The sequence below is a fragment of the Halomonas sp. AOP12-B1-6 genome (assembly GCF_052379225.1).
In the GTDB taxonomy this organism is placed as follows: Bacteria; Pseudomonadota; Gammaproteobacteria; order Pseudomonadales; family Halomonadaceae; genus Vreelandella; species Vreelandella casei.
Genome location: NZ_JBQSYK010000003.1, coordinates 1 through 114,714, shown reverse-complemented (window position 1 = coordinate 114,714; position 114,714 = coordinate 1). Strand labels below are relative to the sequence as shown.

The 114,714-nt window shown below is 53.5% G+C and carries 102 protein-coding genes and 4 tRNA genes (1 of these 106 only partly in view); 63 read left to right on the top strand and 43 right to left on the bottom strand.

The annotated features are described in order from the left end of the window. From ACT3TR_RS09610 to ACT3TR_RS09600, 3 genes are all read left to right on the top strand, one after another. Positions 1-2,112, top strand: partial view of an ABC transporter permease gene (locus tag ACT3TR_RS09610; RefSeq protein ID WP_444625352.1) — the 3' portion only. It extends 456 nt beyond the left edge of the window; 2,112 of the gene's 2,568 nt are visible here — the last part of the coding sequence; its start codon lies off the left edge, out of view; the stop codon is at positions 2,110-2,112. A gap of 235 nt (positions 2,113-2,347) precedes the next feature. Further along, positions 2,348-3,253 (top strand): alpha/beta fold hydrolase, encoded by a 906-nt coding sequence (locus tag ACT3TR_RS09605; RefSeq protein WP_096279038.1) that lies wholly within the window; start codon positions 2,348-2,350, stop codon positions 3,251-3,253. Between the two features lie 14 nt (positions 3,254-3,267). Next, positions 3,268-4,275, top strand: coding sequence for a patatin-like phospholipase family protein (locus ACT3TR_RS09600; RefSeq protein ID WP_096279040.1), 1,008 nt, complete (start codon positions 3,268-3,270; stop codon positions 4,273-4,275). A gap of 3 nt (positions 4,276-4,278) precedes the next feature. Here ACT3TR_RS09600 and ACT3TR_RS09595 read toward each other — a convergent pair whose 3' ends face one another. Next, on the bottom strand, positions 4,279-4,848 hold the full coding sequence (locus tag ACT3TR_RS09595) for a Smr/MutS family protein (protein ID WP_441685794.1): 570 nt from the start codon (positions 4,846-4,848) through the stop codon (positions 4,279-4,281). Between the two features lie 187 nt (positions 4,849-5,035). Between ACT3TR_RS09595 and prmB the strand changes: the two genes are divergently transcribed. The 5 genes from prmB to phaC all read left to right on the top strand — a co-directional run bounded on the left by prmB (position 5,036) and on the right by phaC (position 10,260). Continuing rightward, positions 5,036-5,995 (top strand): 50S ribosomal protein L3 N(5)-glutamine methyltransferase, encoded by a 960-nt coding sequence (gene prmB, locus ACT3TR_RS09590; protein WP_096279044.1) that lies wholly within the window; start codon positions 5,036-5,038, stop codon positions 5,993-5,995. 13 nt (positions 5,996-6,008) lie between these two features. Continuing rightward, the gene (aroC, locus tag ACT3TR_RS09585; RefSeq protein WP_441685792.1) at positions 6,009-7,100 is read left to right on the top strand and encodes a chorismate synthase; all 1,092 of its coding nucleotides are present in this window, start codon (positions 6,009-6,011) and stop codon (positions 7,098-7,100) included. A gap of 107 nt (positions 7,101-7,207) precedes the next feature. After that, positions 7,208-7,654: a hypothetical protein gene (locus tag ACT3TR_RS09580; RefSeq protein WP_444625353.1), complete on the top strand. Its 447-nt coding sequence runs from the start codon at positions 7,208-7,210 to the stop codon at positions 7,652-7,654. 208 nt (positions 7,655-7,862) lie between these two features. Then, positions 7,863-8,273: a phasin family protein gene (locus ACT3TR_RS09575; RefSeq protein WP_096279051.1), complete on the top strand. Its 411-nt coding sequence runs from the start codon at positions 7,863-7,865 to the stop codon at positions 8,271-8,273. Positions 8,274-8,388: 115 nt separating this feature from the next. Beyond that, positions 8,389-10,260 carry a class I poly(R)-hydroxyalkanoic acid synthase gene (gene phaC, locus ACT3TR_RS09570; RefSeq protein ID WP_444625354.1) on the top strand — a complete coding sequence of 624 codons (1,872 nt, stop codon included), beginning with the start codon at positions 8,389-8,391 and terminating at the stop codon, positions 10,258-10,260. 91 nt (positions 10,261-10,351) lie between these two features. Here the strand turns inward: phaC and ahpF are convergent, their stop codons facing one another. Together ahpF and ahpC are read right to left on the bottom strand one after the other, a co-directional pair. Continuing rightward, on the bottom strand, positions 10,352-11,908 hold the full coding sequence (gene ahpF / locus ACT3TR_RS09565) for an alkyl hydroperoxide reductase subunit F (RefSeq protein ID WP_096279055.1): 1,557 nt from the start codon (positions 11,906-11,908) through the stop codon (positions 10,352-10,354). Between the two features lie 118 nt (positions 11,909-12,026). Then, positions 12,027-12,590, bottom strand: coding sequence for an alkyl hydroperoxide reductase subunit C (ahpC, locus tag ACT3TR_RS09560; RefSeq protein WP_096279057.1), 564 nt, complete (start codon positions 12,588-12,590; stop codon positions 12,027-12,029). 353 nt (positions 12,591-12,943) lie between these two features. On the opposite strand from ahpC, the gene ACT3TR_RS09555 reads away from it, so the two are divergent. From ACT3TR_RS09555 to ACT3TR_RS09540, 4 genes are all read left to right on the top strand, one after another. Beyond that, the gene (locus ACT3TR_RS09555; RefSeq protein ID WP_444625355.1) at positions 12,944-14,047 is read left to right on the top strand and encodes a polyamine ABC transporter substrate-binding protein; all 1,104 of its coding nucleotides are present in this window, start codon (positions 12,944-12,946) and stop codon (positions 14,045-14,047) included. A 94-nt stretch (positions 14,048-14,141) separates the two neighbouring features. Beyond that, entirely contained in the window at positions 14,142-15,323 is a 1,182-nt protein-coding gene (locus ACT3TR_RS09550) for an ABC transporter ATP-binding protein (RefSeq protein WP_096279061.1), read from the top strand. A 36-nt stretch (positions 15,324-15,359) separates the two neighbouring features. Next, positions 15,360-16,268, top strand: a complete 909-nt coding sequence (locus ACT3TR_RS09545; RefSeq protein ID WP_096279063.1) for an ABC transporter permease subunit — start codon at positions 15,360-15,362, stop codon at positions 16,266-16,268. A gap of 42 nt (positions 16,269-16,310) precedes the next feature. Next, a complete protein-coding gene (locus tag ACT3TR_RS09540; protein ID WP_096279065.1) occupies positions 16,311-17,150 on the top strand; it encodes an ABC transporter permease subunit in 840 nt (279 codons plus the stop codon). A gap of 6 nt (positions 17,151-17,156) precedes the next feature. Here ACT3TR_RS09540 and ACT3TR_RS09535 read toward each other — a convergent pair whose 3' ends face one another. Then, positions 17,157-17,366 carry a CPXCG motif-containing cysteine-rich protein gene (locus ACT3TR_RS09535; RefSeq protein WP_096279067.1) on the bottom strand — a complete coding sequence of 70 codons (210 nt, stop codon included), beginning with the start codon at positions 17,364-17,366 and terminating at the stop codon, positions 17,157-17,159. 129 nt (positions 17,367-17,495) lie between these two features. Between ACT3TR_RS09535 and ACT3TR_RS09530 the strand changes: the two genes are divergently transcribed. Then, a complete protein-coding gene (locus ACT3TR_RS09530) occupies positions 17,496-17,924 on the top strand; it encodes a DUF3617 domain-containing protein (protein WP_096279069.1) in 429 nt (142 codons plus the stop codon). Between the two features lie 183 nt (positions 17,925-18,107). On the opposite strand, the gene ACT3TR_RS09525 is transcribed toward ACT3TR_RS09530, so the two are convergent. Together ACT3TR_RS09525 and ACT3TR_RS09520 are read right to left on the bottom strand one after the other, a co-directional pair. Beyond that, positions 18,108-21,260 carry an efflux RND transporter permease subunit gene (locus tag ACT3TR_RS09525; protein WP_444625356.1) on the bottom strand — a complete coding sequence of 1,051 codons (3,153 nt, stop codon included), beginning with the start codon at positions 21,258-21,260 and terminating at the stop codon, positions 18,108-18,110. Continuing rightward, a complete protein-coding gene (locus ACT3TR_RS09520; protein WP_444625357.1) occupies positions 21,260-22,342 on the bottom strand; it encodes an efflux RND transporter periplasmic adaptor subunit in 1,083 nt (360 codons plus the stop codon). Before ACT3TR_RS09520 ends, ACT3TR_RS09525 begins: the two co-directional genes overlap by 1 nt. A 93-nt stretch (positions 22,343-22,435) precedes the next feature. On the opposite strand from ACT3TR_RS09520, the gene ACT3TR_RS09515 reads away from it, so the two are divergent. After that, positions 22,436-23,620, top strand: coding sequence for an NAD(P)/FAD-dependent oxidoreductase (locus ACT3TR_RS09515; protein WP_441684238.1), 1,185 nt, complete (start codon positions 22,436-22,438; stop codon positions 23,618-23,620). A 123-nt stretch (positions 23,621-23,743) separates the two neighbouring features. On the opposite strand, the gene ACT3TR_RS09510 is transcribed toward ACT3TR_RS09515, so the two are convergent. The 4 genes from ACT3TR_RS09510 to ACT3TR_RS09495 all read right to left on the bottom strand — a co-directional run bounded on the left by ACT3TR_RS09510 (position 23,744) and on the right by ACT3TR_RS09495 (position 25,889). Beyond that, positions 23,744-24,055, bottom strand: coding sequence for a YqjK family protein (locus tag ACT3TR_RS09510; protein ID WP_096279077.1), 312 nt, complete (start codon positions 24,053-24,055; stop codon positions 23,744-23,746). Next, positions 24,030-24,434 (bottom strand): phage holin family protein, encoded by a 405-nt coding sequence (locus ACT3TR_RS09505; RefSeq protein WP_096279079.1) that lies wholly within the window; start codon positions 24,432-24,434, stop codon positions 24,030-24,032. The genes ACT3TR_RS09510 and ACT3TR_RS09505 overlap by 26 nt, the downstream gene beginning before the upstream one ends. Beyond that, a complete protein-coding gene (locus tag ACT3TR_RS09500; protein ID WP_096279081.1) occupies positions 24,434-24,766 on the bottom strand; it encodes a DUF883 family protein in 333 nt (110 codons plus the stop codon). Before ACT3TR_RS09500 ends, ACT3TR_RS09505 begins: the two co-directional genes overlap by 1 nt. Positions 24,767-24,845: 79 nt before the next feature. Continuing rightward, positions 24,846-25,889 (bottom strand): phospholipase A, encoded by a 1,044-nt coding sequence (locus ACT3TR_RS09495; RefSeq protein WP_441684237.1) that lies wholly within the window; start codon positions 25,887-25,889, stop codon positions 24,846-24,848. 164 nt (positions 25,890-26,053) lie between these two features. Here ACT3TR_RS09495 and mscK point away from each other — a divergent pair, with 164 nt between their 5' ends. Continuing rightward, complete coding sequence (gene mscK / locus ACT3TR_RS09490; RefSeq protein WP_444625358.1) at positions 26,054-29,416, top strand: mechanosensitive channel MscK; 3,363 nt, start codon at positions 26,054-26,056, stop codon at positions 29,414-29,416. On the opposite strand, the gene ACT3TR_RS09485 is transcribed toward mscK, so the two are convergent. The 3 genes from ACT3TR_RS09485 to ACT3TR_RS09475 are packed head-to-tail and all read right to left on the bottom strand — an operon-like array spanning position 29,413 to position 33,515. Continuing rightward, on the bottom strand, positions 29,413-30,171 hold the full coding sequence (locus ACT3TR_RS09485) for a TlyA family RNA methyltransferase (RefSeq protein WP_096279088.1): 759 nt from the start codon (positions 30,169-30,171) through the stop codon (positions 29,413-29,415). The two genes, mscK and ACT3TR_RS09485, sit on opposite strands and share 4 nt — an antisense overlap. Positions 30,172-30,212: 41 nt before the next feature. Next, entirely contained in the window at positions 30,213-32,261 is a 2,049-nt protein-coding gene (locus ACT3TR_RS09480; RefSeq protein ID WP_444625359.1) for a hypothetical protein, read from the bottom strand. Positions 32,262-32,291: 30 nt separating this feature from the next. After that, a complete protein-coding gene (locus tag ACT3TR_RS09475) occupies positions 32,292-33,515 on the bottom strand; it encodes an ATP-grasp domain-containing protein (RefSeq protein WP_096279092.1) in 1,224 nt (407 codons plus the stop codon). A gap of 191 nt (positions 33,516-33,706) precedes the next feature. Between ACT3TR_RS09475 and ACT3TR_RS09470 the strand changes: the two genes are divergently transcribed. From ACT3TR_RS09470 to ACT3TR_RS09460, 3 genes are all read left to right on the top strand, one after another. Next, positions 33,707-34,036, top strand: coding sequence for a DUF1820 family protein (locus tag ACT3TR_RS09470; protein WP_096279094.1), 330 nt, complete (start codon positions 33,707-33,709; stop codon positions 34,034-34,036). Between the two features lie 88 nt (positions 34,037-34,124). Then, on the top strand, positions 34,125-34,760 hold the full coding sequence (locus tag ACT3TR_RS09465) for a TIGR04211 family SH3 domain-containing protein (protein ID WP_096279096.1): 636 nt from the start codon (positions 34,125-34,127) through the stop codon (positions 34,758-34,760). A gap of 51 nt (positions 34,761-34,811) precedes the next feature. Then, positions 34,812-35,444, top strand: a complete 633-nt coding sequence (locus ACT3TR_RS09460) for a thiopurine S-methyltransferase (protein ID WP_441684232.1) — start codon at positions 34,812-34,814, stop codon at positions 35,442-35,444. A 41-nt stretch (positions 35,445-35,485) separates the two neighbouring features. On the opposite strand, the gene ACT3TR_RS09455 is transcribed toward ACT3TR_RS09460, so the two are convergent. The 5 genes from ACT3TR_RS09455 to cysP are packed head-to-tail and all read right to left on the bottom strand — an operon-like array spanning position 35,486 to position 39,949. Continuing rightward, positions 35,486-36,079: a YajG family lipoprotein gene (locus tag ACT3TR_RS09455; RefSeq protein WP_096279100.1), complete on the bottom strand. Its 594-nt coding sequence runs from the start codon at positions 36,077-36,079 to the stop codon at positions 35,486-35,488. Positions 36,080-36,139: 60 nt separating this feature from the next. Beyond that, positions 36,140-37,234: a sulfate/molybdate ABC transporter ATP-binding protein gene (locus tag ACT3TR_RS09450; protein WP_444625360.1), complete on the bottom strand. Its 1,095-nt coding sequence runs from the start codon at positions 37,232-37,234 to the stop codon at positions 36,140-36,142. Beyond that, a complete protein-coding gene (gene cysW, locus ACT3TR_RS09445; protein ID WP_441684231.1) occupies positions 37,231-38,058 on the bottom strand; it encodes a sulfate ABC transporter permease subunit CysW in 828 nt (275 codons plus the stop codon). The genes ACT3TR_RS09450 and cysW overlap by 4 nt, the downstream gene beginning before the upstream one ends. Beyond that, positions 38,058-38,912, bottom strand: a complete 855-nt coding sequence (cysT, locus tag ACT3TR_RS09440; protein ID WP_096279106.1) for a sulfate ABC transporter permease subunit CysT — start codon at positions 38,910-38,912, stop codon at positions 38,058-38,060. Before cysT ends, cysW begins: the two co-directional genes overlap by 1 nt. A gap of 26 nt (positions 38,913-38,938) precedes the next feature. Then, on the bottom strand, positions 38,939-39,949 hold the full coding sequence (cysP, locus tag ACT3TR_RS09435) for a thiosulfate ABC transporter substrate-binding protein CysP (protein WP_096279108.1): 1,011 nt from the start codon (positions 39,947-39,949) through the stop codon (positions 38,939-38,941). 246 nt (positions 39,950-40,195) lie between these two features. Here cysP and rpe point away from each other — a divergent pair, with 246 nt between their 5' ends. Beyond that, complete coding sequence (rpe, locus tag ACT3TR_RS09430; protein WP_444625361.1) at positions 40,196-40,891, top strand: ribulose-phosphate 3-epimerase; 696 nt, start codon at positions 40,196-40,198, stop codon at positions 40,889-40,891. A 20-nt stretch (positions 40,892-40,911) separates the two neighbouring features. On the opposite strand, the gene ACT3TR_RS09425 is transcribed toward rpe, so the two are convergent. Continuing rightward, entirely contained in the window at positions 40,912-42,210 is a 1,299-nt protein-coding gene (locus tag ACT3TR_RS09425) for an NAD(P)/FAD-dependent oxidoreductase (protein WP_444625362.1), read from the bottom strand. A gap of 133 nt (positions 42,211-42,343) precedes the next feature. Here ACT3TR_RS09425 and ACT3TR_RS09420 point away from each other — a divergent pair, with 133 nt between their 5' ends. Then, positions 42,344-43,069: a phosphoglycolate phosphatase gene (locus ACT3TR_RS09420; protein WP_444625398.1), complete on the top strand. Its 726-nt coding sequence runs from the start codon at positions 42,344-42,346 to the stop codon at positions 43,067-43,069. Between the two features lie 2 nt (positions 43,070-43,071). After that, positions 43,072-44,559, top strand: a complete 1,488-nt coding sequence (gene trpE, locus ACT3TR_RS09415) for an anthranilate synthase component I (RefSeq protein WP_444625399.1) — start codon at positions 43,072-43,074, stop codon at positions 44,557-44,559. 11 nt (positions 44,560-44,570) lie between these two features. Here the strand turns inward: trpE and ACT3TR_RS09410 are convergent, their stop codons facing one another. After that, complete coding sequence (locus ACT3TR_RS09410) at positions 44,571-45,485, bottom strand: metal ABC transporter substrate-binding protein (protein WP_441684229.1); 915 nt, start codon at positions 45,483-45,485, stop codon at positions 44,571-44,573. 322 nt (positions 45,486-45,807) lie between these two features. Between ACT3TR_RS09410 and ACT3TR_RS09405 the strand changes: the two genes are divergently transcribed. From ACT3TR_RS09405 to trpC, 3 genes are read left to right on the top strand one after another with little or no spacing between them, the layout of a single operon-like run. After that, positions 45,808-46,413 carry an anthranilate synthase component II gene (locus tag ACT3TR_RS09405; protein WP_096279118.1) on the top strand — a complete coding sequence of 202 codons (606 nt, stop codon included), beginning with the start codon at positions 45,808-45,810 and terminating at the stop codon, positions 46,411-46,413. Between the two features lie 36 nt (positions 46,414-46,449). Then, the gene (gene trpD / locus ACT3TR_RS09400) at positions 46,450-47,469 is read left to right on the top strand and encodes an anthranilate phosphoribosyltransferase (protein ID WP_444625363.1); all 1,020 of its coding nucleotides are present in this window, start codon (positions 46,450-46,452) and stop codon (positions 47,467-47,469) included. A gap of 40 nt (positions 47,470-47,509) precedes the next feature. Continuing rightward, positions 47,510-48,313, top strand: coding sequence for an indole-3-glycerol phosphate synthase TrpC (gene trpC, locus ACT3TR_RS09395; RefSeq protein ID WP_444625364.1), 804 nt, complete (start codon positions 47,510-47,512; stop codon positions 48,311-48,313). A gap of 33 nt (positions 48,314-48,346) precedes the next feature. On the opposite strand, the gene ydiJ is transcribed toward trpC, so the two are convergent. The 3 genes from ydiJ to ACT3TR_RS09380 form a co-directional block, all read right to left on the bottom strand. After that, positions 48,347-51,487 (bottom strand): D-2-hydroxyglutarate dehydrogenase YdiJ, encoded by a 3,141-nt coding sequence (ydiJ, locus tag ACT3TR_RS09390; protein WP_444625365.1) that lies wholly within the window; start codon positions 51,485-51,487, stop codon positions 48,347-48,349. Between the two features lie 113 nt (positions 51,488-51,600). After that, on the bottom strand, positions 51,601-52,191 hold the full coding sequence (locus ACT3TR_RS09385; protein ID WP_096279125.1) for a DUF4202 domain-containing protein: 591 nt from the start codon (positions 52,189-52,191) through the stop codon (positions 51,601-51,603). Between the two features lie 169 nt (positions 52,192-52,360). Beyond that, positions 52,361-53,614 (bottom strand): dicarboxylate/amino acid:cation symporter, encoded by a 1,254-nt coding sequence (locus tag ACT3TR_RS09380; RefSeq protein ID WP_444625366.1) that lies wholly within the window; start codon positions 53,612-53,614, stop codon positions 52,361-52,363. 227 nt (positions 53,615-53,841) lie between these two features. Between ACT3TR_RS09380 and serS the strand changes: the two genes are divergently transcribed. Continuing rightward, a complete protein-coding gene (serS, locus tag ACT3TR_RS09375; protein WP_444625367.1) occupies positions 53,842-55,119 on the top strand; it encodes a serine--tRNA ligase in 1,278 nt (425 codons plus the stop codon). Here the strand turns inward: serS and ACT3TR_RS09370 are convergent. Then, positions 55,064-55,918 carry an SIMPL domain-containing protein gene (locus ACT3TR_RS09370; protein ID WP_444625368.1) on the bottom strand — a complete coding sequence of 285 codons (855 nt, stop codon included), beginning with the start codon at positions 55,916-55,918 and terminating at the stop codon, positions 55,064-55,066. The two genes, serS and ACT3TR_RS09370, sit on opposite strands and share 56 nt — an antisense overlap. A 179-nt stretch (positions 55,919-56,097) precedes the next feature. Here ACT3TR_RS09370 and ACT3TR_RS09365 point away from each other — a divergent pair, with 179 nt between their 5' ends. Continuing rightward, positions 56,098-57,201 (top strand): AI-2E family transporter, encoded by a 1,104-nt coding sequence (locus tag ACT3TR_RS09365; protein WP_441684221.1) that lies wholly within the window; start codon positions 56,098-56,100, stop codon positions 57,199-57,201. A gap of 73 nt (positions 57,202-57,274) precedes the next feature. On the opposite strand, the gene trxA is transcribed toward ACT3TR_RS09365, so the two are convergent. After that, positions 57,275-57,598 (bottom strand): thioredoxin, encoded by a 324-nt coding sequence (trxA, locus tag ACT3TR_RS09360; RefSeq protein WP_444625369.1) that lies wholly within the window; start codon positions 57,596-57,598, stop codon positions 57,275-57,277. Positions 57,599-57,960: 362 nt separating this feature from the next. Between trxA and cysB the strand changes: the two genes are divergently transcribed. Beyond that, a complete protein-coding gene (cysB, locus tag ACT3TR_RS09355; protein ID WP_444625370.1) occupies positions 57,961-58,935 on the top strand; it encodes an HTH-type transcriptional regulator CysB in 975 nt (324 codons plus the stop codon). Positions 58,936-58,961: 26 nt separating this feature from the next. Here cysB and ACT3TR_RS09350 read toward each other — a convergent pair whose 3' ends face one another. Both ACT3TR_RS09350 and pabB read right to left on the bottom strand, forming a co-directional pair. Beyond that, positions 58,962-59,582 (bottom strand): phosphoadenosine phosphosulfate reductase domain-containing protein, encoded by a 621-nt coding sequence (locus tag ACT3TR_RS09350; protein ID WP_096279139.1) that lies wholly within the window; start codon positions 59,580-59,582, stop codon positions 58,962-58,964. 133 nt (positions 59,583-59,715) lie between these two features. Continuing rightward, positions 59,716-61,071, bottom strand: coding sequence for an aminodeoxychorismate synthase component I (gene pabB, locus ACT3TR_RS09345; protein WP_441684219.1), 1,356 nt, complete (start codon positions 61,069-61,071; stop codon positions 59,716-59,718). Between the two features lie 281 nt (positions 61,072-61,352). Here pabB and ACT3TR_RS09340 point away from each other — a divergent pair, with 281 nt between their 5' ends. The 6 genes from ACT3TR_RS09340 to ACT3TR_RS09315 all read left to right on the top strand — a co-directional run bounded on the left by ACT3TR_RS09340 (position 61,353) and on the right by ACT3TR_RS09315 (position 69,773). Continuing rightward, positions 61,353-62,141: a GntR family transcriptional regulator gene (locus ACT3TR_RS09340; protein ID WP_444625371.1), complete on the top strand. Its 789-nt coding sequence runs from the start codon at positions 61,353-61,355 to the stop codon at positions 62,139-62,141. A gap of 43 nt (positions 62,142-62,184) precedes the next feature. Continuing rightward, positions 62,185-63,075, top strand: coding sequence for a methylisocitrate lyase (gene prpB / locus ACT3TR_RS09335; RefSeq protein WP_444625372.1), 891 nt, complete (start codon positions 62,185-62,187; stop codon positions 63,073-63,075). A gap of 101 nt (positions 63,076-63,176) precedes the next feature. Then, complete coding sequence (gene prpC, locus ACT3TR_RS09330) at positions 63,177-64,304, top strand: bifunctional 2-methylcitrate synthase/citrate synthase (protein ID WP_444625373.1); 1,128 nt, start codon at positions 63,177-63,179, stop codon at positions 64,302-64,304. Positions 64,305-64,431: 127 nt separating this feature from the next. Next, positions 64,432-67,041: a Fe/S-dependent 2-methylisocitrate dehydratase AcnD gene (gene acnD, locus ACT3TR_RS09325; RefSeq protein ID WP_444625374.1), complete on the top strand. Its 2,610-nt coding sequence runs from the start codon at positions 64,432-64,434 to the stop codon at positions 67,039-67,041. An 18-nt stretch (positions 67,042-67,059) separates the two neighbouring features. Further along, positions 67,060-68,238, top strand: a complete 1,179-nt coding sequence (gene prpF, locus ACT3TR_RS09320) for a 2-methylaconitate cis-trans isomerase PrpF (protein ID WP_444625375.1) — start codon at positions 67,060-67,062, stop codon at positions 68,236-68,238. 38 nt (positions 68,239-68,276) lie between these two features. Beyond that, the gene (locus tag ACT3TR_RS09315; RefSeq protein ID WP_444625376.1) at positions 68,277-69,773 is read left to right on the top strand and encodes a bifunctional 2-methylcitrate dehydratase/aconitate hydratase; all 1,497 of its coding nucleotides are present in this window, start codon (positions 68,277-68,279) and stop codon (positions 69,771-69,773) included. A gap of 139 nt (positions 69,774-69,912) precedes the next feature. Here the strand turns inward: ACT3TR_RS09315 and ACT3TR_RS09310 are convergent, their stop codons facing one another. After that, the gene (locus tag ACT3TR_RS09310) at positions 69,913-70,197 is read right to left on the bottom strand and encodes a ComEA family DNA-binding protein (RefSeq protein WP_096279154.1); all 285 of its coding nucleotides are present in this window, start codon (positions 70,195-70,197) and stop codon (positions 69,913-69,915) included. Positions 70,198-70,476: 279 nt separating this feature from the next. Between ACT3TR_RS09310 and pyrF the strand changes: the two genes are divergently transcribed. Next, positions 70,477-71,178, top strand: a complete 702-nt coding sequence (pyrF, locus tag ACT3TR_RS09305) for an orotidine-5'-phosphate decarboxylase (protein WP_096279156.1) — start codon at positions 70,477-70,479, stop codon at positions 71,176-71,178. A gap of 54 nt (positions 71,179-71,232) precedes the next feature. On the opposite strand, the gene lapB is transcribed toward pyrF, so the two are convergent. The 3 genes from lapB to ACT3TR_RS09290 all read right to left on the bottom strand — a co-directional run bounded on the left by lapB (position 71,233) and on the right by ACT3TR_RS09290 (position 73,140). Then, positions 71,233-72,438, bottom strand: coding sequence for a lipopolysaccharide assembly protein LapB (gene lapB / locus ACT3TR_RS09300; RefSeq protein ID WP_096279158.1), 1,206 nt, complete (start codon positions 72,436-72,438; stop codon positions 71,233-71,235). Then, on the bottom strand, positions 72,439-72,744 hold the full coding sequence (locus ACT3TR_RS09295; RefSeq protein WP_096279160.1) for a LapA family protein: 306 nt from the start codon (positions 72,742-72,744) through the stop codon (positions 72,439-72,441). A gap of 99 nt (positions 72,745-72,843) precedes the next feature. Continuing rightward, a complete protein-coding gene (locus tag ACT3TR_RS09290) occupies positions 72,844-73,140 on the bottom strand; it encodes an integration host factor subunit beta (protein ID WP_096279162.1) in 297 nt (98 codons plus the stop codon). Between the two features lie 207 nt (positions 73,141-73,347). Here ACT3TR_RS09290 and ACT3TR_RS09285 point away from each other — a divergent pair, with 207 nt between their 5' ends. Both ACT3TR_RS09285 and ACT3TR_RS09280 read left to right on the top strand, forming a co-directional pair. Beyond that, on the top strand, positions 73,348-73,641 hold the full coding sequence (locus ACT3TR_RS09285) for an FAD assembly factor SdhE (protein ID WP_444625377.1): 294 nt from the start codon (positions 73,348-73,350) through the stop codon (positions 73,639-73,641). Next, positions 73,601-74,026: a hypothetical protein gene (locus ACT3TR_RS09280; RefSeq protein WP_444625378.1), complete on the top strand. Its 426-nt coding sequence runs from the start codon at positions 73,601-73,603 to the stop codon at positions 74,024-74,026. The genes ACT3TR_RS09285 and ACT3TR_RS09280 overlap by 41 nt, the downstream gene beginning before the upstream one ends. On the opposite strand, the gene nadB is transcribed toward ACT3TR_RS09280, so the two are convergent. From nadB to uvrY, 7 genes are all read right to left on the bottom strand, one after another. After that, complete coding sequence (gene nadB / locus ACT3TR_RS09275; protein WP_096279164.1) at positions 74,003-75,604, bottom strand: L-aspartate oxidase; 1,602 nt, start codon at positions 75,602-75,604, stop codon at positions 74,003-74,005. The two genes, ACT3TR_RS09280 and nadB, sit on opposite strands and share 24 nt — an antisense overlap. 227 nt (positions 75,605-75,831) lie before the next feature. Continuing rightward, a tRNA-Leu gene (locus ACT3TR_RS09270) sits at positions 75,832-75,918 on the bottom strand. Positions 75,919-76,002: 84 nt separating this feature from the next. Next, positions 76,003-76,076 (bottom strand) — tRNA-Cys (locus ACT3TR_RS09265). An 11-nt stretch (positions 76,077-76,087) separates the two neighbouring features. Beyond that, a tRNA-Gly gene (locus ACT3TR_RS09260) sits at positions 76,088-76,162 on the bottom strand. A 101-nt stretch (positions 76,163-76,263) separates the two neighbouring features. Continuing rightward, the gene (pgsA, locus tag ACT3TR_RS09255; protein WP_096279166.1) at positions 76,264-76,812 is read right to left on the bottom strand and encodes a CDP-diacylglycerol--glycerol-3-phosphate 3-phosphatidyltransferase; all 549 of its coding nucleotides are present in this window, start codon (positions 76,810-76,812) and stop codon (positions 76,264-76,266) included. Positions 76,813-76,906: 94 nt separating this feature from the next. Next, positions 76,907-78,721 carry an excinuclease ABC subunit UvrC gene (uvrC, locus tag ACT3TR_RS09250; RefSeq protein ID WP_096279168.1) on the bottom strand — a complete coding sequence of 605 codons (1,815 nt, stop codon included), beginning with the start codon at positions 78,719-78,721 and terminating at the stop codon, positions 76,907-76,909. Between the two features lie 38 nt (positions 78,722-78,759). After that, positions 78,760-79,410 (bottom strand): UvrY/SirA/GacA family response regulator transcription factor, encoded by a 651-nt coding sequence (uvrY, locus tag ACT3TR_RS09245; protein ID WP_096279170.1) that lies wholly within the window; start codon positions 79,408-79,410, stop codon positions 78,760-78,762. 191 nt (positions 79,411-79,601) lie between these two features. On the opposite strand from uvrY, the gene ACT3TR_RS09240 reads away from it, so the two are divergent. Then, positions 79,602-79,677: transfer RNA gene (locus ACT3TR_RS09240), tRNA-Ala, on the top strand. A 77-nt stretch (positions 79,678-79,754) separates the two neighbouring features. Here the strand turns inward: ACT3TR_RS09240 and argF are convergent. Next, positions 79,755-80,675: an ornithine carbamoyltransferase gene (argF, locus tag ACT3TR_RS09235; RefSeq protein ID WP_444625379.1), complete on the bottom strand. Its 921-nt coding sequence runs from the start codon at positions 80,673-80,675 to the stop codon at positions 79,755-79,757. Positions 80,676-80,831: 156 nt separating this feature from the next. On the opposite strand from argF, the gene grxD reads away from it, so the two are divergent. From grxD to ACT3TR_RS09195, 8 genes are all read left to right on the top strand, one after another. Next, on the top strand, positions 80,832-81,182 hold the full coding sequence (gene grxD / locus ACT3TR_RS09230; protein WP_096279174.1) for a Grx4 family monothiol glutaredoxin: 351 nt from the start codon (positions 80,832-80,834) through the stop codon (positions 81,180-81,182). 30 nt (positions 81,183-81,212) lie between these two features. Continuing rightward, complete coding sequence (dnaX, locus tag ACT3TR_RS09225; RefSeq protein WP_444625380.1) at positions 81,213-83,195, top strand: DNA polymerase III subunit gamma/tau; 1,983 nt, start codon at positions 81,213-81,215, stop codon at positions 83,193-83,195. Between the two features lie 59 nt (positions 83,196-83,254). Then, on the top strand, positions 83,255-83,581 hold the full coding sequence (locus ACT3TR_RS09220; RefSeq protein WP_096279178.1) for a YbaB/EbfC family nucleoid-associated protein: 327 nt from the start codon (positions 83,255-83,257) through the stop codon (positions 83,579-83,581). 3 nt (positions 83,582-83,584) lie between these two features. Next, positions 83,585-84,190: a recombination mediator RecR gene (recR, locus tag ACT3TR_RS09215; protein ID WP_096279181.1), complete on the top strand. Its 606-nt coding sequence runs from the start codon at positions 83,585-83,587 to the stop codon at positions 84,188-84,190. Between the two features lie 63 nt (positions 84,191-84,253). Then, a complete protein-coding gene (rnd, locus tag ACT3TR_RS09210) occupies positions 84,254-85,390 on the top strand; it encodes a ribonuclease D (RefSeq protein WP_444625381.1) in 1,137 nt (378 codons plus the stop codon). Then, the gene (locus tag ACT3TR_RS09205) at positions 85,387-85,689 is read left to right on the top strand and encodes a YcgL domain-containing protein (protein WP_096279185.1); all 303 of its coding nucleotides are present in this window, start codon (positions 85,387-85,389) and stop codon (positions 85,687-85,689) included. Before rnd ends, ACT3TR_RS09205 begins: the two co-directional genes overlap by 4 nt. A gap of 8 nt (positions 85,690-85,697) precedes the next feature. Next, entirely contained in the window at positions 85,698-86,264 is a 567-nt protein-coding gene (locus ACT3TR_RS09200; RefSeq protein WP_441684207.1) for an ACP phosphodiesterase, read from the top strand. Positions 86,265-86,335: 71 nt separating this feature from the next. Continuing rightward, the gene (locus tag ACT3TR_RS09195; protein WP_096282329.1) at positions 86,336-86,791 is read left to right on the top strand and encodes a YcgN family cysteine cluster protein; all 456 of its coding nucleotides are present in this window, start codon (positions 86,336-86,338) and stop codon (positions 86,789-86,791) included. A gap of 11 nt (positions 86,792-86,802) precedes the next feature. On the opposite strand, the gene ACT3TR_RS09190 is transcribed toward ACT3TR_RS09195, so the two are convergent. Further along, on the bottom strand, positions 86,803-86,961 hold the full coding sequence (locus ACT3TR_RS09190; protein WP_176483382.1) for a hypothetical protein: 159 nt from the start codon (positions 86,959-86,961) through the stop codon (positions 86,803-86,805). Positions 86,962-87,185: 224 nt separating this feature from the next. Then, positions 87,186-89,282: a S9 family peptidase gene (locus tag ACT3TR_RS09185; RefSeq protein WP_444625382.1), complete on the bottom strand. Its 2,097-nt coding sequence runs from the start codon at positions 89,280-89,282 to the stop codon at positions 87,186-87,188. A gap of 62 nt (positions 89,283-89,344) precedes the next feature. Between ACT3TR_RS09185 and ACT3TR_RS09180 the strand changes: the two genes are divergently transcribed. The 14 genes from ACT3TR_RS09180 (at position 89,345) to pstB (ending at position 107,500) form a co-directional block, all read left to right on the top strand. Next, the gene (locus ACT3TR_RS09180; RefSeq protein WP_096279189.1) at positions 89,345-89,770 is read left to right on the top strand and encodes a hypothetical protein; all 426 of its coding nucleotides are present in this window, start codon (positions 89,345-89,347) and stop codon (positions 89,768-89,770) included. A gap of 81 nt (positions 89,771-89,851) precedes the next feature. Next, complete coding sequence (locus tag ACT3TR_RS09175; protein ID WP_096279191.1) at positions 89,852-90,631, top strand: class II glutamine amidotransferase; 780 nt, start codon at positions 89,852-89,854, stop codon at positions 90,629-90,631. A 192-nt stretch (positions 90,632-90,823) separates the two neighbouring features. After that, positions 90,824-92,494, top strand: coding sequence for an AMP-binding protein (locus ACT3TR_RS09170; protein WP_441684205.1), 1,671 nt, complete (start codon positions 90,824-90,826; stop codon positions 92,492-92,494). A 118-nt stretch (positions 92,495-92,612) separates the two neighbouring features. After that, positions 92,613-96,617, top strand: a complete 4,005-nt coding sequence (hrpA, locus tag ACT3TR_RS09165; protein WP_444625400.1) for an ATP-dependent RNA helicase HrpA — start codon at positions 92,613-92,615, stop codon at positions 96,615-96,617. Positions 96,618-96,735: 118 nt separating this feature from the next. Further along, on the top strand, positions 96,736-97,857 hold the full coding sequence (locus ACT3TR_RS09160; protein WP_444625383.1) for a beta-ketoacyl-ACP synthase III: 1,122 nt from the start codon (positions 96,736-96,738) through the stop codon (positions 97,855-97,857). Between the two features lie 31 nt (positions 97,858-97,888). Then, positions 97,889-98,713 (top strand): MlaA family lipoprotein, encoded by an 825-nt coding sequence (locus ACT3TR_RS09155; RefSeq protein WP_441684203.1) that lies wholly within the window; start codon positions 97,889-97,891, stop codon positions 98,711-98,713. Positions 98,714-98,721: 8 nt separating this feature from the next. Continuing rightward, entirely contained in the window at positions 98,722-99,915 is a 1,194-nt protein-coding gene (locus ACT3TR_RS09150) for a PP2C family protein-serine/threonine phosphatase (RefSeq protein WP_441684243.1), read from the top strand. Further along, complete coding sequence (locus ACT3TR_RS09145) at positions 99,905-100,429, top strand: STAS domain-containing protein (protein ID WP_441684202.1); 525 nt, start codon at positions 99,905-99,907, stop codon at positions 100,427-100,429. The genes ACT3TR_RS09150 and ACT3TR_RS09145 overlap by 11 nt, the downstream gene beginning before the upstream one ends. 282 nt (positions 100,430-100,711) lie before the next feature. After that, the gene (locus ACT3TR_RS09140; RefSeq protein ID WP_444625384.1) at positions 100,712-101,908 is read left to right on the top strand and encodes a multidrug effflux MFS transporter; all 1,197 of its coding nucleotides are present in this window, start codon (positions 100,712-100,714) and stop codon (positions 101,906-101,908) included. 9 nt (positions 101,909-101,917) lie between these two features. Continuing rightward, positions 101,918-102,649 (top strand): sulfite exporter TauE/SafE family protein, encoded by a 732-nt coding sequence (locus ACT3TR_RS09135; protein WP_444625385.1) that lies wholly within the window; start codon positions 101,918-101,920, stop codon positions 102,647-102,649. A 141-nt stretch (positions 102,650-102,790) separates the two neighbouring features. Further along, entirely contained in the window at positions 102,791-103,807 is a 1,017-nt protein-coding gene (locus ACT3TR_RS09130) for a substrate-binding domain-containing protein (RefSeq protein ID WP_444625386.1), read from the top strand. A 108-nt stretch (positions 103,808-103,915) separates the two neighbouring features. Next, entirely contained in the window at positions 103,916-105,295 is a 1,380-nt protein-coding gene (pstC, locus tag ACT3TR_RS09125; RefSeq protein WP_096279211.1) for a phosphate ABC transporter permease subunit PstC, read from the top strand. A 6-nt stretch (positions 105,296-105,301) separates the two neighbouring features. Continuing rightward, complete coding sequence (gene pstA, locus ACT3TR_RS09120; protein WP_096279213.1) at positions 105,302-106,660, top strand: phosphate ABC transporter permease PstA; 1,359 nt, start codon at positions 105,302-105,304, stop codon at positions 106,658-106,660. A 36-nt stretch (positions 106,661-106,696) separates the two neighbouring features. Then, entirely contained in the window at positions 106,697-107,500 is an 804-nt protein-coding gene (gene pstB, locus ACT3TR_RS09115) for a phosphate ABC transporter ATP-binding protein PstB (protein WP_096279215.1), read from the top strand. Positions 107,501-107,629: 129 nt separating this feature from the next. On the opposite strand, the gene ACT3TR_RS09110 is transcribed toward pstB, so the two are convergent. After that, positions 107,630-108,817 carry an acetyl-CoA C-acyltransferase gene (locus tag ACT3TR_RS09110; RefSeq protein WP_444625387.1) on the bottom strand — a complete coding sequence of 396 codons (1,188 nt, stop codon included), beginning with the start codon at positions 108,815-108,817 and terminating at the stop codon, positions 107,630-107,632. A gap of 126 nt (positions 108,818-108,943) precedes the next feature. On the opposite strand from ACT3TR_RS09110, the gene ACT3TR_RS09105 reads away from it, so the two are divergent. From ACT3TR_RS09105 to ACT3TR_RS09090, 4 genes are all read left to right on the top strand, one after another. Continuing rightward, complete coding sequence (locus ACT3TR_RS09105; RefSeq protein ID WP_096279219.1) at positions 108,944-109,513, top strand: TetR/AcrR family transcriptional regulator; 570 nt, start codon at positions 108,944-108,946, stop codon at positions 109,511-109,513. Between the two features lie 212 nt (positions 109,514-109,725). Then, a complete protein-coding gene (locus tag ACT3TR_RS09100) occupies positions 109,726-111,402 on the top strand; it encodes an AMP-binding protein (protein WP_441684197.1) in 1,677 nt (558 codons plus the stop codon). A gap of 20 nt (positions 111,403-111,422) precedes the next feature. Continuing rightward, on the top strand, positions 111,423-112,190 hold the full coding sequence (locus ACT3TR_RS09095) for an SDR family NAD(P)-dependent oxidoreductase (protein ID WP_096279223.1): 768 nt from the start codon (positions 111,423-111,425) through the stop codon (positions 112,188-112,190). 237 nt (positions 112,191-112,427) lie between these two features. Further along, positions 112,428-114,233: an acyl-CoA dehydrogenase C-terminal domain-containing protein gene (locus tag ACT3TR_RS09090; RefSeq protein WP_444625388.1), complete on the top strand. Its 1,806-nt coding sequence runs from the start codon at positions 112,428-112,430 to the stop codon at positions 114,231-114,233. Between the two features lie 270 nt (positions 114,234-114,503). On the opposite strand, the gene ACT3TR_RS09085 is transcribed toward ACT3TR_RS09090, so the two are convergent. Beyond that, the coding region (locus ACT3TR_RS09085) for a hypothetical protein (protein WP_444625389.1) at positions 114,504-114,714 on the bottom strand (211 nt) is incomplete at its 5' end.

The window sequence follows — 114,714 nt, the reverse complement described above, 5'->3', positions numbered from 1 at the left end:
CTCGGTGATCAAGTGCAGGTAGGCCAAACCGAGCTTACCGTGACGGGTATTGTAGAGCGTGAGGCAGACCAGTCCGCTGGATTTAGCAACTTTAACCCGCGCTTAATGATGAACACCGCGGATGTTGAAGCGACTGGCCTAATCCAGCCTGGCTCACGCATAGAGTTTGAAATATTAGCGGCAGGCTCGTCAGCGGCACTAGAGCGGGTTCAAGGCCTGCTGGCGGAACTCCGCCGCGACGGCGTCGAGGTTCGCGACGTGCGAGTCGATCGACCTCAGTTGGGGAACGCTTTACAGCGCGCTGAACGCTATCTAGGGCTTGCCGGGCTAGCCGCCGTACTGCTGGCTGGCGTGGCTGTCGCAATGTCGACCCGGCGCTACGTCGAGCGTCACTTAGACACCGCCGCGCTGCTGCGCTGCTTTGGCGCCAGTCAGCGCCAGTTAGTATCAATTTTTACTCTTCAACTACTCGGGCTAGCCCTGGTCGCAGCGGTGATTGGAGCGCTGCTTGGGCTTGTTGGACAAGCCGTTTTACTCCGGTTGCTGGTGAGCTTTTTGCCCATGACACTCCCGCCACCGGGACTGATGCCGCTAGGGCTGGGCGTTTTCACAGCGCTTGCTGTGTTAGTCGGGTTTGCTGGGCCAACCTTGCTGCGTATTAAGCAAGTTAGCGCGTTGAAGGTGCTGCGCCGCGAGCTCGATCCGTTGCCACCTTCTGCATGGCTGGTGGTGGGGGTGGCGGGCATTGTGTTTGGCGGGTTGCTATGGCTTTACTCGGGCAGCCTGGTGCTAGCGATTGCGCTATTAATCGGCGGGGCGATGCTGCTCGGTTTACTGTGGCTGATTAGCGCCTTTTTACTCAGCGCTTTGTTGCGTGGTGTCCAACGAGTAACGGGAAGCAATGAGTGGTCGCAGGCGCTACGTTTAGGCGGTCGTCAGTTGGCTCGCAGACGCCAGGCAGGACTGGGTCAGCTGCTAGCATTTTCGGTGACTTTCTTTGCGATGGCGATGATTGTATTAGTGCGCGGTGATCTGTTGAGCACCTGGCAAGATCAGCTGCCTGAAAATACCCCTAATTATTTCGCTATCAACATTCAACCCTCCGAGCGAGATCCTTTTGAAGCGGTCGTTTCACCGCGTGTAGAAACTCAAAGCACCCTGTACCCAATGGTACGCGGTCGCGTTATTGCTATTAATGATCAGCCCCCTGAGGATGCCGTGCCGCAGGATGCGCGTGGCGATGGCTCGCTACGCCGTGAGTTAAACCTCACCTGGCAAGCAGAGCTGCCCGATGGTAACGAGTTAGTCGCCGGAGAATGGTTTTCAACAGCGCAAGCAAGCGACGCAAGCCAGGGGTGGATGAGTGCAGTTGAGGCAACGCCGCAAGCAACCCCTGTGCCTATTTCGATGGAAGATGGGCTGGCTGAAAGGTTAGGCCTAGGCATTGGCGACGAGATCACCTTCTCAGTCGGTAGCGACGAGATAGCGACACAGATTACCAGCCTGCGTAGCCTTCACTGGGACAGCTTTCAGCCTAATTTTTTCGTTATCTTTCCGCCGGGCGTGCTGGAGCAATTTGGCCACAGCTACATTACGGCCTTTCATTTGCCTGAAGCGGAAAGTGGCCTGATTAGGGAGCTGATTACCGATTTCCCCGGTGTGTCGTTGCTCAATGTGGATGCCATCTTAGGCCAAGTGCGCGACGTGCTTAGCCAAGTGACGCGTGCTGTGGAGTTGGTGCTTGCGCTGGTACTCTTAGCCGGGGTTAGCGTGCTTTATGCGGCGTTAACCGCAAGCCTTCCTGTGCGCGCCCATGAAAGCGGTTTGTTGCGTGTCTTTGGGGCAGGCAGCCGGATGATTTCACGCGTGCAGGGAGCCGAGTATGCGCTGCTAGGCTTTGCCAGTGGTTTGATGGGGGCGGTATTGGCAGAGTTTGCCACGGCAGCACTGTATATTTACTGGCTAGATCTCACGCCAACCTTCCACCTAGGGCTATGGCTATTATTGCCACTCGGCGGGGCTGTGCTGATTGGCGTGATCGGCCACGCGCTATCACGTGGCTTGCGTCGCCAAGCCCCAGCGGCCAGCTTAGGGCTTCTCGGGGAGGCGTAGCGGTATCGCTGCGTCTTAGCGTGCGAGCCAAAAGCCGACCACGGCGGCGCTGATAACAGCAATGAGAAAGACAAGATTACGGGCGCGAGTATCGCGGCGTGGTTTCATGGCAACACCAAAATAAGCGTGGAGAGAAAAGCAGCAAAAGTATTACGCCGGGCATGGTACCGTTTGTTGCCCGCGTCGTCATCTTGACTGCCTTCACGCAGCGTTATTGGCCCAGGACTTTTAGCTTATGTACCACTCTGATCTAACGGCTTCCCGCGTTTTTGCGCCGCAGCCGCTTTTGCTTGCCGAAGGCCGCCTTGCCGCGCTGAGCTGGGGGCGCTCGGATGCTCCCACGTGGCTGGCGCTGCACGGCTGGTTAGATAACGCAGCCAGTTTTTCACGCTTGGCACCGCTGCTAGTTGAGGCGCTAGGTATCCGCATTGTAGCGGTGGATTTTCGGGGGCATGGGCACTCTTCACATGTGCCTGAAGGCGTCGACTATGCATTGTGGGACTATTGTCACGACGTGCTCGATGTCATGGACACGCTCGGATTAGAGCAAGCCAGCTTGCTGGCCCACTCAATGGGCGCGGCAGTGGCATGTCTAGTGGCCGCGGCGTTGCCTGAGCGGGTAGTGCGCTTAACCTTGATTGACGGATTAGGCGCGCTCAATACACCGCTGGAGGAGACCGCCAGCCAACTGCGCAAAGGACTGGCAGCTTATCGACGGCCGCGTTCTCGGGCCCCACGCTATGCGGATATAGAAAGCGCGATCGCTGCGCGTGTGGCGGGCGGTGTGACGCCGCTAGATAGTATAACGGCCGCGCCGCTTGTGGAGCGCAATACGCAGCCTACCGCCGATGGCCATGTGCAAATGCGTACTGACGGCCGTCTACTGAAGCCATCGCTGGTGCGTTTTACGCCGGAGCAAGTGCTGTCATTGCTGGCAGATATTAATGCTCCGGTTCTCTTGATTGAAGGCGATAGCGGCATTCTGGGTCAACGTGAGTGGGCCGCTCAAGCGCGGCAGGCAGTCAAAGATTTACACCGCCACGTGCTCATTGGCGGCCATCATTTGCACCTGGAGCCTCGTGCAGTGGCGCAAGTCGCGACGATTATTGGCGGTCACTGGGACAAGACCGATAATCGCTAAGGAAGGACGTTAGCATGAATGAATTGGCTCACTTGGCCAGCGGCAACAAAGTTGCCTTGGTGCTGGGTAGCGGCGGTGCGCGTGGCTACGCGCATATTGGTGTTATTGAAGCATTAGAAGCCCGTGGTTTTGAGATTATTGCCGTGTCTGGTTGCTCAATGGGCGCGCTGATCGGCGGTATTTACGCCGCGGGTAAGCTGCCGGAGTACCGCGAGTGGGTATGTAACCTGGATTACTTTGATGTGCTCAAACTGGTTGATGTGACGTGGAGCCCTATGGGCGCGATGCGTGCCAGCAAAGTGATGAGTAAACTAGAAGCGCTGGTAGGCGACATTTTGATGGAAGATTTGTCGATTCCGGTGACAACCGTGGCGACTGACTTAGTGCGCCAACGCGAGGTGTGGTTTCAAAAGGGCTCTCTTTTGCGCGCTATTCGCGCGTCTATCGCAGTGCCCGGTGTTATTACCCCTGTTCATCTTGGTGAGCAAGTCTTGGTCGACGGCGGGCTGCTCAACCCTTTACCCATTATGCCCGTAGTCGCTGCCCATCAGGCGGATTTTGTCGTAGCGGTTAACGTCACCGCGCACAGCCCGCTACCGGTTACATTAGAGGAACTGCTTCCCAAAGAAGAAGAGGCCACCGATAGCCGCAGTGAAAATGAGCGCGAGCGTGACCAAAGTATGGGTAAGTGGATTGGCGATGTTCGTGCGGCGACGCGTAAACTTTGGGGTGGGCTGGGTGCCAATGGGGATGAAGAGCCTGATGAGACCACGGAAGCCCGCGGTAAGCGTGAGTGGAGCAAGCTGGATATGATTTTGGAGTCGTTTGATATTACCCAGGCGGCGCTGGCTAAATATAAAGTGGCGGGTTACCCACCCGATGTGCTGATTGAAATACCCAAGACCGTCTGTAGCACCTATGAATTTCATCGCGGTAGAGATTTGATCCGCTTAGGTCGTCACTTGGCGGATCAGGCGTTAGAGCGGCGAATGCCAAGCATTGCTTCGGATGCCGCTGAGTAGCGGCTAAAGGCCACGTTTACGTAGCAGGATATACACGGCGCCGGTACCACCATCGACGGGCACCGCCGAACAGAATGCCAGCACCCCTGGCCATTCGCGCAGCCATGTATTGGTGTGGCTTTTGAGTACGGGGAAATCAGACGTGGTGCCCCATGCTTTGCCGTGCACCACGAGTACGCAGCGCAGCCCTTGGCTGGCTGAATCGCGTAGAAAACTCTCAAGCTCCGTACGCGCCTCTTCTAGCGTATAGCCATGTAAATCCAACCCCGACTGCCACGCGGTTTGGCCGCGTTTTAGCTGGCTGAAGGTACGTAGCGGCAGGTCAACAACGCTGAACTCCAGATATTCAGACGGGCGTACGGCCTCCACGCGGCCATCCGACGTGCGCCCGCTGACCTGCTTAGCATCGCTTTGCACCGCCGCGTGGCGGCGCGCCTCATGTGCCTTTCCATCTTGTTTAGGTTTGCCTGGATCGGCCTGATTGGTCGCGATACGGCGTACGCCCGCCGCGGTTAACGCTTCACGGAAGGCACTGATATCATCATCATTGGGAAGGTGGCGGCGTCGCGTCATGGCAGGCTCAGGTATGAAAAATAGGTGTCAAAACGGTAAGTCAGCGTAAAGAGGCACAGTATAGCGGGCTGAGCGTTGCTGTGAACCTGGCGGCGTGAAAGGTACAATCTTTTATTCGTCATGTGGATAAAGCGTTATCAGGCATGGCCTGGCTGCATCCAAGATTATCGTTAACCCAGGAGTCGCTGTGACCACGCATCTCAACGCTGAGCATTCTCACTCAACCCTTTCCCTGCCAGAGTCGGCGCTGGTGAGCGAACTCTTCACACTGCGTGACTATTTACGCTGGGTATCCAGCGAGTTTTATCTGGCCGGTTTGCATTATGGCCATGGTACCGACTCCGCCTGGGACGAGGCCGTTGCGCTTTGTTTGGGCGCTTTGCATCTGCCGTGGAGCGTTGACCCCGGGGTATTAGAGGCGCGGCTGCTGCCCATTGAGCGCCTGCGTATCATTGGCTTAGCGCGCGAACGTATTACCACGCGTCGGCCGCTGCCCTATTTGCTGGGTGAAAGTTTTTTTGCCGGCCATCCGTTTCACGTTGATGAGCGCGTGCTGATTCCACGTTCACCGATTGCCGAACTCATTGAAGATGGCTTTGCGGCTTGGTTTCCAGAAGAGCCTCCCGCTAAGGTGCTAGACCTATGCACGGGCTCTGGGTGTATTGGTATTGCCACGGCGCTGTATTTGCCCACCTGCGAAGTAGCGCTGGCGGATATTAGCCAAGATGCCTTAGCCGTGTCGCGGCAAAATATTACCCGCCACGATGTGGGCAATCGCGTGCGCGCGCTGGAGTCGGATGTCTTTAATAGCCTGGAAGGCCAGCGCTTTGATTTGATTGTCTCTAACCCGCCCTACGTGGATGCGCGTGATCTTGCGTTGATGCCCGCTGAGTTCCGCCATGAGCCGTCATTGGCACTGGGTGCCGGTAGTGACGGTTTGGATATTGTGCGGCGTATACTGCGTGAAGCGCGGCAACATTTGACCGATGAGGGCTGGCTGATCGTTGAGGTTGGTAACTCAGATTGCCATGTGAAAGCAGCATTTCCGGATGTTCCTTTTTTGTGGCTTGAATTCGAGCGTGGCGGCCAGGGCGTGTTTGTCCTGAGCGCCGCTGAACTCGACGCCCATGCGGCGTCTTTCGTGTAAGGAATTAACGGCCATGTCTGGCAATACGTTTGGCAAATTATTCAGTGTCACAACCTTTGGTGAAAGCCACGGCACCGCGCTTGGCGCAATCGTTGATGGCTGCCCGCCAGGGCTTCCGCTTTGCGAGGCGGACCTGCAGCACGACTTGGATCGCCGCAGGCCGGGAAGCTCGCGACATACGACCCAGCGCAAAGAGCCGGATCAGGTGCGGATTCTGTCAGGCGTTTTTGAAGGTAAAACGACCGGTACGTCGATTGGTTTACTGATTGAAAACACCGATCAGCGATCTAACGATTACTCGAAAATTAAAGATCAGTTCCGGCCCGCGCATGCGGACTACACCTATCATCATAAATATGGCCACCGAGACTATCGGGGCGGCGGGCGCTCCAGCGCACGAGAAACTGCTATGCGGGTAGCCGCTGGGGCCATCGCCAAGAAATATTTGGCGGCTCAAGGTGTACAGATTCGTGGCTATATGAGTCAGCTAGGGCCGATCAAAATTGACTTCAAACAGTGGGAATCGGTAGCGCAAAATGCTTTTTTCTGCCCTGACCCGGAGCGCGTAGCCGAGCTTGAAGCCTATATGGATCAACTGCGGCGTGATCAAGACTCAGTGGGCGCTGAAATTACCGTGATTGCTGAAGGTGTTCCCGTGGGGCTGGGTGAGCCGGTATTTGACCGCCTGGACGCTGAGCTTGCGCATGGCCTGATGAGCATCAATGCCGTAAAGGGCATTGAAATCGGTGCAGGCTTTGGGTGTATTGCCCAGCGCGGCAGCGAACATCGCGATGAGATGACGCCCGAAGGGTTTCTGTCTAATCATGCAGGCGGCGTGCTTGGCGGTATTTCCAGCGGCCAACCAATCGTTGCGCGGTTGGCGCTAAAACCGACGTCGAGCATTACCACCCCGGGCCGCTCTATTGATGTGCATGGTCAAGCGGTCGACGTGATCACAAAAGGGCGACACGACCCCTGCGTGGGTATTCGCGCGACGCCTATTGCTGAAGCGATGATGGCCATAACGCTGTTGGACCACTGGTTGCGCCAGCGAGGCCAAAATGGTGACGTTAGCGTTGATACACCACGTTTAAAGCAGCTTTAAAGTCCCGGTGAAGTTGGCTTATCGCTGCTACACTCAGACAAAACCCCGGTGTCGGTGAAATTAGTATCGAAAAAGTGAGTGCCGGTAAAACTTGGCAGGAGCCGCCTATGAAGATTAACGTTGAGTTTGATCTTACCCCTGATGAGTTTCGCCAATCACTGGGGCTGCCTGATGTAGAGGAATTCCAAAAGCATCTGCTAGAAAATATTCAGCGGCAAATGGAATCCGGTGTTGAAGGCTATGACCCTATGAGCCTTATGCGGCCTTTCTTACAACAGCCGATGATGCAGCAAGGGCTTTCAGAAGGACTCTCCAAGGGGCTTTCCCAAGGTTTAGCGAACTTCGGCACCTACCAGCAAATGATGCTGGATATGCTGCGTCAAGCGGGTAATGCTGCTGGGTCTGATGATTCTTCTACTGCGGATGAAGAGGCCAGCCCAGGTGCATCGCGTAAAGACACATCGTCGGCAGGAGCGCCGGACTCAGGCAGTTCAAGCGAGAAGGGCGCGAAGGCGAAAACAACCGCTTCTTCGCGATCTCGAGCGAAAGGTTAGAAGGTAAGGATACTTTCTAGAGTAGTTTGCAACCCCGTATGTCAGCGGCTACTCGTTTTTGCAGTGCGTTTTTGCAGTGCGTTTTTGCAGTGCGTTTTTGCAGTGCGTTTTTCAGTGCAGCAATGCTACGTCACCATGAGTCACTCCAGGCGTTTTACATGTGTAGCCTAAGGCTCATGCCAGGGATCCATCGAGAGGAGCAGACACTATGCAAGATAATATGACGGACGCCTTTAACGCCCAAACGCGTCAAATGTTTGAGCCTATGCGCAAAATCAATTCGCTGATGCTCAACAATATGGAAAAAATGACCCAGTATCAGTTGGAAGCAATGCAACGCTATAGCCAAATGGGCACCGAGCGTATGCGCAGCGCTACTGAAATCAAAGATGCCGAAGGCCTGCGCGATTTTAGTACTAAGCAAGCAGAAATGATGAACGAAGTGTCCCAGCAGATGCAGGAAGACGCGCGGGCAATGAGCGAGATGAGCCAGCAGTTCAAATCTGAAGTGGAGAAGATGTTTAGCGAAGCCGGGCAGCAAATGTCCGGGCAAGCCAAGGCTGCGACTAAAGGCGCGCAATCGGCCAAAGCCTCTAGTCAGGCGTCGCGTAAAAGCTGAGTGAGATCACCATCGCGGCGCCTTAGGGCGCCGCGATGCTTTTATCATCCTGATTTATGGCCTCGCCGGTCGACAGCGTTTGGTGCGCCTGAGAGTAGGCGTAGGGAGAGTAAGTATGCAGTCAGCGTGGCAGAATCCGTTTCAGGCTATATCTCTAAAACTCTCTGAAGGGCTTTCTCAAGCGGAAGCCGATGCTTGGACTATCCAGCTTAGCGATATTAGCGACCAGTATCAGGGACTGATGCAGGACTTACTTTCCCGTATTGCACCCAGCGAAGCTGCCGACTCTATCTATGCCGATATGCGTGAAAGCTTTGAGGCTGGGGCGCAGTCGCTGATGCAAAATCCTACTCTGTTGCTTGAAACCCAAACACGTTTACTACAAGACCAGTGGCTGTTGTGTCAGCAGGCGATGCGAGGCATGGCCGGCGAACAAGTCTCACCACTGATAACCCCTGCGAAAAATGATCGTCGCTTTAAAGACAGTGCGTGGACCCACGAGCCGTATTACATGGCGATCATGCAGCAGTATTTACTGTTTTCGCAGGTCGTTGAAGAGCTGGTTGAAAGCTTGGGCGGCTTGGATGAAACCCATAAGCGCAACTTGATGTTTTACGCGCGCCAGTTGGTGAACGCGATGGCGCCGACGAATTTTATGACCACTAATCCCGAGGTCATGCGTAAAACGCTGGAAACGCGCGGCCAGAACTTGGTTGATGGCTTAGCGAGTTTACGTGAAGATTTGGCCAACTCCGCCGAGGGAATCAATGTCCGCATGACGGACCGCGGCGCTTTTGGTGTGGGTCACAACATTGCAGTGACGCCTGGTGCGGTGGTGTATGAAAATGAATTAATCCAATTAATTCAGTACACCCCAACCACAGAGAAAACGTTTAAAACGCCGCTGCTGATGGTGCCACCGTGGATCAATAAGTATTACATTCTTGATCTGCGTGACGATAACTCCATGGTCAAGTGGCTAGTAGGGCAAGGGCATACAGTGTTCTTGATTTCCTGGCGTAATCCTGGCCCTGAGCAGCGTGATATCACGTGGGCCGACTATATGCAGATGGGGCCCATTAGTGCGATGGATGCCATCGAGCAAGCTTGTGGCGAGAAGTCGGTGAACCTACTTAGCTATTGTGTTGGCGGTACGCTAACGGCTTCAACGGTGGCTTACCTTACGAGTACTCGGCGTGGGCGGAAAGTGAAGTCGGTGACCTATATGGCAACGCTGCAGGACTTTCGCGATCCTGGCGATATCGGCGTCTTTCTCAACGAGCGTGTGGTTGAAGGTATTGAGCAAACGCTGCAGCTGAAAGGCTATTTGGACGGCCGTTCAATGGCCTATACCTTTAATTTACTGCGTGAAAATGATTTGTTTTGGTCGTTCTACATCAGTAACTATTTGAAGGGTGAAACGCCTGCGGCTTTTGATCTGCTTTACTGGAATACCGATGGCACCAATTTGGCTGCAGGTACCCATGCATGGTACTTGCGTCATATGTATTTGGAGAACCGCTTGGTTGAACCAAACGGCATTGAATTAGATGGCGTGAAGATTGATCTGCGCAAAATATCAACGCCCAGCTATTTTGTATCGACTAAAGAAGACCATATCGCTAAATGGAACAGCACCTACTACGGGGCATTGCTGCCCAAGGGGCCGGCAACCTTTGTGCTCGGCGGTTCAGGGCATATTGCGGGTATTGTTAATCCGCCCAGTAAGAACAAGTATGGATACTGGACCAACGATGCATTGCCGGAAAACCATGAAGCGTGGCTGGAAAGCGCTAGTGAGCATGAGGGCTCATGGTGGCCTCATTGGCAGGCGTGGATGACTGACAATGGCTATGCCGGCAGCGAGAAAATGGTACCTGTGCGCCAACCTGGCGATGGCGCACTTTCCATCATCGAGCCGGCACCAGGGCACTATGTCAAGATGACCATTCCTGAGGTGCTAGGAGAAATACCGACGACGCCGTAACTGCTGCTGACGATCATAAGAAAGCCCGCTGACGTTGAGCTGACCCTCAACAGTAGTTCAACCCAGCGGGTTTTTTTGGATTTCTCAATCGTTAATTACGAATGAGATAGTCAAACGCGCCGAGCGATGCTTTAGCGCCTTCGCCCATGGCAATAATGATTTGCTTGTAGGGCACGGTGGTAACATCGCCAGCGGCGAAGACGCCGGGTACCGACGTCATGCCGTGTGCATCGACGATGATCTCCCCGCGTGGCGTCATTTCAATCGGCGAGCCTTTAAGCCATTCAGTATTGGGCACCAGTCCAATTTGTACAAAAATACCTTCCAACGCGATGGATTTGCTTTCATCGTTGGTACGATCTTTGTAGATCAAACCGTTGACCCGGCTGCCGTCGCCAGTGACTTCAGTGCTCTGTGCATTAAGAATAATATCGACGTTGGTCAGGCTCTTAAGCTTTTTCTGCAGCACTGCATCGGCGCGCATCTCGCCCATAAACTCGATCAGCGTCACGTGGCCGACGATTCCCGCTAAGTCGATAGCTGCTTCAACGCCAGAGTTGCCGCCGCCAATAACGGCAACGCGTTTGCCTTTGAACAGCGGGCCATCGCAGTGAGGGCAGTAGGCAACGCCTTTGTTACGGTACTGCTGCTCGCCGGGAACGTTCATTTCGCGCCAACGAGCACCGGTCGCGAGCACGAGCGTTTTACTCTTAAGTGTCGCGCCGGAATCAAACGACACTTCATGCAGGCCGCCTTGAGCCTCAGCTGCTTTAAAGCTAGTGGCGAGCTGCAGATTCATGATATCGACTTCATAATCTTTTACGTGCTCTTCAAGCGCGCTGACAAGCTTAGGGCCTTCGGTATGCGAAACGGAGATGAAGTTTTCAATCCCCATGGTATCGGCCACCTGACCGCCAAAGCGTCCCGCGGCTATGCCGGTGTTAATGCCTTTACGGGCTGAATAGATCGCTGCCGCCGCACCCGCGGGGCCACCGCCAATCACGAGCGTGTCAAAGGCCGCTTTTTCGCTGAGCTTTTTGGCATCGCGCTCAGCCGCGCCGGTGTCGACCTTGGCTAAAATCTGCTCAAGCGTCATGCGGCCCTGATCAAACGGCTTGCCATTCAGATACACGCTCGGCACCGACATGATTTCACGAGACTCAACTTCATCCTGAAACAGCGCGCCGTCAATCGCAACGTGACGGACGTTGGGATTAAAGATGGCCATGAGATTAAGCGCCTGAACAACGTCTGGGCAGTTCTGGCAGGAAAGTGAGTAGTAGGTCTCAAACAGCATTTCGCCGTCGAGTGCCCTGATTTGATCCAGCAGTTTGTCAGAGGTTTTAGGCGGATGGCCGCCTACTTGCAGCAGCGCGAGAACCAGCGAGGTAAATTCGTGGCCCATCGGGATGCCGGCGAAAACTACGCCGGTGTCTTCGCCGGAGCGGTTAATTGCAAACGACGGCGTGCGGGCATCTTGACCGTCGCTGTGCAGGGTAATCTTATCGCTTAGGCTGCTGATGTCTTCCAAAAGACCCAGCAGTTCTTGTGACTTGGCTCCGTCATCGAGGGACGCAACGATCTCGAACGGCTGAGTCACTTTCTCCAGATACGTTTTCAACTGGGATTTTAAATTGGCGTCCAGCATGACAGTAGCTTCCTCGCAGTACTCTGAGCAGAAACAGAACACCCGGGCAGGACCCGGGTGCTGAGGTATCACTAGCCGCCAAAGCTAAGCTTGGCGGCTGGTTAGATCGATAGGCGGTTTAGATTTTGCCTACCAGATCTAAAGAAGGCGCCAGCGTTTCTTCGCCTTCTTTCCATTTAGCCGGGCAAACTTCGTTCGGATTAGCGCGAACGTATTGAGCGGCTTTCACTTTACGCAGTAGCTCTTCGGCATTACGGCCGATGTTGCCAGCATTGATTTCGACAATCTGGATTTTGCCGTCAGGATCGACAACAAAGGTACCGCGCTCAGCAAGGCCAGCGTCTTCGATCAAGACTTCAAAGTTGCGTGAAATGCGCAGCGTCGGATCAGCGATCATGGGGTACTGCAGCTTGCCGATGGTGTCAGAGCTGTCGTGCCATGCTTTGTGCGTGAAGTGGGTATCAGTAGAAACACTGTAGATTTCAACGCCCAGTTTTTTAAACTCAGCGTAGTGATCGGCTAGGTCACCAAGCTCAGTTGGGCATACAAAGGTGAAATCAGCTGGGTAGAAGAAAAAGATAGACCACTGACCTTGTATGTCGGTTTCAGTAACATCGACAAATTCACCGTTAACATAAGCTGTTGCTTTAAATGGCTTAACTTCAGTGTTGATTAAAGACATTCGGGTAATCTCCGTGATTGATGAACAAAGGGTTAAGAAGTGATGATAATACTAAGGGCTAACGGATAATGAATAAAATTAAGAATAGCCATTCGTTTGATAGTATTTAGCTATTGGCGGGCTGGCCGGCGTCGCCGCACTGCTGTTAAGTGGGGCCGATGGTGCGGAATACAAGAATTTTTCACATTGTCTTGCGATAGGGGCTCACGCACCGCAAAATTCGCACGGCTAGTATGATGGCCTACGCTGTTTGAGTGGCAGACAGCTCGCCACGGGGAATACGTGGCACAATAATCGCTTAAAACCGTGTTGAAAAGATCGCGTAGCTAGATATAGATAATAGGAGCAGTAATATGGGGAACATTCACAAACTTTCCGCGGCCGTTGCGGCTATTTCGTTCGCCGCAGCGGCTAGCACTACCTACGCCAATGAGGTGCGGGTGTTTAACTGGTCAGATTACATTGCTCCGGAAACGCTTGAAAAATTTACCGAGCGCACCGGTATTGACGTGACCTATGATGTTTACGATAGCAACGAAACGCTTGATGCCGCCTTGCTTGCCGGCCGTTCTGGCTATGATGTGGTCGTGCCTTCTAGCCAATATTTCACGCGTCAGTTGAGTGCGGGCGTTTATCAGCCCCTTGACCATGAGTTGTTGAGCAACCTTGGCAACCTTGATCCAGATTTGATGGCTAATCTGGAACGCATCGACGGAACGAATGAGTATGCAGTCCCTTATATGTGGGGAACCAACGGTATCGGCTATAACGCCGATCGTATCGAAGAAATTCTTGGCGAAGACGCCCCTGTCGACAGCTGGGCGCTTCTGTTTGATCCAGAAAGTACCGGTGCGCTGAGCGCTGCGGGCTGCGGTATCTCGCTAATGGATTCTGGTATAGAAATGCTGCCAGCGGCGCTGTCCTATCTGGGACTCGACCCACAAAGTAATGATAGCGACGACCTGGAAGCCGCAGGCGAGGTGATAACCCGCATTCGCGACGACATTACCTACTTTCATTCCTCACGTTACATTGCCGATCTAGCGAACGGCGATATCTGCGTAGCGGCCGGTTATTCGGGCGATATCTTTCAGGCCGCCGAGCGCGCACAAGAGGCGGGGCGTGATTTCACTGTCGCTTATAGCATTCCCAAGGAAGGCTCTGAGCTGTGGTTTGACATGATGGCGATACCTGCTGACGCACCCAATACTGAGAACGCACACGCATTTATCAACTTTATTCTTGACCCCGAAATAGCGGCTGAAATTACTGAATACGTTCGCTACGCCAACCCAAACTTGGCGGCGAATGACTATCTCTCTGACGAAATCATTAATGATCCTGCTATCTACCCGGAAGCCGAGGTGCTACAGAATTCATTTGTACCCTTGGAAAAGCCGCAAAACGTTCAGCGCGTCCTGACGCGCACCTGGAATCGCGTTAAATCTGGTCATTAATAATTGCATCGTCTGGCGGCGAGACAAGCATTGTGCTTGTCTCGCTGTTTGTCTTTAAACGCTCGAGTTGTCGGGCTTTTGATGGGAGTGGCGAATGGTCACTACGCCCCTGTCGAACGAGGCTTCATCCACCCCACCTATCAGCACGACTGCACCACGCGCCCAGGGCAAGGCCCCACGGTTTGCTGAAGATGTCGTGCTGGAAGTCAAACGCTTAAGCAAGCGATTTGATGATGCGCTGGCGGTGGATGATGTCAACTTGCAGGTTAAGCGCGGCGAAATTTTCGCGCTACTAGGTGGTTCCGGGTCGGGTAAATCTACGCTGCTGCGAATGCTCGCGGGGTTTGAGACACCTACCGAAGGCCGCATTTTATTAGACGGTGACAATATCACCGCGATGCCGCCGCATAAGCGGCCTATTAACATGATGTTTCAGTCTTATGCACTGTTTCCGCATATGACGGTAGCGCAAAACATCGCTTTTGGTTTGAAGCAGGACAAGCTTTCTAAAGCGGATATTGATGTCCGCGTAGCGCAAATGCTCAAGCTGGTGCATATGGAGCGCTTTGCCAAGCGCAAACCACACCATTTGTCGGGCGGTCAGCGTCAGCGAGTGGCGTTGGCGCGCTCGCTGGCTAAGCGGCCCAAAATTTTATTGCTAGATGAGCCCATGGGCGCACTGGATAAAAAGCTGCGCACTGAGATGCAGCTAGAGGTCGTCGAGATCATCGAGCAGGTAGGCGTTACCTGCATTATGGTGACTCACGATCAAGAAGAGGCCATGACCATGGCGGATCGCGTAGCGATTATGGCCGATGGTTGGATTGAGCAGGTGGGCTCTCCGGTGGATATTTATGAAAGTCCGGTTAGCCGCATGGTGGCTGAGTTCGTCGGCACGGTGAATGTCTTTGAAGGCGAGATCATCGAAGATGCCGCTGATCATTGCCGAATTACTGCCCCCGCGCTCGAGCGGCCTATTTATATCGACCATGGTATTACCACCCAGGCGATGGACCGGCGAGTGTGGGTTGCACTGCGCCCTGAAAAAATTTGGTTAACGCGTGAAAAGCCTACGACGGAATATAACTGGGCAGAAGGTAGGGTTGACGATATTGCTTACCTAGGTGGGTTCTCGCTGTATTACGTGCGCACACCTTCCGGCCAGATGATTAAGGTCAGTATGGCTAATACCGAGCGTCGTGGTGATCGGCCTACCTGGGAAGACCGCGTGTATGTCTACTGGGAAGACCACAGTATCATTGTGTTGAACCGTTAGATGGGTGCACTTTTTACTGCGAGGAGATTGCCTTAAATGAAGCCATCTCGTTCTTCAGCGCTGCTCAAACGCTGGCAGCTGGGGCGTCGGGCGGTGATTGCGTTGCCGCTAGTTTGGTTGGCACTGTTTTTCTTGCTGCCTTTTGCGCTGGTGCTCAAAATCAGTCTTTCCGACGCGGCGGTAGCCATTCCACCTTACGGCCCGTTACTGGAATATGCTGATCAAACCCTGCATGTATTTCTGAATGTGGGTAATTATATTTTTCTGCTCTCCGATTCGCTGTATATCGCTGCTTATTGGGGCTCAGTAAAAACCGCTTTTATATCCACTGCCGCCTGCTTGCTGATTGGCTATCCGATGGCCTATGCAATGTCGCGGGCACCAGCACGCTGGCAACTGCTTTTATTGCTGCTTGTGATGCTACCGTCATGGACCTCATTTTTGATTCGCGTCTATGCCTGGATGGGTATTTTAAGTAACAGCGGTCTCATTAATAATTTGCTGATGGGACTTGGGCTCATAGAATCGCCATTGCGCATGATGAATACCCAGTTTGCGGTCACTATCGGCATTGTGTATGCCTACCTGCCGTTTATGGTGTTGCCACTGTATGCCCATCTCACGCGGATGGATAACTCGCTGCTTGAAGCCGCCGCCGACCTTGGTTCGCGTAAGCTGAATACCTTCATCAAAGTGACCCTGCCGCTTTCGATGGGCGGTATTGTGGCAGGCTCAATGCTGGTGTTTATACCGGCAGTAGGGGAGTTTGTCATTCCTGAGCTGCTTGGCGGCCCCGATACGTTAATGATTGGTAAGGTGCTTTGGGAGGAGTTTTTCCTTAATCGTGATTGGCCTGTCGCTTCGGCGTTAGCCATTGTCATGTTATTGCTGCTGTTGGTGCCAATCGTCTGGTTCCATCGCTATCAGTCGCGCGAACTTGAATAGTGGATGTTTGAATAATGAGTGATGAATAATGAGTTATCAAGAATGAGGTTTGTGCGGCGAATTAATTTTTCGACGGTCATGTTAGTGCTTGGGCTGCTGTTTCTTTATCTGCCGATGGTGGTGCTGGTTGTCTATTCATTTAATGAATCCAAGCTAGTCACGGTATGGTCTGGCTTTTCAACGAAATGGTATGGCGAGCTGTTCCGGGACCAGCAGATTTTATCGGCCGTGTGGACAAGCCTGAAAATCGCCTTTTTCGCGGCGAGCATGGCGGTTTGCCTGGGCACCGTAGCGGCCTTTGTAATGACGCGCTATGGGCACTTTAGAGGTAAAACGGCGCTTTCCAGTATGGTCACCGCGCCTCTGGTCATGCCGGAAGTGATTACCGGCCTGTCGTTGCTTTTGCTGTTCGTGCAAATGGCGCAGATTACCGGGTGGCCTGCCGATCGGGGTATGGCGACTATCTGGATTGCCCATACGACCTTTTGCAGTGCCTATGTGGCAGTAGTGGTCGCTGCTCGGCTGCGAGAAGTGGATCGTTCAATTGAAGAAGCCGCCATGGATTTAGGCTCACCGCCGTTGAAAACGTTTTTTTTCATCACGCTGCCGATTATTTCGCCAGCGCTGGCTGCAGGCTGGCTATTGGCCTTTACGCTGTCGCTCGATGATTTGGTAATTGCCAGCTTTGTCTCGGGCCCTGGGGCAAACACGCTACCGATGGTGGTGTTTTCATCGGTGCGTCTAGGCGTGTCGCCGAAGATTAACGCGCTGGCGACGCTGATTATTTTGGTAGTGTCGCTTGCGACCTTATTAGCGTGGTTCTTTATGCGGCGCAGTGAAACTAAACGCAAACTGGCCGTTAAGCAGGGCGATACGGCTTAGCTATCATTACATAACGTCGTCATCGCGGCCCGCTACGACGCTTTCAAGTTCGCCATTCATAGGGGAGACGATAATCTGCAGCTGGATAGGCGAGCAGCACTGATGACAATCTTCCCAGGTGTCGTGGCTGCCCTGAGAGACATCAATGACGAAGGTCAGCGGTGAATCGCAGTAAGGGCAGTGGAAATCATAATTAATCAGGGCGTCGTCATGCATCGTTAACTACCTTTTAAGCGGGTGTATCAAAATGCTTAAGTGTAGCAGTCTGATGGCTAGGTGAGGCATCGACGAATGGAATCAGGTAGGATATTCGCAGGTTCCTAAAGCAACGCAGTGAGAGTAGCGATGATGTTACGTAACATGGCAGTAGCGGCCCTGGTGGCCTTTCCGATGGTCGCGTTGGCTGAGACCCCCAACGTGAAGCCTGGTGAGTGGGAATTTGTGAGCACCACCAGTATTAGTGGCGAAATGGACATTCCGGATCAAACTGAAACTGAGCGTCAGTGCATTACTCAAGAAGAGCTTGAAGGCTCAGAGTTTGGCTTTATCGAAGAAGAAGAAGGCTGTGAGTTACTTGACGAGAATATGACCGCGGATGGCCTAACGTATAGCATGGTATGCCGTGCAGAAGGCGGTGAAGCGACGATCGACGGCGAAATGCGTTTTATGGGCGAACTCATTGAAGGCAGCGTCGATATCCTTACTCAGTCTCCAATGGGTGAGCTGAGCATGAATACGGTCATTGAAGGCGAGCACGTCGGTGAGTGTGAATAACCGCCAGGCTTGAAGTGCCATCAGATTTGAAGCACCACTAGGCTTGAAGTGCCATCAGATTTGAAGCACCACTAGGCTTGAAGTGCCAGCAGTATTGAAGTGCCTCAGTCTTGAAGTGCCTCAGTCTTGAAGTGCTTAGCATTAAGGGCGTTCCGTTAAGGGACGCCCTTTTTTCGGCGCCTGTTAACGCTCCGGCGGCTCGCTGTGTAACTGGCTGGTTGAGTTCAGGGTGTTCGATGCGCCGGCGATCTCATCCTCGAGCTGGCGTTTGACTGCCCCTGGTGAGCCTGTATAGCGTGCCAGCAGGTCATAAGCTACGGGAACGACAAAGAGTGTAAACAGCGTAGCAGAGCCCACGCCGGCCATGATCACGGTGCCAATAACAAGGCGCGATTCTGCGCCCGGCCCGGTTGAAATTATCAGCGGAATAGCGCCGGCCATTGTAGTCACCGCGGTCATCAAAATAGGCCTCAGGCGCGTCACGGAGGCTTCAATTAACGCCGCTCTAAACGCATGGCCTTCATCGCGCAGCTGGTTGGCAAACTCGACAATTAAAATACCGTTCTTAGCTGCCAAACCAATCAGTAGTACTAGCCCCACCTGGCTGTAAATATTCAACGACTGCCCGCTTAGCAGTAGGGCAAGCAAAGCGCCACTCATGGCTAATGGCACCGTGAGCATGATTACAAAGGGGTGAATAAGGCTTTCAAACTGCGCCGCTAGCACTAAAAAGACCACTAGCGCACCAAGTATCAACAGGAAGGCAGTGGCGCCACTGGCCTGTTGGAAGTCGCGTGAGGCGCCTGCCACATTAGTTTGCGCCTCGACTGGCAGCAGCTCAGCAGCGCTTTCTTCCAGGTACGCTAACGCTTCACCCAAGGGATATCCGTCGGCTAGGTTGGCTTCAATGGTGATTGATCTAATGCGGTCAAAGCGATTCAACGTGCTGGCGCCCGCAAAGTCAGAGAGCGTGACAAGGCTGGCCAGCGGGATGAGTGCGCCTGAGCGTGCCGAGCGCACCTGAATGTTGTCCAGCGCGCGTGGGCTGTTTTGGCTGCTGCGATCACCCTCTAAGATCACATCGTACTCTTCACCATTGTCAACGTAGCGTGTGACATTGCGCCCACCCAGCAATACTTCTAGCGTTCGGCCTATTTCAGTGACGGTTACGCCTAGCGCAGCGGCTCGCTGGTAATTAATATCCACGCGCAGCTGAGGCTGTGTTTCGTTGTAATTGCTCTCTAGCGCCATTAAGTTTGGATTGTTTTCACGCACGTGGTTGATCAGCGTATCGCGCCAGCGGGCAAGCTGTTCGTAAGTACCGCCTCCCAGCACAAACTGCACCGGTTTTTGAGTGCGCTGCCCAAAGCCTTGGCGCATGACCGGAAAGGCCTGTACGCCCGGCAGCGTGCTGAGGGTTTGGCGCACTTCGGCCATAATTTCCCACGCACTGCGTCGACTTCCCCAGTCGGCCATGTTGACAATAATAAAGCCGCTATTGAAGTTCTCAATATTGCCGTAGCCGCGTGGGGCACGAACTACCACGCGCTCCAGTTCACCACTGGCTACCAGCGGGGCCAAACGCGCCTCGATTTCGTCCATGTAATCCATCATGTAGCTGAAGGTAGCGCCTTCTGGCCCGTTGACTAAGACGATGAAGTTGCCGCGATCTTCCTGTGGCGTGTATTCATTCGGCAGCGCCGTGGCGAGCCAAGCGGTGGCGGCAATCAGCAGGATAAACATAGCCACGACCAGCCAGCGCATCCTAAGCATCCACTCCAAGGATGTTTGATAGCGGCGCTGCGTGCCGTTAAGCAGCCACTGTACTGACTTACCAATACGGCTATCGTGCATGCCGGGCTTAAGAATCTTTGAAGCCATCATTGGCGTTAGCGTCAGCGCTAATAACGTTGAGATAACGACGGCCGCGGCCATGGTGAGCGCAAATTCGGAAAACAGTCGCCCGATATCACCTTGCAACATGCTGAGTGGAACGAAAACGGCGACGAGCACGAGAGTGGTGGCAATCACCGCAAAGGCAATTTGCCGAGTGCCGCGAAAGGCCGCGACGAGGGGCGTTTCACCGTAGTCGTGCATACGACGATTGATGTTCTCAAGCACCACGATGGCATCATCCACAATCAGGCCAATCGCCAGCACCAGGGCAAGCAGGGTGAGTAGATTGATCGAGAAGTTCATCGCGGCAAGGGCGGTAAACGCACCAATAACCGCAATAGGTACGGTGACGGCGGGCACCAATGTCGTGCGTAGATTACCTAAAAAAAGAAAAATCACGACCACAACTAGGGCCATGGCTATAAAGAGCGTCATGACAACCTGGTCGATGGCACCGGAGACGAACAGCGAAGCATCGTAATCTAAACTCAGCGACATTCCTTCTGGCAGAGTGCCTTGCAGGCGTTCAAGCTCTATTTTTACCGCATCAGATAGCTCAATGACGTTGGCTGTCGATTGCATGATCATGCCAAGACCTACCATGGGGACTCCGTTGGAGCGGAATACTGTACGGTCTTCAACGGCGCCAACTTCAACGCGGGCAACGTCAGCAAGGCGCACAAGATAGCCATTGTCACCTTGATTGAGCGCGAGGCGCTGAAAGTCTTCGGCACTTGCAAAGCTGCGTGGAAGGCGAACAATAAACTGACGATCCTGTGATTCAATCGAGCCCGCCGGCAGTTCGACATTTTCTGCCCGTAGTGAATCTTCAATATCACTGACCGTTAATCCACGCGCGGCCAGCGCATTGCGATTAACCCACACGCGCATGGCGTAGTCGCTGCCGCCACCGACACGAACGCGTGCCACGCCTGGCTGCACAGAAAGGCTATCGACCAAGAAGCGGTTCGCATAGTCGGTCAGCTCGGTAATGGAGTAGTCTTCGCCAGAAAGGCTCATCCACACAACGATTTCTTCGCTGCTGTCGGCTTTGGTGACTTCAGGGTTGTCAGCGTCATCGGGCAGGTTGCGCAGCGCCCCGGAAATGCGGTCGCGGATATCATTGGCGGCGGCATCGATATCCATGTCTAACGAGAATTCTATTTCAATCCGAGAGCGGCCATCCTCGCTTTGTGAGGTAATTAGATCAATGCCTTCCACGCCGGCAATGCGGTCTTCAAGCACCTGGGTAATGCGCGTTTCAACGACGCTTGCGGACGCGCCAGGGTAGCGGGTGTCAATCGTGACCACGGGTGGATCAATGGTCGGATATTCTTGTAGCGGTAGGCGGTTAAGCGCCATTAAGCCAAAGGCAATAATGAGTGCCGCGATCACCATCGCCAGTACCGGGCGCTGAACAGAAATATCCGATAATCGCATTAACGGTCGGCCTCTAGCAGCGCTCGAATGCTGGTTTCGTCGTCAGCGATACCAAGCAGACGTGCCTCCTGGCCATCGCGGGCCAACTGCAGTCCGTGAACCACAACGAGTTCGCCGGCGGCTAACCCTTCCAAAATTTCAACTTCGCCATAGCGTCTCTCGCCAATCGAAACAATCCGCTTTGCGAGGCGCGTGCTATCTTCGCTTTGCTCGATAAGCATGATTGAGTGTCGGTCACCGCTGGGCTCAATGGCGGCTTCAGGAATCACTACCGCGTCGCGAACCCGCTGCTGAACAATGACTTGCATTAACATCCCCGGCCGTAGCCGGCCATCGGTATTGTCGAGTACTGCGCGCACATTAACGCTACGCGTAACCGGGTCCACGCGCGTACCAATAGTGGCGATTTGACCGTTAAAGATGTCGTCAGGGTACGTGGCGGTAGCGGTATGTAGCATTAGGCCTGATGAGATTCGGCCAAGAAACACTTCTGGGACACTGAAGTCGAGCTTCATTACATCCAGTTTATCGAGCGTCACCAAATCCATTCCTGGTGTTACCAGCGCGCCGATGCTGATATTGCGAAATCCAACGCGGCCGCTGAAGGGCGCGCGCAGCCGGTAATTTGCCAGCCGGGCTTCTATGGCTTGAATATCGGCTTCTGCTTGGCGCAGCCGCGATTGGCTATCTTCAACGTCGGCTCTGGCTGCTAGGTTACGTTCTTGTAATTGAGAGGCGCGGTTCGAGGCATTACGTCTTTCATCGCGCAACGCCTGAGAGGATCTTAGTTGAGCCTGTTCTTCTGTATCATCTAAGCGGATGAGTAGCTGCCCCTCTTCAACCTGCTCACCGTCTTCAAAATTGATCTGGGCCACTATCTCAGTCACCGTGGTGGATAGCACGACGCTTTCCTCCGCACTGAGCGTTCCTAGCGCCTCTAAAGGATCAGACCATGTGGTCATAACCGCACGCGTGCCGATGACTGAGGGCGGTAATTGAGCAAACGTTAGACTGGATAGCAACAGAGTGAGAGTAACTAGGATGAGTCGCGAAAATAGCCGTCGGCGAAAGGGAAAATGCATAGTTATCTCAGTGTTAGTCGATAATTTTAAGGCCTGACCCTGTTAGAATGTTTGTTTGTACAGAGTAAGTGGCCCTTTTATGAGCAGTTTCTTATGATTTATGACGTTGTCGTTATCGGTGCTGGAGCGGCTGGATTGATGTGTGCTGCTCAAGCGGGCTATGCCGGCAAACGTACCTTAGTACTAGATCATGCGAATAAAGCGGGCAAAAAGATTTTGATGTCCGGCGGCGGCCGTTGCAACTTTACCAATCTTGGCACTACGCCACAGCACTTTTACTCGTTAAATCCATACTTTTGCATTTCGGCGCTTCAACGTTACCGTCCTGAGCACTTTGTTGAGTTGATAGAACGACACGGAGTGGAGTACGTCGAGAAAACACCAGGCCAGTTATTTTGCGCAGTCTCGGCTAAAGAAATAGTGCGCACGCTGATAACCGAGTGCGAATGGGCAGGGGTTGATATCCAGCTGAGTACTCAAATCAGCGCCGTAGAGCGAAAAGGCGACGCTATGCGGCTTAGCACGTCGGCGGGAGCGATTGATGCTGGAGTGGTAGTGGTGGCAACCGGAGGGCTTTCGATTCCAACCATGGGCGCGACAGGCTTTGGCTATGACTTAGCTCGCCAGTTTGGTTTAGAGGTTTTAGCGACGCGGCCTGGGCTAGTGCCTTTTACGCTCAGCGATACATGGAAAGACCGCGCGGCTCAGCTCTCAGGCGTCAGTGCATCGGTGGCAGTAAGTGCCGGTGATCGCTGTTTTGTAGAACCCATGTTATTTACCCACCGCGGCTTATCCGGCCCCGGCATACTACAGATATCCAGTGTTTGGCAGCCGGGGCAAGGCATCAGTATTAATTTACTCCCGAGTGAAAATGCGGCTAGTGCCCTGCGTGATGCTCGTCAGCATATGCCCAAACGTCAGCTTTCCACATGGCTGGGCGAACGCTTTCCTAAGCGCTTGGCCCAAGCACTATTAGAGTGGTATCCCGAGGATGATGCTGCACGGCCCTTGGCTCACTATTCTAATCAGGCCTTGGATACGTGGGCGCAAAGGTTAAATGCCTGGCAACTAAAGCCATCTGGCACCGAAGGGTGGCGCACTGCAGAGGTGACAATGGGGGGGATTAATACCGATCAGCTGTCGTCAAAGACCTTTGAAGTTAAGGACTTGCCTCAACTGCGTTTTATCGGTGAAGTTTTGGATGTAACGGGCGAACTGGGGGGGTACAACTTTCAGTGGGCGTGGGCCAGTGGGGTAGCCTGTGGGCAATCTTGCTAGGACCTGACTAGACTAACTGCGCCAAAGCCATGGCATGATAAAAATCGGTGCCAAGGCCTCGTTTTTCATTCAATTCACGAGGCATTGGCAGCGGTTCACGCCGATCAACTGCTCGCTATCGTTTTAAGTCGCCACTTTGGCTAATAGTTTAAGTTTTTTGAAGAGCATATAGCCCGCAAGCGCTTTCCTGCCTGCTGCCATAGCGCCCCCTGGGTGGCGTACCAGCTTCAGCGCAGCAACGCCACCAATGAAATAAAGCGGAAGTTTGAAGCTTTTCCAGCTTTTATCTAGCGGTGACGTTGCCTGCTGTAAAAATGCACTTTCTATCAAGATGTCCACACGCTGTTGTTCCAGCTCAGCAAGTAGCTGTGCCTTGCGCTGAGAGCGGCTTAAAGGCTGAACTAACGGCTTAGCTGTTTTTGCGGATGGTTTCATCCTCATGCTCCTCAAGCAATGCTCTATCAGCCGTAAGCTGTTTAAGCGTTTCTTTCAAGAGCGAGTGGCGCTTCGATTGGCGAATCGCAATAACAGCAAATAGCACGCTGGCGCCTATCAAAACGGCGGCACTAACGGCAATAGCCGTTAAGCGGTAGGTATCCCAAAATAGCACGACTACCAGTGCGGTCAGGGTGGCAATGCCTAATAACAGCAGAACCAAGCTTGCCCCTGCCAAAAGAAGCAGAACTGCTAGGCGAGCACGCTCTTCTTCTAATTCAAGTACCGCCAAACGCAGGCGGGTTTCGCTATTAGCAATCAGCGAGTTCAGCAAGCGTTTGGCGGCAGAGAAGACGCGTTGGGTAGGACCCAAGGCCATTAGCGACGACCGAGCAGCATACCCACAACTAGGCCTGCCGCTGCGCCAATACCAATGCTTGTCCAAGGATTGTCATGGACGTAACGGTCGCAAGCATCAGCTTGGTGGTTCAGTGAATCACGCGCTTCATCATAGATACGCTCACCGCGTTCTTCCAAACGAGCGCGAGTATCTTTAAGGCGGCGCTCGGCACGCGAGCGAAGGTCGTTCATCTCACCGCTAGCGTCCTTTGCCGTCGCGTTCATAAGTTCTTCAACCGTTTCACTCAAATGACGCAGGTCATCTTTAAGTTGATCTGACTGAGAAGAGAAGGGGAGTTGACGTTTAGCCATGGTGTCTTTCCTTTGACGAGTGAATGATTAAGGCTGCTGTAAGCATAGCAGCCACATCGTAAGAGACAAGTAAATGCTGCTATCGGTTCAGCCCTGTCGCACTAAATAATGGATTTAAGCTAAAACCAATACTCAGGCGATGAACGCGATTGTCATAATCTATCAGGCTTTCACCATAGCCGTAGTAATACTGCACATGCGCCCTCAGCGTATTAAACGCTGGCCAGCTATAATCAATTTGGGTGCCATAGTTGCCTGCGCTTGGATTGCCGCGCAGCAGGCCGCTCATTTCATGGTTATTATTAAGACGTTTCGCTAGGCGGATGTCGCCGTAACCCATAAAACGTTCGATGTCCGGGTTGTCGTCATCTTCTTGCGACTCCGGTACCCGCCAGTGCGGCGCCACGGTGAAGGCCCAGTCACCGCGCTGAAAGGTGCTTTCCAGATAGACCCGGTTCCAGCTACGGGACAGCGGGTCTGAGCGGCCATTAGACTGATGGTTAAACGATACGCGGTTGAGGGTATTCACCCAACCAAGTGCACTCCAGGCATTATTAAAGTCGATGAATATTTCAGGCTCATAGTTAGTTTCCCGAAAGGGCGATGAGGCATCTGTGTTGTAGGCCTGCCACCAGCTGCGCTGAGTGTAGCCAAAAAAGACATCACCATAATTACCAAATACCTGCTCGGCGAGATTAACCTTGGCGCTGAATTGGAATTTCAATTCCACGCTATCCACTGAAGCATCTTCAGTAATATTGCGAAAATTTTCGCGGTTCTGGTTGGCGTTATAGCTGACCGGGAACAGATAATTCGTACGGTGCGTTGTGATCGAAAATGGGTTTTGGCTCGATTCCTGTTCAAGCAGACGGCGCTCGCTTAAGTCTTCCAGCGCCACTTCCTGCGGCAGCGGCTCCACCGGTAAGCCAAGCGCTGCGTCTTCGGGGCTTGTTACTTGCTGAAGCTGCTGACGAAGCTCATAAAGCTCGGTATTGAGGGCATTAATACGCGCCTCAATTTCTGCCTGTGAGTCAGCAAAGGCATTTGCACTCGCGGCGCTCACAGCAGTGGCGAGGCTGAGCAGCGTAATAAGTTTTCGCAACGACCGTTTTCGGATGACCATCAAGGTGGCTCGCAAAATGATTAAAAGAGGCAAATGCCAAGGTTGTTTCTATCACGCTACATCGTGAAGTCAATACCTCTGATTGCGCTAGCTATCAGAACGTCTGACAATGGGGCAATTATCCGTGTTTGCGGAGCTTTCGATGTCAACGAGGCATAAGTAACGTGGTTAGATACGCCGGTAAATGGTTAGTAACGTGTTTGTTTCTGCTGGCCATCAGCAGCACTGCTATTTCTCAAGCTTATGCCTCGCTTCAGGCCGATGCGCTGGATGGCGTGCCCGAACAAGCTGAATTGGCATCAAGGCTCGCTCAATTAGAATCAAATGAAGGAGCGTTAACGAACCAGCAGGCCAGCGATAAAAAAGCCTTAGAGGCGGCACTAGATGCGTACGAAAGGCTGGTGTCCGTCGATGAGCGATTGAATGCCTTAGACTCCCGTGTTGAGCAGGCCCCAGAGCTGCTGGCAAGTTTACAGCGTGATTTAAGCGATGCTCAAGAAGCTTCGCAGCAGCTTTCAGTGGCTAATTTAAGCGATCGGCCGCTAGATGAGCTAGAAACAATGCAAACGCAGGCAGTGGTCAAGCTTCAGCAACTGCAAAGCCAGTTAGCCGAAGTGAACTCACAGCTACTTGCTGCCCAGACGCTCCCAGAGCGCGCTCAGCAAAATATTGCTGAAACGCTTCAGCGCGCCGAGAGTTTACGCCGACAGCACGATGAGCGCGAGGCTTTGTTAGCAGATCGACAGCTTTCCGCACTGAATGATGCGGCCCTGATTCAGCTGCGCCTTGAGCGAATACTGGCCGATCGTGAAGTGAGTTTTAATCAGCGAGAGCTAAGCGCTAATAGCCGGCTACGTGAGCTAGCTCAACAGCGCCGCGATGTACTGATGCTGCAGATCGATTACCAAGAACAGCAGTTGGGCATGCTGCAAGGTGTGATAGATCAGCAGCGACGCCTGGCCTCTGAGCAGGCCATCGCTGACGCCGCGCGAGATGACCCGTTAATTGCCGCCGGGCATCCAGTGGTGCTGCAAGTACAGCAAACCAATCAAACTTTAAGCCAAGAGTTATTGCGCGCAACGGATCGTGCTAACAGCATTGTGCGCGAAAACATAGAAGCCCAGCGCCAGCTAGAGCATGTGCGACAGCTGCAGCGCAGCCTCAATGAGCAGATTGATGCGATACGCGGTAGTCAGCTGCTGTCGCGTATTCTGCGCGAACAGCGCCAGTCGCTACCGCCGCTATCAGTGCGGAGAGACTTGCAGGATGAAATAGCGGACCTGCGTTTAAAGCAGTTTGATTTGGTACGTCAGCGAGACCAGCTTCGTCAGAGCGCACAGTTTGCCGAGACGCGCTTAGAAGAGGCGGGCATAGAGGCAACCCCGGGGCTGGTAGACTCACTTTCTCGACTGTATCAGTCGCGCCGTGAACTGGTTGAACAGTTAGAGCAATCCTATGGAAGCCTGTTAAGCGCGGCGATTGAGCTTCAACTGAATCAGCAGCAGTTGCTTATTACCACCAGCGAGCTGCGCGAAACGATTGATGAGCAGCTTTTCTGGGTCGCCAATAGCCGCCCGCTGGACTTTGGCTGGCTGCGGCAATTGCCTCACAATTTGTTGTTAGAGTGGAGTGAAGGAGAGTGGCGCGCTATTTTGCCTACCCGCTGGCAGGGACTTTCTTGGGAAGTATTAAAGGGAGCGCCGATTTTCTTACTTGGCCTCGTACTAATGGGCTTGCGGCGCAAAATCAAAACGCGCCTGGCCGACATACATTCGCAAATTGGTCGGCTGAAAAGCGACACTCAGCTACATACTCCCAAAGCAGTGCTGTTTAATGCACTGCTGGCTCTTCCGGGCCCGCTCGCGCTAGCCGGCATTGGCATTGGGCTGCTTGAAGCGGCTGGGCCTTTAGCCACTAGCGTTGCGCCAGGGTTGCTTCAGTTGGCCTTAAGTTGGGGCGTGGTGGCATGGGTGCGCAGGCTGCTGGTCGCGGATGGAGTCGCAGAGCGCCACTTTACCTGGTCGCCGCAATATACCGCACGGTTGCGTCAACTTCTGGGAGGATTCGGCGTTGCCCTGGTGCCGGTCATTGCGATTGCGACGATGTCGGATGAAATGGAAACGCCGCTAGCACTGCGCCCCGTCGCTTTTGCGCTATTGTCGTTTGGTTTATTAGCCATGAGCTGGTGGCTAGCGCAGTTAATTCTGGCGCATATCCCTGTATTTGGTGTGCGGCTGTTTCGCTTATTGCTGGGGCTTGCTATGGCAGCGGTTCCGCTGATGCTGCTTGGCCTTGTGGTGTGGGGGTACGAATATACCGCGCTGCGCTTAGTGGGCAGGTTTGCCATTACGCTTTATCTGCTGGGGTTGTGGGTGGTGGTGGAAGCGACGCTGGTGAGAAGCTTGGCCGTAGCTGCTCGACGCCTCGCGTATCGCCGTGCGTTGGCTCGCCGTCGTGCTCAGGTGCAGGAGGGTGCGGAAGGCGGGCTGGAGGTAGTCGAAGAGCCGCCGCTCGATATGGAGCAAATTAACAGCCAATCCTTACGGCTTTCTAAGTTGATTGTACTGATTGGCTTCAGCGCGCTGCTCTATTTAGTGTGGGCAGATTTATTGTCAGTGCTTGGCTATTTAGACCATGTATCGCTTTGGGAGTCTCAAGAGGGTGATTTAGTCGACAGCGTACTGTCAATCTCCGACGTCTTTACTGCGCTGCTGGTCGTCGCTATTACCTTTATTATGGCGCGTAACCTGCCCGGTCTGCTGGAAGTGATGGTGCTATCCAGGCTGTCGTTGAAACAGGGCAGCGCCTATGCAATTAGCTCGCTGCTCTCTTATACCATTGTGGGCACTGGGGTGGTGATGGGGCTGGCCACGCTCGGCGTGTCTTGGGATAAACTGCAGTGGCTCGTGGCAGCATTGAGTGTGGGGTTAGGCTTTGGCCTGCAGGAGATTTTCGCCAACTTTATTTCTGGGCTTATCATTTTGTTTGAGCGCCCAATACGGATAGGCGACACCATCACGATAGGTAATCTACATGGGACTGTCAGCCGTATTCGTATCCGTGCGACCACGGTTACCGATTTTGATCGCAAAGAGATCATTATTCCCAATAAGACATTTGTAACCGACCAGCTGATTAACTGGTCGTTGTCGGATAACGTGACGCGCGTGGTGCTCACCTATGGCGTGGCTCACGGCTCGGATATGCCCAAGGTGCACCAACTACTGCGCCAGGCTGCCGATGAAAACCACCGAGTGTTAACCGACCCGGAGCCGCAGGTTTTTTGCTTAAACTACGGGCAGCACAGCCTTAATTTTGAGCTGCGTATTTTTGTTAATGACTTGGTCGACCGCCTGTTTGCCGCCGATGAAGTCAACTGCCGGGTAGATGAGCTATTCCGTGAAGAGAATGTTCGCGTAGCGTTTGAGCAGATGGATGTATGGTTACACCGAGATCAGGGCGATGCGGTTAAGGTACAGTCTGCAGCGCGGCCGTCCTCAAACGTGCTACGCCCTGATCCAAGCTAAGCTTCTGTCGCTGCATGTAAAAGAAACTCGCGATTGCCGTCGCTGCCGGTGATAGGGCTCTCCTGCCAGTGGCGTATGGTGAGCCCGCAGTCGTGACAAGCGCTTCGAATGCTAGCCTCTACATCGGCAAAAAGTGTCGCATCGCGCACTACGCCGCGTTTGTCCAACGCGCCGGGGCTTAACTCAAACTGCGGCTTAACCAGTGAGATTAACTGCCCGTCAGGCGGTAATAGCGCGGCAACCTCGGGCAAAATTAGCGTTTGGGATATGAACGAAACATCCATTATGGCAACGTGTATTGGCTGGTCCGCAAGAACGTGAATGAGCGGCGTTGCGCTGCTCATGTGCCGTGCGTTGAGGCCTTCCAGACAGGTAACGCGTGGATCAGTACGCAGCTGTTCTGCAAGCTGGCCATGGCCGACCTCCACGCCAATGACATGGCGAGCACCGAACCGTAGCGCACAGTCAGTAAAGCCACCGGTTGACTGGCCAATATCCAAAACAACGCAGCCGTCAAAGCGAAGGCCAAGCGCTGTAAGCACTCCTTCCAGTTTCAAGCCTGCGCGGGATACGTAGCGCTCCTCGGGGTCATCTTCAACGATAAAGCGAGTAGTGTCGGGCCATTTTTCAGACACTTTAGTGAGTACTCTGCCACTGTTAGCTAGGCTGACCCGGCCATGGCGAATCAGTCGTTGGGCGCGCGTACGTGAGTTGGCCAGCCCTAGGCTGACCAACAGTTGATCAAGTCGTATCATGAGTATATGGGGTGTCGTTAAGCGGCTCGGTTATCCCATGCCTAGGGTGCATTGGGGGCTAAAGATGCATTTGGTCCAGCGTCTGCCTGGAGTTCGGTAGGCGGCAAGCGCGCAGCGCCCCAGCTACGGTGTAGGTAGTGTTTGACGCTTTCAAGCTCCTCGCTCGTCACAGAGACTATTTCACCACGCTCTAGAGGATCATAGTGATAAATATACAGCCGCGAGACGAAGCGCTCAAAAGGTAGCGATGCTTCGCCAAAGCGCTCACCGTTGCCAGACGTACTGACGAGAACGCCGTCACCCCAGTCCTGCCCACTGTCATTGTTGGGGTTATAGAAATAAATCCGCATGACGTCTGAAGGATCGAGAGACGCACGCAATATAGTAATCGCATGCCAGCCGATGAAGCGCGCTGCGCTATCGGTAATGGCAATACCCGCAGGCTGCGGATGAATCAGCGGCTGATTGCCATTGTAATAAGGATGATAGCAGGCGTAGAAATGGCGCACGAAATCATCCACATCGATTAGCTGGCCCGTCGCTACATCGACATTAATACGAAAACCACGCCCCGACCACCAGCCGTGGAACTCAGGGTTTACCCAGCGGTGAGGGTCGCCTTCTCGGCCAATGCAACGACGACCCATTTCTGCATAGATACGATCCAGGTGGGGCACCACAATCAGCGACACCGGATCGAGATCCATCGGTAGCTCAGTGGCAACGCCAGACAGGCTTTCCATTGATGAGATGGCCTGCCCCTCAAAATGCATAATGATTTCGTCATCGCGTGCTGCCCACGCCACCATCTGTAGCAAATAGTCGGGGTCGTTATAGGCCCACATCGAAAGTGCGCGGGCAGATTGGCAGGTGGGGTTATTACCCTGGCCCACCCCCAGCGGCAATCCCAGCATGCACAGCACGCCTTCAATGAGACGCGCTCGAGGAGAAACGCTGTCGCCGTAAGCGATGTTAAGCCGAGACTGCGCCCACTCAGATAGCGGCAAGTTCAGCTGGCGCCACATTGCTGGCGCGACCGGCGGCTGGTAAAGAATGCCTCGCTCCAACATTAACGCAAGCCCATAGACCGCCTGCGCCGTAGCAGGATAAACGCCGCCACGAATCAGCGCCTGGACCAGTTCGCGGTAACACAACAGGCAGTCGCGGCCGGTAGATGAAAGGCCCAGTGCTTCAGAAAGCAAGTGGTCGCCTTCTTCCAGCAGATGTCTGAGCAGCACGGTATGGTAAGGCGATACTAGCCCGGTATCATGCATCGCTCGGGCAAAGCCGGTGGATTCAGCCTGTAAAGCGGCTTGATCCATGTGTTCAAGTCGTTCGCGATAAACGTCGACACCGGGATCTTCGCGACAGGTTTGGGTGGTGCCATAGAGAGAACTGACCAGCCGATCGGCGCCTTGGCCGCTAATGCCAAGATCAATCGCAGGATTAGCCTGGCACAGTGCAATCTGGGTAATCATCTGTTTGATCGAATCAACTTGGATCGGACGCTGCTTCAAAATGCGCCAAATCTCTTCAATCAGTTGATCAATGATGTGTTCGTAGCCAATTCTGTCGGCTAAATGCTGGAAAAGCTGGCGGGGAATAGTGGCCAGCCGGCCTTGGGTTTCGCGCTCCGCTTCGCTCGGTGCCAAAAAAAGCAGCCACAGATTGATGGCCATGACTTGCGTCAGATAATGGTGGGCATTCTCTTTGGAAATGAGCGAATGTTCGACATCGCCCTTGGCCACAGCGAGGAGCCTGAGTTCGCTTAATGCCTCAATCACGAGGACATTGGCATCCGCGCTTTTTAGCGCGAAGGTTGTCAGCGTAGGCACTAAATATTGAGGTGTTTCCCAATCCGAGCCTAAGAATATGCCAGCATCCTCATACGCTTTCGCGCGAGATTCTAGCGCATCACAACCGCCATCCTGTAGTAGCACGCGCCGCGCAGTGTCGAGTACGCGCGGCACCTTAGCGGGCTTTGAGAACGCGGGCGCCTGCGTAAGCAGGCGCACAGCATCATCAAATTTGCTCAATAGTGCACTGAGCTTACTATCTTCCTGAGAAGACGCGAGTTGATCTGTCTTCACGGTGACTCCTTATCCCAGCATTAGCAGGGATTATACATAGAAGTCGAGATCTTCTTGGCGTTTTAGCAGATCGCGAATCGTATGCGCGTCCTCGCCTTTAAAGTAGATCAGACCCCAATGGGTACCAAACGCGGTGCGCTTGGTCACGGTTTCTTCTACCGGTGAGGTTAACTCATGAGACTCAAAGTACGGGTGATCTTCCGTTTCTTCCGGGATTTCCAGGCGGCTGACCACTCGGCGACGTGGGTAAACGCCAAAGCAACCGGCAAAGCCATTGGCATCGACCACTTCTTTTGGGAAGAAGTTTGCCACTTCTTCTTTGCTGCTTTTCGGGTCAAATACCAGCATAGAGGCTTGATAGGCATTGAAGCCGTAAACCCGCTCAAGCAGTTCAAATACTTTGAAGCCCGGCGGGCGGTAGGCAACCTCGCCAAAGTACATTTCACCGTCGCTAGTGACAAAGTATTCCGGATGGATCAAGCCAAACTCAATATCAAAGGCTTTGATAAGCTTTTCGATTTGTTGAGTAATTTGTTCTCGGTATTTTTCAAGCTCTGGAGACGCGGGCACAAACACTGAATAGCCCAATGTCACGTATTCAGAGATGTTCAGGAAGGCGATTTTACCATCATGAATCCACGCTTCGACAGCAAATTCCCAGCCGTCCAGGTGTGATTCCATCAGCACCGGGAACTCTTCGTCGGGGATGGTATCTACTTCATCCGGCGTACGAATAACACGGTGGCCTAGGCACCCCGCTTTATCAAAGGCCTTGAGGTGAATCGGGTCGTTGGGGTCACCATCTAGCTTAAGCAGCGTTTGGTTAACCCGCTTGAGAAAGCGCACAACGTCTTCTTTGTCGTGGGCTTCTTCAAAGATACCTACGCGGATGCCGCCTAGCTGTGCACGGCGCTTCATGAGTGCCTTATCGCGGAGCAGTAGCGACTGACCGTAAATGCGCGGATTATCAAGCAGCAAAGAGTTGATAGCGCCCGCCCACTCAACGGTTTCTTCGTAGAGCGGAATGGCAACATCAACGCCTTTTTCTTTGAGTGTCTCGGCAATCTCAATGGAGCGATCATTGAGGCGTTCAAAGTTCCAGGGCACGTAGGGAATATTGTGTTGTTGGCAATACTCTTCAGCCCAATCAGGTGCAACGACAATGTAGCGACGGTCAAAATTTTCGGCCGCTTCAATCGCATTGAGGCTCCAGCCTAACAGGGCGATATAGCCCTTATTTGGATCCTTTTGCATGTTGATGGCTCCTACTTGGTTAACGAACAGAATTACCAAACTACGTGCATCACCATACACGAAGGCAGCTAGGCTCGGCTAATGGGGCGCGCTAAACCATTAACGCTGGGATAGCTAAAGGCGTAGAGGGGTGTCTATGGTAAGCTAGGCGGTTCAACTTCATGTACAAGTGGCAAGAGGAATAGGCCAAGATGGCGGCCAAGCCGATCTACCGTGTAGTGGTTCACCAGCAGGGTGAAATATGGGATTTATACGTCAGAGAAATCTTTCAAAGCGAACTCTGGGGCTTTATTGAAGTCGAGGAGTTTGTCTTTGACGATGCTAGCCGTGTAGTGGTTGATCCTACGACTGAGAAGCTACAGCGAACTTTCGAGGGCGTTAAGCGAAGTTATCTGCCGTTGAATGCTATTGTTCGCATCGATGAAGTAGAGCGCGAAGGCCCTTTGAAAGCAGTCAAAACCGATGCGCGGGTAGCAGAGTTCCCCCGTCCCTTTCCGTTGCCACCGCGCGGAGAAGGTTAAGCGTATAAGATAAGCGCACCGCTAAGTTAAGCGATAAGCGCTGTTGGCTTCGTCCGCCTCGCAGCGTTTTTAACTAGGACATGATGTCATGCACGTAAATAAAATTCGTATTCATTATTACGCCGCTGCGGCCGGTGTTTTGCTCAGTGTGGCGAGTATTAATGCTACTGCCCAGTCTGATAATCAGGCGTGGGTAACCGATGAGCTTAGCACCTACGTGCGTAGCGGTCCGACCGATGGCTACCGCATTATTGGTACGCTTAATGCCGGTGAACAGGTCGATGTGCTGGAGACCAGCGGCAATTACACGCGGGTTCGCAACGGTGATGGCAATGCGGTTTGGGTGTTGAGCGATGAGCTTCAGCAAACCCCCAGTGCGGTCGAACAGTTGCCCGCGTTAGAGTCGCAGGTAGAAGAATTAACCGCTGAACTCGATGGCATTAATGACACCTGGGAGCAGCGAGTTTCTTCAATGACTGAAACGCTAGACGTGCGTGAGCGTAGGATTGCGGAGCTTGAAGCCAGCAATCAAGAGCTCGATAGCCAATCAGAAACGTCTCGCCAGCAGGTAAGGGGGCTTCAGGCCCGCTTAGAAACGCAGGAAGAAGACCTTCTGATGCGCTACTTTATGTATGGCGGCGGTGTGGCGGGCGCGGGCTTGCTGGTGGGCCTGATTGTTCCACACTTGCCGCGTCGGCGTAAAAAGCGTGACCGCTGGTTCTAATTCGCTACGGATAAGCGTTTGAGTGATCACAAGCAGCAAGGCGGCTAGATAATGAGCGAGCAATGGCGCAAGCGCTGGCAGGAAGGGCGTATTGGTTTTCATCTGCAGCAAGCGCATCCGGCGTTGCTGCGTCATTGGGCCTCGCTGGATGTTGATGTCGACACTAAAGTGCTGGTGCCGCTGTGTGGTAAGAGTGTCGATATGCGCTGGTTGGCCGATATAGGTCATTCAGTGCTGGGTGTTGAGTTTGCGCCCGAGGCTATCGAACAGTTTTTGCTACAGCGCAGCACTGCGGTATCACGCTATAGCCAGGCGGGTTTTACCGTTTCCCGGCAAGGCAGTGTCGAACTATGGTGTGGCGACTTCTTTCATCTGCACATTCAACAGGCTGCTGAGATTGGGGCGTTTTATGATCGCGCTTCGCTGATTGCACTGCCGCCAGCGACGCGTCAGCGCTATGCGTTTCATCTTGCTCAATTGGTGCCGCCAGGTGCCAAAGGCCTGTTGATTAGTTTGTCACACAGCGAAGAGGGGGCTGGGCCACCCTACAGTGTGCCGGCCAGCGAGATTGAAAACCTGTTCAAAGCTAACTTCACGCTAACGTTTTTGGAGGAAGGTAGCCCGGATGAGCGTGGTCGAACAGAAAGTATATGGGCGCTAGAACGACGCGGGCCACGCCTATAGCAGCGTGGCCCGTATCAATAACGCTAGGCAAGATAAGCAGATTAGCGAGCCAGCAGTCGACCTAGCTCAGGGTCGCTAAAGGCACGATTCATTCCATCACTGAGTAGGTCGCTCAGCATGCGCGCATTGCTGTCGGCGTCAGGCTTAAGCGCGTACCCCTGGGTGCGGCGTGATGTATAGGTGCCGGTGTAGGTGGTGCCCTTGTTTTTCGCGATAGCGCGAAATACGCCTTCCAGACGCGCTTCATCGACTAACGGCTGGCCGCTCTCGCCTCGGGCGTAGTTCAGGTTGGCCAGTTCTAGCGTTAGGCTTGGGCGCCCGTTGGCCGGCTCGGTGGTCGGGCTAAAGCCCATGTCACGCACGGCGCGCTCGGCCTCTTCCTGCAAACGCGGAATCAGCTCGTGGCTACTAACCGTAATCTGCGCCGTCGACATATTGCCGCCGGCACGATTGCCGATAATGTCGCTGTCGCGTCCATCCTGAGCAATCACCGTGACCTGTTGGCCTGAGCCAGTTTGCGGCACATCAGCGTTGCGCTCAGGGCTGAGCTGCAAATATTGCGGGCTAGCACAGCCAGCTAGCCATGCACTGGCAAGCAGTACACCTGACATGCGTATAAATTGACGCCGAAGCATGGTCTTCCTCCACGGTGGCTAAAATACCAGTATAACGCGCCCTGAGCGTTGGTGGTATGCTCAAGCTAGGTGTGTTTGTGCCGCTGTATTCAACGCCACCTTAGGGAAGCGTCGCCAGTGGCGCGGATGGGCGAATAAGCGCTGCCCGCGGCGCAATGCCAAGTGCTCAAAGTCAGTATGACGCACGGTGGCCAGCCATGGTTGGGCTAGCCAATCTGCCTCTAGCTCTACGCGCACTTCAGCCCCGACGGGCGAAATCGCAGTGATGGTGACCGGCAGGTGGCTTTCTGATGTGGGCTGCTCGGTTAGGCGCACTTCGTGGGGTCGTAGCAGTAGTTCCTCATGTCCATCCGGCAGGTCAACGTGCCAATAGGCGTCGCCGCAGGTTAATACGCCATTGCTGACGTTACCTTCTAGGTGATTGACGTCGCCCAGGAACTCAAACACAAAGCGATTCTTGGGGGCGCGGTAAAGCTCATCAGGCGTATCAATCTGCTCGATACGGCCGTTGCTCATGACCACGACGCGGTCAGACAACTCCAACGCTTCCTCCTGATCGTGGGTCACAAATACGCTGGTGAAGTTGAGTTCATCGTGCAAATGGCGCAGCCAGCGACGAAGTTCTTGGCGCACCTTGGCATCTAGGGCGCCAAACGGCTCATCCAATAGCAGCACCTCAGGCTCGACCGCCAGGGCGCGAGCCAGCGAAACGCGCTGCTGCTGACCACCTGAAAGCTGCGCAGGGTAGCGATTTGCTAGATGCTCCAATTTGACCATTTCCAGCAATCTAAACGCCCGGGCGCGAATCTCGCCGCTGCTAGGGCGGCGTTTGCGCGGCAGAACGGTAAGCCCAAACGCGACGTTGTCATACACGCTCATATGGCGAAACAGCGCATAGTGCTGAAACACGAAGCCGATGCGCCGATCGCGCACATGTACATTCGTCACGTCGAGGTCGCCAAACAAAATTTTACCCGGCTGTGCAGAATGATCGGCATTTTCCAAGCCCGCAATAATGCGCAGCAAGGTGGTTTTGCCTGACCCTGATGGTCCCAGTAGGCCGACCAGTTCGCCTTCATGAATATCTAAATTGATAGGTTCTAGGGCCTGGGTGCTGCCGAAATGCTTGGCAATATTATGTAAACGGATGCTCATGCAAATGCCTCCCGGCGCGATGCGCGCCATTCCAGCCCAGCCTTGGCCGCGAGCGTGAGTAGGGCAATGAATGCGAGTAACGCTGCGCAGGCAAATGCGCCCACGGCGTTGTAATCTTGATAGAGCTGCTCAAGATGCAGTGGCAGGGTATTCGTTTTGCCACGAATAGCGCCTGAGACCACGGAGACGGCCCCAAATTCGCCGACTGCACGGGCGTTGGTAAGAATGACGCCGTAAAGCAGCGCCCAGCGAATATTGGGCAGCGTGACGCGGCGAAAGGTGGTCCAACCTGAAGCACCAAGCGTGACGGCCGCTTCTTCTTCACGAGAGCCCTGCGCCTGCATGAGTGGAATAAGCTCTCGGGCAACGAACGGGCAGGTGACAAAAATGGTCACCATCAAAATGCCGGGCCACGCGAACATCAATTGAATGTCGTGAGTATCGAGCCAGCTACCGATCCAACCGTTGCGGCCATAAAGCAGCAGATAAATAAGCCCGGCGACCACTGGCGATACTGCAAAGGGAATGTCGATTAACGTTTGCAGAATGCGCCGCCCAGGAAAGCTGAAACGAGTGACCAGCCAGGCCAGCGCAACCCCAAACACTAGGCAGACTGGAATGGTTAACAGCGCAATCATCAGAGTGAGGCCAATCGCATGCAAGGTGAAGGTGTTACCGACATTCGCCCAGAACACCATCACGCCTTGCGAAAACGCCTGGGCAAAAATGGCAATCAGTGGCAATAGCAAAAAAAGCGCTGATAGCAGTAGGGCTGCACCCACTAGCAGGCGCCGGATAAATGGCGAATCCCCAATTCGACGCATTACCCTTTACCTCCGTGCAGGCGGCGCACAAAACGGCCCTGCCAAATATTAATAGCCAGCAGCAGGGCCAGCGATACAAATAGCACCACTGACGCAATCGCTGATGCGCCTGCGTAATCATATTCTTGCAGTTTGACGAAGATCATCAGCGCGGTGATTTCTGTTTCGTAAGGCATATTGCCAGCGATAAAGATAATGGCACCGAACTCGCCTAGCGAGCGCACAAAAGCGAGCCCCGTGCCGGTGACTAACGCAGGCCAAAGGTGGGGCATGATGACGCGACGAAAGGCGACCGCATCGGTTGCACCCAGCGACATAGCAGCTTCATCGACTTCAATTGGCAGATCTTCCAGCACTGGCTGTACGGTACGAACAACAAACGGAATACTGGTAAATGCCATGGCGAGCGCAATGCCTACCCAGGTGTAGGCGACTTGAAAGCCCAGTGGCTCGAGTAATCGGCCCATCCAACCGCTGCTGGCGTAAAGCGTGGCCAGCGTAATGCCGGCAACGGCCGTCGGTAGCGCAAAGGGCAGATCCATCAGCGCGTCTAGTAAGCGCTTGCCGGGAAACTCATAGCGCACCAGCACCCATGCTAGTAACAGCCCAAACACGGCGTTAATCAGCGCCGCCACTGCAGCTGCGCCAATGGTGACCATGTAGCTTGCCACCACGCGACCTTCCGTAATGATGGCCCAGTACTCGGCAAGGCTAAGCTTCGCTAACTGGCCGAACAGACCGGTAATCGGTAGCATTAGCACCAGCGATATAAACAGCACGCTGATACCCATAGACAGGCCAAAGCCCGGCAGCACGCGTGTGCTACCGGTTCGCCAAGATGCGAGTTGACTCATAGTTGAGGCTTACTCATAGAGAGTTATTAGCGACGCTGTAATTGGTCAAGAATGCCACCACTACCAAAGTGAGTGCCCATAACGTCATCCCAGCTACCAAACACGTCTTCTACTTTTAATAACTCAATTTCTGGGAATTGATCAGCGAATTCTTCTACCACGGTCTCGTTATGCACGCGGTAGTTGAAGCCCGCTAGCAGGCGCTGAGCCTCTTCAGTGTAAAGATAGTCCAAGTAGCTTTGCGCTAAGTCGCTGTTGCCATTACGCTCGGCGTTCTCTTCTACCACGGCGACAGGAAATTCAGCTAAAACGCTGATCGGCGGTACGATCACTTCGTAATCGTCGCTGCCATATTCACGCCGAATATTGTTGACCTCAGACTCGAAGCTAATTAGCACATCGCCAATGTCGCGTTCGATAAAGCTAGTGGTTGCGCCACGACCGCCGGTATCAAATACGGCGACATTGGCTAAGAACGTGCGCATGAAATCTTCAATCTGTTCTTCATCGCCATCAAACTCTTTATCGGCAAACCCCCATGCCGCTAAATAAGTGTAGCGACCATTGCCGGACGTTTTGGGGTTCGGAAAGACCATTGATACATCTTCTTTTACCAAATCGTCCCAGCTTTCAATCCCTTTTGGATTGCCTTTGCGGACCAGGAAAGCCGTCGTTGAGTAATAGGGTGACGCATTGTTTTCGAAGGCCTGCTGCCAATCTTCTGCAACGAGCCCGGCATCCGCGAGCACCTGAACATCGGTTACTTGGTTAAATGTGACCACATCGGCGCGTAAACCTTGCAGAATGGCACGAGCCTGGGCAGAAGAGCCGCCGTGCGACTGGCTAATCTCAATTTCTTCGCCGTGCTCTTCTTGCCACTTCGCTTGAAACTCTGGATTGATGGCGGCAAACAGTTCTCGAGCCACATCGAACGATGAGTTAAGCAGTTCACGCTCTTGCGCTGCCGCAGCACCACTCACGGTAACGCCTAGCGCGATGGCAATCAGGCTGCGGCTGAAAATGGTTGGCATTGACATGGACAAACTCCTTCGAGCGGTAGGCGCTTAGCAGCGCAATATTGGCAAGATTAAATCTATCAATGTGGAATTACAATCATGCTTTATATTCTATTTAAGAATATATGCTTGGCGGCCTATGCTGCTGCTTAGTAAGTGGCTTGGGTTTGGCTCTGGTAAGATAGGTCGCTGGCTATGCTTTCTTGCCTGTGCCCACAGGCATTCGGGAGCTAATCTCGTCTACTGATTAATAAGCAGGATTGGAATATGACCGCTGCGCAGGATTTTTTAATTGCCCCTTCTATTTTATCGGCTAATTTTGCCCGGCTGGGTGAGGAAGTGGATAACGTACTGGCTGCCGGTGCGGATGTGGTTCACTTTGACGTGATGGACAATCACTACGTGCCCAATCTGACCATTGGGCCCATGGTGTGTAAAGCGCTGCGTAAGCACGGCGTGACGGCGCCTATTGATGTGCATTTAATGGTCAAGCCGGTCGATCGTATGATTAATGATTTTATTGAAGCGGGTGCTAGCTACATTACCTTTCATCCGGAAGCTTCTGAGCACGTGGACCGCTCGCTGCAGCTAATCCGTGACGGTGGATGTAAGGCGGGTCTGGTATTTAATCCGGCCACGCCGCTTTCCTACCTCGACTACGTGATGGATAAAGTCGATATGGTGCTGCTAATGAGTGTCAATCCAGGCTTTGGTGGCCAGTCCTTTATCCCTGGAACGCTGGATAAGCTGCGCGAAGCGCGGGCGCGCATCGATGCCTCTCCTTATGCTATTCGTTTGGAGATCGATGGTGGCGTGAAGGTAGACAACATTGCCGATATTGCCGCCGCCGGTGCCGATACCTTTGTTGCCGGGTCAGCTATCTTCAGTGCTCACCAGGCCAGCGATCCGCACGGCTACAATACGGTTATCAAACAGCTGCGCGCAGCGCTGGCAAAGGCGTAATCGACAAAATAGCGGGGTGTTTAGTGCAGCTTCATACGCGGTTTTAAATAGCGATTGAGCTTGTCTACTAGCCAAGACAGCCCTGTTTTCGGCGCCCCGTGAATAGACAGCTGGTGCATGCGGTACAGCGAGGCATATGCCTGACGAGCCAGCCAGCCTTCTAAAAACAATCCTTTGGAGGCCGAGCTGCGCATTAAATTGCCCACCGCGTCGTAGCGCGCAAGTGATACCAGCGAGCCATGGTCACGGTAGCGGAAGTCAGCAAGCGGCTTGCCCGCTAAGTGATTGGCCAGGTTTTTGGCAAGTAGCGTTGCCTGCTGGTGGGCCGCCTGTGCACGGGGTGGCACGGTACCGCTTTCACCCATCGGGCAGCTTGCGCAGTCGCCCAGAGCAAAGATTCTCTCGTCATCGACGCTTTGTAACGTGGTGGCTACGTTGATTTGGTTTTTAGTGTTGGTCGTTAATCCTAGCTCCGCCAGGAAGGGCGGTGCTTTGATGCCGGCTGCCCACACATTGATATCCGTTTCGATCACTTCGCCGTCATTGGTTACCAGCTGGTGCGCCTGGGCTTCTTTAATGGCGGTGTTGGTGTGAACGGTCACGCCCATGCTTTCAAGCTCAGTTTTAACCGTCTGGCTGATTCGCTCAGCAAGGCCTGGCAGCAAGCGCGGCGCCGCTTCCAATAAGTGAACGCTGATTGTCTGATGATCTAATGACGTGACACCGTAGGCATTGAGCATGCGCGAGGCATCAAACAGCTCCGCTGCGAGTTCAACCCCGGTTGCGCCACCACCGACGATGCCGATAGTTAGCTGAGTATGCTGGCGCAGCGTCGGGTCGGTGTAGCGCAAAAAAGTGTTGATCATGTCGCGCTGGAAGGCTTTGGCCTGCTGCGGCGAATCGATAAAGTGGCAGTGCTCCGCAACGCCGGGGGTGCCGAAGTCGTTTGAAATGCTGCCCAGCGCCATCACTAAGTAGTCATACGAGAGCTCCCTGGCGGGCAATACTTCAAGGCCATGCTCATCCTTAATCGGCGCTAGCTGCAGCCGTCGTTCCTCTCGGTTTATGCCCGTTAATGAGCCCCGCTGATAGCGATAGAAGTGGGCAGACGAATGCCCGCGATAGTCCACCTCGTCCATGCTGGAATTAAGCACGCCGGTAGCCAACTCATGGAGCAGCGGCTTCCAAACATGTGTGGTATCGCGATCTAGCAACACAATTTCTGCGCGTTTTCGCTTACCTAAGGTACGTCCTAAACGTGTTGCGAGGGCTAAGCCGCCCGCGCCGCCGCCGACAATCACAATGGTGGGAGTGGTCATTATTACCTCCATGGCTAAATTAGCCATAGCATAGAAGTTTCTTCAGCTTCTGACTAATGCGAAAGTTGGCCTAGAGCGGGTAAGATGGGTGGCTAACGAAAGATTTTTCAGCAGCGAATGAAGTGAGAGGGCAATCAAGGTGCATTCAATACGACACTCGGCATTACATTCAGTGCTACAGGGCAAGCGACTGATTGCGTTCGACCTGGATGGCACGTTGATTGATTCCGTGCCAGATCTTGCTGTCGCTGTCATGCTTACCTTACGTGAGTTAGGGCTGCGTGAGCCGAGTGAAGACGAGGTGCGCAACTGGGTTGGTAACGGGGCGTCTGTATTAGTTCAGCGGGCCTTGGCCTGGGCGCGGGAAGCGGCGGCAGAGCCAGCGCTTCAAGCGTGCGCGTATGAGGCTTTTATGAAGCATTATGGCGCTGCGCCCAATGCCCTCACGACGCTTTATCCGGGAGTTGTCCAAACGCTTCAGGCGTTGCATCAGCACGGTATGACACTGGTATTAATCACTAATAAGCCTGAGCGCTTTATTGAGCCGCTACTCAACCATTTCAAGCTAATCGATTATTTCACGCTTTGGATTGGCGGTGATTCGCTGGCAGAAAAGAAACCCCACCCGTTGCAGCTGCTGCATGCTGCTGATAGGTGTCAAATATCCCCTTCTGAGTGCGTGATGGTCGGCGACTCGCGTCATGATGTGGCTGCCGGTAAAGCAGCGGGCTTTACGACGCTTGCGCTGCCCTATGGTTATAATCACGGCGAGCCGATTGAACACAGTCACCCCGACCTTATAGTCAGTTCGTTAACCGAATTGCTGATGACTGCACCCCATGCGACAAGGACCGCTTAATGATGACCCCGGAACGTTTTCAAGAGCTTAGCCAGGCAGGCTATAACCGAATCCCTGTTTCGCGTGATGTGCTGGCAGATTTAGATACGCCGCTCTCCACCTATTTAAAGCTCGCCAATACGCCCTGGACGTTCTTGTTTGAGTCCGTGCAAGGCGGTGAAAAGTGGGGCCGCTACTCCATGATTGGACTGCCTAGCCATGAGCGCATCGAAGTGCGTGGCTTCACTGTGTACCACATCAAAGAGGGTGAAACCGTTGGCGTCGCCGAAGTGGACGATCCTCTCGCGTGGATTGAAACATTTCAGAGCCGTTTTAAAGTGCCCAAATTAGATGATCAGCCGCGTTTTGACGGCGGGCTAGTCGGCTACTTTGGCTACGACACTATTCGCTATATCGAACCGCGTCTGCGCGGCGGCGCAGATAAGCCTGACCCGCTGAACGTGCCAGATATTTTGCTCATGGTGTGCAATGACTTTGTGGTATTCGACAATCTTTCCGGTCGACTAACGATCTGGACCCACGTTGATCCGGCCACGCCAGATGCCCTAGAGCGCGCTCAAACGCATTTGAAACATGTTGAAACCCGCCTGCGCGAAGCGCACATCAGCCCCAACAATGCCGGCAGCGATCGGCAGCCCGTGCAGGAGAGTGACTTTAACTCAGGCTTTACCGAAGATGGCTTTAAGGCCGCCGTTGATAAAATTAAAGAGTACGTGCTGGCAGGAGACATCATGCAGTGCGTACCTTCCCAGCGTATGTCGATTCCTTATCAGGCATCACCGCTAGACCTGTATCGCGCGCTGCGCAGCCTAAATCCATCGCCCTACATGTTTTTCTTTAACTTGGGCGATCATCACGTAGTGGGCTCGTCACCGGAAATCCTAACCCGGATGGAAGACGGTGAGGTGACCGTAAGACCGATTGCCGGTACCCGAAAGCGTGGTAAAACCGAGGAAGAGGACGATGCTTTAGAAGCAGAGCTGCTGGCGGACCCTAAAGAGCTCGCGGAACATCTCATGCTGATCGATCTAGGGCGCAATGACGTCGGCAGAATTTGCCAAACCGGTAGCGTTGAAGTCACCGAGCAGATGGTTGTAGAACGTTATTCTCACGTGATGCATATCGTTTCCAACGTGACCGGACAGCTGAAGCCGGGCCTGACGGCGATGGACGCGCTGCGTGCCACTTTCCCCGCTGGCACGGTTTCCGGGGCGCCTAAAATTCGCGCATTAGAAATTATCGATGAGGTTGAGCCGGTTAAACGGGGTATTTATTCCGGAGCGGTAGGATATTTGTCTTGGCATGGCAATATGGATACTGCGATCGCCATCCGTACCGCGGTGATTAAAGACGGCCAGCTGCATGTTCAGGCCGGGGCGGGCATTGTAGCTGACTCAGTTCCTGAAATGGAGTGGCAGGAGACGCTTAATAAGGGACGCGCGATTTTCAGCGCAGTGGCCATGGCTGAGCGTGGTTTAGACAACCTTTAACTCTGGGTCGATTACTCGGCCGTTGCGCCTCCTAACGCGGTATGCAGCACTTCCGCATTGTGGCGCAGCATGGCTGAGTAGTTAGCTGCCGGGCCATCGGTATTGCTTAGTGCATCGACGTACAAGGGGCCTGCTAGAGGGAGTGATGTTTCGCGTGACAAGGCATCCATGTGTATCTGCGGGGTGGTGCTCTCGTAGAACAGCGCTAAGGGACGTTTTTCGGCTAGATACTCGCTCATCTTAGCCATCGCCAGCGCGCTGCCTTGAGTCTCATGATTCACTCCCCATACCCCAAACGCCTGAAATGCGTAAGCGCGTGCAAAGTAGCCAAAGCCCGCCTCACTAGTAACCAGCGTGCGATTAATCTGCGGAATCCCATCAAGGCGCTCTTTCACCGCCTGATCAATGATCGAGAGCGCTTTCTTTGCTTCTTCGGCGCGCGCATAAAACGCATCGGCCTGGTCGGGCAGATGTTCGGCCAGCACGTCAGCAATGACATCAATGTAGGCGGCAGCGCCTCGAGGGTCCATCCACATATGGGGGTCTGGCTCGCCTTTATGCAGCCCGGTAGAGATCGTTATCGGCGCGTAATCCGCTTGAGCGGCTACCTCTATTAACGTGAGACGGTCACCTGACATCGCCTCAACATGGTGCATCCAGGGCTCTAACCCCAGTCCGTTATAAAACACGATATCGATATCTTCCATATCGAGCACGTTGGGCGGCGTTAGCTCCCAGCGGTGAACATCTTCTTCTGCAGGTACAATCACGTTGACGCTAACCGTATCACCGGCGACTCGTTTAACCAGATCTTGCATGACAGAAAACGAGGCAATAACGCTTATTGTGGGGTTGGCATAGGCTGGCGCAGCGCTTAACACCGCAGCGCACAAGAGCGCACTCATCCAGGTAACCCGCTTTAACATCCCACGCTCCTAACGAACTTGAAGAACGAACTTGAAAAACCAACTTAAAAACTAGCGAAAAAAGATGGCAGATAATAAAGACTGCGGTGGCCCGTTGCCAGTTCCAATGCAGCGGCCTATGTAGAGAGAAAGGAGCCATTAGTCTGAAAAATGGTCCATTCCTAAGCATAGCGTGCATTATACTGAACGGAACGGTTTATTCTTTTCAAGCACTGTTGATGAAGGGCCACACTTAACCCCTGCAAGGAAGTGCTTGGTTGCGGTATCATCGAGTCCAACGTTTTTATTAGCAGTTTCATAAGGCGAGGGAGTAAGCGGGGCAATGGCGAAAGGACAGTCAGTGCAAAAAGTCTTAATGATCGATAATTACGATAGCTTCACGTTTAACATCGTGCAGTATTTGGGAGAGCTGGGTGCTGAAGTGATCACCCATCGTAATGACGAAATCAGCATTGAGCAGATTGAAGCGCTGGCGCCTACGCACCTAGTGGTGTCGCCCGGCCCCTGTACGCCCAATGAAGCAGGTATTTCCATGGCGGCGATTGAACACTTTGCCGGCAAACTGCCTATTTTAGGCGTTTGCCTTGGACATCAGGCCATTGGCCAAGTCTATGGCGGTAAAGTGGTTCGTGCCCCGCAGGTTATGCACGGCAAAACGTCAGACGTATGGCACGATAATCACGGCGTTTTTGAAGGGCTGGAGAACCCCGTGCAAGTGACCCGCTATCATTCTTTGGTGGTCGATAAAACGAGCCTACCCGATTGTTTAGAAGTGACTGCCTGGACAGGCGATGATGATGTCACGCCGGATTTAGTCATGGGGCTGCGCCATCGTGAACTGGATATCGAGGGGGTACAGTTTCACCCCGAATCGATTCTTACCCGCCAAGGTCATGAGCTGTTGGCCAATTTTTTAAAACGCGGCTGATTGCCGGTTTCACACGCTTTAGAGGCCCCTCTGCTCATGCAAATGCGCGATGCGATTAATGCGGTAATGCGCCGCGAAAACCTCTCTTTCGACACCATGCATGCTTTGATGCGCCAAATCATGACCGGCGATGCCAGCGATGCGCAAATTGGCGCCTTGCTGATGGGGTTAGCCATGAAAGGCGAAAGCGCGCTAGAGATTAGCGCCGCTGCCCAGGTAATGCGCGAGCTAATGAAACGCGTCGAGCTGAACGTTGATAACGTGGTAGATATAGTGGGGACTGGCGGCGATGGTGCTAATTTGTTTAACGTTTCGACCGCTGCTAGCTTTGTCGCCGCCGCAGCGGGTGCTCATGTGGCCAAACACGGTAACCGCAGCGTCTCATCATCGTCTGGCAGTGCTGATCTGTTCGACGTGGCGGGCATTTATCTTGATCTTAAGTCCCAGCAGGTAGCGCGCTGCATCGAGCAGGTGGGGGTAGGCTTTATGTTCGCACCTAACCATCATCCGGCTATGCGTTACGCTATTGGGCCTCGCCGCGAGATGGGCGTTCGCACGTTGTTTAATATTTTAGGTCCGTTAACGAACCCCGCCGGTGCGCCTAATCAGGTACTAGGCGTTTACGCTCCGGAGCTTGTGCCGCTAATGGCCGAAGTGCTTAAAACGCTGGGCAGCCGACACGTTATGGTGGTGTATTCAGAAGATGGCTTGGATGAGATTTCGCTGGCGAGCCCCACTCTGGTTGCGGAGCTCAAAGGTGGTGAGATTAGCCAATATACGGTGACACCCGAAGAACTGGGCATTGAGCGTCAGAGCCTTGCCACGCTTAAAGCCAACAATGCAGAAGATAGCCTGCGCTTAGTTAAAGCAGCTTTGGCCGGTGAGGGCGCCGCTGCAGATATCGTCGCGCTGAACGCCGGTGCAGCGCTTTATTGTTCTGGGGTGGCGGACACGTTAAAAGAAGGCGTAATGGTGGCCCAGGATGCACAAGCGTCCAAACTGCCGCTTGAGAAGCTTAAAGAGCTTTCGCACTTTACCAGCGTTTTTAAGCCGTAGGCTCTTAAACAAGATAAGCTTTAAACACGAAGAGATCACCATGACTCAACAGGCAACGCCGACTATTTTAACGCGCATTCTGGCCCGTAAAGACCAAGAGGTGGCTGAGCGCCGTCAAGCAGTTTCAGAACAGGATCTGCTAGCGCTAGGTGAGCAGCAAAGCGCACCGCGCGGTTTTATTAACGCTCTCAATGCGCGCATTGCGACAGGCGACCCGGCCATTATCGCTGAGGTGAAAAAAGCCTCGCCCTCAAAAGGCGTGATTCGTGAAGAATTTCATCCTTCGGATATTGCTAAAAGCTATGCGCAGGCGGGTGCAGCATGCCTTTCCGTGCTCACCGATGCTGATTTTTTCCAGGGCCATGAAGACTATCTGATTGCCGCTCGTGATGTCTGCTCACTGCCGGTGATTCGCAAAGACTTTATTACTCACGGCTATCAGGTGTCAGAGGCTCGCTCAATTGGTGCAGACTGCATTTTGCTGATTGTTGCTGCGTTAGATGATAGTCAGCTACGCGATCTGCATCAGCAGGCCAACAAGCTAGGGATGGATGTGCTGGTGGAAGTGCATGATGCCGATGAGCTGACGCGCGCCCTGGCGCTCGACCTGAAACTGATAGGCATTAATAATCGTAATTTGCATACGTTTGAAACTAGCCTGAACACCACGCTTGATCTGCTATCGCGGATTCCTGAGCATGTCACGGTGATCACCGAGTCGGGTATTCATACCCGCGATGACGTTAAGCTAATGCGTGATCATAGCGTTAACGGCTTCTTGGTCGGTGAGGCTTTTATGCGTGCAAGTGACCCAGGCCTGGCGCTGAAGACTCTTTTCTTCTGAGTTTCAGCGCCGAGCCTGTTGGCTATCGATCCGTTAAGCGCTGCGTAAGAGCGTAAGCAGCGCTTGAAGCGGGTGGCGCAGGGTTTGGCTGGAATAACGTTTCACCTGGCTGCGACAGGAGTAGCCGGTCGCTAACAGCCTGCCTGTATTGTGCGGTTCTTCCACCTGCGGCTGCCAAGACTGAGCATAAATAACCTTTGAGGTCGCCACGTTACGGGTTTCATGACCATAGGTGCCGGACATGCCACAGCAGCCGGTGGCCATCAATTCAAGCTCTAAACCAAACGCCGCGAACACCTGCTGCCAGGCCTTGGGGCTGGCCGGCGCATTGGTTTTCTCGGTGCAGTGGGATAGCAGCTTAAAGCCCGGGTCGGTGAGCGTTAGCTGGTTAGGCGCTAAGGTGTTAAGGCGAGTCACTAGCCACTCTTGGAGCATCATTACATCGGGCACTGCCTGATCCCCAAACGTTTTCACATACTCTTGACGGTACGTCAGGGTCATCGCTGGATCAATGCCCACCATCGGAATGTCAAAGCGTGCCAATGTACGCAGCCGTTTGGCCTGTTTGGCTGCGGTACGCTCAAAGGCACCCAGAAATCCCTGCACATGAAGGGGTTTTCCGTTCGCAGAGAAGGGCATTACGAATACCCGTAGATCAAGCCGCGAGAGTAGCTCAACGATATCCATGACCAATGTGGCTTCAAAATGGGTGGTAAAGGCATCTTGAACAATGATCACGCTGTTGGCGCGCTGCTGCTCGGTGAGGATGGCAAGCGCTGCGGGCGTTGCTTCGGCCACTCCCCAGGCCCGTAGCTGCTTTTTAACGCTTGACGGTGAAAGCGCTGGCGAATCGCTAATGCCCAGCTGTTGGCCCATCAGCTTTTCGATCCAGCGCTGTCCGATCACGGCGTTATACAGCGGAGCGGCTTTGGCCAGAGAGGGCAGCATGAATTCGGTGCCGCCGATGACATAGTCGCGCAACGGGCGCAGATAGCGGCCGTGATAAACTTCTAAAAACTGCGAGCGGAACTGGGGAACATTGACCTTAATCGGGCACTGTCCTGCGCACGATTTACAGGCCAAGCAGCCTGCCATGGCATCGTAAACTTCATGAGAGTAGTCGTGATGTTGTTTGCGGCTTAGGCTATTGGCCATCCGGCGCGGAAAGCTTTTGATAAATCCCCAGCCGCCTTCGGCCTTTTTCTTGCGTGACTCTTCCACGACGTCAATGCCCGCCTGGGACTGTAAGCGCAGCCATTCGCGAATCAAGCTGGCGCGGCCTTTAGGCGAGTGACGGCGATCCCGAGTGGCCTTCCAGGAAGGGCACATAGGATCGTCAACGTCGTAGTTATAGCAGGCGCCATTGCCGTTGCAGTATACCGCGGCGTCATAGGCCTGCCATGCTCGCTCATCGATGGTGCGGTCAAGCTGGCCACGCGTCGTCACGCCATCAATGGTCAGCAGCTCTGGGTCACGCTCGCGGGCAATTAGCTGGCTAGGCTCACGCGTGGCCGTTGCCTCCACGTCTTCAGACGCCGTGGACTGCGGCGTCGCGATTTTGCCCGGATTGAGCTGGTTGTAAGGATCAAACGCAGTTTTTACACGCTGAAGGCTAGGGTAGAGCTCGCCAAAGAACTTAGGCGAGTACTCTGAGCGCACGCCCTTGCCGTGTTCACCCCATAGCAGGCCGCCATATTTTTGGGTAAGAGCGGCTACTTCGTCGGAGACGGCGCGAATCAGCGTTTCCTGCTCCGGGTCCTTCATGTCGATGGCGGGGCGCACGTGAAGTACGCCTGCATCCACATGGCCGAACATGCCATAGGTGAGATTGCGGGCATCCAGCGCGGCACGAAATTCGGCGATAAAGTCAGCCAAATGTTCTGGCGGCACGGCGGTGTCTTCCACGAACGGAATCGGCCGTTTTTCACCTTGGACGTTGCCCAGCAGTCCCACCGAGCGTTTGCGCATGCCGTAAACTTTCTGAATCTGGGCGCGTCCTTCTGCCAGGGTAAAGCCTAGCCTTTCTACCGTTGGATCTTGGCTTAGATAGTCGGTAAATAACCGTACGCGGTCGGCGAGAGTTTTCTCATCATCGTCGTTGAATTCAATCAGATTAATGCCGCGAATCGGCATGCTGCCGGTGGCAGGGAAAAACTCGGCCACGCTATCCCAAACAAAGTCATCCATGGCGAGCTGGAGCACTTTATCATCGACCGTTTCAATCGAAGTGGGCCGTGCGGCACTCGCCATCAGTGCTTTAGCATCCCGCAGGGCATCCATAAAGCTTGTATAGCGCACGTTGACCAGGGTGGAGTGCTTGGGGATCGGCAGCACGTTCAGCACCGCTTCGTTTAGAAAGCCCAGCGAACCTTCCGAGCCGCATAGCAGGCTGTTGAGATTGAGTTGGCCTTCGTCATCGCGCAGGTGGGCCAGGTCGTAGCCAGTTAAGCAGCGATTGAGAGGCGGAAATTTTGCCTCTATCAAATCACGCTGCTGGTCGATAATCGCGGCGGCGGTGGTATGCACGCGGCCTAAAACACCTTCTTTTTGGCGTTCGCTGTGCTCTTCGTCCGAGTTCAGCGGGCGGCTATGCAGGTGCTGGCCGCCGAGTAAGACCGTATCCAGTTGCAATACGTGATGGCGGGTTTTACCGTATTCGCAGCTGCCCTGGCCGCTGGCATCCGTTGAAATCATACCGCCGATGGTGGCGCGGTTGGAGGTCGAAAGCTCCGGGGCGAAAAACAGCCCGTAAGGTTTTAAAGCGGCATTGAGCTGGTCTTTTACCACCCCGGCCTGTACGCGCACCCGGCGGTTCTCAGTATCTATTTCAAGGATCTTATTCATGTGGCGAGAGACATCGACCACAATGCCGTCGGTCAGTGACTGGCCGTTAGTGCCGGTGCCGCCCCCACGTGGTGTCAATACAACGCCTCGATGAGTTGTTTGTGCGGCGAGTTTGGCTAGGCGCTCTAGATCTTCGGCATGCTTGGGGTAAACCGCTGCCTGGGGCAGGCGCTGGTAAATAGAGTTGTCGGTTGCCAATACCGTGCGGTGAGCGTAATCAGGGGCAATGTCGCCTTCAAAGCCGCGTGTTTTGAGAGCTTCGAGAAAACGTACATAGGCGTTACCTAAACGCTCAAACGGAGCGGAACGCGTGTCCAGGGGTGCAATCATAGGTGATTAAGCCGTCAGTGCCGGGGGTGCAATAAAGGAAGTCGGCTACTTTACCGCAGCGGCTGCCTAGCTGCATCTTAACGTGATGATTTACCCAATTTCTTGCAGGCATCTTATTCGGCACTCAATGCTTCTTTGACCAGTGCTAACGAGGCGTCTGACATAGGCAGCGTTAAGGCCAGTGCGTGGGCACGGGGCGACATTTTTCGCCAAGTCTTTTGCACAATACGCACCATATGCTCGTGCTCAATCTTGCGTGAGAAATCTGCAAAGTAATTCTCTAGAAAAACGAGGCAGGCACAGTCTTCTAATGCCTGCACATCGGCATCGCGTCCCAGGCCTTTTTTGCCAATAATGGTAGCGACTCGCTCGGCGTCTTCGGCTGAAAAGCCTGTATCGTGCATTAGCTGGGCGGTAGTGTCTCCAGCACGAATACCTTGGTCGCGGCGCCAGGTGAGGTAGCCCACACGTCCTTCGGGGTACTGCTCGCGCGGTACTAGCCAGCGTTGCAGGTGCTGAGCACGTATTGCTAGGCGCAGTACTTTATCAGGAGCGTCGTGTACGCGATCTAACCAGCCACTCATACGCTGAGCATAGGCCAGTTCCTGCGGTGTTGACGTGCCATCCGCTAGAATGCTGGTGCGGGGGTCTTGCGCATGCAGTGCATCAATGGCGGCGAGCGTTTGATCAAAAGCAGTCGGCATAGCAGCGGTGCTCGGCTAAGAGAATGGTTAAATTGAATAACGTCTAAATTGGATAGGGATTAGGTTGCCGCGAAACAGCGCCAATCGCAACGGCAGAGTGGGAAAAGCTTGAATCCGCCGCCTGCTGCAAAGCGCAGCAGGCGGACGTTTTGATGAATAACGGCCCGTGTTAGGTCTGGCGGGCGTTATAGACGGTTTCGTTGAGCTCACCTTCGCTCTTACCTACTAGGGTTGTTACCATTAAATCACCGGCGACATTGACACTGGTGCGCGCCATATCAAGAATGCGGTCAATCCCTGCGACGACCGCGATCGCTTCGAGCGGCAGGCCAACCTGCGCCATGACAATCGAGAGCATAATTAAGCCAGCACCCGGTACGCCCGCGGTGCCAATCGAGGCCAGCGTGCCGGTGGCAACAATCATACCGTAGTCCATCATGCTCAAATCAGTACCGGTCATCTGGGCGATAAACAGCACCACCACGCCTTGGTAAAGCGCTGTGCCATCCATATTGATGGTGGCGCCTACCGGTAGCACAAACCCCGAAACACCTTCGGAAACGCCAAGGTTTTTCTGCGCACAGCGGATAGATATGGGCAGGCTGCCGGCAGAAGAGGCGGACGAAAATGCCACCACAATAGCGTCCAGGCTACCCTGCAAGTAACGCATGGGGTTTAAGCGCCCAATCAGATAGATAAAGCCGGAGTAGATCAGCAGGACGTGGAGGATGCTGGCGAGATACGCGACGCCAATCAGCTTGGCCAGCGGCAGCAGTATCTCTAAGCCGTATTGGCCCGAGACGTGCGCGATCAAGCCAAATACGCCAAAGGGTGCAAAGGCCATCACAATACCCGTGAGCTTGTACATGGCTTCGGCGAAGCTGTCGAACACCTTCATCACCGGCTCGCCTTTATCGCCAATGAGCGTCAGTGAAATACCCAGGCCAATGGCAAACACAATGATCTGCATAATGTTGCCGTTGGCCAGGGCGTCCAGCGGATTGCGTGGCACTAAATCAACCAGAATAGAGATCAGCGACGGGGCTTCGTTTGCAGCAATTTCGCTATCGAAGCTTAAGTTGACGCCTACCCCCGGCTGCAGCAAAGTAGACAACAGCATACCGATGCTGATGGCAAAGGCCGTGGTGATCAAATAGAGCGTAATCGTCCGGGCACCAATGCGACCCATTTTCTGTGGGTCGCGCATCGAGGTAATGCCCACCACCAGCGTAGAAAACACCAGCGGCACAATCAGCATCATAATCGCGTTGATAAAAATATCGCCGAGTGGCTTAAATACGCTGGCGGTCTCGCCCAGCATAGCCCCCGCTAGAATGCCTAGCGCTAAGCCGGCCAAGATCTTTTTCCATAAGGCTATTCTTCGCCACCAGGCAAATTTTCCTTGCTGTGTTGCTTCTGGCACTGCCCACCTCCTATCAAAGTGTAAAGGCCTATCCTTAGGTGATTCGCCAGTCGAATCGCCGGGCACTTTATCACTTTTGGGAAATGATGGGGCGCGGACGTGGAGCTAAACACGAGCCTGATGCTACCAGTCATGGCTCCTTGCCGCGCTTTTGCCTACAATAGGCGCCTTTATGCACGCGCGTTGGCGCGATGCTCTTATTATTTTCAGGCCAAGGGACAGGATTCATGCTCGATCCGAAACTGCTGCGCGGTGATCTTGACACGGTTGCTCAACAACTGGCCCGCCGGGGCTTTGTGCTTGATAAAGCGGGGCTGCAGGCGTTGGAGTCGCGCCGCCGCGAGCTGCAAACGCAAACCGAGCTGTTGCAAAGCGAGCGTAATACGCGCTCTAAAGCGATTGGTAAAGCGAAGGCAAGCGGTGAAGATATTCAGCCGCTGCTGGATGAGGTCAGCGATTTAGGCGATCGTTTGGACGCTGCCAAGCTAGAGCTGGCCGCTGTGCAGGCCGAATGGGATGATGCGATTAGCGGTATTCCCAACCTGCCACATGACAGCGTGCCGGAAGGTAAGAACGAAGACGATAACGTTGAACTGCACCGCTGGGGTACGCCCCGCGAATTTGATTTTACCGTTTTAGATCACGTTGATTTGGGTAAGCAGTCGGGTTATCTCGATTTTGAACTGGCGGCTAAGATTACCGGTGCTCGCTTTGCAGTGATGCGTGGGCCTATCGCGCGGCTGCACCGTGCATTAGCGCAGTTTATGCTGGACACCCAAACGGAGCAGCACGGTTACGAAGAGTGCTATGTGCCGTATATGGTGAACCGCGATTCGCTAATGGGGACCGGCCAGTTGCCTAAGTTTGGCGAAGACCTATTTAAGCTGGATGATGAGCGCGGGTATCATTTAATTCCTACCTCAGAAGTACCGCTGACGAACTTCGTTCGCGATGAAATTGTTGAGCAGGCGGCACTGCCGATGAAGCTTACGGCGCATACGCCGTGTTTTCGCGCTGAAGCAGGCTCGCACGGTCGCGATACTCGCGGCATGATTCGTCAGCATCAATTCGATAAAGTTGAAATGGTTCAGATTGTAGAACCTGAGAACAGCTATACGGCACTTGAAGAGATGCGTGGCCACGCCGAGGCTATCTTACAGGCGCTAGCATTGCCGTATCGTGTGGTAACGCTGTGTACCGGGGATATGGGGTTTGGTGCGACGAAAACCTACGATTTAGAGGTGTGGCTGCCGAGTCAGGAAACGTATCGGGAGATTTCTTCGATCTCAAACTGCGAGGATTTTCAGGCGCGGCGCATGCAGGCGCGTTATCGCCATCCAGATTCGAAGAAGCCGCAGTTGCTACATACGTTGAACGGTTCAGGGTTGGCAGTAGGGCGCTGCCTGCTGGCGGTGCTTGAAAACCACCAGCAGGCGGATGGCTCGGTAATTATTCCTGAGCCGCTACGTCGCTACCTTGGCGGTTTGGAGCGTCTGGCCCTTTAAGCGCCCACTCAACGCTAACGCCGGCATCAATACGGATGGTGCCGGGGCTGTAGTCACTGGCGCCGCCGGATTGGCTAGCATCGGCAGAAGCACTTTCAGCACGCATCATCATGCGCGGTTGGAAAATCGGTGACTGGGTTTCTTCAATGCGCTGCACGTGGTCAAGTTCGGCATCTAAGCTACCTGCCATTAGGTTCGCTTTATGCTGAGCTTTTTCAAGGGCTTTAACCAACGCTTCGTCAGTGGCTGAGTCGCGGTCCTGTAAATCGAACTGAACGCCATCTAGCGCGTTGACGCCAGCAGCGATCAGTGCGTCTAACACTTCGCTTAACTGATCTAGGTCCGTTAGCTCAACGGTGACCGGGCGTTCAAGGCGAGTGCGCTGCAAGGTTTCATGCTCGCCGTCTTCGTTACGCTGCCCTTGAACGTGCTCGGGATAGACATTTAATGAGCCTGCATTGATGGCGCTGCGTTCGAGGCCGGTCGCTTCCATCTGCTCAATTAATTCGCGGGCGCGGGTCTCCAGGCGCTCACGTGCATCGGTTAGTGCGCTACTATCACTTTCTTCTAGAGTGGAAAGCGCGGGAGTATTTTCCCATAGTCGAGCATTAAGCGTCGCTTTGTCAGGTTCTACCTCAACCCATGACTGTGCCTGCACATGCAGGCTGGGTGGCGCTTGGTGAGGGGGCGATGCTTGAGCAAGAGGTGCGCTAAGCAGTGCCACTAGAGCACCGCCTAGCAGGCTGTAACGCAGCCGATTAGAAGCAAATCGTTGAGTTCGTAGGGATGTCGCTATCATATGAAATGTCCTTGCTGTCGGTAGGCTAATGTTAATTATCTTCAATGCTTGGAAACGCATTGGAAAGGAAAGTTCAGTGCTGAAGAATGGATGCAAAACAGTTGCTTATTGCTTGCACGGTTAGTGCATTATCGTGCTGGTAATCACTATGAATATGACAACAGTCTAGGGATGGGTTTATGTCGAAATTATCGGACGAGGATTATCGTACGGTTCCGCTTCATGCCACCTTGGCACTCGCCTCGCTGGTAGTGATCGTTGCGGGAATGAAGGTTGGGTCTGATTTGCTGGTGCCACTGCTGCTGGCAATATTTATTGCCGTCGTATGTACCTCTCCGGTGCAATGGCTACACCGCTGTGGCTTGAGTTTGCGCTTATCGGCTTTTCTCACCTTAATGGTGATGTTGGGGTTTCTTTCGCTTATCGGCTTGCTGGTGGTGAATAGTTTTAGCACTTTTTTGGCCGCGTTGCCGGATATTGAGTCTCGGCTCTACGAGCAGTATTGGAATTTGCTCAATGCACTGTCTGCGCACGGTATGGCCGTTAATCCAGATCAGGTGAACTCAATGTTTGCCATGGATGATGAAGACTCTTGGGTGCCAACCTTGCTAGGAGAGATAGGCAATCTCTTCATGCAAAGCTGTATCGTCGGATTACTAGTCATTTTTATGCTGTTTGAGACGCTCAATTTTCGCGATAAAATCTCGCGAGCGCTTGAAAATCCTGCCCCGAGCTTAAAGCGATTCAGCGAATTTAGCTTAACGTTAAAGCGTTACTTAGCGGTCAAAACCGCGATTAGCCTGACCACTGGGGTGCTGGTTTGGCTTTCATGCGTCATCATTGGCGTCGAGTTTGCATTGCTGTGGGGGGTATTGGCCTTTGCCCTAAACTTCATTCCGAATATCGGTTCTGCGCTAGCGGCTATCCCGCCGGTACTCTTGCTGCTGGTTGCTCAAGATGGCGGTGCTTTTCAGGCAATGCTTTTAGCCTCGGCTTACTTGGTCATCAACTTTGTACTTGGCAACTTGATTGAGCCGCGGGTGATGGGGCAGGCGTTGGGGCTTTCTACCTTTGTCGCATTTTTATCACTGGTAGTATGGGGCTGGATCTTTGGTGCTGCGGGGATGCTGCTCTCAGTGGTGCTTACGATGACATTGAAGATCGCGCTGGATAGTCATCCGCAAACCCGATGGATGGCGCGCTTATTAGGGCCTGGAAAGCGTCGTTTAAAAGATACTAGGGTTAGCGATGCACGGCTGCCGCCATGGAAGCGTGAAAAATAGTGTAAAGCGCGAGGGGAAGAGAATGACTACCGCCGACTAGGTCGGCGGCGGTTTCACGTGCTAGGCGCATTCATTAAGCGTTTTGTTCAATGAACTGCGTCAGTTGTGATTTGGATTGTGCGCCAACTAATGAAGCAACTTTGGTGCCAGATTTGAAAAGCATGACGGTAGGAACGCCGCGCACACCTTGCTCAGCGGCAATTTCAGGTGCGTCGTCGACATTGACACTGACCACTTTCAGGCTGTCTTGACGTTCAGTAGCCACTTCATCAACGACCGGGGCCATCACTTTGCACGGCCCACACCACGGCGCCCAGAATTTCATCAGCACAGGCTGTTCAGCGTTGAGGACTTCTTGCTCAAAATTGGCGTTGGTGACATCAACATTATTAGCCATTTGATTCTCCCGTTTGCGTTGCTCTTACTGTTTCGTTGCCTCAAATGGAGCAACGGTCATTACGCGATCAATTGGCGCTCTTTCACAGCGCTTCCTGTTTATCACGATAATCGTGGGCAGATGTTAGCGTTCGCGAAGGTTGCTGGCAAATTTCCTGTGCGGTAAATGATCACAAAAGTAGAAATTAATGAGTGCCTGTCAGGCGATTTTTTTATACTATAAAAGTATTATCAATGTGTTTTTTATTCTATCTGGTATTATGTAGGGCGCTGTCGCCAAGGCGATGACTGAACGCATCGCCGCTGCAGGGTCAGAATGAACGCCCAGGCATGGTCTGTATAGACAACAAATAAGGTGAGGATATGAAGCTACAACAGCTCCGCTATATCTGGGAAGTCAGTCGGCATAACCTGAACGTCTCAGCCACAGCACAAAGCCTATTTACCTCACAGCCAGGTATCTCTAAACAAATTCGTTTATTAGAAGACGAGTTAGGTGTGGAGATTTTTGCCCGTAGCGGTAAGCACCTGACACGAGTGACATCGGGCGGGCAGTCGATTATTGATCTGGCTGGCCAAGTTCTGCGCCTCACGGATAATATCAAGCAGGTGGCCCAAGAGCATAGCGATGAGCGTCGGGGAAGCTTGGCAATCGCGACGACGCATACCCAGGCGCGCTATGCATTGCCGCCGATTATCAGCGAATTCACTTTAAAGTATCCTGATGTGGCACTGCATATGCAGCAGGGTAATCCGAAACAGATCGCGCAAATGGTCAGTGAAGGGCAGGCAGATTTTGCTATTGCCACTGAGTCATTAGAGCTGTTTACCGACTTAGTGCTGCTGCCGTGTTATCGCTGGAATCGCTGTGTACTGGTACCTAAAGGCCATCCGTTAGCAACCCACCAGGGGGCTTTAACGCTTGAAGCGTTGGCTGAGCATCCGCTGGTCACTTACGTTTTTGGCTTTACCGGACGCTCGCAGCTAGACGATGCCTTTAAAGCTAAAGGGCTCTCGCCCAATGTTGTGCTGACGGCGGCAGATGCCGACGTGATTAAAACCTATGTGCGGTTGGGAATGGGGGTCGGAATAGTGGCCCATATGGCGGTCGATGAGGCGATTGATACTGATCTTGTCGCCCTGGATGCCAGCCACTTATTCGCCAGCTCTACAACCAAAATCGGCATTCGTCGCGGTACGTTTATGCGTGGCTACATGTATGACTTTTTACAGCGCTTTGCGCCGCATTTAACCCGTGATCTCGTCGATGAAGCGTTAACGGCAGGTCCACGTCATGAACAATCTTTGTTTGATGACATAGACCTGCCTGAGTATTAATGCTGTAAGTATTTATTCTGTGAATACTAATGCTGTAAGTGCAGTCCGCATTCGCGCTTCTCTTCAACCTTGGTCGGGTCGAAGTAATCGAAGTTGTTGGGTAGGCCATGCGCTTCTAGATACTGGTACATGTCCTTTGCACTCCACTGCAGCAGCGGGGCCACTTTCAATAGGCCATCGCTGTTACGGCTGACCGGCTGCATTTTAGCGCGCTCAGGGGTATCTTCAGCGCGTAGCGCGGTGAACCATACGTCGGGCTGCATTTCACTCAGTGCGCGCTCGAAGGGCTCAAGTTTTACTTCTTGCGTAAAGACCGCGTGGCGCGAGTCATCTATGCCCGGCATGGGGCCATCCAACGCTTCGCGATGGGCGCGGGTACGGCGAGGTAAAAAGCTAATAACCTTTAAATCGAGCTGTTGGATAACCGTATCGGCAAATTGGTACGTGGCCTCGGTGTTATAGCCGCTGTCCATCCATACGATAGGAATGTCGGGGCGCACCTGGCTTACCATATGCAGAATCACCGCCTCAAAGGGGCGAAAGTTAGTGGTGCAGATAGGTCGCGCGCCCTGGGACAGCGCCCATTCAATTAGCCCTTGGGGGTTATTGGCGAAGTCGCGGTTAATCGCTTCAAGCTCTGAGGACATATGGCCTCCTATTCAGGTGTAGAGTCATCGCTGCTAAGCTCATCAGCCGCTAGGCTATCAAATTCAAGTCAGGTTCCCCCAATACCGTTTGGTTAGGCTTTTATATTCCTTTTTGATATTTTATTTGCGTTGCTTATTCCAAAGCCTCGATGAGGTGACGGATTTTATCCAAGGTCTCGGTATACTCCTCGTCGGCTTGAGAGTCGGCCACTAATCCTCCACCACCCCATACGTGTAGTTTCCCAGCCTCTGCCACCATTGTGCGGATAGCGATAGACGTATCCATGCTGCCGCGCACATCCACGTAGCCCAAGCTGCCACAGTAGACGCTTCTCTTGCAGGGCTCTAACTCGTCGATGATCTGCATGGCGCGAATTTTCGGTGCGCCGGTAATTGAGCCGCCGGGAAAGGCGGCTTTGAGAAGCGTCAGAGGGTTACAGTCATCGGCTAACGTTCCCTGCACCACGCTGACCAAATGGTGAACGTTAGGATAGCTCTCTAAATGACATAGTTGCGGCACGCGAATAGAGCCTGGTAGACACACGCGGCCTAGGTCGTTGCGGAGTAGATCGACAATCATGACATTTTCAGCGCGATCTTTGCGGCTGCTCAGAAGCTGCTCAGCTAGCGCCTTATCCTCGTCGGGCGTTTGACCACGAGGACGAGTGCCCTTAATCGGGCGTGTTTCCACTTGACCATCGCGGCTTTGAATAAAGCGTTCAGGCGAAAGTGACAGCACGGCTTTGTCATTCCAGGTCATAAAGCCTGAAAAAGGCGTTGGTGTTGCTTTTCGCAACAAAAGGTACGCCTGCCATTCATCCCCTTGATAGTCAGCATAAAAGCGCTGAGCCAGATTGATTTGATAGCAGTCGCCTGCGCGAATATAGCGCTGAACGGCATCAAAGCGCGTGACGTACTCGGCATGGCTCTGCTCAGCCTTAAATGTGCTGCTCAATGTAAAAACGCTGTCTTGCATTGGCTCTTGAGCAAGCCAGCTTTCTACTTCCTTACGGCGCTCTGGTGTGGCGATTAACCATGCCTGTTGGGCTGCGTGGTCAAACGTGATGCACCAGTCGTAAAGCCCTAGGCGCGCCTGGGGTAGTGATACAGCGCTGGTTTTCAGGCCCGAGATAGACAGCGTATTACGGCCTAAGTCATAGCTCCAGTAGCCAATCAGGCCACCTAGGAAAGGTAGCTCACTAGGCTGATTAGGGATTGCAAGCTGATCTAATAGCCACTGCTGATGTGCGAACGCATCGTTGGCCAGCTGAGCCGGAGGGCTAAGCTGGTTGGATTCCACGCTCACTATGCCATCGCCACTCACTTCAAGAGTGGCGAGCGGGTCACTGCTAAGAATGTCGAAGCGGCCGCTGGCGATAGGTCGGCCGCTATCGAGCAGAACGGCGCCAGGGCGTTTGCGCAGGCAGGCGAATGCACCTAAAGGGTCGGTCGAATAGGGCAGGGCAGTAATCGTTAATGCCTTGATCATGAAGCAAACGCCTAACCAGTTAAGAGGGGCGTGACATTTTAGAGGGGCTTGCCAAATGACGCCAGCGCTAGGCTTCGACGCCTTTTTCACGCACTGGCGAGTTCAAGCAAAAAAGGCGGTGTCACGGCAGTGTGTTTAAAATGGCGCGATTGTTGACAAGTCTGTTTCGGATAAGTCTATTTATACGACGAAAGACGCATAAAATCGGCTGGCTCGCCTGGTTGACGGTGCAGTTTGCACGCGCTAGAGTTTGTTTACTTTTCAATTGTCGACAATTATCTATGGCAACACTTACTTCTCATTCCTCTACCGCCGCTGCTGCGCTATCTGAAACGGCGGGCGAACAGGGCGCTCCTTTCGTAATCGCCGCTTCAACTGCAACGTTGCCGGAAGTTCGTACCCTTGCAGAGCGGGTATTTCACCAGCTTCAGGATGCCATTGTGCGTGGTGAACTGGCGCCAGGCAGTAAAATTACCGAGCCCGGGCTTTCGAAAACTTACGGTATCTCACGCGGACCGCTACGCGAGGCGATGCGGCGCTTAGAGGCACACCGTTTAATTGAACGCGTTCCTCACGTGGGCGCGCGCGTGGTTCAGCTTTCCATGAAAGAGCTTTTAGAGCTTTTTGATCTGCGCGAAGCGTTGGAAAGTATGGCCGCTAGGCTAGCCGCTGAGCATATGTCAGCAGCAGAGGTTCAAGGCTTGCGTGATGTGTTGGCGCTACATGAAGGTCAAGCCGATCTGCAACGAGGCGAGGCCTATTATCAACGTGAAGGTGACCTTGATTTTCACTACTGCATCGTTCAGGGCAGCCACAATAAAATGCTGATGAACCTTCTGTGCGATGACCTCTACTATTTAGTGCGCCTGTATCGCACCCAGTTTAGTGCCAGCGGCACCCGCCCGCAGCGCGCTTTTGTGGAACACCACCGTATTGTAGATGCTATCGAAGCAGGTGATGCGGAGCTAGCAGAGCTGCTGATGCGCCGCCATGTAAGCGCTTCTCGAGCCAATGTGGCTGACCGCTATGCAGCAGCCCTAGAACAGTCCACATCTACATTGCAGCGTTAAAAATAGCTAACAATAACGACACATTAAATAGGAGAAATGTTCCATGTTACAGATGACTCCCGGCGCTCGTTTCCGCGCCGCGCTTGAAGCCAATCGCCCGCTGCCCATTTTAGGCACCATCAATGCATACACCGCGCTGATGGCGGATAAAGTGGGCCACCAGGCGATTTATCTTTCCGGTGGTGGCGTTGCTAATGCTTCTTTCGGCCTTCCAGACCTGGGTATGACCACCATGAACGACGTGGTCGAAGATGCTCACCGGATCTGCGGCGCTACTGAACTGCCGCTGCTGGTAGACATCGATACAGGCTGGGGAGGCGCTTTCAATATTGCGCGCACGGTTAAAGAGATGCAGCGTGCAGGCGTTGCTGCCATTCACATGGAAGATCAGGTCGCTCAGAAGCGCTGTGGTCACCGCCCGAATAAGGCAATTGTGTCTCAGCAGGAAATGGTGGACCGCATCAAGGCTGCTGCCGATGCCAAAATCGATCCCGATTTTTATTTGATTGCGCGCACCGATGCGTTTCAAAAAGAGGGCCTGGATGCGGCCATTGAGCGCGCAAATGCCTGTATTGAAGCCGGCGCTGACGCGATCTTCGCTGAGGCGGTACACACGCTGGATGATTACAAAGCTTTCTGTGAACGCGTCAACGCGCCCATTTTAGCCAATATCACCGAGTTCGGCGCCACGCCGCTATTCACGCAAACAGAGCTGGGCGAGGTCGGCTGCCGCATGGTGCTCTATCCACTTTCTGCGTTTCGCGCCATGAATGCGGCGGCGCTGCAGGTGTATCAAAGTATTCTGGATAACGGCCACCAAAAAGAGGTGGTGCCATTGATGCAGACGCGCGACGAGCTTTACGATTTTCTGAATTACCACGATTTTGAGCAGAAGCTGGATGCGTTATTCGTTGAGCAAGGCGATGGCCAATAAGCGTTACACCAGTGTCGTGAGCCCAAGGTAATCGCTAACTGCGCGCTCACAAGATACCTCCATAAAATTCTCAAAATAAAAGTAGCGATAGGAGACATACCATGGCTGATAAACCCGTGACAGGTGCAGGACTACGTGGTCAGAGCGCTGGCAGTACTGCGCTATGCACGGTAGGTAAAACAGGCTCGGGCCTGACCTACCGTGGATTTGATATCAAAGAGCTGGCTGAAAAAGCCAAATTTGAAGAAGTGGCTTACCTGCTGCTAAAGGGAAAACTGCCCAATCAAGCCGAGCTGAGTGAGTACATTAGCAAGCTGAAAAGCCTGCGTGGGCTACCCGATGCGCTTAAGACCGTGCTCGAGCAGATTCCCACAGATGCGCATCCTATGGATGTGATGCGCACAGGTGCCTCAATGCTGGGCAATCTGGAAACCGAGGAGAGCTTCGATCAGCAGCAGGATGTCTCAGACCGCCTGTTAGCGGTGCTGCCCTCTATCATTTGCTACTGGTATCGTTTCTCCCACGACGGCGTGCGCATCGATACTGAAACCGACGATAACTCCGTAGGCGGTCATTTTCTCAATATGCTGCGCGGTAAACCGGCCTCTGAGCTGCATGCGCGAGTAATGAACGTATCGCTGATTCTATATGCCGAGCATGAATTTAATGCCTCTACCTTTACGGCTCGTGTGTGTGCCTCAACGCTTTCTGATATGCATTCCTGCGTAACCGGGGCGATTGGTTCGCTGCGTGGCCCGCTGCATGGCGGTGCGAATGAAGCCGCCATGGCGATGATTGAGGATTGGCAGTCGCCGGAAGAGGCGGAAACCAAGATCCTGGGCATGCTTGAGCGCAAAGACAAGATCATGGGCTTTGGGCATGCGATTTATCGTGAGTCTGACCCTCGCAACGCGATTATCAAGCACTGGTCGAAAAAGCTCTCTGACGATGTGGGCGATGATGTCCTGTACGCCGTTTCCGAGCGTGTTGAAGCGGTGATGTGGCGCGAGAAGAAGCTGTTCTGTAATGCTGATTTTTTCCACGCTAGCGCTTATCACTTTATGGATATTCCCACCAAACTGTTCACGCCGATTTTTGTCATGTCGCGCGTCACCGGCTGGGCGGCCCATGTGTTTGAACAGCGCGCTAACAATCGCATAATCCGTCCGAGCGCTGATTATACGGGCCCTGAGAAGAGTGAGTGGGTGCCGATTGAAGCACGTCGCTAGTCGACTAAGCTCAGCTTACTGTTCATTCACCTAGCGACATTAACTAGCTATATCAGGCTAGCTGTCCGGCAGCTTTGGCTGCCGGCGTTGTTTTTTTCTCCCCTCGCTTGCTATGAGTGCGTCTGCTATGAATACCGATTACCGAAAACCGCTGCCTGGCACCGAGCTTGAGTTCTTTGATGCTCGCGAGGCGGTTGAAGATATCCAGCCCGGTGCCTATGCACAGCTGCCTTATACCTCCCGCGTGCTGGCTGAGCAGCTGGTACGCCGCTGCAATCCTGAACTACTGACCGATGCACTCAAGCAGTTGATTGAGCGCAAGAGTGACCTGGATTTTCCTTGGTACCCAGCCCGCGTGGTTTGCCATGACATCCTCGGCCAGACTGCCTTGGTCGATTTAGCCGGGCTGCGCGATGCCATTGCCGAGAGGGGCGGTGATCCCGCCAAGGTGAACCCCGTTGTACCGACACAGCTAATTGTTGACCACTCGTTGGCAGTGGAGCACGCAGGATCAGAAGAAGGCGCCTTTGAAAAAAATAGAGCGATTGAAGATCGTCGTAACGACGATCGCTTCCACTTTATTAACTGGACTAAGACAGCCTTTGAAAATGTCGATGTCATCCCGCCGGGTAATGGCATCATGCATCAGATTAATTTGGAAAAAATGTCGCCGGTGGTGCAGAACCGCGATGGCATTGCCTATCCAGATACCTGTGTGGGCACCGACAGCCACACGCCGATGGTCGATGCGCTGGGCGTGATCTCAGTGGGTGTAGGTGGGTTGGAGGCCGAAAGCGTCATGCTGGGTCGAGCATCCATGATGCGCCTACCGGATATTGTGGGCGTAGAGTTAACCGGTAAGCTGCAGCCGGGTATAACCGGCACGGATATGGTGCTGGCGATTACCGAATTTCTGCGCAAACAGCGGGTAGTGGGGGCCTACTTAGAATTTTATGGCGAAGGGGCTGATGCGCTGACCGTGGGCGATCGCGCCACAATTTCGAATATGACGCCTGAGTACGGTGCCACGGCGGCGATGTTCTATATCGACGGCCAAACCATCGATTATTTGAAGCTTACCGGGCGTGAAGATGATCAGGTGGCGCTGGTAGAAACCTATGCCAAACACACCGGCTTATGGGCAGACAGTCTAGCTGACGTTACCTACGAGCGAGTGCTGACCTTTGATCTTTCTTCTGTACATCGCACCCTAGCGGGGCCGTCTAATCCTCACGCTCACCTACCCACCTCAGAGCTTGTTGAACGTGGTATTGCCGTAGGGCTTGATGCCGCACGTGAAGAAGAGAAAGCCGGCAAGATGCCTGATGGCGCGGTTATTATCGCCGCTATCACCAGCTGCACCAATACGTCTAACCCGCGTAACATGGTGGCGGCAGGGCTGATTGCTCGCAACGCCAATCGACTGGGCTTATTGCGCAAGCCGTGGGTAAAGTCATCGCTGGCGCCTGGCTCGAAAACCGTCAAGATGTACCTGGAAGAAGCTGGCTTAATGAGTGAGCTGGAAACTCTCGGCTTCGGCGTCGTTGCCTACGCTTGTACCACCTGCAACGGGATGTCCGGGGCGCTTGATCCGACTATTCAGCAGGAAATTATTGATCGCGACCTCTATGCGACGGCCGTTCTTTCCGGCAACCGCAATTTCGATGGTCGCATTCATCCTCATGCCCAGCAGGCTTTTTTAGCATCACCGCCGCTGGTCGTCGCCTACGCTATTGCTGGCACAATACGCTTTGATATCGAAAAGGATGTGCTGGGTATCGATCAAGCAGGCAATCCCGTTACCTTGAAAGATATATGGCCGGCCGATGAAGAGATCGACGCCATTGTTAAAGCCGCGGTGAAGCCCGAGCAGTTCCGGCAGACCTATATTCCTATGTTTGACCTGGACAAAAGCGCCCGTACCCTGGTGAGCCCGCTTTACGACTGGCGCCCTGAGAGTACCTATATCCGCCGCCCGCCGTATTGGGAGGGCAACATGGCCAAAGAGCGCACGCTTAAGGGAATGCGCCCATTGGCAATCTTGCCTGACAATATCACCACCGATCACCTGTCGCCCTCTAACGCTATTCAGTTGAACAGCGCTGCGGGCGAGTATCTGGCCAAAATGGGCCTGCCTGAGGAAGACTTCAATTCCTACGCCACTCACCGCGGTGATCATCTAACCGCCCAGCGCGCCACTTTCGCTAATCCTAAGCTGTTTAATGAGATGGTGCGCGCGGCTGATGGCAGCGTAAAGCAGGGTTCGCTGGCGCGAGTTGAGCCCGAAGGTGAGGTGACCCGCATGTGGGAAGCCATCGAAACCTATATGGCGCGCAAACAGCCGTTAATTATTATTGCCGGCGCGGATTACGGGCAGGGGTCTTCGCGGGATTGGGCGGCCAAAGGCGTTGCGCTGGCGGGCGTCGAAGCGATTGCCGCCGAAGGCTTTGAGCGTATTCACCGCACTAATTTAATTGGTATGGGCGTAATGCCTCTGGAGTTTGAAGCGGGCACCACGCGTATGACGCTGGGTTTAGATGGCACTGAAATATTTGATGTCGAAGGAGCGGCTGCGCCCGGTGCGATGCTCACGCTGGTCATTCATCGAAAAAATGGTGAAAGCGAGCGTGTGGCGATGAAGTGTCGCCTAGATACCGCGGAAGAAGTATCGATTTACACCGCCGGCGGCGTCTTACAGCGCTTTGCCCAGGACTTTCTTGAATCAACTGCCGCTTAGCTTTTAGGAGATAGCATTATGGCCAGTACGCCACAAATAAAAATACCGGCGACCTACATGCGTGGAGGCACCAGTAAAGGCGTGTTTTTTAAGCTCAGCGATTTACCTAGCGTGGCGCAGAAAGCCGGGCCCGAGCGGGACCGGCTATTGCTGCGAGTGATTGGCAGTCCCGACCCTTATGAAAAGCAAATTGATGGAATGGGAGGCGCAACGTCGAGTACCAGCAAAACGGTGATTCTATCTAAAAGTGAGTCTTCCGAGCACGATGTGGACTACCTCTTTGGGCAAGTTTCAATCGATAAACCGGTGGTTGACTGGAGCGGCAACTGCGGCAATCTTTCGGCGGCAGTAGGTCCCTTCGCGATTGCCAATGGCCTGGTGGAGGCTGCCCGCATTCCAGAAAACGGTTTGGCTGAGGTGCGAATTTGGCAGGCCAATATTCAGAAAACTATCGTGTCTCAGGTGCCTATTGTGAATGGGCAGGTGCAGGAAACCGGTGACTTTGAACTCGATGGCGTGACTTTCCCTGCTGCTGAAATTGCGGTGGCCTTTATGGACCCCGCTGATGGTGAAGGGGCGATTTTTCCTACGGGCAATCTTATTGATGATCTGGATGTGCCAGGCGTGGGCAAGTTAAAAGCCACGCTGATCAATGCAGGCATTCCTACGGTGTTTATCAATGCGGCAGACGTTGGATATACCGGGGCAGAGCTGCAGGATATGATTAATAGCGATAGCCGCGCGCTTAAAATGTTTGAAGCCATTCGTGCTTACGGCGCCGTACGTATGGGGCTGATCAACGATGTGAGTGAAGCTGCCCATCGACAGCACACGCCGAAAGTGGCGTTTATTGGGCCCCCTGTAGATTACGTCTCCTCTAGTGGGAAGCCTGTGCAGGCCGCCGATATTGACTTGCTGGTGAGGGCGTTCTCGATGGGTAAGCTGCACCATGCCATGATGGGTACCGCTGCGGTGGCCATTGCGGCGGCTGCCGCCATTGAGGGCACGCTGGTTAATCTGGCCGCTGGAGGTGATAAGCGTCAGGCGGTTACCTTTGGCCATCCTTCGGGCAGTTTGCGTGTTGGCGCTGAAGCCAATCTGGTTGACGGACGCTGGCAGATTGATCAGGCCATCATGAGCCGTAGCGCGCGGGTACTGATGGAGGGCGTCGTGAGAATTCCCGGTGACAGCTTTTAGGCCATACTGAATAGGCGGTTATCCATTAGGAGAGCACTATGTCCACTAGAGCACCCGCAACATCCGAAGCCAATGAGCGCCCGGACTATGATCCTGAGCTACAGGCTATTGCCGACTACGTATTGAATTATCAGGTAGCCTCTTCTGAGGCCCTGGAAACAGCGCGTTACTGCCTGATGGACACGCTAGGTTGTGGGCTGCTAGCGCTACGCTTTCCTGAATGCACGAAGCATCTGGGGCCCATTGTTGAAGGCACTATGGTGCCATTTGGATCTCGAGTGCCGGGCACCTCGCTACGCTTAGACCCGGTTAAGGCAGCGTGGGATATCGGCTGTATTATCCGCTGGTTGGACTACAACGACACTTGGCTAGCCGCCGAGTGGGGTCACCCTTCCGATAATCTCGGCGCGATACTCGCCGTTGCCGATCACCTTTCCCAGCGGCGGGTTGCTCAAGGCGAAGCGGCCCTGGTGATGCGCGATGTGCTCAATGCCATGGTCATGGCCCATGAGATACAGGGCGTGTTGGCGTTGAATAATAGCTTTAATCGCGTGGGGTTAGATCACGTGGTGTTAGTGAAGGTGGCGTCTACCGCGGTGGCCGCCAAGCTTTCCGGAGCCAATCGAGAGCAGATGCTTTCAGCGCTTTCTCATGCCTGGGCCGATGGCCAAAGTCTGCGAACGTATCGTCATGCGCCGAACGCGGGTTCACGTAAAAGCTGGGCGGCCGGCGATGCTACCTCGCGAGGCGTACGCTTGGCTGATATCGCCTTGCGGGGTGAAATGGGCATTCCCAGTGTGCTCTCGGCACCGCAATGGGGCTTCTACGATGTACTGTTTAGCCATGCCAATAAAGATCTAAGCCTGAAGCCAGCGGCTGAGCGGCGTTTTCAGTTTCAGCGCGAATTCGGCAGCTATGTGATGGAAAATATCTTATTCAAGATTTCTTTTCCCGCCGAGTTCCACGCGCAAACGGCTTGCGAGGCTGCCGTGGCGTTACACCCGCAGGTTAAAAATCGCTTGGCCGATATTGATAAAATTGTGCTTACCACGCACGACTCGGCGATTAGAATTATCTCCAAAACCGGCGCGCTAGCTAATCCCGCGGATCGTGATCACTGCTTGCAATACATGACCGCAGTCCCGCTTATCTTCGGCGCACTTAGTGCTGAACACTATGAAGATAGTTTCCATGTGGCGAACCCGTTGATTGATGAATTGCGCAGTAAAATGCAGGTAAAAGAGAACCCTGAGTATTCGGCCGATTATTATGATCCGGAAAAACGTTCGATCGCTAACGCCGTGCAGGTTTTTTTCACCGATGGAAGCGCAACTGATAACGTTGCCGTGGAATACCCGGTTGGCCATCGGCGTCGGCGGGAAGAGGGGATGCCGCTCCTGATCGATAAGTTTAAACATCACCTGGCGACGCGGTTTGCAAAAGATCGCTGCCATAAAATTGCGCAGTTATGCAGCGATCAGATAGCGCTGGAGCAGCTGCCGGTTCATAAGTTTATGGATGCGTGGATGATATAAGTGCCGCTATCAATAATGCCCGGCGCGTCTCGGCGCTACCGGGCAGCTATTTATCAGGGCTAGTTTATTAGAGCTGATTCATTAGAGTTAGCTCATCAGAACTAGGTTCATCAGGACTAAGTTCATCAGGACTATTGTTTCAATCTTCAAAGGTTACCTGGTCGCGCATGCGATCAACGGTGGCTGATCCAATGCCGCTTACGCGAGTAAGGTCGTCCGCGCTATCAAACGCACCGCTGGCTTGACGTTCTTCAATGATGGCCTCTGCTCTGCTTGGGCCAACGCCCGGCAGCTCTGCCAGCAGCTCAGCGTCGGCAGTGTTAACATTGATGGGGGCCAGTTGCTGCGCTAGAACGTTGCTTGAAAGTCCTAAACTGACGCTTAGCAGTAGTGCTACTAACATTCCTTTAAGTGTCATGTTCATCTTGTGATCCTTTTAATAACGGTTGTTAATGAAATTTTTTAATAAATAGTGCCGGCGCCATGTAATAAAGAGCTTTACCGTTGTAAACAATAAATATCATCTCAATAAACGTCGCGCCATAGTTAACTTAGCGCTATATGTGGAGTGATTATGTCAGCGATGTGTGACAGCAGTTGTAAGTTTTTCGCTACGGGAATATGGCAAATGGCTTACAAACTCAGGGCGCGAGAAGAGGGGGGAGGCTGATATAATGGCTGAAAACGTATTTGGAGCAACGTTGTGGCCACTGATTCCCCGATTATTATTGCGCTAGACTATCCCTCGTTAGATGCTGCTTTGTGCATGGCTGACCAGTTAGATCCTGCCCGCTGCCGGGTGAAAGTCGGTAAAGAGCTGTTTACGCGCAGTGGGCCTGCGGTGCTTGATGCTCTACACGGGCGCGGCTTTGAAGTGTTTCTGGATCTTAAGTTTCACGATATCCCTAACACCGTGGCGAGTGCCGTACAGGCGGCTGCGGAGCAGGGCGTGTGGATGGTCAATGTGCACGCCAGCGGTGGCCGGCGGATGATGGAAGCGGCCGTCCAGCGTTTAGAGCAACAGCATTTAACGACTCACCTGATTGCCGTTACTGTATTAACCAGTATGCAGGCCGATGATTTGGCCGATATCGGTATCAATATCTCGGTCAAGGAGCACGTAGAGCGCTTAGCACTGCTGGCGCAACACAGCGGCCTTCAAGGTGTTGTGTGTTCGGCACAGGAGTCTGCTGACATTCAAACGCTGTGCGGCGATGCCTTCTTGAAAGTGACGCCTGGCATTCGACCTACGTTTGCATCGGTTGATGACCAGCAGCGGATCATGACGCCTAGCGCAGCTATTGAAGCAGGCAGCACGCACTTGGTTATCGGCCGTCCTATCACGCAAGCTGATGATCCTATGGCCGCGCTACATATGGTTGAAGAGGAGTTGGGTCAGCGCTAAGTCAAAGCAAGTGCACAGGTGGGTTAGGAGGTGGAAGTGGCTAATGGCGAGATGCTATTCACCTTCTACGCCAATAATGGGCTTTATCGTTCCCCAGTAACGACAGCTGGGGCACTGCCATTGAAGCGCATCACTAGCAAGGCCGCAGCGTTGACAGCGGTGGCGCGTGCGGTTTAGAAGCAGCGCATCAGTATGATGTTTAAGCAATAGCAGGCGCGTATCAGGGGCTTCTTTGCCACTTTGTCGCTGGCTTTCAATGTAAAGATCGATTAAGTAGTCCAGCCCGCCTAGGCTAGGCACGGCGCGCAAGCGCTCGCCGACCAACGTAATGGCTTTGTCGACCCCGTCACGTTGATGAACGAGCTCCCCCAGCGCAATGATAATACTGGTATAAGGTGCTTGCTCAAGCAGTCGAAACAAGTGTGCTTCATAGCCCGCTTCGTCATCTTGGCGTAAGTAGGCGCGTTTAAGCGCCGGCAACATAGTCGGTATGTGTGTGGTTTCTTGATGCACTATGCAATCCAGCCGCTCAATGGCGCGGCCATAATGGCCGTTATCCATCTCTAGGTCAGCCAGTAGCAGGGTAGCGCGAACGCAGTTTTCGTCCAGTTGAAGCGCTTTTTTGAGGTGCCTTTTCGCCAGTGCCCGGCTGGCTTCACTGATTTCTTCGAGCGCTAACTCGCATAGCCAATGGGCTGCGGGGCGTCGCATTGCCGGGCGCTGTTTGAGTATGGGCTGAATTACTTCTAACGCATCTCGCCATGCTTTTTCACGCTCTAATAAATCGATGAGCAGCTGTTTGGCAGCATAGCGGTGATTATCGTCGGTGCTATTTTCCAGCAGAGTATTAAGCAGGCGTTGAGCTCGGTCATGGACGCCGAGTGCCATGAAGTCGCGAGCAAGCTCTAGCTGGATCTGTTCGTTGGTATGCTGAGGGAGCTCTGGGCGGGCTAACAAGTTTTGGTGAATGCTTACCGCTTTATCAGCCTCGCCTCGGGCGCGAAATAATTTGCCCAGGGCAATGTGCGTATCTACGGTGTCGCTGTTCACCGCCAGCACGTTAATGAAGGTATTAATGGCTTCGTCAGGCTGCTCGTTAAGCAGGTAATTGAGCCCGACGAAGTAATCTCGCGATAAGACCTGCGAAGTCGGCGCGGACGATGGATGCTGCTGCCGGCGGCGCGTAGCCTGCCGGTAACCTAGCCCGTAGCCGATAGCAATAGCGGTGAGTAATACGCCTAGCAGCGCAGTATCCAGCATTTATGCCAGTTCCTTGAACTCCTGGGTACGCAGACTATCGAGTTCCTTACGCTGCTGCTTATTATGCCGCTGGCTGCGTGCTAGCGTTGCTTTCAGTCGCACGTAAACACCTAACATCGCGAGCATGCCCAGCAGAACGCCAAAGACTAATGTTGCTAGCAGCCAGACCGAAAGCGATACTGCCGGTAGCTCTAGCCAAATTAGATTCAAGGCAATCGTTTGCTGATTATTGACGGCAAACAGGATGCCTACCAGTACGACTGCCAGCAAAATAACGGCTAAAATCAGCCCTTTTATCCAACGCATGAGAGTTCCCTAGTCTGTGACATTCACGGTAGCTCTATTGTGTACGACTCAAGGCCCGACGTCATCCCAGATTCGGTCGGGTAGTGTAATAACTGATCGCTAGTAGCCAAGAGCGCGGCTAGCGTCGACCTGCTCACGCAGCTCTTTTCCCGGCTTAAAGTGCGGCACATACTTGCCTTCTAAATCAACGGCATCGCCCGTTTTGGGGTTGCGCCCAACCCGCGGCTCTCGGTAGTGCAGCGAAAAGCTGCCGAAGCCGCGGATCTCAACGCGACCGCCACTCGATAGTGCGTCGGTCATATCGTCTAGAATAATGCGCACCGCCGTTTCAACATCTTTGGCGGATAACTCCGGTTGACGCATCGCGATTTGTTCGATTAATTCAGATTTAGTCATCGGTTAGCTCCCTGCGAACATTGAAGGCCGTGACGCGCTCCCGACCTCACTAACATCAAATTCAGCATACTGCGCTATTGAATATAAAACAATTCAGATAAAACAAGGTTCTAGACCCATTAGCAGCATAGGCGAAGTGTGGCGCTGGCGCGACCCTGTAGCTTAGGTATACTGGCTTTTCATTTTTGTGATCTTGAGAGGCTGACGTTGAGCGACGACACATCCCCTGCAGCTGTACGCCGCAAGCGGCTTTATTGGCACTCCCGCCGAGGTATGAGGGAGCTTGATTTGCTGCTAATTCCGTTTCTTGAGCAACGCTTTGATCAGCTTAGTGATGCGGATAAGCTGGCCTATGAGCAATTAATTGAAGGTGAGGACCAGGATCTTTTTGTCTGGCTCATGCATCGGGAGTGGCCTGAAGAAGCCAGCCAGCGTCGCATTGTACAAATGATTGTTGAACATGCTGAAACCACCGATAATTCTGCCTATCGCACCCTCTAACTATTGGCTGTCAGCACAATGCTGCCTTTTTACTGGATTGGCGGCGCTGGGCTATTGGGTCGGCGGTGCGTTAGCGCTGATGCTGGTGAGTACGCTAGGGGCTATCGGCCTCTGGCGTGCTTACACTCAAGCACCTAAAGGCGTGCTTAGCCTTAGTTCAACGGCATCGTCATGCTATGGCCGCTGGCTGCTACCGTTTGATCCAGAGCAGTCGGCGGGTAGCCGCCCATCACTTGGCGATGAATATCAAGTGCGCTGCGACTACTTGGGGCCTTGGTTGATCGGTCTTTACGTGGGAAAGCAGAGGATTTGGCTTTGGCCGGACAGTGCGCCGCCAGAGCGCTTGCGTGAAGTAAGGCGGCTATTTCATCGTCCCGGGCGCTAGATGCATGCTTGAGAGCATTGAAGCGGTGGGTTTAGGCTGCTGATGAGGCCAATCGGTCGTGAAATGCAGGCCGCGTGACTCACGTCGCTGCTGGGCAGCCAGTACTGTCAATATGGCCAGCTGCAGTGCCTGAATTAGGCGACGGCCTTCTGGGGCTGCTTGGATGCCTTCAAGTCCTTCCGCGCTGTTTAACAGCGCCTTTAGCTGCTCCATGGCCGTTTTTAATCCCGCATTGCTGCGCACAATGCACACATGCTGGCTCATCACTTGACGCATGCGCTGGCGAATGTCCTTCAGTGCCGATTGAGAAATAGCGGACGCCGCAGGTTGGGCGGGAGGACGATATTCATCGCGGTGTAAGCCTTTGTCTTGTTTTTGCGCGCAGGCTAATAGTGCTTGTGCGCAGCTCCTAGCAAACACCAAACACTCAAGCAGCGAGTTGCTTGCCATTCGGTTAGCTCCATGCAGGCCTGTGCATGCCGTTTCACCAATGGCATAAAGGTTAATAACGCTGGTAGCGCCTTGCAGGTTGGTGGCGATGCCGCCGCAGCTATAGTGGGCGGCAGGCACCACAGGGATAGCTTGCTGGGTAATATCAATGCCCCGAGTGATGCAATGAGCTTGAATGGTAGGGAAGTGGTGGCGAATGGCCTCGGTGCCTAGATGACGAATATCCAGCCACACGTGGCCGAGCGTGCCGCGCTGTATCTCAGTATCAATAGCGCGGGCGACGATATCGCGAGGCGCCAGCTCGGCGCGTTGATCCAGCGCCAGCATAAAGCGCTGCCCGGTTTCATTTAGCAGGTGTCCACCTTCGCCCCGCACTGCCTCGCTGATCAAAAAGGCGGGGCCTTCAGGGTCAAATAAGCAGGTCGGATGAAACTGCTGAAACTCCAAATTCATTAGCTGGGCGCCCAGCTCGGCGGCCATCATCATGCCTTCGCCGCTGCTTGGGGTTGGCGTTGTGGTGTGTTGATAAAGCCCGCTGGCACCGCCGGTGGCGATAACGGTATGGCGTGCCGTAATCGAGTGCCACTGTTGGTTAAGATCACTGCCATAGGCGCCTCGACACCTACCGCTATCATCTTGTGATAAGCTAACGATTGTTAGGTCGTTGCGCTGCATAATCCGTGGATGCTGTGCGACCTTATCTAATAGCGTCTCTACCACGGCGCGCCCCGTGGCGTCATCTGCGTGGATGATGCGTCGGGCATTGTGGCCACCCTCACGAGTCAGATGATACGGGTAGCGTGCGTCAGGGTCGGTCTCAGGCGTAAAAGGAACGCCTTTATCGATCAGCCACTGAATGGCGGAGGGGCCGTTGGCGACGGTAAACCGAACGGCCTCTGTATCGCACAGGCCATCCCCCGCAACCAGCGTATCGTTAATATGTGCTTCGAGGTTGTCGTCAGGTGAAAGAACCGCGGCAATACCGCCCTGTGCCCAGCGGCTGGCCCCTTGGTCGTCTTGAGCAGGGCGCACGAGCATTACTGACAGGTGGTCAGCAATGTCCAGAGCAAGCGTTAACCCGGCAACGCCGCCGCCAATGATCAGTACGTCGGGTGTTGGCGTGCTCATGATGCCCGCTCCTTATTGTTGGTTCGCGTGCTTGCCGGATGTCAGTTCACGGTCAGTGTCTAGGCGAACGAAAGCCGAGCATCATAGCGTGACAATGACTAAATGACGATATTGCTGAACGCAAAATAGGCCCTGCAAGCGTTCGCCTGGGGCAATAAGAATAGCTAACTCAATAGAAAGGAGGGCAGCCAAAAGCTGAAGAGAAATGAAGAGTCAAACAAAAGAAATGGTGCCCGGAGCCGGACTTGAACCGGCACGGGGTTTCCCCCGAGAGATTTTAAGTCTCTTGCGTCTACCGATTTCGCCATCCGGGCAAATCATTGCAATGTTGTTTCAAATTTTTTTCAAAAAAACTTTGAAAAATGGTGCTTTGAAAAGCCATTGCTACACGAGAAATGTGGAGGCTGGAGTCGGAATCGAACCGGCGTACACGGAGTTGCAGTCCGCTGCATAACCACTCTGCCATCCAGCCTCAAGAGTCATTGGAGCGGGAAAGGAGATTCGAACTCCCGACCCTCGCCTTGGCAAGGCGATGCTCTACCACTGAGCTATTCCCGCTCGACTCGATGGCGAATTATACGGATCACCACCGAGTTGTCAATCAATCAATCTTAGATTGTTACTTATTTATTTATCAGCAGCTTACACGGAGCGACTAGTTACATCGAACGGCTGAGATGCGGCCAGGCGGCTTTTAGATACTGAATCATTGACCAGAGCGTTAGAGCAGCGGCGACATACACTACGACAACGCCTACCAGCGCAAGCGGGTGCGCTGGCGGGAAAGCCAGTAGAATGAGTAAGGAGACCATTTGTAGCGTTGTTTTGAGCTTGCCAACCCATGATACAGCCACCATGCCACGCTTGCCCATTTCCGCCATCCATTCTCGCAGAGCTGAAATAACAATTTCCCGGCCGATAATGACGAGGGCGGGAAGCGTTAGCACTAACGTGTCGTAGCGTTCAATTAATAGTGCCAGGGCCACCACGACCATGAGCTTGTCGGCCACAGGATCTAAAAAAGCGCCAAACGGCGTTGACTGATTCCAGCGGCGTGCTAAATAGCCGTCCAGCCAGTCAGTAATCGAGGCTAGGCCAAATAGCCCCGCTGCCACGGGCATGCTCCAGTTGAACGGGAGATAAAACAGCACCACGAGTAGCGGGATGAAGGCGATTCTCGCCAGGGTCAGTATGTTGGGTATATTCATCGCAGGAAGCGATCCTTGCTGGAAATCATAGGATTCGAAATGTTTGGAGTCATTCTATCCCCCTTAGCCGATAGCATCCATGCTAACAGGATGTTTATCCGTTTAACGCCCGGTAAATACTTTCGGCGAGTGCCGCATTGATACCCGGTACGCGTATAAGTTCATCGCGGCTGGCTTTTTGTACGCCTTGTAGGCCGCCAAAAAAGCGTAATAACTCTCGTCTACGTTTAGGGCCAACGCCAGGAATGTCTTGTAGGGTAGACGTGCGTCTTGCTTTGTCGCGCTGGGCGCGATGTCCGGCAATCGCAAAGCGGTGTGACTCATCCCGAATGTGCTGTATCAGGTGCAGCGCCGGCGAGGAGGGGTCTAGGTTGAGGGGGTTGTCCGCTGTTTCTAAGAATAGGCTTTCAAGCCCCGCCTTACGCGTTGTGCCCTTGGCAACCCCGAGTAGAATGATATTGGTAATATCTAATGCTTTAAACACGCCGCGAGCCATGTTGAGCTGACCTTTACCGCCATCGACAATCAAAATGTCGGGCGCCACCGCTTCGCCACTTTTTACCCGTTTTAGGCGGCGTGTCAACGCTTGCTGCATGGCTGCGTAATCATCGCCTGCGGCTACTCCTTCAATGCGAAAATGCCGATAGTCACTTTTACGCGGCCCCTGGTGATCAAAGACAACGCAGGAGGCAACGGTGGCTTCGCCATGGCTGTGGCTAATATCAAAGCACTCAAGGCGCTGGGGTATTTCGTCTAGCTCCAGTGCTTTCTGTAAGGCGCTAAAACGTTGGGTCAGCTGCGTTTGGTTGGCGAGATGTGACGCCAACTGCTGTTCTGCGTTAGTAATAGCGAGTTGCTGCCACTGGGCACGGTGACCGCGCACCTGGCTAGTCACCCGGATTCGTTTGCCCGCCTGCTGGGTCAGCGCTTCGGCAATCAGATCGCTGTCCTCTAACGGATGGCTGGTGATGACTTCGCTGGGCACGTTATGCGGTTGACCAAAATAATATTGGCTGACGACTTCCGTCAGCAGTATCTCAATCGGCAGGTCTAGATCGTTTTTCGGCGTGTGATGGCGCGCGCCCAGTAGTCGGCCATCGCGAACGCTTAGAACAGAAACGCCCAGCGCACCGGGGCGCGTGGCAAGCGCGAAAATATCCGCATCGCCGCCGCCGGTGTCGACAAACTGGCGCTGTTGAAGCTGGCGCAACTGCTGTACTTGATCCCGAAGGCGTGCGGCTTCCTCAAAGTTTAGCGCTTTGCTGGCTGCCTCCATCGCGGCCACCAGTTCTTGGGTCACATTTTCACTTTTACCTTCTAAGCACATCACCGCATGTTCAAGGTCACGGCGGTAATCCTCTGCCGAAATATAGTCAACGCAAGGCGCGCTGCAGCGCTGGATTTGATACTGCAAGCATGGCCGCGAGCGATGCGCGAATACGCTGTCTTCGCAGTTGCGGATATGAAATATTTTTTGCATCAACGATAGGCTTTCGCGCACGGCTCCGCTGCTAGGGTAGGGGCCTAAATAGCGGCCATCGTCGCGCCGTTGACGTGCGCGCTTATACTCTAATGCTGGGTAAGCATGGCGGTCGGTGACAAACACGAAGGGATACGATTTGTCGTCACGCAACAAAATATTGTACGGCGGGCGCAGCTGTTTGATTAGCGTCTGCTCGAGTAGCAGCGCTTCTGTTTCCGTGCGTGTAACAGTGACTTGCACGTCGGCAATGCGGCCAACCATCGCCTGGGTTTTGGTGTTCAACTGGCCGCGGAAATAACTGGATAGGCGTGCTTTAAGGCGCTTGGCCTTACCGACATAAAGCGTATTGCTTTGTTCATCGAGCATGCGATAAACCCCGGGGGAGGTGCTCACGGAGCTCAAGAACTGTTTTGAATCAAAGGTCATATCAGCGTGTCGGTACCCGATTACAGCGGAAGGTGGGGTTATATTTGGGTCGTGTCAAACCCCTCGACCAGCCCATGCCGAAGCGCTAAATGCGTTAGCTCAACGTCAGTGGCAACCTGTAGTTTATCAAAGAGTCGATAGCGATAGGTGTTTACTGTTTTAGGACTTAAATGTAGACGGTCAGAAATATCTTGCACCCGCTGGCAATTAACAATCATGAGCGCGATTTGTAGCTCACGGTGGGAGAGGTGGCTAAAAGGATTGTCTTCATTGGTGAAATGAGAAAGTGCTAAGCGCTGAGCAATTTCCTGGCTGACGTAACGGCCGCCATGAAACACTTGTCGTATGGCCTCGGTCATTTCTAGCGCACCGGCGCCTTTGCTTAAAAAACCTGAAGCACCGGCTTCGAGCATACGTCTCAGTACGCTGTCCTCCATGTGTGCGGTCAAGATGAGGACCTTAATGTCTTCCATCGTGCGGCGAATGCGTCGCGTTGCTTCCAGCCCGCCAATCCCCGGCATACGAATATCCATCAGCACGATATCGGGCTTCAATTGACGGCACTGAGTTACCGCGCTTTCACCGTCGTCGACCTCGCCTACAATTTTAATGTCGGACTCTTCGTTTAGTAGGTGGGCGATACTCGTTCTAACGAGATGGTGGTCATCGGCGATAAGGACACTGATCAATGGACAGGCTCCTGCATGGAAACTTCTTGGGCTCAGGCGTTGGCCTTGTACGCTAATCTATTACATTAACTGCATATAGGGTGCCACAGCTAACAACAAAGGAGAATTAGATAAAAGCAGGTGATTCAAAAACTTGACTGAGATAAATGTTCATCGTAGTATCCGCCTCGCTGCAGGTACGAGCAGTAAGTGGGGCCTTAGCTCAGCTGGGAGAGCGCAACACTGGCAGTGTTGAGGTCAGCGGTTCGATCCCGCTAGGCTCCACCATTATATTCACTGTTATCGATCATCGATAAAAAAGCCTCGCGGTTTAAGCGAGGCTTTTTTTGTCTTAATGTCAGCGGCTACGCTGCAATTTTGCCTAGTAGCAAAAATTCGATAAGCGCTTTTTGTGCGTGTAAACGGTTGCCGGCTTCTTGCCAAACGACCGCACGAGGGTCGTCGAGCAGGGTGAGGCTAATCTCTTCGCCGCGATGAGCCGGCAGGCAGTGCAAGAACAGCGCGTCCTGGCGGGCGCCATCAAGCATCACTTCGGTGACTTGGAAGCCTGCGAAGTCTGCTTCGCGTTTAGCCTGTTCTTCTTCCTGTCCCATTGAAGCCCAAACATCGGTGGTGATTAAGTCAGCGTCTTTGACCGCTGCCTGAGGGGCATGCAGCATGCTAACGTGATCGCCGGCGGCCGCCATTATGTCAGCGCGCGGCTCGTAGCCTTTTGGGCAGCATACGCGCAGATGAAAGCCGAACTGGCGGGCAGCATTGATCCATGAATGGCACATGTTATTGCCATCGCCAATCCATACTGCAGTACGGCCCTTAACGCTGCCGCGTAGCTCGGTCCAGGTCATTACGTCAGCCAGTAGCTGGCAAGGGTGATAGTCATCACTTAACGCGTTAATGACCGGCACACTGCTAGCGCTGGCATAGGTTTCCAGCCCTGCATGTGAAAACGTGCGGATCATCACCGCATCGACCATCTCAGACAGTACGCGAGCAGTGTCTTCAATCGGTTCGCCGCGGCCTAGCTGCGTATCGCGGGGAGAGAGAAATAGTGCGTGGCCACCAAACTGCGCCATTCCTGTTTCAAACGACACCCGCGTGCGCGTTGATGATTTTTCAAAGATCATCGCCAGAGTGCGGTTGGATAATGGTGTATAAACAGGGCCTTGGGCCTTAAGATTGGTCTTAATCGTAATGGCGCGTTGGATTAAATAGTCCAGCTCATCCGGGGACAAATCTAGCAAGGTCAGGAAATGGCGTGTCGCCATAGGGGCTTCTCTCCGCGCAAAAACACTATCCTAGCGATGCGGCAGGGGATGCGCAACGCGTACGGCATGCGTAGAATGATGCCTACACGTTAAGCCTAGCGTTCCACTCGAGCATTAGTGAGTGGGCTCCGGCTATTTTTATGCGAGGAAAATTGTATGAGCACGACTGCCGAAAACATTCAGCGCCAAATTAGCGAAAACCCAATCCTCATCTACATGAAAGGATCTCCGCAACTGCCACAGTGCGGTTTTTCTGCCCAGACAATTCAAGCGCTGATGAGCTGTGGCGAGCGTTTTGCGTTCGTTAATATCCTCGATAATCCGGATATTCGCGCCGAGCTGCCGAAAATTGCTAACTGGCCGACGTTCCCCCAGCTGTGGGTTGAAGGTGAGCTCGTAGGCGGCTGTGACATCGTGGTAGAAATGCATCAAAGCGGCGAATTGGAAAAGCTAGTAAAAGCCGCTGCTCAGCGCGCTGGTGCGGTAGAAGGCGGCGACAACGCTTAAGCATTACCCTCTCGAAGGAAAAACAGCTTCATGAGCTATCAGGTTCTGGCCCGCAAGTGGCGACCCCGCACATTCCACGAACTCGTGGGCCAGGCCCATGTTCAGCGCGCCTTGGTCAATGCTCTTGATCAGGGCCGCCTGCATCATGCTTATCTGTTTACCGGCACCCGTGGCGTGGGTAAAACCACGCTGGCACGCATTCTTGCCAAATGTTTGAACTGCACCGCCAACGGGCGTGGAGAGGAGGGCGTTACCTCTACTCCCTGCGGTCAGTGTGCGAGCTGCCAGGCTATCGATGAAGGCCGCTTTGTTGACTTGATCGAGGTTGATGCAGCCTCACGCACGAAGGTGGAGGATACCCGCGAGCTGCTAGATAACGTGCAGTATGCGCCCACCCAAGGGCGCTATAAGGTGTACCTGATTGATGAGGTACACATGCTTTCCACTAGCAGCTTTAATGCGCTGCTAAAAACATTAGAAGAGCCACCCCCGCACGTTAAGTTCTTACTGGCGACCACCGACCCGCAAAAACTGCCGCCGACCGTGCTCTCACGCTGTCTACAGTTTACGCTCAAGCACATGCCGCCTGAGCGAGTGGTTGAGCACCTGACATATGTGTTGGGTGAAGAAGGTGTTGCGTTCGATGAAAGCGCACTGTGGCTGCTGGGTAAGGCCGCCGAAGGCTCAATGCGTGATGCCATGAGCTTAACGGATCAGGCCATCGCATTTGGTCAAGGCTCGGTGCGGCATGCCGATGTAGCCTCAATGCTGGGCACGCTAGATCATCGCCATATTCTGGGGCTGGCAGAAGCGCTAGCCGATGTCGACGTGCAGCGGCTGCTGGCAGAAGTGTCCCAGCTTGCAGAGCAGGGCCCTGATTTTGCCGCTGTATTGGACGAGCTTGCAAGTATGTTGCACCGCTTAGCGGTTGCGCAGATGGTGCCGGACGCCGTTGATAATAGCCACGGCGATCGTGACGTGATCTTACAGTTGGCGAGTCGTTTTACCGCTGAAGATATACAGCTTTATTATCAAATCGGTATTCAAGGCCGTGGCGACATGGTGCACGCGCCGGATTTACGCAGTGCATTAGAGATGACCCTGCTGCGAATGCTGGCCTTTAGACCCCAAGGTGTGCCGAAGCCGCCGCGTACGCCGCTACCGCTGAGAAGTGAGCCTTCCGGAATAACCGCGGGTGATCCCAATGCCGCCGCCCAGGTTGCGAGCACATCCGCTGCCTTGCCCGCACCTTCGCCGCCTGTTGAGCCCTCGCCCAGTGAGAGTCACCGAGAGAGTGATCAGCGCGGCGAGGTAGCTCCTCAAACGGCCTTTTCAGCCCAGCCTTCTCAGGCGGAGTCTGAAGGGCCTGTGATTCAAGAGGAGCCGCCACTTCAAGAGCCACCACCTTGGTCAGTTGACACCGAAGTGACGGCCCCCGAGCCCGAGCCTGTTTCTGCCCCCGAACCTGTTGCTGAGCTGGAACCAGAACCAGCATCTTTTCCAGAGCCAGAGCCAGAGCCAGAGCCAGAGCCAGAGCCAGAGCCAGAGCCAGAGCCAGAGCCAGAGCCAGACATCGTGATGCCATCGAATGCTATGGCAGAAAATGGCTCAGATACTTTGGATAACGCGCTCTGGCTGCAGTCTTTTGATTCTCTCGGTCTGGGTGGTTTGACGCGCAACCTTGCTGGCAACTGTTTAGTAGAAAGCGATGATGGCAAGCTGTTAACGCTGCGCTTAGACCCAAGCCAAGCGGCTATGCAGGCGGAAGTTCATCAGACGCGTATCGAGCGTGCGCTTGGCGAGCAGGGAAAGCCGCGCCGAGTGGCATTTTACGTCGCAGAGCTGCCTAGCAATGTTGAAACTCCCCGTAAACGTGAGGAGCGCCTTAATAAAGAGCGGCACGCTCAGGCGGTTGATCTGCTCAACCATGACCCCCATGTACAAAAGTTACAGCAGGCGTTTGGCGCAAAGCTGATAGAATCCAGCGTGAAGCCTGCCGAGCAATTGCGCTAACAGCGCATCCTGCGAGTCACGTCCTTAGACTTTTTTTCAGCCATATTGGAGATCGGATCATGCTTAAAGGTGGAATGGGCAACTTGATGAAGCAGGCCCAAGAAATGCAGGAAAAGATGCAGCACGCCCAGGAAGAAGTCGCCAAGGTTGAGGTTCAGGGCGAAGCGGGCGCTGGTATGGTGAAAGTTACTATGAACGGTCGCCATGACGTTTCCAATGTGACCATCGATCCTAGCGTTATGGAAGAAGATAAGGAGCTGCTGGAAGATTTGCTGGCGGCGGCGGTTAATGATGCAGTACGCAAAGTAGAAGTTAGCTCTAAGGCGAAAATGGAAGAAGCGACGTCCGGGCTGAGTCTTCCTCCCGGCTTTAAGATGCCGTTCTAAGCAATGCGCTTTTCTCCCCTCGTTGAGCAGTTGATGGAGGCTTTTCGCGTTCTGCCCGGCGTTGGGCCTAAAACGGCCCAACGCATGGCTATGCACCTCCTCGAGCGCGAGCGCCCAGGCGGGCAACGTCTTGCCGCGGTGATTCAGCAAGCGATTGAGGAAGTGGGTTACTGCCAGCGTTGCCGTACCCTTACAGAGGCTGAAATTTGTGCTCTGTGTGAGAGTGCGCGACGTAACGATGCATTGCTATGTGTCGTAGAGTCGCCTGCTGATCAGTTGGCCATTGAAGAAGCCGGTGGGTTTAAGGGGCGCTACTTTGTCTTGCATGGGCACCTTTCGCCACTGGACGGCATTGGCCCCGAGTCGATTGGTTTAGATTTGCTTGAAGCGCGCGTTGCAGAAGGGCTGGTCGAAGAAGTGGTGCTGGCCACTAACCCAACCATCGAAGGTGAAGCGACGGCTCATTATATTGCCTCGCAGCTTTCTGAATATGGCGTCAAGCTCTCTCGGCTAGCCTACGGAGTGCCAATGGGGGGTGAGTTGGAATACGTCGATGGTGGCACATTGAGTCGCGCGTTTAATGGGCGCCTGCCTTTTACCAGTGAATAAGCCTACTTACTCAGTAGTTCTCTAACCGCAAACGCTCTGGCGATTGTGTGTCAACTTGGAAGAATGCTTTTGTCCTCTCTTACTCCCGCTTTTCAATGGCTTGATACCCCCGATGCGCTCGATGCAGCGTGTGAGCAAGTAGCCGATGCCTCAGTGATTGCACTGGATACCGAATTTTTCCGAGAGAACACGTTTTTCCCTGTTCCTGCGCTATTGCAATTTACCGCGGGAGAGGAGGCTTATTTAATCGATCCAGTGGCGGTGCCATGTACCGAAAAATTCCGCGTTTTGCTGCAAAATAGCGCGATTAAGCTGCTGCATGCCTGCAGCGAGGATTTGGAAGTATTTCAATGCTGGGCAGGCGTTTTGCCTACGCCGTTAGTGGACACGCAGGTAGCGCAGGGTTTTTTAGGCGAAAATCCCAGCATGGGGTATCAAAAGCTGGTCGAATTTTGGTTCGATGAAACGCTTCCTAAAGAGGAAACACGCTCAAACTGGTTAGTGCGCCCATTAACGCCAGCGCAATGCCATTACGCTGCGCTAGACGTTATTTATTTATTGAAAGTATGGGGCCTCCAGGCTGAGAAGCTCGCTGTGTTGGGTCGCCGTGAATGGGTGGATGCTGAGTGCGCCATTTTAATTGAGCAGGCGGGTCGCAGTGTTGAAAACGATCAGCAGTGGTATACCCGGCAACGCCAGCTTTGGCGCTTAGCGCCTCGCCAAATGGAGGCGTATCGTCTAATGACCACGTGGCGCGAGGGTGAGACACGCCGGCGTGATTTACCTCGTAATTGGCTAATTAGTGATAAGTTACTGTTTGCGATCGCAGAAAAAATGCCCGGCAATCGCTTTGAGCTAGCCGAGGTGGAAGGCGTTAAGCCAGTGCTGATTAAAAAAGAGGGTGACACGCTGTTAGCAATGGTAAAGCAGGCACAGCACTGCGACGATTCGGCCCTGCCAGTGCGCTGGCCTGACCCCATGCATCCTACTTTTAAAACGCGCTTTAAAGCGCTTAAAAAAGTGATCACTGCCAAAGCCGATGACTTAGGCATGGCGCCTGAAATGCTGATGCGTCGTCGAGATATTGAAACGCTCGTGATGCAGGATTTGGCCAGTGAGCCGCATTCATTACCCAGCGGTTGGCGTGGCGAGTGTTTGAATACTGCGCTAGTTCAAGCCCTTGAGGAGCTGCCTTCATGAGCGATAAGTTAATTTGTGATGTCTTCAAAAGCTCGCGTAAAGACGAGATGTATCTATACGTTGATAAGCGTCAGGGGATGACACAGGTGCCAGAATTACTCATGGAGACGTTTGGCAAACCGCTGCCTGTGTTTACCATGCTGCTGACGGCTGACAAAAAGCTTTCACGCGTCAGTGCGGCTGATGTGGTCGAAGGGATTAAGGACAAAGGTTATTATTTGCAGATGCCTCCTCCTAAAGAAGCCTATTTGCTTGATGTGCACCGTGCCCATGTTGCATCACGCTCAGACGCTGAATAGCCGGCATAATGAATTTTCTAGCCCATGCGTGGCTGGCGCGTGCCGGTAGCGATGATTTTCTATACGGCAATCTAATTGCTGACGGCGTTAAAGGTCGCGATTTAAGCGGCTGGTCGGATGCGACTGCCCTGGGTATTCGGCATCACCGCCGCGTGGATGCATGGGTTGATAGCCACCCCTGTGTTGCGGGGGCAAGGCGCCGCGCTCCAACCGCTCAGCGCCGCTATGCAGGAATCGCGTTAGATATGGTCTGGGATCATTTTCTAGCCAGGGATATGGCCGGCCGACAAGATCACGAGCAGTTGATTGAGCGCTGCTATCAGCTGCTTTCGACGCGCCCAGCCCCCAATCGCTTGGCTGGCATGATGCCGCTGCTGGTCAAGCATGACTGGCTAAGAGGCTACGCTGACTTTGAATTCACTTGCCGTGCCGTTGCTGGCATTGGGCGTCGCTTATCCGGCCCGAATCAGCTTGCGGCGCTTGTGCCGTGGCTGCATGACGATTATCCAAGGCTAGAGCAAGATTTTCAGTCGTTATGGCCGGTTTTATTTGAAGCGCTAAGTTTGAAGCATTAAGTTTGAAACACTCAGTCGCCAAAACACAGCTTTATAGCGTGTGTTGCCGCGTGACAATGAAGGAGGAGGCGATGAAAGCCACCATGCGCGAACGTTTCTGGGAGCGCTTTACGCTTGAAGAACTCACGCCGCCAGAATGGGAGGCACTGTGTGATGGGTGCGGGCAGTGTTGCTTGCTAAAGTTGCACGATGAAGAAACCCAAGAGCTAGCGGTGCTTAACGTTGCCTGCCGTTTGCTGGATATTCAGTCGTGCCAATGCAGTGACTACCCGAATCGTTTTGACAGCGTACCTGACTGTACCCAGCTCACGCCTGCACTGGTCAAAGAGTTCACCTGGTTGCCACAAAGCTGCGGCTATCGGCGAGTCTCGGAAGGGCGCAAGTTGGCCGGCTGGCATCCGCTATTGAGTAACGATGCAGAGCGGGTTCATCGCAAGGGGATCAGTGTGCGCAGTTTTGCCGTATCGCAAGATGATGTGCCAGAAAAACAGCTAGAATCCCACATCATCGCGATTCTGCCGATGTAACCTTCGCTTATTTAAGCGTTGGATTTAGGCGAATCCCAAATAGACAGAAACACGTCCTTAAATGCTGAACGCTCTTGTTTAGCAGGCGCTGCGTTTGCTGGCTTTTTGCTTGCAGCTTTTTTCTGGCGTGGCGCATCCCAAATAGTGGGAAAATGGTCTTGGTATTTCATAATATCTCCAGATAGCCTTGATTAGACGTTAGTGCATGCGACTAATGTCTAGTATGGCGTATTTTTATTGGTCTGTGAATATTTTATGGAAAGTATTTTCATAAAGATTGATGCGCGCTGTTGACGAGGGTTACTCAGCAGTGGTGTTTATTGACAGTCATTAAAAAAGCAGCGCTTGAAGCGCTGCTTTAAAGTGACTCTTGCGTAGGCTAGTAATGTTGGGGTTAGCTGGGCGTTGGCTGTTCCGCGAGCCCCATCGCCCACAGAATAAAGGCATCTTGCCTTGCGGTGTCCTGCCACGCTTTAAAACGCCCTGACGCGCCGCCGTGGCCGCTACTCATATCAGTGCGCATTAGAATAGGCGCTGAGCCTTGCTGCTGTTGGGATACCTGGGCATAGAATTTGGCAGGCTCCCAGTAACTCACACGCGTGTCGAACCAGCTGCCTTCAATCCAGAGTGCAGGATATGCCTGAGATTTGATGTTATCGATCGGCGAATAGCCGCTAATTCGCTCGGCCACTTCGACTTCTTCGGGATTGCCCCATTCACTGTACTCCGCGGTGGTCAGGGGAAGCTCAGGATTCTGCATGGTGCGTAATACGTCAAGGAAGGGCACGTCTAGCAGTGCTGCGCAAAACGCCTCGGGTGCTCGGTTGATGCAGGTGCCGACCAATAATCCACCCGCACTCGCGCCACAGGCCACTATGCGCTGAGGGTCACTGACAGCTTGTTCAACAAGCGCCTCACGCGCGGCCAGAAAGTCATTAAAGCTGTTTTCTTTGTGGGCCATCTTGCCGTTTAAGTACCAGGGTTCGCCGCGTTCGCCGCCTCCTCGCACGTGTGCAACGGCAAAGGCTGCGCCGCGTTCAAGTAGCTCTAAACGTGCGATAGAGAACCATGGATCAAGCGCTTCGCCGTAGGCGCCATAGCCGTACAGCAGTGTGGGCAGAGATTGGTCTGCCAGGTCTGCACGCATGACGATTGAGACAGGCACCTGCTCGCCATCCTGGCTTGTCGCCCATAGGCGGCGGCTGACCAGTTGTTCGGGCAAAAGATTGCCGTAAACCGGCACGCGTTTTAGCAGCGTGCGCTGGCCGTTCGTAAGATCGAGCGCGAACCAGCTGGGCGGCTGGATAAAGGACTCTTCGCGCAGTTGAAGCACCTGGCTATCGAAATGAGGTGCATCTTCTAATAGCTGTGAGCAGGGCTGCTCGGGTAGTGCCAGATACTCATCCAAGGTGCAGCTATGCTGATCATCTAATACAAGCCGCCGTAGGCGCACCTGTGCCTGGGCATGGTCACGCTCAGCGAGCATTAGTCCCCAAGAAAATGCATCAATGCCTTCAAGCGTTGCATCTTCGCGGTGGCCGATGAGTGTCTGCCACTTAGGCTGGGGCTGACCAAGCTGGTTTTCCGGCAGGTGATCAAGTTGAAAGTGAGCACCGGATTGATTGTGTAAGCGGTAAAACGACCCAGGACGGTGGTCGATGCTGTACTCAACGCCTGCTTGGCGTGTTTGAATACATATCGGCGTAGTGGCAGGAGAGTGCGCCGGTACCAGATGAATTTCGCTAGTATCTTTTGAGCCGCTTTCAAGCTGTAGCCACGCTTTCGACCGGGTTTTGCCGATACCGAGCCAAAATTCAGGATCATCTTCGCGTAACACAAGGATGGGGGCCGTTGCGGCATGTGGCTCTGTCAGCGCCAGCGGTAGACGCCATACGCTATCTGGGCGCTGGGTGTCGTCAAAGCGCGTGAACAGCAGCGTTGCCGTCTTTGCTGTTTGATCTTCTGCCCAGCAAAGGCCTGCGCCAATATCGCTTAATAATTGCAGGGGCTGGCCGTTAGGCAGTGCTTTTAGCCACAGCGTAAAGCGCTCGTCGCCCTGAGTGTCTTCCGTCCAGGCTAGCCACTGCTCGTCCGGGGAGAGTGCCATATCGCCCATGTCATAAAAGTCATATTCTGCGGCGCGGGCACCGACATCAAAAAAACACTCCTGCTGTTCGTGTCTAGCGTTAGGATGACGCCACCAGCAGGGGTAATCATCTTTAGCGCCGGTTTCGCTCCAGAACGTGAAGTGGTCAAGCGCTGTCTTAAGGCTAGTCACTGCAAGCTCGCGGCGTGCCAAATGGCTTTGATATAATGCTTCTTCTAGCGGTGCTAGCGGGGTGAACCAAGCAGCCTGCTGCTCATTGGCAGCCTCTAAAAAGGCAGTAACCTCTGAATCATCGCGCTTTTCTAACCAGTGCCATTGAGGGTCATTAGCGCGATAATAGCGCGCAGCGGGTAAGTTTGAGTGGATGCTTGGCTGTGCTTTCATAAATTCATAGGTACCATAACGAGAAATCAACGTCGGGTGAGTTCACCCACATGAGGGGTATTATGTTAATTGCAAATTCAACGTCAATGTTGTGGTTAAGTTACTACGGCGTAGCGCTGTTAGTGATTGTCGCTGTTTACTTTGCGCTATCTCTGCTGCCCCGTTTGCCACGGCTGGTGCTGACATGGTGTGTCGCTGGCGCCGTGCTGATGCCCGCTAGTTTTCGGCTGCCGTTGATAGAGGAGGGTGAATTCTATACCGGTTGGGCACCGTCGGCGATGGTGTCAGCGGTGGGTTTTTTAGAACATAACGGTGCAGCGCTGCGTGGAGGCCTGATGTGGCTGATATTTGGCGTCGCCGTGGGTGCGCTTATTGGTGTCGCTCTGTGGTGGTGGCGTCGCCCTGATGAATACGACTATGTCGAGCAGGACGAAGAGCGCGACGGTGTTGCGCAGCCTTCACGCCGTCGTGAACCGGTGATCGGCTAATGATTTTATGCGCATGGGTGATTGCCCTTGTGAGAGGTCCTGCGTGCCAGATTATGTTGAGATCTTTACGGGTGGCTAGGCATGTGTGAGTTATTGGGCATGAGCGCTAATGTACCCACTGATATTTGTTTTAGCTTCTCGGGCTTTTTACACCGTGGGGGCGGGACGGGCCCTCACCGTGATGGCTGGGGTATCGCTTTCTATGAGGAAGGCGGCTATCGCGATTTTCGAGATCCGTATCCTTCGGTCAATTCGCCTATTGCTCGATTGATTTGCGACTATCCCATTAAGTCCAATGTGGTGATTAGCCATATCCGGCAAGCCAATGTGGGCGGAGTGCGGTTGTCCAATACGCATCCGTTTATGCGCGAAATGTGGGGGCGCCCTTGGTGCTATGCGCACAACGGTCAGTTAAGCAGCTGGGAAAATCTACCGTTAGGCAGTTATACCCCGGTGGGCAGTACGGATAGTGAGCATGCCTACTGTTGGCTGCTAGGCGAGCTACGACGAGCCTTTCCGACACCGCCCGATACACTTGAAAGCCTGTGGGAGCGTTTACACCAACTGTGTGAGCAGTTAAGAGCGCTAGGCGTATTCAATATGCTGCTCTCCGACGGCCATTATTTATATACCTTTTGCGCTACTAAGCTTGCGCACATAACGCGCTGCGCGCCGTTTGGCGATGCTGAACTATCTGATGCTGAAATGACGGTCAACTTCGCTGAGCATACCACCCCCGATGATATTGTTTCGGTTATTGCCACTGAGCCACTTACCCATAATGAAGCCTGGGAGAAAATGGTGCCTGGTGAGCTATTAGTCTGGCGCGATGGAGAAATTCAGGCGCGATACTGTCCATAAATGAATGAGTTGCTAAAGTAGCAGGTGAGAGTGAGCAATGAATAAGACGTATTTGGCGCTAGGCTAAGGTTGAAACGTAGGTTTTAATCGATCGTTTTACAGCCCTTTACGCGTCGTATATCGTTGGTGCTCTCAACCTCGCGACAATAACAAGGTCGGTGATCTCGCCGACACGGATAGCGGAGATTGCCCATGAGCGAACACGCCAACGCCGCCGTTTTAAGTGGCCCAGCGCTTGAAGGGTTGGATCAATATGATTCAGTCACAGATGTTTTTCATTCCGCAGTAGAGCGTTTTAAAGAAAAGCCTGCCTTTTCCTGTATGGGGAAAACGCTGACCTTTGCCGACCTTGACCGCTTATCGGGGGGCTTCGCCGCCTGGCTACAGCACGAAACTGACCTGGTGCCCGGTGACCGAATAGCCATTCAGCTGCCCAACGTATTGCAATTTCCCGTGGCAGTCTTTGGCGCGCTGCGTGCAGGCCTCGTGTTGGTCAATACCAACCCGCTCTATACCGAACGGGAAATGGCGAATCAGTTCAAAGATTCTGGCGCGAAAGCGATTGTTATTCTGGCCAATATGGCGGACAAGCTTGAGAAAGTGCTCGATAAAACGGATATCAAGCACGTTGTGGTAACTCAGCTCGGGGATTTACACGATATACCCAAGCGCTGGTTAATCAACGCAGTGGTTAAACACGTCAAAAAGCTGGTGCCCGCCTATTCGCTACCCAGCGCGACTGACTTTCGAGATGCTTTGAAAAAAGGCGCTTCGTTAAGCCATACCGAGGTCAAGCAGACGCACGATGACTTGGCGGCCCTTCAGTATACCGGCGGCACGACCGGGACGCCCAAAGGGTCCATGCTGACGCACCGCAACCTGGTCGCCAACATGCTGCAAGCACGTGAAGCGATTGGCGCCCGCTTGCGTAATGGCGAAGAACTCGTTATTGCGCCGCTGCCGGTTTACCACATTTATACGTTTACCGTTAACTGCCTATTTTTGATGGAGACCGGCAACCACTCTTTGTTGATTACCAATCCTCGTGACCTGGATGGTTTTATTAAAGAGCTCAAAGGGCTGCCTTTTACCGCCTTCATTGGCCTGAATACGCTGTTTAATGCCCTCTGTAACCGTGACGATTTCAAACAGCTAGATTTTTCTAACTTAAAGCTGACGATTTCTGGCGGTATGGCTTTGACCAAAGCCGCAGCGCAGCGCTGGGAACAAACGACCGGCTGCCCGGTTGCTGAGGGCTACGGGCTGACTGAAACATCGCCTATCGTCAGCTTTAATCCTGCTGATGCCATTCAACTGGGCTCGATTGGTAAGCCCGTGGCGGGTACTGCGGTCAAAGTTGTTGATGCCGACGGCAACGACGTCGCCATGGGCGAGCCAGGTGAGCTGTGCGTACAAGGGCCACAAGTGATGAAAGGCTACTGGCAGCGCGAGGATGACACCCGCGCGGCCATTGATGAGGGTGGGTGGTTTCACTCCGGCGATATCGCCATACTTCAAGATGATGGTTACATCCGCATTGTTGATCGGAAAAAAGACATGATTCTGGTCTCTGGTTTTAATGTCTATCCCAATGAAATTGAGGATGTAGTGGCTTCTCATCCCGATGTGCTTGAGTCGGCTGCGGTAGGTATTCCGGATGAAAACTCCGGTGAGGCGATCAAGCTATTTGTCGTAAGCAAAAATAGCCAGCTTGATGAAAAAACACTCCGTGATTGGTGTAAAAAAGAGCTCACCGGCTATAAGGTGCCTAAAGTTATCGAATTTCGTGATGAACTGCCTAAAACGAACGTGGGCAAAGTTCTGCGCCGCCAGCTGCGTGACGAAGAAGCGCCTAAAGGGTAACCGTTTAACGCGTACCCAGCGCCGTGCTAGGCGTCAAGCAAATGAAAGCGTTACACTACGAGGCTGTGCTTACGACCCGCTCAATTGAGCGGGTTGATTTTTTGTGCCACTCAAGCGAATGGAAGCCTACTCAATCGTGACCACTGACATCCCTACAGCCCCCACCGATAGCCAACGCCTTGCATCGCTGACACAGGCAGCGGGGGAGGTGATGCTGCGCGATACAGAGAGGCTGGAGAAGCGCCTGAGTGGTTTGAACCGTCGCCTGCGCGATAACAAGCCTATCAGCCGTGGTTTGGATGAGGTGCAGTGCGAGATCAGCCGTGCTCAGCAGCTGCTTAGCCTACGTCAGGCGCAGCAGGTCGCGCTTAATTATCCGCCTGAACTACCGGTTGTTGAGCGGCGAGAAGATATTCTTAACGCCATCCGTGATCATCAAGTCGTCGTGGTGGCGGGGGAGACCGGCTCAGGCAAAACCACTCAGCTTCCAAAAATGTGCTTAGAGCTGGGGCGTGGCCGTCGTGGCTTGATTGGCCACACCCAGCCACGGCGCTTGGCGGCTCGAAGCGTTGCCGGGCGTTTGGCGGAAGAGTTGAACGTCTCTTTGGGCGAGCAGGTAGGCTATCAGGTACGCTTTCATGATCAGAGTACGCCGAGCACGTTAGTCAAGCTAATGACGGACGGTATCTTGCTGGCTGAGACTCAGCACGACCCGCTGTTGCTGCGCTATGACACTATCATCATCGATGAGGCTCACGAGCGAAGCCTGAATATCGATTTTCTGCTGGGCTATCTAAAGCGTTTGTTACCCAAGCGGCCCGATCTCAAAGTTATTATTACCTCGGCTACCATTGACGTGGCGCGCTTTGCTGAGCATTTCGGTACCGCTAAGACGCCTGCACCGGTCGTGGAAGTGACCGGGCGGACCTATCCCGTTGAGGTGCACTATCGGCCGCTGGTACGTGACGAAGACGATGAAGACGATCGCACGCTGCAAGAGGGTATTCTGCACGCGGTAGAAGAACTCGAGACCATTGAACGTGATAAAGGCTGGTTGCATGGCCCTCGCGATGTGCTGGTGTTTTTACCCGGAGAGCGTGAGATTCGTGAAACCGCCGATACGCTGCGCCGCGCGGACTTAAAAGGCACTGACATTCTGCCTCTCTACGCACGCCTTTCCAACGAAGAGCAAAACCGTGTCTTCGCCTCGCACCGCGGGCGCCGAATTGTGCTGGCGACCAACGTTGCAGAAACCTCGCTGACGGTGCCCGGCATTCGCTATGTGATCGATCCAGGGCTTGTGCGTATCAGCCGTTACAGCTACCGGTCAAAAATCCAGCGCCTGCCCGTGGAGGCCGTCAGTCAAGCGAGCGCGAATCAGCGTAAAGGGCGCTGCGGGCGGGTTGCGGAAGGGGTCTGTATTCGCCTTTACAGCGAAGAAGATTTCTTATCTCGGCCAGGCTTTACCGACCCTGAAATTCAGCGCACCAATTTAGCCTCGGTGATTCTCTCAATGCTGGGCCTCAAGCTTGGCGATATAGAAGCTTTTCCTTTTGTTGATCCGCCGGATAGCCGCTTTGTTAAAGACGGTTTTCGACTGCTGTTCGAGCTGGGCGCCGTGGATGAGCAGCAGCGCCTCTCTACGCTGGGTCGTAAGCTTGCGCGGCTGCCGATTGACCCTCGCTTAGCGCGCATGGTGTTGGCAGGCGTGGACATGGGTAGTTTGCGCGATGTGCTGATTGTGGTGTCGGCATTGGCTATTCAAGACCCCCGCGACCGGCCGGCAGATAAGCGCCAAGCCGCTGATCAAGCACACCAGCGCTGGCACGACCCGGATTCAGACTTTGTTGCATTGCTGAACCTTTGGCACGGCATCGAAAATGCCCGCGAAGCGCTGTCCGGAAACCAGTTGCGGCGCTGGTGTCGCGAGCACTACATCAACTACCTGCGCATGCGAGAATGGCACGACACCTTCCGACAGCTGCGTCAGCTGCTGCGAGATATGGATATTGATGTACCTGCACCCTTGCCACGCAACGAAGAAGAGAGTGAAGAGCAGGCTCGACAGATGCGGCGCAAAACCTCGGGCAAGCTGCATCAGGCGCTGTTATCAGGGCTGCTTTCTAATTTGGGCACGCTGCTTGAGAACCGTGAATATCTGGGCGCCCGCAACCGAAAGTTTATGATTCACCCCGGCTCTGGGCTGGCTAAAAAATCACCCAAGTGGATGATGGCGTTTGAGATGATCGAGACGTCAAAGCTATTTGCCCGCACGGTGGCCAAAATTGACCCAGACTGGATTGAGCCTCAGGCGCAGCATCTGATAAAGCGCACTTACAGCGAATCGCATTGGGAAATGAAGCGGGCACAGGTGGTGGCATTTGAGCAGGTTACGTTGTTTGGTCTGCCGATTGTCGCGAGGCGCCGCGTTCATTACGGGCCAATAGCGCCTAAGGAGTCTCGGGAGCTGTTTATTCGCCGCGCGCTGGTGGAGGGTGAGTTTCAGACTAAAGGTGCTTTCTTCGCCCACAACCGAGCGTTGGTCAGTGAAGTCGAGGCGCTAGAAGATCGCGCTCGACGGCGCGATATTTTGGTCGATGAAGACACGCTTTTTGATTTTTACGATGCGCGTATCCCCGCCGAAACGGTTAACGGCAAAGGGTTTGAACACTGGCGCAAGCAAGCCGAGCAGCGTGATCCAGAGCTACTGCATTTCGATCTTGAGTCGTTAAAAGCGCGCGATGCTGACGATGTCACCCAGACGCAGTATCCCGATTATGTAACCTTGGCTGGCGTTGCATATCCGGTTAGCTATCATTTTGACCCTGACGCTGAAGACGACGGCATCACGCTGACCGTTCCCGCGGCCATGCTGCCGCAGGTGCCAGTGCATGCTTTAGAATGGCTGGTACCCGGGCTATTGCGTGAGAAATGCATTGCGCTATTGAAGTCGCTGCCGAAAAGTATTCGCCGTCAGGTTGTGCCAATTCCCGATTGGGTCGATGCTGCGCTGGAAACCCTGGTGCCTGATCAGCGCCCATTGACCGAGGCTCTTGGGGAGTTTATTCGCCGTCGCACAGCGACGCGCGTGCAGCTCGAAGACTGGCGCTTAGATTTGCTTGAGCCGCACCTGATTATGAATATTCGCGTGGTGGATCACGCGGGTGAAACCTTGGGCCAGGGGCGCGATCTGCGCGCCTTAGAACGGCGCTATGAAGCGGCGGCCAGCGCAGGTGCTCAAGCACTGGCCGAACAGGTCAGCATTGAGCCTGCCGTTGCCGGTCTGCCTGAGGCCCCGTTACCGGCTTCCCGCGTCACCACCCAGGCCGGTATTCGCGTTGAGGCATATCCGGCTCTAGTGGCGCAAGCGAGCGAGTTTAAAGTTGCGCTATTCGATCACCCTGCCAAAGCCGATGCCGCCCATCAGGAGGGCATTGCCCGGCTAGCTATTGCCAAATTGCCGGAGCAGGTCAAAGCAATTAAGCAGTTACCTGGCGTTGAGAAGTGCGCACTGCTGTTTGCTAAAGTGGGGAGTAAGCAAGCTCTGGTCGATGATCTGCTGTTGGCTGTATTTACTCAGGTGGTGGCTCGGCATCCGCTGCCGCGCTCGGCGGGGGAGTTGAGCCAACGACTCAACGATACCCAGCATCAGCTTGTTAACGCAGCGAGTGCTTTACTATTACGGGTAGAGGCCGCGCTAAAAGGGCACTTAGCGGTTAGTAAACTGCTCAAAGGTAAGCTCAATTTTTCCCTTGCGCTGGTGTATAGCGATGTCAGTGCACAAATGCAGCGCTTGGTTTATACCGGCTTTATTCGCAATGCCGGCGATTGGCTTGAGGAATACCCGCGTTACGCCGAAGCGGCACTGATACGTCTTGAAAAGGCCGCCCGTGAGCGCGGCCGCGATCAAATGATGATGCACGATGTTCAAGCGTTGGAGGCGCGTTTTGATGCGCGGCGTAAGAGTGAGCGGCGTGGCCAAGTGGAAGACCCCGAACTGGTTGCTTTCGGCTGGTGGCTGCAGGAGCTCAGGGTGTCACTGTTCGCTCAGCAGCAGGGTACTAAGATGGCGGTTTCGGTAAAACGGTTAGAAAAGCGCTGGCAAGAAATTATTAGTGCCTAGTGCGTTGACCAAAATCGGTGTCGAAAAAAAGTTGCTGGAAAAAGCGCTATTTTACGCACACAGTAACATTATGGTTACGCCGAAAGTTACCTCGGCAAGCCGCTAAAAGGAGATTGGCATGACACATGTGGTGATCACCGGGACAGGCCTCTATACGCCGGAACACGCCGTTGATAATGCCGCTTTAGTGGCGGCATTTAATACTTGGGTAGACGCTGAAAATCACCAGCATGCTGACGCTATTGGCCGGGGAGAGCGTGAGCCACTCGCCCATTCGAGCAGTGAGTTTATTGAAAAAGCATCAGGTATTAAGAATCGTTACGTCCTCGATGCGCAAGGTATCCTTGACCCACAGCGTATGCGGCCTAAACTGCCACAGCGGAATAATGATGAACCCTCACTTCAGTGTGAAATGGCCACCGCCGCAGCGCGCCAAGCTTTGGCCGCAGCGCGCGTTGACCCTGCCGACATTGAGCTGGTGATCGTTGCCTGCTCGAATTTAGAGCGTGCTTATCCCGCCGTGGCAGTCGAAGTGCAGCAAGCGCTGGGTACCAGCGGCTATGGATTTGATATGAATGTCGCCTGCAGCTCAGCGACGTTTGCTTTGGAAACAGCGGCCAATGCGATAGCGTCTGGAAGCATTAAGCGCGCGCTGGTGGTCAATCCGGAAATTTGCTCGGCGCATCTCAATTTCAGAGACCGTGACAGCCACTTTATTTTCGGTGATGCTTGCACCGCCATCGTCCTGGAAAATAGTGCAACTGCTGCTGCCGATGAACAGTTTGAGATTCTGGGTACGCGCCTAGTTACCAAGTTTTCCAATGCAATTCGTAATAATGCGGGTTTTCTCAGCCGTGTAACGGACAGTGACCCGCTGGCCCTTGATAAGCTGTTTGTGCAAGAAGGGCGGCGGGTGTTTAAAGAGGTCTGTCCAATGGTCGCTAAATTGATCACCGATCATTTGGCATCTTTGGAGTTGAATGGCAGTGATTTGAAGCGTATGTGGCTGCATCAAGCCAATCAGCATATGAATGACTTGATTGCCCGTAAAGTGCTTGGTTACGACCCGAGTGCCGCTCAGGCGCCGATTATTTTGGATCGCTACGCGAACACTAGCTCCGCTGGGTCGATTATTGCGTTCCACCTTCATCGCGAAGAGCTGGTAGAAGGCGACATTGGCGTGATTTGCTCCTTCGGGGCGGGTTACAGTGCTGGAAGTGTGGTAGTTCGCCGCCGGTAACGTGGCGTTGAAATGGATAAAGGAAAATGTCATGCAGCCGTTTTTAAATAAAGAAAAGCCAGCGCTTACGTGGCGTACACAAGGATTGCCTCTTCTATTGGTGGCGTTATTGGCCACCGGCGGCTGTGCCAGCACGCAGGTGGCGCAAGACACTAACCCTGATGATCCTTGGGAAGGCTTTAACCGCAAAGTGTTTGCGTTTAACGACGTATTAGATCGCTATGCGCTAAAGCCAGTCGCTCAGGGCTACCGAACGGTTACGCCTGACCCGGTACAAACAGGAGTAGGTAACTTTTTCTCCAATTTGGGCGAAGTGCGAACGGCGCTTAATAGCCTTCTGCAGGGTAAGCCAGCAAACGCGGGCCTGGCCACATCACGGTTTTTAATTAACTCCACAGTGGGCGTCGGCGGGTTATTGGACTATGCCACCCTAATGGAAATTACCGCTGATAAAGAAGATTTTGGCCAAACACTAGCAGTGTGGGGATGGGATGATTCGCGCTATCTTGTATTGCCTTTATTAGGCCCAAGCACGCTGCGCGATACTACCGGCTTACCTGCCGACCTGGCTGCGTATCCGGTCACCTATGTCGATGATGATACCGCTCGTATAAGCCTTACTGCACTGCGGCTAATCGATGTTCGTGCAGGCTTGCTTGATCAGGAGGCGTTGATCCGGGGTGATCGTTATAGCTTTATCCGTGATGCTTTCTTACAGAGTCGTCAATTTGAGGTGAGTGATGGAGAACTGGGCGATGACCCATTTGCCGCGGATGCCTTTGATTTTGATGATAGCGACTTTGATGAGAGCGACTTTGGTGATGACGGCGTTGATGGCGATAATAGCGCCGATTGAGGCTAATGATGGATCATTCTAAGCAGTTGATCGCGGTCATCGACGAACCGGGTCGTGAGCGCGATGCGCTGGCTGAAGCTATTACCTGTGATGGCATGTGGGTGTTTGCATCAGAGAATATTGAGCATCTCCCCGCTGACACAGTGCTTATTGTCGCGCATGCTAGAGCGGTTCCTAGGCAGCAGTGGTCGCAGCTAACCCGGCGCCTACCGACGCTGGTGGTCAGCGACTCGCGCCAAGATGCGGATCTTATTAAGGCGATTGATGTTGGCCTAGTGGACTATATCGTTCATCCTTTGCGCCATGCCGAGCTGTTACGACGGATGATTCGCAAAGCGATAGAGCTTAATGATCTTGCCCTGGAGCGTGAGCGCGACCACGAGCGTCTAGCTGAGCTGAATGAAAGCCTAGAGACGCATTTAGCGCTGCTGCGTATGGACCAGCAAAGTGGGGGCCATATCCAGCGGCGCTTACTGCCGATTCATCCTAAAGTCATCAACGGGGTGTATTTCGATTACTGGTTTGCCCCCTCGCTGTATTTATCCGGGGATTTTCTAGACTATCAGCGCTATAACGACCGCTATAGCGCTTTTTATTTTGCGGATGTTTCGGGGCATGGCGCCTCATCGGCATTTGTGACGGTGTTACTAAAGTATTTATGTAACCGCTGGCTCAGTGAGTGGGATGGGCAGAAGCCTGAGGACTTACCGCCGGACTGGTTAACGGCAATGAACCGTGAGCTGCAGGGCACTGACATTGGCAAGCACGCGACGTTATTTGTCGGTGTTATTGACCATGAGGCAAAGACTCTTCACTATTCGCTCGGCGCTCAGCTGCCGATGCCCCTGTTAGTGGCAGAAGGAAAGCTAAGTCGCTTAGAGGGCGAAGGAATGCCGGTAGGCCTTTTCCCCGATGTAGAGTATCCTTCGCTGAGCTGTTCCTTGCCGCCTGAGTTTCGTTTGTGGCTATGTTCAGACGGTGTATTGGAATGCTTGCCGGGTAAAACGCTCGACACGCGGCTCAAGGAGCTTGAGCAATTAGTAAGCGAGAGTGTAACGCTTGAGCAGTTGCGCGATAGGTTAGTGGGAACTAATGCACTCCTTGCTAAAGGAGATGCACAGTTTGACGCTAATCAGGAGCGCGATGCTTTACCCGATGATCTTACAATCATGATGGTGAGCGGATTTGGTCATGCTGATTGAAGAAGGTCGCATAAAAGCGGCTTTCGATACTGGTGTTTTTGTTTTAAAGCTGTGCGGCGATGTGCGCTTGACGCTATGCGCCACGCTGGACTCTCAAGCTCAACGTCTTGCCGAGACGCCAGGGCTGCGCGCCGTATTGATTGACCTGCGAGAAGCCACCAATGTGGACTCCACCGCCCTGGGCTTTCTCGCTAAGGTTGCGATGGCCGTCAAAGGGCGCTTGGAGCAGCCGCCAACCATTATTGTCGATAATCCTGACGTTCGCAAAATGCTCGATGTAATGGGCTTCGCGCGCTTCTTTACTCTTATGGAAGCGCCTTTGCCTCTGCAGCAACCTGTCGCGCTCAATGATGCACTTGAAGAATTGCCTGAAGAGCCCGCAGACGAAGAAGGCCTGCGTGAGCGAATTCTCGAGGCCCATCGCATTTTAATGCATATGAATGAGCACAACCGTGAGCAGTTTCAGCCGCTGGTTGAGATGCTTGAGTCGCAGTGTGCTGCAACTCATTGCTAGTACGTCTGTGAACTGACCTTGCGGCTAGAGCGCATATGCTAACGGGGTATTGCGCAATACGCTGAATCGTCGTGTTTCTGCCTTTTATGATCGTTCTCGTATGCGTGCCTGCTTATCTGTTGTTATTTAAATTGCTCGCCTGATTATCTAGCTCTTTTAGTCCTATAGGGATTAACGAGGCAGTGGTAATGGCGTGTAAATACCGACAAATGTAATCAAATCGTCTATGCTTAGCGGCCTATCTATCCCTGTGCGCACCTGTTGTGCCTCCTATGGAGCCTCATGCACCTTAATCCTCGTCGGGTGGCACTGCTGGTTGCTGCCAATACTGCTCTTGCTCCCTTTGCTATTGATGCGTATTTGCCCGCTATAGGCATCATCGCTGACAGTATTGATGCCAGCATTCATCGGACTGAGCTTTCTATTAGCGTCTTTTTGTTTGGCTTCGCATTAGGCCAGCTTTGTTTTGGTCCGCTATCTGATCGAATGGGACGCAAGCCGGTACTGCTGGGTGGTTTAGTCGTTTTTATGCTGGCAAGCTTAGCGATTACCACGGTGGATAGTTTGTCTACGCTGCTCTTCTGGCGTTTTATACAAGCGCTTGGCGGAGGTGCCTGCGTGGTCAATTCGGCCGCGATTGTGCGCGACTGTTTTAGTGGCCGAGAGGCTGCCAAAGTCATGTCTACCATGGCGATGATTATGATGCTGGCGCCGCTAGTAGCGCCGGCAGTTGGCAGTTTGTTGCTTCATATTGCCGGATGGTGGCTAATTTTTGTATTTTTAGCGGTCTATGCCGGCTTCTTATTATGGCTTTTAGGCACGCGTCTGCCTGAAACGCGGGATATGTCATTACCGACAGCGTCACCACGACAAGTTATCCGTAACTATGCCAGCGTGCTTAAGCACCGGGAAGGTATGGGCTATATTTGCGCCGTTGCTTCTTCGTTTGCCGGGTTATTTGCGTTTGTAACCGCGTCGCCATTTCTGTATCTAGATTATTTTGGCTTGTCTCCAGTTACTTACCCTCTGGTGTTTGGGGTGAACGTATTGGTTATTGCGCTCTCAAATCGCGTCAATATTCATCTGTTGCGTAAGCGTTCACCGCAACAAAATTTACGTTTAGGACTACTAGTGCAGTTAGTCGCCGCGCTGGGTCTGGTGCTTGTTACCGCTTTAAATATAGCCTCACTGTTCGTTGTGGTGCCTCTCATTATGCTATTTACCGGCATGATTGGGCTGATTACGCCTAACGCTATTTCCGCACTGTTGGATCACTTTGGGCATATCAGCGCAACGGCAACGGCGTTGCTTGGCGGTATCCAATTCACCTGCGGAGCGCTTGCCGGTGTCATGGTTGGGCTGTTTGAAGTAGAGCATCTGTGGCCAATGGTTCTCACCATGCTGAGTGCGACGTTGCTAGGCAATATTGGGGTACGCAAGCTAACCAAGAAACCTGCGGTGGATGAGCTACGGGGATGAACAGCACACATGAATAGTCTGCTTGCCTGGATCAACCTGCCATTAGATACCTGGCTTGCCTGTGCCGCGGTTTTGATGCTTGGTGCTTTTGTTCAGCGAGCGACCGGCTTCGGGTTGGCGGTAGTGGGGGCACCGCTACTGTTGATGTTGGAGCCTCGCCTAGTGCCGGTCACGCTGGTGTTATTTGGGTTGACTGTCTCGCTTATGATGGTGCGCCACTATTGGCACGAGGTGCGGCTGGATGCTATTGGAATGGCGTTAGTAGGCCGCCTGCCTGGTAATGCGCTGGGTGTTTGGCTGCTACTTGTGGCCCCTATGGTGATCTTAGAAAAGCTGATTGCCGTTATCGTATTGTTCACGGTATTAGTCACTGTATGCCGTTTTCAGCTGCCGGTGAACCGTATAACGCTGTTTGGAGCGGGTGTTCTGTCCGGTATTTTCGGTACCGTTGCGGCTATTGGCGGCCCGCCTATCGTATTGTTGATGCACGGCTTGCCGGTTGATCGAATGCGCGGCAATCTGGCCGCTTTCTTTATTTTAACCTCTACGCTAACGCTGATAACTCTCGCGTTGGCGAATCAAATTCAGCTATGGCATTTTCAAATGGCGCTGACTTTTTTGCCTGCGGTGCTTATCGGTAATGCGCTGGCAGGTGCGCTAGCACATCGCTTAGACAGACGCCTATTGCAGGGTGCTTCACTAACGCTGTGTACGCTAGCAGCGATAGGGCTTTTAGTGTGACGTTAAAAAAATAGCAATAATTGGTCACTGTCATATTTCTGCAATCGATCGTGTGCAGACTCCTCTTTGCGCAAGGCCATTGGGCCAGCTCTTCCGGAAGCTAAGTGCTAACCGGATATTAAACCAGAGGGGAACACGACGATGAATGTAGCTAAGAAGACATTAGGTGTTGCAGTAGTAGCGGCCCTGGCCACTGGCGTTTCCGCTACTGCAATGGCGCGCGATACCGTGCAGATTGCGGGTTCCTCTACGGTACTTCCGTTTGCCAGTATCGTTGCTGAAGAGTTTGGGAATACTTTTTCTCAGTTCGGTACACCGGTCGTTGGCTCTGGTGGCTCTGGTGGTGGCTTGCGTCAGTTCTGCCAAGGCGTTGGCGAAAACACCATCGATATTGCTAATGCCTCACGCGCCATCCGTAGCGCTGAAGTAGCGAGCTGTAATGAGGCCGGGGTCAATGAAATACTTGAGGTCAAATTCGGTTACGACGGTATTGTTTTTGCCTCGCGCCTAGACCGCGAAGCCTTTGAACTGACCCCAGACCATGTCTTCAAAGCCGCCGCAGCCCAAGTTACCCAAGACGGCGAACTGGTGGATAACCCCTATACCCGTTGGTCAGAAATCGATGCTGACCTGCCAGACCAGGAAATTGTGCTGGTCATCCCCGCTTCAAACCACGGCACCCGTGAAGTGTTCGAAGAGAAAGTCATCCACCCTGGCTGTGAAAGCGACGCCCAGGTTGAGGGTGATGCCTGCGTCAATCTGCGCGGCGATGGCCGTATTGTTGAAATTGCTGGCGACTACACCGAAACGCTCGCGCGTTTAGATGCTCAAGCAGACGCGGTTGGCGTATTTGGCCTTAGCTTTTACGAACAGAACCGAGACCGCTTGCAAGTGGCCACCATTAACGGCGTAACGCCAAGTCTGGAAACCATTGGCTCAGGTGAATACCCAATTTCTCGTCCGCTGTTCTTCTACGTGAAAGGTGAGCACCTTGACGTAATTCCTGGTCTGGCCGAATACACCGAATACTTCCTGAACGACATGGTGTCAGGCTACGGCAGCCCGCTGGAAGATGCTGGTCTTATTCCGCTGGATGAAGAGGAGCGTGCAACCGCGCTTGAGCAGTTCCAAGCCCGCACTGTGGTTAGCCCAGAGTAAATCCGGGCCTACTTGCCATCGATTAACACTTAACTCGCTTGGCAGTCGCGCCGGCATCAATGATCTGATGCCGGCGCTTAAATGTAGAAAATCACAGGCGGAGAGATAATGAGCAACATTGCCTTGATAGCCACACTGCTCGTGATCATGGCCCTGGCTTACCACTTAGGGCTGACACGAAGCCGTGCGGTTGCGGCAGAAAATGATGTCAGGATGCACTCGCGGCCGGGCTATTACGGTGTGCTCGTTGCATTGTGGTGCGGGCTGCCAGCCTTAGTGCTGTTTTTGCTGTGGTCTTTCTTAGCGCCCCAGCTTATTGAGATGCTCGTTACTCATCAGTTGCCCCATGAGTTGGTGGCTAGCATGAGCGGACGGGAGCTTGAAACAACGTTACGTCGTATTTCCGTACTAGCCGAAGGGCGTGGTGTTGCCGGCGGTGGAAGTGCCCAAGAACTGGCGGCTGCCAACCATATGGCGCGCCTGCATACCTATGAAAATCTAAGTCTCGTCGCGCTAATGGCTGTGTTAGTGGTCGCCGGTTTGACATATGCCAAGCGGCATATTTCACCCCAGTGGCGCGCTAGAAACCAAGTTGAGCGGGTGATTACCTTTGCCTTAGCAGCCTGTTCGGCAGTAGCGATTTTTACCACGGTGGGTATTGTGCTCTCCATGCTGGGAGAGGCTTTAAAGTTTTTCAGCTTTATTAGCCCCGCTGAATTTTTCTTGGGAACCACTTGGAATCCTCGTTTCAATACCGCCGGGTCGAGTGCTCAGGGCGAATTTGGGCTCCTGCCGTTGCTATGGGGCACCATGATGGTGAGCGCCATTGCCCTCTTAGTGGCCATCCCCATTGGTCTCATGACAGCCATTTATATGGCCGAATACGCGCCTCGCTGGCTGCGTAATATCGCTAAGCCGGTAATTGAGGTGTTAGCGGGTATTCCAACGATTGTTTATGGTTTTTTCGCGCTGATTGTCATTGGTCCTTTCTTGTCGAGTGTCGGTGATGTCATCGGTATCAATATCCGTACCACCAGCGCACTGACCGCCGGCCTGGTGATGGGGATTATGATTATTCCTTTTGTCTCATCGCTTTCCGACGACATTATTACCCAGGTGCCTAAATCGCTGCGCGATGGTGCGCTGGGGCTAGGTGCAACGAAGTCTGAAACGATCCGCCAAGTAGTTTTGCCGGCAGCACTGCCGGGTATCGTCGGGGCCTTTTTGTTGGCGGCCAGTCGGGCGATTGGTGAAACCATGATTGTGGTATTGGCCGCGGGTAATAATCCAGTGCTGCATGGCAATCCCTTCGAAGCGGTTTCAACCATCACAGTCACCATTGTTAATCAGCTGACCGGGGACATGGATTTTGCCAGCCCGCAGTCGCTGGTTGCGTTTGCACTTGGTTTGACGCTGTTTGTGATTACCCTAGGTTTGAACGTTATCGCACTGGTTGTGGTGCGTAAATATCGCCAGCAATACGAGTAAGCGACTATGTCTATAACGATTGAGCAGCGTCGACAGCACCGTCTGATGACGATCGAAAAATCGCTGGCGAAACGACACCGCAAAGAGACCCGCTTTCGCCGCGTGGGGTTAGCCGCTGTGACAACGGGCATGGCTCTGGTAATCATTTTATTCGCGAGTATTCTTGCGCGTGGCGTACCTGCTTTTTGGCAGTCGACGGTTTACACCGACGTGTATTTTGACCCTGAGGTTATTCAGTTGGATGAAAAGCCGCGGCGTGAAGATGGCGAGACCCAGCTTGCATTTGATGAACGCTATGGCGCATGGCTAACGCAGGCCAGTTTAATCAACTGGCAGTCACTGATTGATAATGCAATGGAAGATGCATTAGGCGTGGATGTTGAGTCTCGCCAATTGCGCGACTTGCGGGCATTATTGGCCTCTGGCGAGCGCTTTGCATTACGCGACCAGTTTATTGAAAAGCCTTCATTGCTTGGTCAAACTGTCGAGGTCAAGCTGCTTGCCAGCGCCAATGTGGATGTATGGATCAAAGGCAATATAGATCGCAGCTTACCGGATGCGCGTCAGCAGCTTAGCCCGCAAACGCGAGAATGGGCTGACCGGCTCAGTGATGAAGGCATCATTGAGAATGCTTTCAGCACATCGCTGTTTCTCAATACGGATTCGCGCAGTTCACCGGCGTCAGCAGGTTTGGCAGGTGCCTTTATGGGCTCTCTGTTTATGATGATGGTGGTCATTTTGCTGTCGGTGCCTATCGGTGTCGCGAGCGCTGTTTATCTTGAAGAGTTTGCGCCTCAAAACCGTCTCACCGATCTGATCGAAATCAACATCAATAATTTGGCCGCTGTGCCTTCCATTGTCTTTGGCCTGTTGGGGGCATCCATCTTTATTGGCTACTTTGGCTTGCCGCTATCAGCACCGGTCGTCGGCGGTTTGGTGCTAACGTTAATGACATTGCCGACGATCATTATTACCACGCGCGCATCGCTGCGTTCGATCCCTCCTTCCATACGCCAAGCGGCGTTGGGTATTGGGGCATCGAAAGTACAAACCGTTTTTCACCATGTGCTGCCGCTGGCGCTGCCCGGTATATTGACCGGCTCTATTCTAGGTATTGCACAAGCGTTAGGTGAAACGGCGCCGTTACTGCTGATTGGAATGAATGCCTTTGTGGCCAACGTGCCGGGTACGCCGCTGGAACAATCAACGGCGTTGCCTGTACAGATTTATCTCTGGCAGGGCAATGAGCTGCGCAATTTCTTTGAAGCGCGCACATCAGCAGCCATCATCGTGTTGCTAGGGCTGATGCTTAGCTTGAATGCATTGGCGATTTGGTTGCGTAAAAAATTCGAGACGAGGTGGTAAGTGAATACTTCTACACAGCCTAATATACCTTCGCCTATGGTGAGTGTGGGTAACGGTGAGAGCCGCACCAGTAAGGCAAAAGATAAAGTGAAAATGAGCGCTGAAAACGTCGAAGTGTTTTACGGCAATGCTCAGGCGATTAATGGGATTGATCTCGATATTTACGAGAATGAAGTAATGGCCTTTATCGGCCCTTCGGGCTGCGGTAAATCAACGTTTTTACGCTGCCTGAATCGGATGAACGACACTATTGATATTTGTCGTGTCGAAGGCAGAATAACGTTAGATAATAACGATATTTATGCTCCGGATCGCGATGTCGTACTACTGCGGGCTCAGGTCGGCATTGTGTTTCAAAAGCCTAACCCGTTTCCTAAATCGATCTACGAAAATATCGCCTATGGGCCGCGTCTTCACGGACTGGCAAAGCGTAAGGCAGAGTTAGACGATATCGTTGAAAGCAGCCTGCGTCGTGCGGGCTTGTGGGACGAGGTTAAGGATCGCCTTGATCAGCCCGGCACGGGTCTATCCGGCGGGCAGCAGCAGCGTCTATGTATTGCCAGAACCGTGGCCGTTAGCCCTGATGTCATTTTGATGGACGAGCCCTGTTCGGCGCTCGACCCAATCGCAACAGCGAAAATTGAGCAGTTGATAGATGAGCTGAGCGAGAGTTATACCATTGTGATGGTAACGCACAATATGCAACAGGCTGCTCGCGTCGCTGACCGTACCGCCTTTTTCCACATGGGAGACCTGGTGGAGGTGGACAGTACCGATACTATTTTCACTAACCCACGGGATCAGCGCACGCACGACTATATTACCGGACGCTTCGGTTAAGTACCTTAATTGGCTAAGTTTTAATGGCTCAGTTTTAATGACTAAGCTTTAATGACTAAGCTTTAAGCCAACGTCTTTTTTATTAAAAAGAGACGCTGGCTCTTGTCACAATGGGCTATGTGCCATTGATTAGTCGATTAATTCAACGGCGACGGCTGTCGCTTCACCTCCGCCGATACACAGGCTTGCTATGCCGCGTCGGCCACCTTGTGTCCGCAGGGCATGAATCAGCGTGGCAATAATGCGCGAGCCCGTCGAGCCAATCGGATGGCCTTGAGCGCAGGCACCGCCAAAAACGTTGACCTTGCTATGGGGCAGTCCTAGATCATCCATAGCTATCAGGGTGACGACGGCAAAGGCTTCGTTGATTTCAAATAAATCTACATCGTTAACGCCCCAGCCTAGCTTTCTCATCAATTTTTCAATCGCACCGACAGGCGCAATGGTGAACTCACTTGGGTGGCGGGCATGGGTTGAATGACCCACCATCCGCGCGAGTGGTTTAATGCCGTGCTGCTCGGCCGCTGCTTGGCTGGCCAAGATGAGTGCGGAGGCGCCGTCGGAAATTGAGCTGGCGTTGGCCGCGGTAATAGTGCCGTCTTTGGCAAAAGCAGGGCGGAGCTGGCGGATTTTGTCTAGTTTGGCTAAAAAGGGCTGCTCGTCATGTTCAACAACGGTGTCTCCGTGGCGAGACGTAACGGTGACGGGGGCCATCTCGTTGGTCAAGTGGCCTGCATTCGTCGCGGCCATCGCGCGCTCAAGAGACGCGATGGCGAAGTCGTCAAGCTGTTCGCGAGTGTAGCCGCGCTGAGTGGCGACGTCTTGGGCAAAGACGCCCATCAGTTTTCCCGTTTCAGCATCTTCCAGTCCGTCTAAAAACATGTGGTCTTTTAGTTCGCCATGTCCCAATCGATAGCCGCCGCGTGCCTTCGTCAGAATGTGAGGTGCGTTAGACATGGATTCCATGCCGCCAGCCAGCACAATATCGCCACTGCCTGCTTTGATAAGATCGTGGGCAAGCATGGTGGCCTTCATTCCAGAGCCGCACAGCTTATTAATGGTGGTGGCACCATTGGCATCGGGTATGCCGGCTTGGCGCATGGCTTGGCGAGCAGGCCCCTGTTTAACGCCCGCGGGCAGTACACAGCCCATAATTCCTTCGGCTATCGCAGCGGGGTCGATACCTGACGCTTCAATCGCCGCCTTAATGGCGGTTGCGCCAAGCTGTGGCGCCGTCATCGTGGCAAGGCTGCCCATCATGCCGCCCATCGGCGTACGTTTAGCGGCTAGAAATACAACATCGGTGGGGCTGCTCATGTTCAATCTCCTTCCAGTTTATTGTGATTATCATGCCGAGTGGTGGGTGATACGTTGACCCGTTGGCAGCGCTGTGGTTCTCTCCAGAGTAACCAAGCAAGCGCTAGTGTAAATGACATGAATGTAATGAATGCATCACCACGCCGCAAGGAATTGACGCGTCTCGCCGCTCAGCTGTTCGTCCAAGAAGGCTTCGATCGCACCACGGTGCGCATGCTGGCGCAGGAAATGGGCATTAAATCCGGTAGCTTGTTTCATCATTTTAAAGATAAGCAGGAAATTCTGGCGGCGGTGATTGAAGAGGGCACCCAAAATGCCTTGTTGATTGCACGTAAAGCCCTGAATGAGTGCGCCACCGAGCCGGAAATTCGCTTACGCACCATGGCGCGTGCCCACCTTGAAACCTTATTTACCGACCGCAATGCCCATGTAGTGGCGCTCTTTGAGTGGCGTAGGCTTGATCCTGTGGCGAGCGCTCATCTCAGTCATTTACGCGATGCTTATGAGGCTTTGTGGGTCTCGGTGATTGACGAGGCGCTGGACTCAGGATTAATCCATGGTGATCGTTTTCTTGTGTCGCGCTTTGTGCTGGGGGCTTTGAATTGGACCGTTCGTTGGTACGACCCCAACGGCTCTCGCTCACCCGATGACCTCGCTGACGAGCTTGTCGCTATGATAATGCCCACCGCTGATTGATATCCCGCTGTATACCATTGGCTAGCCCCGACCAACGTCTAGTGCCTTAAACCATCAGAATGCTTGCTCTCCAAGGCGATTGCTTTTAGCGTTGTTTTTATCTCAAAAGTTCCGTTAACGTCAACGGATGTTTTATAGGCGTTGCCTGTTCCCATATCGCTTGCTACGTGCTCATTACCAACAACAATTACCGACGACATCAGAGAGCCATCATGACCACGACACCGCACACACTGCCCGACTACCAGCACTACCTGGATAGCTTTTCTATCGATAGCGTCATTGCTCGCTTAGATGACCACCAAGACGGCTTCCTTAATGCTTTTGAGGCCTGCTGTGGGCGTCATGTGCGTGCAGGACGTGGTGACTTACTGGCGTTGGTTCAGGAAGATTCCCAAGGCGCTATTAATACGCTGACTTACGCCGAGCTTGATAAGCAAAGCGCGATGCTTGCCGGTTGGTTTCAAGCTCAAGGGCTACGCCAGGGCGATCGCATCGCCTGCATGTTGCCACGATCCCCGCAGCTGTTGATTGCCGTTCTAGCAACATGGCGTATCGGTGCCGTTTACCAGCCGCTGTTTACCGCGTTTGGTCCTGATGCCGTGGACTATCGGTTAGGGCGTGCCGATACCAAACTTGTGATAACTGATCACGCCAATCGCTATAAGTTTGATGGTTTGAGCCAGTGTCCGTCGGTGTTAGCCGTCGGTGGTGAAACCAGCGAGCATGCCGATGATCACGACTGGCAAGCTGCATTGACGCATACGTCAATGAGCGAAAGTCCGCCAAGGCTCTCGCCTGATGAGCCATTTCTGCAAATGTTTACCTCTGGCACGGTGGGCAAGCCAAAAGGGGTGGCGGTTCCGCTGGCGGGCATGACGGCATTTGCGATCTATATGGAGCTCGCCATTGACCTACGCGACGATGACCGCTTCTGGAATATGGCTGATCCAGGCTGGGCCTATGGCCTTTACTATGCGATCACCGGGCCGCTGCTGCTGGGCGTAACCACGCATTTCTGTGAGGCGGGCTTTAGTGCCGAAGGGGCGCTGGCGTTTATGAAGCGCCACCACATTACCAATTTTGCCGCCGCGCCCACTGCTTATCGCTTGATGAAGGCCTCAGGCCTATTTGATGACGCGCATGAAACGTTAGAGCTGCGAGCGGCAAGTTCAGCAGGAGAGCCTTTAAATACCGAAGTGGTTACCTGGGTAGAAAGGTCGCTCGGCTGTTCGGTGATGGATCACTACGGTCAAACCGAAACGGGGATGACCTGTAATAACCATCATGCGCTTGATCATTTAAAGCACGTAGGCGCCATGGGCGTGCCGATGCCGGGCTACCGTCTCGTCATTTTGGATGCGGAGTATCGCGAACTCCCCGCAGGGGAGCCTGGTGTTCTGGCGGTGGATATCAAGAACTCGCCAGCGCACTTCTTTCCAGGATATACCTGGCAGGAAAAAAATCCCTTTGTGGAAGGTTATTACCTAACCGGAGACGTGGTGATTCGCAATGAAGATGGCACCTTTCAGTTTGCCGGCCGTGATGATGACATTATTACCACGGCAGGTTATCGCGTTGGGCCAACGGATGTTGAGAACAGCGTGATGACGCATCCTGCGGTCGCTGAATCGGCAGCCGTAGGGCAGCCAGATGAAATTCGAGGCGAGGTAATTAAGTCGTATGTGGTGCTGCGCGAAGGCTTTGAGCCCAGTGATGTCCTCGCCGATGAAATCAAGCAGCGAGTACGCGAGCGGCTTTCGACGCATGCGTTCCCACGCATCATAGAGTTTGTCGATGAGCTACCCAAAACTCCCAGCGGAAAGATCCAGCGCTTTAAGCTACGCGCTCAAGCGGTAGAAGAATCCAAGTCAAGGCAGTCATTGTAACCACCATAGGGAATCCAGTTATGCAGGTTAAGGACAGTACGTTTTTGATTACCGGCGCCGCCTCAGGGCTGGGCGCAGCAACCGCTGAGCGTTTAGTCGCCTCGGGTGCACGGGTCGTTCTGTGCGACTTGAACGACAGCGTGAATGCGCATGCCCAGCAGTTGGGGGCAGGCGCACAGGCTGTCCTTGCTGATATCACCTCTGCTGAACAGATGCAGAAAGCGGTGGACGCAGCCGTTGCGCTAGGCGGTGAGCGCGGGCTGTCGGGCGTGGTTCATTGTGCGGGCGTGGTAAGTGTGGCAAAGCTGGTTGATCGAGACGGTATTCCGGCGGATCTAGAAAGCTATAAGAAAACGATCAATATCAATCTGGTGGGCACGTTTAACGTTATGCGCCTTGCCGCCGCAGCGATGGCGAAAAATGTGCCTAGTGAAAGCGGTGAGCGTGGGGTGATTATCAATACTGCGTCTATTGCGGCTTTCGATGGGCAGGTGGGGCAGTGTGCCTACAGTGCCTCTAAAGCGGGGGTTGTGGGGATGAGCCTTCCCGCCGCGCGTGAGCTGTCTCGGCATGCTATCCGCGTGATGGCAATCGCCCCAGGGGTATTTGAAACGCCGATGATGAGCGAGATTCCTGATGAAGCCGCTCAGGCGCTAGCCGCTGCGGTGCCATTCCCTAAGCGATTAGGCAAGCCAGACGAGTTCGCTCAATTAGCGGAGCAAATTATTACCAACGCTATGCTGAATGGTGAGTTGATTCGCTTGGATGGCGGCATTCGCATGCAGTAGTCGTTTTTCCCAGTAAGTTATGGCAGCTCGTCAGCGAATCACTGGCGAGTTTTTTTATGTTTAGAGGCTATAGCATGTTGAGTTGGCGGCCAAAGTTGTAATGCGCTTCTAGGCTAAATTAAAACGCTCGCTTGACTCTATAGAGCGCTCGCGCTAGTTTTCAAACATGTGTTTGAAAGTTGTTTGTCTAAAAGCAATTTATCGGCTTTCAATACCCCCTTCTTTTGGAGAAGTGTGATGCCCAGCTACCAAGCCCCTATTCGTGATATGCGTTTCGTGATGGACGAGATGCTTGATTACCCCGCTCACTACGCACAGCTTCCAAGTGGCGATGATGCATCGCCTGATGTGATCAGCGCTATTTTGGAAGAGGGAGCTCGGTTTGCCCGCGAGGTGTTACTACCGATTAATCAAAGTGGAGATGAAGAGGGGTGTTTGCTAGAAGGAGGGGAGGTTAAAGCCCCTCGCGGTTTTAAAGAAGCTTATCAGCAGTACGTAGAAGGTGGGTGGCCAAGTTTGGCTGCTGACCCTGAGCATGGTGGGCAGGGGTTGCCGCCCTCGCTAGCCATGCTGCTTTCGGAAATGATCTGTGCCACTAACTTGGCGTGGGGTATGTATCCAGGTCTGTCGCATGGCGCTGCTGATGCTCTGCGTCACCATGGCACTGATGAGCAGAAGGCGACGTATCTCACTAAGTTGGTGGAGGGTGTGTGGACCGGCACTATGTGCTTAACCGAGTCCCATTGCGGTACCGACCTCGGCCTAATCAAAACGCGGGCAGTGCCTGCTGATGGTGATGCTTATGCAATTACGGGCACCAAGATTTTTATCTCTGCCGGTGAGCATAATTTGGCAGAGAACATTGTCCACTTAGTGCTGGCAAAACTGCCTGATGCGCCAGAAGGCTCTAAAGGTATCTCACTGTTTGTAGTGCCTAAGTTCTTACCCGATTCTCAGGGTAATGTGGGGGAGCGGAATGGCGTCACCTGTGGTTCGCTCGAGCACAAAATGGGCATTCATGGTAATGCTACCTGTGTGATGAACTTCGATGGCGCAATAGGCTACTTAGTAGGGCCGCCCAATAAAGGGCTGGCGTGCATGTTTACTATGATGAACGCTGCGCGTCTCGGCGTAGGTATTCAAGGGCTTGGGTTGATTGAGGCGAGTTTCCAGAATTCACTGAGCTACGCGCGGGATCGACTACAGATGCGTGGGCTGTCGGGTAAGCAGGCGCCTGATAAGCCAGCTGATCCGATTATCGTTCACCCGGACGTGCGCCGTATGCTGCTAACGCAAAAGGCGTTTGCGGAAGGCGGGCGCATGCTGGTGCTGTACGCTGCCCAAATGCTCGACGTGGTGGAACAAGGTGAGCCAGGTGAAGAGCGAGATCATGCTGAAACTCTCCTTGGTCTGCTAACACCTATCGTTAAGGCTTTCCTGACCGAAGTTGGTTTTGAATGTACTAACGAAGGCGTACAGATCTACGGTGGTCATGGCTTTATTAAAGAGTGGGGGATGGAGCAGCTAGTGCGTGATGCACGCATTACTCGCCTCTATGAAGGTACTACCGGTATTCAAGCGCTTGATCTATTGGGCCGTAAAGTGCTTATGAGCCAGGGTGAGTCGCTAAAAGTATTCACCAAAGAGATCCATAGATTTTGTAAAGCCGAGGCTGATAATCCCGCCCTTAACGAATTCATCGAGCCGCTTGCCAAGTTGAATGCAGAGTGGGGTGAGCTGACCATGGGCGTGGGTATGAAAGCTATGCAAGACCGCGAAGAAGTCGGTGCGGCTAGCGTTGACTACCTTATGTACTCAGGTTACGTCACGTTAGCGTATCTATTTGCCCGTGCGGCCAAACAGGCATCGAGCTCCTTGGGCGAGTCTGATAAAGCGTTTTATGCCGCGAAATTAAACACTGCGCGCTTCTACTATCAGCGGCTCCTGCCGCGCACTCGTGCGCACGCACAAATGATAAGTGCGGGTGCCGCGAGCTTAATGGCCATCTCTAGTGAGGACTTTGGCTTAGGTTTTGAAATTTAATAACAGGTCTTAATTTTTAGGCGCTAGCATTGGCCCAGCAACGCAAGCGCTAATGAGTGCTCTCTAATGATGTTGTTCTGCGCGTTGTTCTAAACGTGGTTTGCGGCAGAAGGGAGGTCTTCTGCCGTTTTTTTATGCTCTCCGCTTCTTTTGCTTGCAATCTCATCTGGGAAGCCATAAAGTACGCATCCGCTGCCGGGGACGCCTAGCGTTACCAGCGGTGGATGAAGGTGAAAACCTTCGGTTTGTCAGCAGGTTAGCGTTTTCAGGTCATCGAAAAATGTTTCCCGAATCGGCTCCAGAAATTGCCGATTGACAAACACTCGGAAGTGCGTAGAATACGCCTTCCTCGCTGAGGCCAAACAGTTCAACGGTTGGCCCGCTATCACAACACGATAGCCACAGCGAAGCGCTCTTTAAAAATTTGATCAGGTAATTCATGTGGGCGCTTGCTGATGTTGGTGACAAATCACCAAATATC

Bases quoted from the DNA above. Each gene is read 5' to 3' on its own strand.
- phaC (WP_444625354.1), top strand. From the start codon at position 8,389: ATGCAGTCAGCGTGGCAGAATCCGTTTCAGGCTATATCTCTAAAACTC.
- dnaX (WP_444625380.1), top strand. From the start codon at position 81,213: ATGAGCTATCAGGTTCTGGCCCGCAAGTGGCGACCCCGCACATTCCAC.
- ACT3TR_RS09195 (WP_096282329.1), top strand. From the start codon at position 86,336: ATGAAAGCCACCATGCGCGAACGTTTCTGGGAGCGCTTTACGCTTGAA.
- pabB (WP_441684219.1), bottom strand. From the start codon at position 61,071: ATGATCAAGGCATTAACGATTACTGCCCTGCCCTATTCGACCGACCCT.
- uvrC (WP_096279168.1), bottom strand. From the start codon at position 78,721: ATGACCTTTGATTCAAAACAGTTCTTGAGCTCCGTGAGCACCTCCCCC.
- ACT3TR_RS09350 (WP_096279139.1), bottom strand. From the start codon at position 59,582: ATGTCCTCAGAGCTTGAAGCGATTAACCGCGACTTCGCCAATAACCCC.
- acnD (WP_444625374.1), top strand. From the start codon at position 64,432: ATGAATACCGATTACCGAAAACCGCTGCCTGGCACCGAGCTTGAGTTC.
- ACT3TR_RS09340 (WP_444625371.1), top strand. From the start codon at position 61,353: ATGGCAACACTTACTTCTCATTCCTCTACCGCCGCTGCTGCGCTATCT.
- ACT3TR_RS09575 (WP_096279051.1), top strand. From the start codon at position 7,863: ATGCAAGATAATATGACGGACGCCTTTAACGCCCAAACGCGTCAAATG.
- ACT3TR_RS09545 (WP_096279063.1), top strand. From the start codon at position 15,360: ATGAAGCCATCTCGTTCTTCAGCGCTGCTCAAACGCTGGCAGCTGGGG.
- cysB (WP_444625370.1), top strand. From the start codon at position 57,961: ATGAAGCTACAACAGCTCCGCTATATCTGGGAAGTCAGTCGGCATAAC.
- trpD (WP_444625363.1), top strand. From the start codon at position 46,450: ATGCAAATGCGCGATGCGATTAATGCGGTAATGCGCCGCGAAAACCTC.
- ACT3TR_RS09535 (WP_096279067.1), bottom strand. From the start codon at position 17,366: ATGCATGACGACGCCCTGATTAATTATGATTTCCACTGCCCTTACTGC.
- ACT3TR_RS09180 (WP_096279189.1), top strand. From the start codon at position 89,345: ATGTTAATTGCAAATTCAACGTCAATGTTGTGGTTAAGTTACTACGGC.
- aroC (WP_441685792.1), top strand. From the start codon at position 6,009: ATGTCTGGCAATACGTTTGGCAAATTATTCAGTGTCACAACCTTTGGT.
- prpF (WP_444625375.1), top strand. From the start codon at position 67,060: ATGGCCAGTACGCCACAAATAAAAATACCGGCGACCTACATGCGTGGA.
- ACT3TR_RS09155 (WP_441684203.1), top strand. From the start codon at position 97,889: ATGCAGCCGTTTTTAAATAAAGAAAAGCCAGCGCTTACGTGGCGTACA.
- ACT3TR_RS09150 (WP_441684243.1), top strand. From the start codon at position 98,722: ATGGATCATTCTAAGCAGTTGATCGCGGTCATCGACGAACCGGGTCGT.
- ACT3TR_RS09525 (WP_444625356.1), bottom strand. From the start codon at position 21,260: ATGCGATTATCGGATATTTCTGTTCAGCGCCCGGTACTGGCGATGGTG.
- ahpC (WP_096279057.1), bottom strand. From the start codon at position 12,590: ATGTCTTTAATCAACACTGAAGTTAAGCCATTTAAAGCAACAGCTTAT.
- ACT3TR_RS09465 (WP_096279096.1), top strand. From the start codon at position 34,125: ATGCACGTAAATAAAATTCGTATTCATTATTACGCCGCTGCGGCCGGT.
- ACT3TR_RS09220 (WP_096279178.1), top strand. From the start codon at position 83,255: ATGCTTAAAGGTGGAATGGGCAACTTGATGAAGCAGGCCCAAGAAATG.
- rpe (WP_444625361.1), top strand. From the start codon at position 40,196: ATGACCGCTGCGCAGGATTTTTTAATTGCCCCTTCTATTTTATCGGCT.
- ACT3TR_RS09290 (WP_096279162.1), bottom strand. From the start codon at position 73,140: ATGACTAAATCTGAATTAATCGAACAAATCGCGATGCGTCAACCGGAG.
- pstA (WP_096279213.1), top strand. From the start codon at position 105,302: ATGTCTATAACGATTGAGCAGCGTCGACAGCACCGTCTGATGACGATC.
- ydiJ (WP_444625365.1), bottom strand. From the start codon at position 51,487: ATGATTGCACCCCTGGACACGCGTTCCGCTCCGTTTGAGCGTTTAGGT.
- pgsA (WP_096279166.1), bottom strand. From the start codon at position 76,812: ATGAATATACCCAACATACTGACCCTGGCGAGAATCGCCTTCATCCCG.
- recR (WP_096279181.1), top strand. From the start codon at position 83,585: ATGCGCTTTTCTCCCCTCGTTGAGCAGTTGATGGAGGCTTTTCGCGTT.
- cysP (WP_096279108.1), bottom strand. From the start codon at position 39,949: ATGTCAATGCCAACCATTTTCAGCCGCAGCCTGATTGCCATCGCGCTA.
- trpE (WP_444625399.1), top strand. From the start codon at position 43,072: ATGACCCCGGAACGTTTTCAAGAGCTTAGCCAGGCAGGCTATAACCGA.
- ACT3TR_RS09455 (WP_096279100.1), bottom strand. From the start codon at position 36,079: ATGCTTCGGCGTCAATTTATACGCATGTCAGGTGTACTGCTTGCCAGT.
- ACT3TR_RS09515 (WP_441684238.1), top strand. From the start codon at position 22,436: ATGATTTATGACGTTGTCGTTATCGGTGCTGGAGCGGCTGGATTGATG.
- ACT3TR_RS09370 (WP_444625368.1), bottom strand. From the start codon at position 55,918: ATGATAGCGACATCCCTACGAACTCAACGATTTGCTTCTAATCGGCTG.
- rnd (WP_444625381.1), top strand. From the start codon at position 84,254: ATGCTTTTGTCCTCTCTTACTCCCGCTTTTCAATGGCTTGATACCCCC.
- ACT3TR_RS09510 (WP_096279077.1), bottom strand. From the start codon at position 24,055: ATGAAACCATCCGCAAAAACAGCTAAGCCGTTAGTTCAGCCTTTAAGC.
- ACT3TR_RS09140 (WP_444625384.1), top strand. From the start codon at position 100,712: ATGCACCTTAATCCTCGTCGGGTGGCACTGCTGGTTGCTGCCAATACT.
- serS (WP_444625367.1), top strand. From the start codon at position 53,842: ATGCTCGATCCGAAACTGCTGCGCGGTGATCTTGACACGGTTGCTCAA.
- ACT3TR_RS09495 (WP_441684237.1), bottom strand. From the start codon at position 25,889: ATGGTCATCCGAAAACGGTCGTTGCGAAAACTTATTACGCTGCTCAGC.
- ACT3TR_RS09450 (WP_444625360.1), bottom strand. From the start codon at position 37,234: ATGAGCATCCGTTTACATAATATTGCCAAGCATTTCGGCAGCACCCAG.
- ACT3TR_RS09200 (WP_441684207.1), top strand. From the start codon at position 85,698: ATGAATTTTCTAGCCCATGCGTGGCTGGCGCGTGCCGGTAGCGATGAT.
- ACT3TR_RS09595 (WP_441685794.1), bottom strand. From the start codon at position 4,848: ATGACGCGACGCCGCCACCTTCCCAATGATGATGATATCAGTGCCTTC.
- ACT3TR_RS09540 (WP_096279065.1), top strand. From the start codon at position 16,311: ATGAGGTTTGTGCGGCGAATTAATTTTTCGACGGTCATGTTAGTGCTT.
- prpB (WP_444625372.1), top strand. From the start codon at position 62,185: ATGTTACAGATGACTCCCGGCGCTCGTTTCCGCGCCGCGCTTGAAGCC.
- ACT3TR_RS09310 (WP_096279154.1), bottom strand. From the start codon at position 70,197: ATGAACATGACACTTAAAGGAATGTTAGTAGCACTACTGCTAAGCGTC.
- ACT3TR_RS09295 (WP_096279160.1), bottom strand. From the start codon at position 72,744: ATGCGTTGGATAAAAGGGCTGATTTTAGCCGTTATTTTGCTGGCAGTC.
- ACT3TR_RS09205 (WP_096279185.1), top strand. From the start codon at position 85,387: ATGAGCGATAAGTTAATTTGTGATGTCTTCAAAAGCTCGCGTAAAGAC.
- ACT3TR_RS09315 (WP_444625376.1), top strand. From the start codon at position 68,277: ATGTCCACTAGAGCACCCGCAACATCCGAAGCCAATGAGCGCCCGGAC.
- ACT3TR_RS09580 (WP_444625353.1), top strand. From the start codon at position 7,208: ATGAAGATTAACGTTGAGTTTGATCTTACCCCTGATGAGTTTCGCCAA.
- ACT3TR_RS09460 (WP_441684232.1), top strand. From the start codon at position 34,812: ATGAGCGAGCAATGGCGCAAGCGCTGGCAGGAAGGGCGTATTGGTTTT.
- nadB (WP_096279164.1), bottom strand. From the start codon at position 75,604: ATGAGCACGCCAACACCCGACGTACTGATCATTGGCGGCGGCGTTGCC.
- ACT3TR_RS09365 (WP_441684221.1), top strand. From the start codon at position 56,098: ATGTCGAAATTATCGGACGAGGATTATCGTACGGTTCCGCTTCATGCC.
- trpC (WP_444625364.1), top strand. From the start codon at position 47,510: ATGACTCAACAGGCAACGCCGACTATTTTAACGCGCATTCTGGCCCGT.
- cysT (WP_096279106.1), bottom strand. From the start codon at position 38,912: ATGAGTCAACTCGCATCTTGGCGAACCGGTAGCACACGCGTGCTGCCG.
- ACT3TR_RS09175 (WP_096279191.1), top strand. From the start codon at position 89,852: ATGTGTGAGTTATTGGGCATGAGCGCTAATGTACCCACTGATATTTGT.
- ACT3TR_RS09135 (WP_444625385.1), top strand. From the start codon at position 101,918: ATGAATAGTCTGCTTGCCTGGATCAACCTGCCATTAGATACCTGGCTT.
- ACT3TR_RS09405 (WP_096279118.1), top strand. From the start codon at position 45,808: ATGGCGAAAGGACAGTCAGTGCAAAAAGTCTTAATGATCGATAATTAC.
- ACT3TR_RS09090 (WP_444625388.1), top strand. From the start codon at position 112,428: ATGCCCAGCTACCAAGCCCCTATTCGTGATATGCGTTTCGTGATGGAC.
- pstB (WP_096279215.1), top strand. From the start codon at position 106,697: ATGGTGAGTGTGGGTAACGGTGAGAGCCGCACCAGTAAGGCAAAAGAT.
- ACT3TR_RS09475 (WP_096279092.1), bottom strand. From the start codon at position 33,515: ATGCAAAAGGATCCAAATAAGGGCTATATCGCCCTGTTAGGCTGGAGC.
- ACT3TR_RS09425 (WP_444625362.1), bottom strand. From the start codon at position 42,210: ATGACCACTCCCACCATTGTGATTGTCGGCGGCGGCGCGGGCGGCTTA.
- ACT3TR_RS09100 (WP_441684197.1), top strand. From the start codon at position 109,726: ATGACCACGACACCGCACACACTGCCCGACTACCAGCACTACCTGGAT.
- ACT3TR_RS09605 (WP_096279038.1), top strand. From the start codon at position 2,348: ATGTACCACTCTGATCTAACGGCTTCCCGCGTTTTTGCGCCGCAGCCG.
- ACT3TR_RS09550 (WP_096279061.1), top strand. From the start codon at position 14,142: ATGGTCACTACGCCCCTGTCGAACGAGGCTTCATCCACCCCACCTATC.
- ACT3TR_RS09385 (WP_096279125.1), bottom strand. From the start codon at position 52,191: ATGCCGACTGCTTTTGATCAAACGCTCGCCGCCATTGATGCACTGCAT.
- ACT3TR_RS09190 (WP_176483382.1), bottom strand. From the start codon at position 86,961: ATGAAATACCAAGACCATTTTCCCACTATTTGGGATGCGCCACGCCAG.
- ACT3TR_RS09280 (WP_444625378.1), top strand. From the start codon at position 73,601: ATGCTGAAACCACCGATAATTCTGCCTATCGCACCCTCTAACTATTGG.
- hrpA (WP_444625400.1), top strand. From the start codon at position 92,613: ATGGAAGCCTACTCAATCGTGACCACTGACATCCCTACAGCCCCCACC.
- ACT3TR_RS09530 (WP_096279069.1), top strand. From the start codon at position 17,496: ATGATGTTACGTAACATGGCAGTAGCGGCCCTGGTGGCCTTTCCGATG.
- ACT3TR_RS09145 (WP_441684202.1), top strand. From the start codon at position 99,905: ATGCTGATTGAAGAAGGTCGCATAAAAGCGGCTTTCGATACTGGTGTT.
- prpC (WP_444625373.1), top strand. From the start codon at position 63,177: ATGGCTGATAAACCCGTGACAGGTGCAGGACTACGTGGTCAGAGCGCT.
- ACT3TR_RS09110 (WP_444625387.1), bottom strand. From the start codon at position 108,817: ATGAGCAGCCCCACCGATGTTGTATTTCTAGCCGCTAAACGTACGCCG.
- ACT3TR_RS09505 (WP_096279079.1), bottom strand. From the start codon at position 24,434: ATGGCCTTGGGTCCTACCCAACGCGTCTTCTCTGCCGCCAAACGCTTG.
- cysW (WP_441684231.1), bottom strand. From the start codon at position 38,058: ATGCGTCGAATTGGGGATTCGCCATTTATCCGGCGCCTGCTAGTGGGT.
- ACT3TR_RS09555 (WP_444625355.1), top strand. From the start codon at position 12,944: ATGGGGAACATTCACAAACTTTCCGCGGCCGTTGCGGCTATTTCGTTC.
- trxA (WP_444625369.1), bottom strand. From the start codon at position 57,598: ATGGCTAATAATGTTGATGTCACCAACGCCAATTTTGAGCAAGAAGTC.
- ACT3TR_RS09500 (WP_096279081.1), bottom strand. From the start codon at position 24,766: ATGGCTAAACGTCAACTCCCCTTCTCTTCTCAGTCAGATCAACTTAAA.
- ACT3TR_RS09170 (WP_441684205.1), top strand. From the start codon at position 90,824: ATGAGCGAACACGCCAACGCCGCCGTTTTAAGTGGCCCAGCGCTTGAA.
- ACT3TR_RS09600 (WP_096279040.1), top strand. From the start codon at position 3,268: ATGAATGAATTGGCTCACTTGGCCAGCGGCAACAAAGTTGCCTTGGTG.
- ACT3TR_RS09410 (WP_441684229.1), bottom strand. From the start codon at position 45,485: ATGTTAAAGCGGGTTACCTGGATGAGTGCGCTCTTGTGCGCTGCGGTG.
- pstC (WP_096279211.1), top strand. From the start codon at position 103,916: ATGAGCAACATTGCCTTGATAGCCACACTGCTCGTGATCATGGCCCTG.
- ACT3TR_RS09105 (WP_096279219.1), top strand. From the start codon at position 108,944: ATGAATGCATCACCACGCCGCAAGGAATTGACGCGTCTCGCCGCTCAG.
- lapB (WP_096279158.1), bottom strand. From the start codon at position 72,438: ATGCTGGATACTGCGCTGCTAGGCGTATTACTCACCGCTATTGCTATC.
- ACT3TR_RS09095 (WP_096279223.1), top strand. From the start codon at position 111,423: ATGCAGGTTAAGGACAGTACGTTTTTGATTACCGGCGCCGCCTCAGGG.
- ACT3TR_RS09185 (WP_444625382.1), bottom strand. From the start codon at position 89,282: ATGAAAGCACAGCCAAGCATCCACTCAAACTTACCCGCTGCGCGCTAT.
- ACT3TR_RS09130 (WP_444625386.1), top strand. From the start codon at position 102,791: ATGAATGTAGCTAAGAAGACATTAGGTGTTGCAGTAGTAGCGGCCCTG.
- ACT3TR_RS09470 (WP_096279094.1), top strand. From the start codon at position 33,707: ATGGCGGCCAAGCCGATCTACCGTGTAGTGGTTCACCAGCAGGGTGAA.
- argF (WP_444625379.1), bottom strand. From the start codon at position 80,675: ATGGCGACACGCCATTTCCTGACCTTGCTAGATTTGTCCCCGGATGAG.
- ahpF (WP_096279055.1), bottom strand. From the start codon at position 11,908: ATGCTGGACGCCAATTTAAAATCCCAGTTGAAAACGTATCTGGAGAAA.
- grxD (WP_096279174.1), top strand. From the start codon at position 80,832: ATGAGCACGACTGCCGAAAACATTCAGCGCCAAATTAGCGAAAACCCA.
- ACT3TR_RS09520 (WP_444625357.1), bottom strand. From the start codon at position 22,342: ATGCATTTTCCCTTTCGCCGACGGCTATTTTCGCGACTCATCCTAGTT.
- ACT3TR_RS09160 (WP_444625383.1), top strand. From the start codon at position 96,736: ATGACACATGTGGTGATCACCGGGACAGGCCTCTATACGCCGGAACAC.
- ACT3TR_RS09485 (WP_096279088.1), bottom strand. From the start codon at position 30,171: ATGATACGACTTGATCAACTGTTGGTCAGCCTAGGGCTGGCCAACTCA.